This window comes from Streptomyces sp. NPDC002580 (genome assembly GCF_042889485.1).
Taxonomy (GTDB): domain Bacteria; phylum Actinomycetota; class Actinomycetes; order Streptomycetales; family Streptomycetaceae; genus Streptomyces.
This window is the reverse complement of sequence record NZ_JBIAQZ010000007.1, coordinates 114,015-227,581: the sequence shown is the minus strand read 5'-3', so window position 1 is coordinate 227,581 and position 113,567 is coordinate 114,015. Positions and strand designations below refer to the sequence as shown.

The window sequence follows — 113,567 nt, the reverse complement described above, 5'->3', positions numbered from 1 at the left end:
ATCCATGATGACGAAGAGCGTGAGGAACAGGGAGCCGAAGACGGCGACGTCGAACATGGTGAAGGGAAGCCTTGCGAGGTGGTGAGCGGGGGTGGACGGGTCTTCCGACCACCCGGGACACGGGCCCGACGACAGGGAGCCTGCCGACGCGGGGCCCGGGGCGGCCACGGAGCACGGGACGGCTCGGGGCCTGCTGGAGTGAGCCGTGCACGGACGCGGCGCGACCGCCGCGCGGGCCGTGCCGGACGACTACGGGGTCCGGCGACGCGGAGACGGGACGGACCGGACCCGGCCGGCGCGAACCAATCAGCTCGCGCGGACCGGCCGGCTCGCCCGGTCCGACCGGCTTGTGCGGACCGACCAGCCCGTCAGGGCCGCCCGGCTCGTGCGAGCCGACCGGCCGATACGGGACGAGCGGCCGATACCGGCCTCAGGACGCCATCGGCCCGCCGAAACGGACCTGACGGCAGGTCGGCCACGTCCGGAGCAGACCTGGCGACCAGGTCCGGCACGGAACGGCCGGTCTCAGGCTCCGCCCGCGCCCGGCACCGGGAACGCCCCGGTGGCCCGGCGGGTGATCTCCCCGTAGACCTCGGGATCCGTCGTGAACTCGCCGAGCACACAGGTCTTGCGGCTGCCGTGGTAGTCGGACGAGCCCGTGGTGAGCAGCCCCAGTTCGGCGGCCAGGCCGCGCAGCCGCGCGCGGGTGGCCGGCTCGTGGTCCATGTGGTCGACCTCGATGCCGTCGAGTCCCGCCGTGGCGAGCTCCGCGATCACCGACTCCGGCACGGTGCGGCCCCGCTTGGCGGCGGCCGGGTGCGCGAACACGGTGACGCCACCGGCCCCCTTGACCAGCCGGATCGCCTCGAAGGGGTCGGTCTCGTGCTTGGGGACGTAGGCGCGGCCCCCGTCGGCGAGCCACTGCTCGGTGAAGGCGTCGGAGACACTGCCGACGACGCCCAGTTCGACCAGCGCGGAGGCGATGTGCGGGCGCCCGACCGATCCGTCGCCCGCGATGCGCGCCACCCGCTCCCAGGTGATCGGCACACCGAGCTCCCGGAGCCTGGCGACCATGCCCTTGGCGCGCGGCACCCGGTCGTCCCGCACCAGTTCGCGCTCGGCGAGCAGTGCGGGCTCCTCGGGATCGAAGAGGTAGGCCAGCATGTGCATGCTGATGCCGTCGACGCGGCAGGAGAGTTCGGCGCCGGTGACGAGGGTGAGCCCCTCGGGCAGCGCGGCGATCGCCTCGGTGTGCCCGCGGGTGGTGTCGTGGTCGGTCAGCGCGACGACGTCCAGACCGGCCGCCGCCGCGTTGCGCACCAGCTCGGCCGGAGTGTCCGTACCGTCGGAGGCGATGGAGTGGGCGTGCAGATCGATGCGCACTACGCGACTCCAGGCGGTGACGAAACGGACGGGGACGCTCAAGGATAACGGGAATCCGCGACCCTCTTGTCACACCCGTACCGGGCGGGCGCCCCCTACAGAATCTCTCCGGGCCCTTCGTGTCCGGCGTTCGCGGACGGGCGGTCCCGCGGGGCGCTACGGCTCCAGGATGCGTGGCGACAGCGCCCCGCACGGCAGCAGGTCCACCTCCGCGCCCGCGTCGCGCAGATCCGTCAGGACCAGTTCGTCGTACATCAGCAGTCCGGTCTGCTCGGGCCAGACGACAGCCCACAGCCACAGCCCGCGCGCCTCGCCCGCGAAGACGGCCCGGTCGTCGGGGGAGCTGGAGACATGCCAGAGCGGAGTGGGCCGGCCCGCGGCGAGGACCTTCGCCTGCGGCGGTTTCTCCACGCTCATGTACGGGCCGGGATCGGGTCCGTCGATGCCCGCGTACCGCGCGCCGAGGCCTACGCCGAGTTCCTCGGCGACCAGGATCAGCTCACCCATGCCGCCCAGCGGCCCGGGCCCCGAGCAGGCGATGACGGTGGCCCGGCCACCGCTGCGGTCGTCCCCCGCGAACGCCGCCCCGGTGAACAGCCACCCGACCGGCAGCGGCCACGGCATCCACACCGGGACCCGGGCGCGGTGCACGACCACACCGAGGGCCTCGACGCTGGGCGGGATCACGGGCTGCAGCGGATGCACCGTGCCGTGCGCATCGCACTGCCAGGAATCGGCAAAAAGGCCGGGAGCCCTGACCCGGCCACCACACTTCGGGCAACTGGGTTCGCCCCTCATAAGGACCAACGGTCCTCCCCGTGCTCCGCCGCGTCAAGGACGATCACCCGTCCGCCGTGTGCCCGTCCCGCCAAAAACTACATGCATCTTGCATTAATTAGCTCACCTAATTTATTGTGTGTATAAGCCAACGATCCAGTCGGGACACAGCGAGGGAGCGGGCATGATCAACAGCACGGAAGGCCCCGCGGACGAGAACACGGCCGATGCCGGCGCGATGGGCCTCCTGCGACAGCCGAGGGCCGTCTGGGCGACCGCGGGCGCGTCCGTCGTCGCCTTCATGGGCATCGGGCTCGTCGACCCGATCCTGCCGTCCATCGCCGCGGGGCTCGACGCCACGGCCGGCCAGGTGTCCCTGCTCTTCACCTCGTACTTCCTCATCACCGCGTTCGCGATGCTGCTGACCGGCTTCGTCTCCAGCCGGATCGGCGGGCGGCGGACCCTGCTGCTCGGCCTCGCCCTCGTCGTGGTCTTCGCCGGACTCGCCGGCACCTCGGGGTCGGTCGGCGAGCTCGTCGGCTTCCGGGCCGGCTGGGGCCTCGGCAACGCCCTGTTCGTCTCCACGGCGCTCGCCGTCATCGTCGGCGCGGCGGCCGGCGGCAGCGCGGCGGCGATCCTGCTGTACGAGTCCGCGCTGGGCCTCGGCATGGCCTGCGGGCCCCTGCTGGGAGCCCTGCTCGGTGACGCCAGCTGGCGCTACCCCTTCTTCGGCACGGCCTTCCTGATGGCGGTCGGCTTCCTGGGCATCACGGCGTTCCTGAAGGAGCAGCCGAAGCCGGCACGCCGGACCTCTCCGCTCGACCCGCTGCGCGCCCTCGGCCACGGCGGCCTCGCCTCCGCCGCGACGTCCGCGTTCTTCTACAACTACACCTTCTTCACCGTCCTGGCCTTCACCCCGTTCGTGCTGGACATGACGCCGTACAAGTCCGGCGCGGTGTTCTTCTGCTGGGGTGTGCTGCTCGCGGTCTTCTCGGTGATCGTGGCACCGCGCGCGCAGGCCCGGTTCGGCTCACTGAGGGTGCTGGGCGGCTCGCTGGTGCTGCTCGCCGCCGACGTGCTCGTCCTCGGGTACGGCGACCACACCACCGCCGTCGTCTGCACGGTCCTGTCCGGCGCCTTCATCGGCGTGAACAACACCGTCTACACGGAACTGGCCCTCGGCGTCTCGGACGCGCCGCGTCCGGTGGCGAGCGCGGGCTACAACTTCGTGCGCTGGTTCGCGGCCGCGGCGGCGCCGTACTTCGCTCCGAAGATCGAGGAGTGGAGCGACGTCCACGTTCCGTTCGTGGTCGCCGCGATCACCGCGCTGCTGGGCGCGGCGGTGGTCCTCGTACGGCGTGAGGCACTCGCCCTTCCCCACTCCCGGCCCCGTCCGGGCGGGGGAACCCCCGCCGCCGAGGAGCGGGCGCCGGTCCGCACCGGCGAGGACGGTGCCACCGCCCTCGCCGGCTGACCGGAGCGGATCGGAGCGGACCGGGAGACGCAAGGCGACAGGCTCACCAGGGCGGGACTTGACGATCGGTCAAGTCCCCAGCCCCAGCGGGTGTCAGTCCAGGGGGACGGACTTGCGCAGCGGGTCGCGCAGGTCCGTCCCGCCGTTCAGCCAGCGCTCCTGGAGTGCGGCGGCGCCGTGAACACGCTTCCAGGCGGCTTCGTTGGGCGTCATCGGCAGCAGCGGCAGGAACCGTACGGGATCGGCGGGCTCGTCCAGCTCCAGGTCCTCCACCAGACCGCCGGACTCCGCGACCAGGACGGAGGTGAACGGCGCGCCGGGCCACAGGGGTTCGCCCACGTCGAGCGAGGCGCCCGGAGCCACGATCAGTCCCTCGACCTGGGGAGAGGCGGCGAGCACGGCCAGCGGCCGGAGCGCCTTGTCGGTGTCGGCGCCGCCCGGACGGACCGACAGGACCAGCTCGGCGCGCGGGCCCTTCACCGGATCGGCGAGCACGGCGGTGGGGTCCGCCATCGGCTGGGCGGACATGCCCAGCGTGGCGTAGCGGACGATGTCGCCCTCGGTGAAACGCAACACCTCGATGCGGTCGGTGCCCAGGAAGGTGACCGCGGCCCGCGCGTCGGGTTCGCCCAGCGCGGAGCGCAAACGGGCCTCGACCAGAGGAAGAACATCAACCATGCGCCGAGCATAGGCCGCACGGATCGCCGGACGGCGCACTGGACCCCTGGTCAACAACGCGCAAAGCCGGGACTTGACGTATCGGTGCGCTGATAGTCTTGGCCGCCGGTCGGAGCAACGCCTGGCTGGAGCCTTCACCCAGACCCTCTTGGCGCTGGGGGAGTTGCTCCCGGGCTCCGGCACGCTGAGACTGATCTGACTCCCCTTCGGAGGGAGACAGACTCCCCTTCGGGGGATGGATCGTCCCCCACGGGGGACCGGCCGGAGGAGGTGGGGCTGCAATGGACCGAAGTCGACCGTGCAGTACCACCCGCTCTTCCGGTCGCTGAGTCCGTAGCTCGTCCCGCTGGGTTCTCAACCCTGTCGGCTACTGCCTCTCGCCATCGCGTGCATACCTGTCAGCGTTGCCCGGTGCACCGCGGAAGAGCGCTTCGTTTCCGCCTGATCTGTCTGATCTGAACCCCTGATCTGTCCGATCTGAACCAACAGCGAAGCCGCCACCGCGACGGTGCGGTGCTTCCCGCTTTGTGGACGTGCCAAACATCCGCAGTCAGGACGTCCCCATTCCGGGCAGTTCCAACCGTCGTCGGCCGCCTCCGCCCGCGAAAAGGAGCCTGCCATGTCGATGATCCGTGACCTGCGCGCCGCGGTCCGCCCCCGCCCCTCGCCGCGCAAGGACAGTGGCTCGTACGACACCACCCGCGACCCCGGCACCCCGTCGGCCGTGGTCGACTGCGCCGTCTACCGCGACGGTGCCCGCGTCCAGAGCCGGACGCCGCTCACCCCGCACGAGGCGATGCGTCAGGTGCGCCGCGACGGCGGGTTCGTGTGGATCGGCCTGCACGAGCCCACCGAGGACGAATTCGCCGGTATCGCACGGGAGTTCGGCCTGCACCCGCTGGCCGTCGAGGACGCCGTCCAGGCCCACCAGCGGCCCAAGCTGGAGCGCTACGACGACTCCCTCTTCACCGTCTTCAAGACCATCCACTACGTCGAGCACGACCGGCTGACGGCGACCAGCGAGATCGTCGAGACCGGCGAGGTCATGTGCTTCACCGGCCGGGACTTCTTCATCACCGTCCGGCACGGCGGCCAGGGCTCGCTGCGCGCGCTGCGGCACCGGCTCCAGGACGACCCCGAGCTGCTCGCCAAGGGCCCCTCGGCGGTCCTGCACGCGATCGCCGACCACGTGGTCGACGGCTACATCGCGGTCGCAGACGCCGTGCAGGACGACATCGACGAGGTCGAGACCGAGGTGTTCTCGCCGGGCCGCAAGGGCACCCCGCGCGGCACGGACGCCGGGCAGATCTACCAGCTCAAGCGCGAGGTGCTGGAGTTCAAGCGGGCGGTGTCGCCGCTGCTGCGCCCTATGCAGCTGCTGAGCGAGCGCCCGATGCGGCTCATCGACCCCGACATCCAGAAGTACTTCCGCGACGTCGCCGACCACCTCGCGCGCGTGCAGGAGCAGGTCCTCGGCTTCGACGAACTGCTCAACTCGATCCTCCAGGCCAACCTCGCGCAGGCCTCCGTGGCGCAGAACGAGGACATGCGCAAGATCACGTCCTGGGCCGCGATCGTCGCCGTACCGACGATGGTCTGCGGCGTCTACGGAATGAACTTCGAGTACATGCCCGAGCTGCACTGGCGCTACGGCTACCCCGTGATCATGGGGGCCACGGTCGGGCTCTGCCTCTCCATCCACCGCATCCTGAAGCGCAACGGCTGGCTGTAGTACGGGCTGGATACTCTTGGCCCCATGACGCAAGAGCTGCTCGACAAGGCCCTCGTCGAGGAGGCCACCAAGAAGTCCGGGCTGATCTGGGTGCGGGGCTCCGGCGAGCCGACGCCCCCCGGTCCGGGCCGGGAGGCGGCCACCCGCGCGCTGTGGCACGTGTGGCACGACGGCGCGGCCTGCGTCGTCGGCGACGGGCCCGGCGAGCAGCCGCTGCCAGGGCTGACCGGCGGGGGCGAGGCCGTCGTCACCGTCCGCAGCAAGGACAAGGGCGGACGGCTCGTCTCCTGGACCGCCAGGGTCGTCGAGCTGGCTCCGGCCTCCCCGGAGTGGGAGGCGGCCGTCGGCGAGCTCAAGGGCAAACGGCTGAACGCCCCCGACGGCGAGGCCATGCCGGAGCGCTGGGCGCGCGAGTGCCGGGTGCTGCGCCTGGAGCCGACCGGCGCCACCGCCGAGCTGCCCGACGGTTCGCTCGCCGAGCGGCCGCCGCCGAGCCCCGCGACCACCCGCCGGCCGATCCCGGCGGCGCTGCCCCGTCTGCTGCTGAAGCGGCGCGGGCGCCGGTAGGCCCTGTCGTCACCCTCCCGCCTGCCTCGCGGGCGACGACGGGAAGGTGACGACAGGACCTGGAAGCGGGGCTACGACGCGGGCAGCTGCTGCCCGTAGTCGACCGTCTCCTTCTTGGAGGGCTCCTTCAGCGGGAAGTCCTTGCCCCAGTCGGTCAGCCGGAGCGAGCCGGCGTTGCCCGCGCGCGACAGCAGGAGCGGGTACGGGGTCCCCTGGAGGGAGACGTCCAGGGTGCCGCCCGAGCCCTTGTCGCCGGTGATGCGGATGGTGCGGACCCCGGACTGCTCGTGATGACCGTCCGTGGCGAGGGCGCCGTGCAGGCTGAGCAGCCCGTCCAGCAGGACGTCCTTGTCGGTGAAGCCGCTGAAGCGCTTGTACGCCGGGTCGCCGGTCGGCACCTTCACGTACATGCCCTCCAGCTTCTCCGCCGCCGCGGTGTCCGTCGGCTTGTCGCCGCTCCTGCCCTCCTCATGGGCCCAGAACCCGGCGTCGGCCTTGAGGAAGAGGTGCTCACCGACCCTCAGCAGCCGGAAACCGGCCCCCTTCGAGGTGACCGAGCCGCTGCCGCCGTCGGACTTCAGGCGCATGTCGAGGGTGTACGTGACCCCGTTGGAGACGACGGTCCCGGAGAGCCGTACGGCCTCCGCCGCCTCGGCCGCCTTCTTCGTCTTCGCCTGGATGGTGGCGGCGGGCAGTTTGCCGACCCCGTTCGTCCCCGCGTCGGGGTCCTCCTTGCCGCACCCCGTCAGGCCCGTCCCTGTCACGGCCAGTGCGCACATCGCGGCCACCGTCACGGCTCTGCGGGTACGGCCCTGGGGAATTGCAGTCACAGGTGGGGCTGCCTCTCGTGCGCGGTCCTCAACGGCGTACGGCAGCGTACCGGTGCCGGCCCGGCCCCACGGAGGCAGTCCGTCCGGACCGCCCACCAGGGCGTATCCGACCGGGACGGGCTAGCCTGAAGCCCACCCGAGCGGACAGACCGGCACATGACGCTTCGAAGCGAAGGAGGCGCGCGCATGCCCGCAGGCGCCCCCCGGATCTTCGTCTCGCACCTGGCCGGTGTCGCCGTCTTCGACCCGAACGGCGACCAGGTGGGCCGCGTGCGGGACCTCGTCGCCATGCTGCGCGTCGGACGGCGCCCGCCCCGGCTGCTGGGCCTCGTCGTCGAACTGTCCACGCGCCGCCGGATCTTCCTGCCCATGACCCGGGTGACCGGCATCGAGTCCGGCCAGGTCATCACGACCGGCGTCCTGAACGTCCGGCGCTTCGAGCAGCGGCCGACCGAACGGCTCGTCTTCGGCGAGCTCCTCGACCGGCTCGTGACCCTCGTCGAGACGGGCGAGGAGGTGACCGTCCTGGACGTGTCGGTCCAGCAGCTGCCGGCCCGCAGGGACTGGGAGATCGGCCGGGTCTTCGTCCGCAAGGGCCGCAGCGGCACCTTCAGGCGCTCCAAGGGCGAGACGATGACGGTCGACTGGTCCTCCGTCACCGGGTTCTCCCTGGAGGAGCACGGACAGGGCGCGGAGAGCCTGCTCGCCACCTTCGAGCAGCTGCGCCCGGCCGACCTCGCGAACGTGCTGCACCACCTGTCGCCGAAGCGGCGCGGCGAGGTGGCCGCCGCCCTCGACGACGACCGCCTCGCCGACGTCCTCGAAGAACTGCCCGAGGACGACCAGATCGAGATCCTGGGCAAGCTCAAGGAGGAGCGCGCGGCCGACGTCCTGGAGGCGATGGACCCCGACGACGCGGCCGACCTGCTCGCCGAACTGCCCACCGAGGACGTGGAGCGGCTGCTGGCCCTGATGCGGCCCGGCGAGGCGGCGGACGTCCGGCGGCTGATGGCGTACGCGGAACGGACGGCCGGCGGACTCATGACCACCGAACCCATCGTGCTGCGGGCCGACGCGACCGTCGCCGAAGCGCTCGCGCGGGTCCGCGACCCCGACCTCTCCCCCGCGCTGGCCGCCCAGGTGTACGTGTGCCGTCCGCCGGACGAGACACCGACGGGCAAGTACCTGGGCGCGGTGCATTTTCAGCGGCTGCTGCGCGATCCGCCGTTCACCCTGGTCGGCTCGCTCGTGGACGACGACCTCCAGCCGCTGGCCCCGGAGGACGAACTGCCCGTGGTCGCCGGGTTCTTCGCGACGTACGACATGGTCGCCGCGCCCGTCGTCGACGAGAGCGGCTCGCTGCTCGGCGCGGTGACCGTGGACGACGTACTGGACCACCTGCTGCCCGAGGACTGGCGGGAGACGGAGTTCCACCTCGACGAGGGCGTGCACGAGAGCGTGCACGAGGGCACCCACGAGGGCGAGCGCGAGGGTGGCCGTGAAGGCGTCCACGAGGGCACTCACGGCCCCGGGGACGGCCCTCGGGGACCGGACGACGGCCCGCTCGGCGGAGGAGAACGCCATGGCGCCTGAGCGTGAGGCCCGTGAGCGGGTCGCCAGTGGGTCGACGGCCACGCCCCGGCCGCGCATCCGGCTGGACCAGCCCAAGCTGCCGGGACGCAGACTGCTGCCCGAGTGGGACCCGGAAGCCTTCGGACGGCTCTCCGAGCGCATCGCCCGTTTCCTCGGCACCGGACGGTTCATCGTCTGGATGACGGTCGTCATCATCGTGTGGGTGCTGTGGAACATCTTCGCGCCGGGCGACCTCCGTTTCGACAACTACCCGTTCATCTTCCTGACGCTGATGCTGTCGCTCCAGGCGTCCTACGCCGCCCCGCTGATCCTGCTCGCGCAGAACCGGCAGGACGACCGCGACCGGGTCAACCTGGAGCAGGACCGCAAACAGAACGAGCGCTCGATCGCGGACACCGAGTACCTCACCCGCGAGATCGCCGCGCTGCGGATGGGCCTCGGCGAGGTCGCCACCCGCGACTGGATCCGCAACGAGCTCCAGGACCTGGTCAAGGAGCTGGAGGACCGCCATCCCGACGGTCACCGGGACGATCGGATCGTATTCCCGGCGGAACGGTCGCAGGGACGTGACGTAGAAGACCGGTGACAGGGCTTTCCGGGGTGCATGGGGAGCGCCGTACCATCGTCCCTATGGTTACGGAAGACGCGGTGCGTGAAGCACTGGCGACGGTGAACGACCCCGAGATCAACCGACCCATCACCGAACTGGGGATGGTCAAATCGGTGGGGATCGGTGCGGATGGCGTGGTCGCGGTCGCCGTGTACCTGACGGTCTCCGGCTGCCCCATGCGCGACACGATCACCCAGCGGGTGACCGAGGCGGTCTCGGGGGTCGAGGGCGTCACCGCCGTCGAGGTCGAGCTCGACGTGATGAGCGACGAACAGCGCCGTGAACTGGCGACCGCGCTGAAGGGCGGTGCGGCCGAGCGCGAGGTGCCCTTCGCCAAGCCCGGCTCGCTCACCCGCGTGTACGCGGTCGCCTCCGGCAAGGGCGGCGTCGGCAAGTCCTCGGTCACCGTGAACCTGGCGGCGGCGATGGCCGCCGACGGGCTCAAGGTCGGCGTCGTGGACGCCGACATCTACGGCCACTCGGTGCCGCGCATGCTCGGCGCGGAGGGCCGGCCCACCCAGGTCGAGAACATGATCATGCCGCCGTCCGCGCACGGCGTGAAGGTCATCTCCATCGGCATGTTCACCCCGGGCAACGCGCCGGTGGTCTGGCGCGGCCCCATGCTCCACCGGGCCCTCCAGCAGTTCCTGGCGGACGTGTACTGGGGCGACCTGGACGTCCTGCTCCTCGACCTCCCGCCGGGCACGGGCGACATCGCGATCTCCGTCGCGCAGCTCGTCCCGAACGCCGAGATCCTGGTCGTCACGACCCCGCAGCAGGCGGCGGCCGAGGTGGCCGAGCGCGCCGGTTCCATCGCCGTGCAGACCCACCAGAAGATCGTGGGCGTCGTCGAGAACATGGCGGGGCTGCCCTGCCCGCACTGCGACGAGATGGTGGACGTCTTCGGCACCGGCGGCGGCCAGTCCGTCGCCGACGGCCTGACCCGCACCACCGGCGCGACCGTCCCGGTCCTCGGCTCCATCCCGATCGACGTCCGCCTGCGCGAGGGCGGCGACGAGGGCAGGCCGGTCGTCCTGACCGACCCCGACTCCCCCGCCGGCGCGGCGCTGCGTGCCATCGCCGGCAAGCTGGGCGGCCGTCAGCGCGGCCTGTCGGGCATGTCGCTGGGAATCACCCCGCGCAACAAGTTCTAGGACGTCCCGGGACGTCCCCACGAGGTCCCGCCGCTTCCCGTACGAGGGGAGCGGCGGCCCTGCCCGTACGAAGGAGGGGGCGCCGTCCGCACGGACGGCGCCCCCTTCCTCGTAGCGCCTGCCGGAGAACCGGCGGGGCGCTACTGCTGGTCGTACGCGGCGATGTCCTTGATCATCGCGAAGCCCAGCCCGTACGCGCTCATCCCTCGGCCGTACGCGCCCACGTGGACCCCTTCCTGGGTGGAACCCGCGAGGACCCAGCCGAACTCGGACTCGCGGTAGTGGAAGGGCGTGGGGACGCCGTCCACGGGAAGGGACAGCGTGGACCAGTCCGGGCCGTTCAGGTCGTCGGCCAGCACCCACGCGGTCTCGGTCTGCTGGTCCAGCCAGTCGTCGCGCAGGGTGTGGTCCATCTGACCGGGCCAGGTGAAGGACAGCAGTCCCACACCGGCCAGCCACGCGGCCGAGGACACCGAGGTGGCCTCCAGCAGTCCCGTGCCGTCCGCGCTGCGCCGTACGGGGCTGGCGGCGACGGTGACCACCACCGCGAACCGTTCCTTGTCCTCGCCCGGTTCGGGGCGCACCGACGGCTCGTCGCCGTGCCCGATCGAACCGTGCTCGACGGCACCGTCCGCCGAGGTACCCACCTGCATCAGCCAGTGCGGCCCCGTGAAGGCCTCGTCGAGGCCGTACCAAGGGAAGGGCGCCAGCAGGTAGCCGTCGACCGTGCGCCGGGCGGAGGGGACCTGTTGTCCGCCCTCCGCAGCCGGCGCCTGCGCGCCTACCCGACTTGTCGTCTCCATCTGCCGGACGCCTCCTCGCTCTCGTCGGACCGGGTGGCCCGCCCCCCTCGGGCGTCCTTGTCGGTCCGCACAACAACTGGGCAGCATAGCCACCCCGCTCCGAGCAGCGGCGAAAGCGCCCGGCGCGTAAGGCGTGCGCACGGCGGATTCGAGCCGCGCGGGGCATCTTTTCGGTCACCCGCCGAACACGTCCCCGGGCTCCGCGGAGGCCGGCGCCGCGGCCTTCCGGGGGCGGCGGCGCGTGGCCCACGAGGGCACGGAAGCGCCTCCCACGGGGACGGCGGGGATTTCCTCGACCGGTGTCCGCGGTACGGCTCAGGCGCCGTCGTACGGCTCAGGTGGCGTCGGCGTCGTACGGCGGGCGCTCGTCCGCCTCGAGCTTCTCGCGCTTCTTCGTCATGTCGACGGAGCCGCCGGCCGAGCCGTTCGAGGACCCGGAGGGCTCGGCGTCGCGGCCGTGCACCGCGTCCGTGACGTCGGCCATCTCCTTCTTCAGGTCGAAGCCGTTACGGATCTCCTTGAGCCCCAGCTCGTCCCTGTCCAGCTGCTTGCGGAGGAACGTCTTGGGGTTAAGGTCCTCGAACTCGAAGTCCTTGAACTCCGGGCCGAGTTCATCGCGGATGTCCGCCTTGGCGCTCTCCGAGAACTCGCGGATCTTGCGGATGGTGCGCGTGACGTCCTGAATCACCTTCGGGAGCTTCTCGGGACCGAAGACGAGCACGGCGAGGACGACGATCGTCACCAGCTCGAGCAGTCCTATGTCATTGAACACCTGTAGCTCCTTGCGATGCCCTCGGTCCTCGGCCCTCGGTGGTCTTCCGTGGTCCGGGCCGGGTCCAACGGTACCCGGCGTTCCTGTCCGTCCGGAACTGTCCCGGGGCTTCCCACTCCATCTGCCCCACGGGTTTTCCGTGTTGTTTGCCGTCGCGAGGGGCGGTGTCGCGCCCCCGCCGGGCGTTTCGTGTCACATCCGGGCGATCCCCGCCGCGCTCTCAGTCACCGTCCGCGGAGCCGAGGACGAGGGTGACCGTCCGGTCCGCGCCGGCCCGCCGGACCGTCAGCCGGAGCCGGTCGCCGGGCCGGTGGGCCCGGGTCTTCACGATGAGTTCCTCGCCGGAGTGGACCCGCCTGCCGTCGACCTCGGTGATGACGTCGCCCGGTTCGACGCCCGCCTTCGCGCCGGGACCCCCCGCGGTGACGGAGGGGCCTCCGCCCGTGGCCTTCGCGGCGACCCGCGCGCCGTCGCCGTCGTAGCCCATGTCGAGGGTGACACCGATCACGGGATGGGTGGCCCTGCCGTCGTTGATGAGCTCCTCGGCCACGCGCTTGGCCTGGTTGACGGGGATGGCGAAGCCGAGCCCGATGGAACCGGCCTGACCGCTCCCCGGATCGGAGTCGCCGCCGCTGTCGGCGGAACGGATGGCGCTGTTGATGCCGATGACCCGGGCCCGCGAGTCGAGCAGCGGCCCGCCCGAGTTGCCGGGGTTGATGGGCGCGTCGGTCTGGAGGGCGTCCACGTACGAGACGTCCGAGCCGTCGCCCTTCTCACCGCCGGCCGTGATGGGCCGCTCCTTGGCGCTGATGATCCCGGAGGTGACCGTGTTGGCGAGGTCGAAGGGCGCGCCGATGGCCACCACGGGGTCGCCGACCTGGACGTTGTCCGAGTTGCCCAGTGGCAGGGGGGCGAGTCCGCGGACACCGGAGACCTTGACCACGGCGAGGTCGTAGCCGCTGTCGTGCCCGACGACCTCGGCCTTGGCGGTCTCCCCGCCGCTGAACGTCACGGATATCTCGCCGCCACGGCCGGCCGGTGCGATCACGTGGTTGTTGGTGAGGATGTGTCCCTGGCCGTCGAGGACGAATCCGGTACCGGTGTCCTCCTCGTCGGTCCCGCGCACGTGCAGGGTGACGACGCCGGGCAGCGCGTGGGCCGCGATCCCGGCCACGCTGTCCGGGGCGCGCCCGGGAGCCTCCTTGGCGGCCTGGGGCAACTCGATGTCCGTCAGCCCCCCGTTCCGCTCCAGGTACGCCCCCATGGCGCCGCCCACGCCTCCGGACACCAGCGCGAGGGCCACGGCGCCGAGCGCCAGCCTCTTCCTCGCGCGGCCGCGTCGCTGCGCCACGGTGGGCACGGCGATCCCGTTCTGCTGGAGGGGTCCCGGCGCGGCCCAGGGGTCGTAGTTCCGCCAGGGTCCGGGGACGGCGGCGGGCCCGGGCGCGGACGGCTCGGGGACGCGGTTCGGGTGCGCCGAGGACTCCGGTCCCGGCGGCGGGCCCGGGATGGCCGGCTCCGGTCCGCGCGGAAGCCCGTGTCCGGCGGACGCCGTCGGCGGCGCCTCCGGGGGCACGGTGTCGAAGGGCGCGGTGTCGAAGGGCGCGCCCTGGGCCGGGATTCCCCCTGCGAAGTATGTGTCCCTGGCGGGGTCCGCCTCACCGGGGTGCGTGTCCTGGGTCGGCGCCTGCCCACCGTTTGGCGTGCCCTGGGCGGGGACGACCGCCGCCGGAGAGCCCGGCGCCTGCGGGTCCGGCCGGTGCGCGGCCGTCGGGTGCTGGACCGGTGGGGCGGGGGCCCAGGGGCCCGGCCTGCCGTAGGGCGGGGTGCCGTAGGGATCGGGGTCGTGCAGGGGCCCGGCACGCCGTGCGGCGGGCCGCTCCAGCTCGAAGTCCCCGTCATGGCCGGTGTCGTGGCCGTCGCCTCCGGGATCTTCCTGGAAACCGGCGGGGAGGACGACGGGGAGGACGGGCTCGGAACCGGAGGAGATCTCTTCCCCGACCGGACCGGGGAGCCCCGCGGGCCTCTCCAGACGGAAATCGCCGTCATCGGGGTCGGGCTCGGGGTCGGCCGCCCTCTGCGCGAAGGCTCCCGCCGCGGAGTCGGGGACGGGCCCGTCGCACCGCTCGCCGGCCCCCGCGCTCTCCTGGCGGACGGCGGGGTGCGCGGCTTCCGGTTCCGCCGGGTGAGCCGGCGCGCCGTCGGTCCCCGGGTCCTGCGGCCGGGGTCGATTCCACCACTTCGCCTTCGTGGGCTTCCCCTGGTTCATGCTCTCCCCACACCTGGCCCGCGGCACAACTCACCGACGGTCGCCGCGGACTTGTCGACCCCGCGCCCCTGATCCCTCCAGCGGGCGCGGCCCACCCCGGATTCAACCAGGTTCACGGGCCGCCGCGCAGAGGGCGGGGTCAGCGGACGGTACGGGAGGTGGGGGAGGTGGGGGACGAGGTGGCCGTGACGGACGGTGTGGCGGCGGGAGCGGCCAGCAGTCCCGGAGTCGCGACCTCCGGGGCGGCGGACCACGAGGTCAGCGCGAGCGGCTGGGCATCGGTCAGCGGACGTATGAGCGGGGACGTCGCGGCGGCGCCGGCGACCACCGGTGCGGCCGGTGTGTACAGCGCGTCCTGTCCATGGCCACCCGGAGCGGGGACCCCGGGCAGCAGCGGGGCGGACACCGCGGTCGGCGCCACCGGAGCGCTGCCGAGCGCCCGCTCGCCCTGGGCGAGCAACGGCCCGGCGGACCTGCGGCGCTGCGACTCGGGAGCCGTGGCGGTCCCCGGGCCCTGGGGGCGTGACGGCGTCACGTTGCTTCCGGCGCCGGACCCTCCACGTGCGTCCGCGGTGTCACCCGGCACTCCGGGGGACACTCCGCCGAGGGCGACGGCGGCCAGCGACACCGCGCCGGCCGCGGCGAAGGCGAACCGCAGCCCTCGCGAGGCCGAGCGCTCCGCCTCGTGACGGCCGACGTCATGGATCCGGAAACCGCGCCCCGCCGAGGGGGGCAGGACGTCGCCGTGCGGTCCGGTCGGCACGTAGCCGAAGGGCTCGCCCCGCATCCCGAAGATGTCGGGCATGCCGGAGCCCGCGGGACCGCCGGGAAGCGCGCCGCCGAATCCTCCGCCGCCCAGCCGTGGGCTGTCGGAGTCTCCGCCGCCGGGAAGCCCCTGAAGACGGGCCAGGAAGCTCTCGGAGGGCGGCGGCGGGGCCACTTCCGCGAAGACGTTCTTCAGTCGGCGCTGCGCGTCGGCCTCGGCCTTGCACTTCGCACAGGTGACGAGGTGGGCCAGCACGCGGTCGCGCGACTCATGACCGAGTTCTCCGTCCACGAGGGCGGAAAGCCGGTCTCCGAGGTGCTGCTCTGCAGGGGTGGGACGGGTTCCGGTCACGCGGTCGCGCCTCCTCCCCCCAGCACGGGCACACGGGCCGCGAACGAGCGTCGCTCGGCGCGGGCCTCGGGAGACCGGTGAGCCAGGGCTTTGCGCAGCTGGGAGCGGCCGCGGTGAATCCGGGAACGGACCGTGCCGAGCTTGACGCCCAGGGTCGCGGCGATCTCCTCGTAGGACAGTCCCTCGATGTCGCAGAGGACGACGGCGGCGCGGAACTCGGGCGCGAGGGTGTCCAGCGCCTGCTGGACGTCGGCGTCGAAGTGCGCGTCGTTGAAGACCTGCTGCGGGGAGGGCTCACGGCTGGGCAGCCGCTCGGCCGCGTCGTCGCCGAGGGCGTCGAAGCGGATGCGCTGCTTGCGGCGCACCATGTCGAGGAAGAGGTTCGTGGTGATGCGGTGCAGCCAGCCCTCGAAGGTGCCGGGCGTGTACGTCGACAGCGAGCGGAAGACGCGGACGAAGACCTCCTGCGTGAGGTCCTCGGCGTCGTGCTGGTTGCCCGTGAGGCGGTAGGCGAGGCGGTACACGCGGCCGCTGTGGGTGCTGACGATCTCCTCCCAGGTGGGCGGAGTCCACGCCTGCGACTCCGCGTCGGTGGAAAACGTCGCGGTCTGCGCCGGGGCAGCGGAGTGGTGCTGGTCAGCGGTGTCGGTCACGGATTTCGGCTCACCCGCCGATCTGAGCAGGCGCCTGAGCACCCCTCCCCGATCCGCAGGCGCAGCCGCACCTCCCCTGTCGGCTCTGGTGGTGTCCAGTGGAGCCCCTACCATAGCCACCTCGCCCGTTAGCTCCGGATAAGCGGTTTTACGAGAATTTGATACCTGCTCATATGGGCGCGCCACCACCTGCCCGTGGCCCCGCTCCGTGCGCTGCTCCATCGACTTCCCCCCGCTCGGTTCCCCCACCCCTCTAAACGCCCGGTCCCATCCGTGGGTTCCCGGCACCAACGGATACAGTCACGCCCAGGCAACCACGGGGACAGGAGAGGGTCATTACCGGCAACCGGCAGACGAGCTGGGCGGCGTTCGCCGACGCCTTTGTCGCCGAGGACGAGGCGCTGCGCTGGGCCCGGGACCGGGCCCACGAGGCAGGCCTGCGCTCGGTGTCGCCCGGCACGGGCGCCGCGCTGCGCCTGGTCGCCGCGACCCTGGACGCGAAAGCGGTCGCGGAGATCGGGACCGGGACGGGTGTCTCCGGAATTCATCTGCTGCACGGCATGCGGCCGGACGGGGTACTGACCACGGTGGATCCGGAGCCGGAGCGTCAGCAGTTCGCCCGCCAGGCCTTCCGCGCCGCAGGTTTCGCGAGCAACCGGGCACGGTTCATCCCGGGCCGCGCGCTCGACGTCCTGCCCCGTCTCGCCGACGCCGGCTACGACCTCGTCTTCTGCGACGGCGACCGGCTGGAGTGCCTGGACTATCTCGCTGAATCGTTGCGCCTGTTGCGTCCGGGCGGGCTCGTCGCCTTCGAAGGCGTCTTCGCGGACGGTCGCACCGTCGACTCGGGACCGCAGCCTGCGGAGGTCGGCCGGCTGCGCGAACTGCTGCGCGCGGTGCGTGAGAGCCAGGAGCTGGTTCCCTCGCTCCTGCCGGTGGGCGACGGCCTGCTGTGCGCGGTCAAGCGCTGATCCAGTTGCCCCGCCCGCCCCACGTCACACGTCGCTGACCAGGCCGTATGTCGCTCCCGGTCGCCGTCGACCGGTCGGCCCGCCCCTCCCGTACCCGGAAAAACAGCTTCCCCGGCACCATGTGCGGTACCGGGGAAGCCGAAGAGGTATGGTCGCGTTCCGCGTCAGCCGACGACCTTCTTGAGGGCGTCGCCGAGCGCGTCAGCCTCGTCAGGGGTCAGCTCGACGACGAGTCGACCGCCGCCTTCGAGCGGAACGCGCATGACGATGCCCCGCCCCTCCTTGGTCACCTCGAGCGGGCCATCGCCCGTCCGCGGCTTCATGGCCGCCATGCTCGTTCCCCTTCCTGAAACCAGCTCATCGTCGCCGACGGCCCCCTCGGAGGGCACGCACGTCCCCTCATAGGACACACGTCACCGGCATCGAACACATTGCTTCCAGGCCATTATCCCGCATCTCAGGACCCGATGACCAACATCAGTCGGCATCGCTTGCGCAACGCGCTTGAGCAAAACCACTCATTTCGGCGATGTGACTGCGATACTGCGCCGCCGCATGGACTTCCAGGGCCTCGAATTCTTTGACGCAGGTCACATGGCGCCCTCGCGCCACCGCCGGTGATCTCCGCCATGCTGTCTTCGGACACAGGACGTACCGCCCGGTACGACGGACCGTGACACCGGAGGGGACCCACCATGGCCGACACCGTGCTCTACGAGGTGAGCGACGGACTCGCGACCATCACGCTGAACCGCCCCGAGGCGATGAACGCGATGAACATCGAGACCAAGGTCGCCCTCCGGGAAGCCGCGCAGGCGGCCGCCTCGGACACCGCCGTGCGCGCGATCCTGCTGACGGCCGCCGGTGACCGGGCGTTCTGCGTCGGGCAGGACCTCAAGGAGCACATCGGGCTGCTGGCCGCCGACAAGCAGTCGGGCTCGGGCCTGACCATGAGCACCGTGCGCGAGCACTACAACCCCATCGTGCGGGCGCTGACCGGTGCCGCGAAGCCCGTGGTGGCCGGGGTCAACGGCGTCGCGGCCGGGGCCGGCTTCGGTTTCGCGCTCGCCGCGGACTACCGCGTCGTCGCCGACACGGCCGCCTTCAACACGTCGTTCGCCGGCGTCGCGCTGACCGCCGACTCCGGGATCTCCTGGACCCTGCCCCGGGTGATCGGCCCGAGCCGCGCGGCCGATCTGCTGCTCTTCCCGCGCAGCATCGGCGCGCAGGAGGCGTACGAGCTGGGCATCGCGAACCGACTGGTTCCGGCCGAAGATCTGCGCGCCGAGGCGGAAAAGGTGGCACGGGCGCTGGCGGCGGGACCGACGCTGGCCTACTCCGCGCTGAAGGAGTCCCTGGCGTTCGGGCTCACCCATTCCCTGGACGAGACCCTGGAGAAGGAGGACGAGCTCCAGTCACGGGCCGGCGCCTCCGAGGACCACACCATCGCGGTGCAGGCGTTCGTGAACAAGGAGAAGCCGAAGTACCTGGGTCGGTGACGGTCGGGGAGCGCGCGCCGCGGGCCGTCACCGGCCTGCGGCACAGCCCCCGGAATCCGCCGCGTCGGCCCGCCGCCGGCCGTGGCGGCGCCGCTCCGGTACCCGTGTACGCCCCCTGAAGGCGGCGTACACGGGTCAAGAGGCGTCGCGTGCCGCGCAGTCCACCAGGTGGTCGTTCACGAGGCCGCAGGCCTGCATCAGGGCGTACGCCGTCGTCGGGCCCACGAACCGGATACCGCGCTTCTTGAGCGCCTTGGAGAGGGCGGTCGACTCGTCGGTGACGGCCGGCACCTCGGAGAGCCTCGTCGGGGCCGGGCGGGTGAGGCCGTCGGGGGCGAACGACCAGATCAGCTCGTCCAGTTCGCCCGGGGACCAGTCGGCGAGCACGCGCGCGTTGGCGACGGTGGCCCGGATCTTGGCGCCGTTGCGGATGATCCCGGGGTCGGCGAGCAGGCGCTCCTCGTCGGCCTCCGTGAACTTCGCGACCTGGGCGATCTCGAATCCCGCGAAGGCCGCCCGGAACCCGGCCCGGCGGCGCAGGATGGTGATCCAGGACAGCCCCGACTGGAAGGCCTCCAGGCACAGCCGCTCGTAGAGCTCGTCGTCGCCGTGGACCGCCCGGCCCCACTCCTCGTCGTGGTAGGCCACGTAGTCCTCGGTGGACAGCGCCCAGGGGCAGCGCGGCGCGCCGTCGGGTCCGGCCAGCGCGTCGCTCACCGCTCGTCCTGCGGGTGCTTGCGCAGCGAGGTGGCGGTGCTCGCCGCGCGGGCACCGGCGAGCGCCGACTCCAGGTCGGCGATACGGGCGTCCCGCTCGCCGATCTCGGCGCCGAGGCGGCCGAGGGCGTCGTCGACGTCGGCCATGCGGTAGCCGCGCACGGCGACGGGGAAGCGCAGCGCGTCGACGTCGCCCCGGTGCACCGGACGGTCGTACGGCAGCGGGTCGTGCAGCAGCTCGGGCTCGGCGTCGGGAAGGGGGGTGCTCTCGCCGCCACCCACCACGGACAGGGTCACCGCGGCGACCACGACGGCGAGCGCGACGACCAGGAACAAGAACATGAACATCGCTGAGGTCCCCACGCTCTGGTGCCGGCGCGGGTCGCGTCGGCGCGGAAGTACTGATCTGACGTAAGCGGTCCGACACGGAAGTGTCAGGCTCCGATCGTGCCATGCGAGTCTGACAGTTAAGGTCGCAGGCGGCTTATCGGCGGGACTTACTGGGAGAGGTCATAGGGGATGCTCAGGCTGGGCAGGCGTGAATTCGGCGCGCACGAACCGGTGATCATGGCGATCGTGAACCGGACCCCGGACTCCTTCTACGACCAGGGAGCCACCTTCCGCGACGAGCCCGCGCTCGCCCGCGTGGAGCAGGCGGTGGCCGAAGGGGCCGCCATCATCGACATCGGCGGGGTGAAGGCCGGCCCGGGCGAAGAGGTGACGGCCGAGGAGGAGGCACGCCGGACGGTCGGTTTCGTCGCCGAGGTCCGCCGGCGCTTCCCCGACGTGATCATCAGCGTCGACACCTGGCGGCACGAGGTCGGCGAGGCGGTCTGCGAGGCCGGTGCCGATCTCCTCAACGACGCCTGGGGCGGGGTCGATCCACGGCTGGCCGAGGTGGCCGCCCGGTACGGGGTGGGGCTGGTCTGCACGCACGCGGGGGAGTCCGAGCCGCGGACCCGCCCGCACCGGGTCGGGTACGACGACGTGATGGCCGACATCCTGCGGGTGACGCTCGCACTGGCGGACCGGGCGGTCGCCCTCGGGGTGCCCCGCGAGTCGGTGCTCATCGATCCCGGACACGACTTCGGGAAGAACACCCGGCACAGCCTGGAGGCCACGCGGCGGCTGGAGGAGATGGTCTCCACCGGCTGGCCGGTGCTCGTGTCGCTCTCCAACAAGGACTTCGTGGGCGAGACGCTCGACCGGCCGGTGAAGGAGCGGGTCGTCGGCACCCTGGCGACCACCGCCGTCTCGGCCTGGCTGGGGGCGCAGGTGTACCGCGTCCACGAGGTCGCGGAGACGCGTCAGGTCCTGGACATGGTGGCGTCGATCGCCGGACACCGGCCGCCGGCGGTGGCCCGGCGGGGACTGGCGTAGCGGACCGCCCACGGGGGCCCGGTGGGACCGGCCCGGCGGACCGCCCATGGGGCCCGGGAGGCGCCCGGTCGGCGGCCCCTCCCGCGCCCCCGGCCCTCCGGACCCCGGGCGGACGGCGTCCCCAGGACCCGCTCTAGCGGCCGGCCTCCTTCGACACCAGGGCCACCGCCTCGTCGATGTCGTCGGTCAGGTGGAACAGCATCAGGTCCTTCTCCGCCGCCTTGCCCTGGGCGATGAGGGTGTTCTTGAGCCAGTCGACGAGGCCGCCCCAGTAGTCCGTGCCGAACAGCACGATGGGGAAGCGGGTGACCTTCTGGGTCTGGACCAGGGTGAGCGCCTCGAAGAGTTCGTCGAGGGTGCCGAGGCCGCCGGGCAGGACCACGAAGCCCTGCGCGTACTTGACGAACATCATTTTCCGGACGAAGAAGTACCGGAAGTTCAGGCCGATGTCGACGTACTGGTTCAGCCCCTGCTCGAAGGGGAGCTCGATGCCGAGACCGACGGAGATGCCCTTCGCCTCGCAGGCCCCCTTGTTGGCGGCCTCCATCGCGCCGGGCCCACCACCGGTGATCACGGCGAACCCGGCTTCGACCAGGCCGCGGCCGAGGGCGACTCCCGCCTCGTACTCGGACGAGTCCACCGGGGTGCGGGCCGAACCGAACACGCTGATGGCGGGCGGGAGTTCGGCCAGCGTGCCGAAGCCTTCGATGAACTCCGACTGGATGCGGAGCACCCGCCAGGGATCGGTGTGCACCCAGTCCGAAGGACCGCCCGCGTCCAGCAGTCGCTGGTCCGTGGTGCTGGCCTGCACCTGATCCCGCCTGCGCAGCACCGGGCCAAGCCGCTGCTCGTCCGGTGGCCGCTTCTTTCCCTCCGGGTTGCCAGTAGCCATGTCCACTCCCTCCGCGTACGGATCTCCCCCGCACCGGCGGGGCCGGTGCGGGGGAAGGTCGTTCCGCCCCAGCGTAGATCTCCGCCGGTTACGGCGGGGGGACGTGGGCATGTCCGCCGTCGGCCACCCTCGCGTACGCCTCAGGCGGTCAGCCAGGCGCGCAGCCGTTCCTCCCCCGCGAGGATCTTGGCCGTCTCCACCCGCTCGTCCCGCTTGTGCGCCAAGTGGGGGTTCCCGGGGCCGTAGTTGACGGCCGGAACGCCCAGCCCGCTGAAGCGGGAGACGTCCGTCCAGCCGTACTTGGGCTGCGGGGTCCCCCCGACCGCCTCGATGAAGGCGGCGGCCGCCGGGTGGGAGAGACCGGGGAGCGCGGCCCCGCTGTGGTCGTCGATGACGAACTCGTCCACACCGCAGTCGGCGAAGACCTCGCGGACGTGCTCGATCGCCTCCTCCTCGGTGCGGTCGGGCGCGTAGCGGAAGTTGACGGTGACGACGCACTCGTCGGGGATGACGTTGCCGGCGACTCCGCCCGAGATGCCGACCGCGTTGAGGCCCTCCCGGTACTCCAGGCCGTCGATCACCGGGTAGCGCGGCTCGTACGCGGCCAGCGCGGCCAGGATCGGGGAGGCCGCGTGGATCGCGTTCGAGCCCATCCAGCTGCGGGCGGAGTGGGCCCGTTCGCCCTTGGTCCTCAGCAGCACGCGCAGCGTGCCCTGGCAGCCGCCCTCGACCTGTCCGTCGGAGGGTTCCAGGAGGACGGCGAAGTCGCCCTCCAGCCATTCGGGGTGGGCCTCGGAGACGTGCTTCAGCCCGTTCAGGTCGGCCGCGACCTCTTCGTTGTCGTAGAAGACGAAGGTGAGGTCCCGGTTGGGTTCGGGGACGGTGGCCGCGATACGGAGCTGGACCGCGACACCCGACTTCATGTCGCAGGTTCCGCAGCCCCACAGCACGCCGTCCGCGTCGAGCCGGGAGGGCACGTTGTCGGCGATCGGCACGGTGTCGATGTGCCCGGCGAGGACGACACGCTCGGCGCGGCCCAGGTGCGTGCGCGCCACGACGTTGTTGCCGTACCGGTCGACCGTCAGATGCGGGAGGGCGCGCAGGGCCGCCTCGACGGCGTCCGCGAGCGGCTTCTCGTTGCCGCTCTCCGAGGGGAGGTCGACGAGCTGCGCGGTGAGCCGGGCTGCGTCCAGGGTGAGGTCAAGCGGGGTGTCGGCCATGCCGACGACCCTAGCGCGAGAGGCCGAGGGGTCCCGAAAGCAGCCGGATGCGGTCGTATCCCCCGGGCCGCGCTCCCGTTGTCCACAGCCCCACGGAAGGCCGACGGCGACCTCCAGTACCTTGTACGCGTGCCAGAGCCGTCCCCCACTCCAGTCCGGCGCCGCGGTCGCCTCCTGCGCTTCGCCGGAGCCGTCATGGTCCTTTTCGCCCTCGCGGGCTACCTCGGCGTGCAGTACCTCACGGGCGGCACGGGCGCGCCCCGGTGCAGAGTCGTGTCCGGCAAGGGCGACGGCGCGTCGTACGAGTTCACCCCCGAGCAGGCGGTGAACGCGGCGACGATCTCGGCGGTCGGCACCTCCCGCCGCATGCCCGAGCGCGCGGTGGCCATCGCCCTCGCGACGGCGCTCCAGGAGTCGGGGCTGCGCAACATCCAGCACGGCGACCGGGACTCCCTCGGGCTGTTCCAGCAGCGGCCCTCGCAGGGCTGGGGCACGCGGAAGCAGATCATGGACCCGACGTACGCGGCGGGCATCTTCTACGAGCACCTGGCCAAGGTGCCCGGCTACTCGCGGCTGCCGCTGACCGTCGCCGCGCAGCGCGTGCAGCGCAGCGGCTATCCGCAGGCGTACGCGAAGCACGAGCCGGACGCCACCCTGCTCGCCGCCGCCCTGACCGGCCGTGCGGCGGCCACGCTGACCTGTGAGGGACGCCCGGACGCGACCCCGGCGCGCGGCGCGGGCCCGGTGCGGGCCGCGCTGGCGCGGGACTTCGGGCGCGATGTGCTCCAGGAGGCGGGCGCCACGGTGGACGCCGAGCGCGCCTCCGCTTCCCCGGCGCCCGACGCCACGGCCGCCACCGCGTCGTCCACCGCCTCGGGGGCCTCCCCCACGACCGCCGCCTCCGCCTCCCCGGCGAAGCCCGGCGACCGGACCGTGACGGTCCCCGTGCGCGAGGGCGCGACCTCCGGGACCGGGGCACTGCGCCACGGCTGGGAGCTGGCGCACTGGGCCGTGGCGAACTCCTCCGCCCTGCACATCGAGCGGGTGTCCTACGCGGGCCGCGAGTGGACCGCGGGGACGTCGGAGGGCTCGTGGCGCACGGCCGACGCCAAGGGCGGTTCGGCCGGGAGCGGGGCCGCGGCCGAGGTCCGGATCGTGGCCGCGCAGTAGTACGGACCCTCACCCGTCGGGAGGACCCGGCCCCCTGTGGACCGGTGACGCGCGCGGCCTCGCGTGCCGGCTCCGTCATGCGGGAATTCCCTTGGGAGCAAAGGGTCACGGGGATCCGGCGGGATACGCGACCGGGCATCGTTTGCCCGTTTTTATCCACAACCGATAATGCGACCCATTGCGAACTCTTTACGTCGGGCCACCGCAACCTTCGCGGGCTTCGAGCGGTAGTCAGTGCGTCCGAGCCCGGAACGATCACCGCGGACGATCAGCGGTGGTCGGCGCGGTCGGTCGGCAGCCAGCCGGTCAGCCGCGGGACGCGGTCGGACACTTCCCCGTTCTCTCCCGTCTAAGGAGCACCATGTCCCTCCCCCTGACCCGCCGGATCGCCCGTGTCGTGCTGCTCGTCGCGGCCGGAGCGGCGCCCGTGGTCGGTGCGGCAGGCTCCGCCTGCGCGGCAGAACTTCCGGCCACCCCCAGTCTCGGCGGGCTGACCGCCCTGGACGGGGCGAGCGTCGGCAACACCGTCGACGGAGCGGCGCAGAACGTCACCAAGGTCGCCGGCAAGTCCGGCGGCAAGGTCGCCAAGAAGGCCACGTCGGCCCCGCGGAAGGCGGTCGGCGACACCGCCGGGCGGGCCGGTGGCCTCCTCGGCGCGACCACGAAGACCGCGTCCAAGGGCGGACTGCCGACGGACGCTGTCACCAAGGGCGGCCTGCCGACGGAGCAGCTGCCGCTGAAGGGCCTCCCGCTGGGCTGAGCCGGCGGGTACCCGGCCGGCACGTACGGCGACGGGGGCCGGGGGAACTCGCTTCCCCCGGCCCCCGTTCCGCGTTGCCCGCCGGACGCGTCGCGGTTACCGGAGGCGTTCCACCGCCGCCGCGACGCGCTCGTCCGAGGCGGTCAGGGCGACCCGGACGAAGGTCCCGCCCGCCTCGCCGTAGAAGTCGCCCGGAGCCACCAGGATGCCCAGGTCGGCCAGGTGGGCGACCGTGGACCAGCAGGACTCGTCCCGGGTGGCCCAGAGGTACAGGCTCGCCTCGCTGTGCTCGATGCGGAACCCGTGGCCCAGGAGGGCGTCGCGCAGGGCGGTGCGGCGGGCGGCGTACCGGTCGCGCTGTTCGCGGACGTGGGTGTCGTCCGCGAGGGCGGCGACCACGGCGGCCTGCGTCGGCGCGGAGGTCATCATGCCGCCGTGCTTGCGGATCGCGAGGAGCTCGCCGAGGACGGCCGGGTCGCCCGCGAGGAACGCGGCGCGGTAGCCGGCCAGGTTCGAGCGCTTGGAGAGCGAGTGGACCGAGACGATCCCCTCGTAGGAGCCGCCGCAGACGTCCGGGTGCAGCACCGAGACCGGGTCGGCCTCCCAGCCCAGCTCGATGTAGCACTCGTCGGAGAAGACGAGGACGCCGTGCTCCCGGGCCCAGGCGACGATCCGCCTGAGCTCCTCGGTGGGCAGGACCTCGCCGGTCGGGTTCGACGGGGAGTTCAGCCACAGCAGCTTGAGGTCCGTCGGGTCCAGCTCGGTCGGGTCGTCGTAGGCCACGTGGTCCGCCCGCGCGAGCCGCGCGCCGACCTCGTACGTCGGGTATGCGAGCCGCGGGTACGCGACCTTGTCGCCGGGGCCGAGCCCGAGCTGGGTCGGGAGCCAGGCGACCAGTTCCTTGGACCCGACGATCGGCAGGACGTGGCGGTGCGTGACGTCCCGGGCGCCGAGCCGTCGCTCCACCCAGCCCGTGAGCGCGTCCCGCAACTCGGGCGTGCCCCACACGGTGGGATAGCCGGGCGAGTCCGCGGCCGCGACCAGAGCCTTCTGGATCAGCTCGGGCACCGGATCCACCGGGGTGCCGACGGACAGGTCGACGATGCCGCCCGGGTGAGCGGCGGCGGTCGCCTTGTAGGGCTCCAGCTTGTCCCAGGGGAAGGTGGGAAGCCGGTCGGAGACTGCGGACACGGGATCGGGCTCACTTTCTCGTACGGACGACCCGTGCGACCCGTACGAACGGATACGGGCTGCCGCACGGATGCTGCACGGGCCGCTACGGCAAACGCCTCGGCCCCGCACGGCGATCGGAGCGATCAGCCGGTACGGGACCGAGGCGGCGTATGCGGGCCGCTTACTGGTTCTGCGGCGGCAGCGCTGCGATGAAGGCGTGGTCGCGCTCGATCAGGCCGAGCTTGCTGGCGCCGCCGGGCGAACCGAGCTCGTCGAAGAACTCGACGTTCGCCTTGTAGTAGTCCTTCCACTCCTCGGGAGTGTCGTCCTCGTAGAAGATCGCCTCGACCGGGCACACCGGCTCACAGGCTCCGCAGTCGACGCATTCGTCCGGGTGGATGTACAAGGACCGGGAGCCCTCGTAGATGCAGTCGACCGGGCACTCCTCGATGCACGCCTTGTCCTTGACGTCGACACAAGGCTGCGCGATGACGTAGGTCACGCTGTCGTTCCTCCTCGATAGGGCGCTGGCGGGCCTGTCGTAGGCTCCGCCGCCTGGCGCGCGGGAGCGCGGCTCGTCGATGCCCGCCCCTAGTATCTCCGTTCTTGGGCACGATCCGAACAGGAGGGGTGAACTGACCCGTGGAATTCTCTGCCGCCGGCCGCCTCGAGGTCCGCGTTACCGCCGCTGACGTGGGGAAACGCGTCTCAGTACGCCGCCTGACCGACGATGGAGACACGGTGGAGAAGTTCACCGACACGGTCGGCGTTCTCACATCATGGGACGACGGTGTGCTGCTGATCACACGACGGACCGGAGAACGTGTCCGGATCGCGGAATCCTCCCTGGTCGCGGCCAAGATCGTGCCCGCTGCCCCGGCTCGCAGACGCGGTCCCGCGGCGTCCTACGAGGAGCTGGCGCGGGTCTCCGCGCGGGCCTGGCCGCCCGTGGAGCATGAGCGGCTCGGCGGCTGGGAGCTGCGGGCGGCGAGCGGGTTCACCCGGCGCGCCAACTCCGTGCTGCCGCTGGGCGACCCGGGGATGCCGCTCGACCGGGCGCTGGGGTCCGTACGGGACTGGTACGCCGCCCGCGGCCTGCCCGCCTACGTCCAGACCGCGACCGGGGCCGAGGGCACCCAGGAGCAGCTCTGCGCGGAGCTGGAGGAGCGCGGCTGGACGCGTGAGGTGACGGCCGAGCTGTGGATCGGCGCGCTCGCGCCCGTCGGGGACCGGGAGGCACCCGGTGTCCTGCTGTCCCGCACGGCCGACGAGGCGTGGCTCGGCCGCTACCGGCGCAAGGGTCTGAGCGACGTGGCCCTGAAGGTGCTGGGCGGCGGTCCCTCGGTGTGGTTCGCGACGGTGCCCGGCGCCGGGGGCGCGGCGCCGGCCGCGATCGGACGCTGCGTGGTGGACGGCCGCTGGGCCGGTTTCGCCGCCGTCGAGGTCGATCCGGCCCAGCGCCGCCGGGGTCTCGCCGGCGCGGTCATGGCCGCGCTGGCCCGCCGCGCCCTGGACGAGGGCGCCTCGGCGGCGTGGCTCCAGGTGGAGGCCGACAACATCGGGGCACGGACGCTGTACGCGGGGATGGGATTCGGGGCGCATCACGCGTACCACCACTACCGCGCGCCACGGGCGCAGCAGGTACCCGGCGACGACAGCTATCGATCGACGTGACGGGGCACGAGCCCGCCATGCCTTCCCCTCAGCCACCGGAGCCGGAGCGAGCCGACGAGGTGCGGCGGCGGTTCGCCGACGAGGCACGCGCCGAGCATCCCGATCTGGCGGCGCTGTGCCTCCTGGTGGGCGCCGCCGCGGACGGGACGCTGGACGAGGCCGCGACGGACGCCGCGCAGATCGAGCTGGACCGGCTGGCCGGCCTGCTGCCCTTCCGTCCGGGCGGTCCCCGGTCCTGGGCCGCCGCGCTCGCCGGACTCCTCGGCGCGCGCTGTGGATTCCGCGGCTCGCCGGGCGACTACCAGCGGCTGGAGTCCTCCCTGCTGCACGCGGTGCTGCGGCGTCGGCGCGGGCTGCCCATCCTGCTCTCGGTGGTGTGGATGGAGGTCGCGCGACGGGCCGGGGCACCGGTGTACGGGGTCGCGCTGCCCGGCCACTTCGTGGTGGGCTTCGGGCCCCCCGAGGACCAGGTCCTCGTCGACCCCTTCGACGGGGGGCGGGTCCTGACCGGCTCCGACGCGGAACTCCTGGTCGCGGGCGCGACCGGCGCCCCGCTCGACCCGTCGATGCTCACCCCCGCCGACCCGCTCGACGTCGTCGTCCGCGTCCTGAACAACATCCGCGCCTGGGCCGCGGCCCGGCCAGAACGCTCCGACGTGTCCCTGTGGTCGGTGGAGCTGTCCCTGCTGCTGCCCTCGCACCCTGCCCGCCTGCGGTACGAGCGCGCCCAACTCCTCGTCCAGCGAGGTGATTTCCTGGGCGGGGCCGCCGAACTCGACTCCTACGCCGAGGTGGTCGCCGCCGTCGACGAACCGGCCGCCGCCCGGGTGCGCCAACAGGCCAACGCGGCACGGTCGATGCTCAACTGACGCTCCCGGAACGGCCCCTGGGCCACTCCCCGGAGACCTACAGCCAGCCCTTCTCCCGGGCGATCCGGACCGCCTCCGCGCGGTTGCGGACCGCGAGTTTCTGGATCGCCGTGGAGAGGTAGTTGCGGACCGTGCCCTGGGAGAGGTGGAGGGCGGTGGCCAGTTCGGCGTTGGTGGAGCCGTCGGCGGCGGCGCGGAGGATCTCGCGTTCCCGGTCGGTGAGCGGGTTGGCGCCCTCGGCCAGCGCGGCGGCGGCCAGCGTGGGGTCGATGACCCGCTCGCCGTCCAGCACCTTGCGTACGGCCTGGGCGAGTCGGGCGGCTGGGGCGTCCTTGACCAGGAAGGCGGCGGCGCCCGCTTCCATGGCGCTGCGGAGATAGCCGGGGCGGCCGAAGGTCGTGAGGACGATCAGCTTGAGGGCGGGGAACTCCTTGTGGAGTTCGGCCGCGGCCTCTATCCCCGTCATGCCCGGCATCTCGATGTCGAGGAGCGCCACGTCCACGTCGTGCGCGCGGGCCGCCGCCACCACCTCGTCGCCGCGGGCCACTTGGACGACCACCTCGATGTCCGGCTCGAGGCCCAGCAGCGCGGCCAGCGCCTCGCGGACCATCGACTGGTCCTCGGCGAGCAGGACCTTGATCGTGCGGCTCATGCACCGGATCCTACGGGGTCGCCCGGCGCGACCGCAGAGGCTCGGTCGTCCCCCGTCGGCACCCGCGCGACCAGTCGGAACCCGTGCTTCAGGCGGCCCGCCTCCAGCGATCCGCCCGCCTTCTCCAGCCGTTCGGTCAGTCCCGTCAGGCCGTTGCCCGGGGCGGCGCCGGACGAGCCGCCCGAGCCGTCGTCCTCCACCGACAGTTCGAGCGCGGGGCCGTCCAGCGTCTGGCGCCGGACGAGTTCCACCACGCAGCGCCGGGCGCCGCTGTGCCGTACGACGTTGGTGACCGCCTCGCGCAGGGCCCAGGCCAGCGCCGACTCGCTCTCCTCGGGAACGCCGTGCAGGTCCGGTTCGGCCGGCAGGTCGGCGATGACGTCCGCCGCGGTCAACGCGACCTGGGCACCCGCGAGTTCACCGGCCAGCCGGGGCCGCCGGTAGCCGGTGACCGCTTCTCGGACGTCGACCAGTGCCTGGCGGCTCACCTGCTCGATGTCGGCGACCTGCCGGGCCGCCTTGTCGGGGTGGTCCGGGAGCATCCGCCCGGCCAGCTCGCTCTTGAGCGTGATCAGCGAGAGGGAGTGGCCGAGCAGGTCGTGCAGGTCCCTGGCGAGCCGCAGGCGCTCCTCGTTCGCGGCGAGCTGGGCGACGGTGGCCCGCGCCTTGCGCAGCTCCACGGTCGTACGCACCAGTTGGCGTACGCCGGTCATCGCGAAGCCGATCAGGACGACGAGCAGGACGAGGTTGCGCGCGTCCCGCTCGCCTCCGTGGAGACCGACGAGCAGCATCACGACGGCGGTCAGCGGGATGGTCCAGTACGCCACGCGCAGCGGGAACGTCGTCCCGCAGGCGACCGACACGTACACGAACAGGCCGAGCCAGGGCGCGCCGAGCGTCAGGGACAGGACGACGGACAGGGCGCCGAGGGTGATCACCATGAGGGTGACGGCCAGGGCGCCGGTGAACGCCTTGCCCATGTTCCGGAACACCAGCGTCAGATAGACCGCGACGAAGGCCGCGAGGCCGACCCAGCCGGCCGCTGTGGCCGCGGGGGTGTGGGCGCCGGAGGCGAGGTCGTGGACCGGTGAGCCGAGGAACACCAGCCAGACGACGATCCACACCGACTTGCGCAGGGCCTCGCGGAGGTTCCGCGGGGACTCTCCCATCCGTACGAGCCGGTCCGTGCGGGCCTTGTCGGGCATCGGGTCTTCCGTCATGGCGCTCACGCCTTCAGCGTGTCCTTCCGGTACAGCCAGGCCGCGCCGCCCGCGAACAGGGCGAAGGACACGGCGAGGATGGCGACGTCCTTCGCGTGCGGGGCGTTCCCCAGTTCGATGGCCTGCCCCAGGGCAGCGTACGCGTGCGTGGGAAGCCACTTGGCTATGTTCTGGAGCCAGTCGGGGAAGGTCGTCGTCGGCATCCACAGGCCGCCGAGCATCGACAGACCGAAGTAGACGATCATCGTGATCGGCCGGACCGAGTCCCCGCTGGCGAGGTAGCCGATGGCGACCCCGAGGGCGGCGAAGACCAGGCTGCCGGCCCAGATCACGCCGGTGAGCGCGAACCACTGCCAGGTGTCCAGGCGTACGTCCTTCACGGCCGCGGCGACCACGAAGACGATCACGATCGAGGGCAGGCTGATCACGGCGGCGCCGGCCGTCTTGGCGAACACATAGCCGCGGCCGGGCAGCGGGGTCAGCCGGAGCTGCCGCACCCAGCCGCTCTCCCGTTCCTTCGCGATGCGCTCGCTGTTGCCCATGAGGACGGCGGTCAGGGCGCCGAAGGAGGCCATGGAGACCATGAAGAAGGTCGGCAGGGTCAGGCCGGTGCCGTCCACCTTCGTGGTGCCGTCGGCGCCGCCCGCGATCAGCAGGAACAGGGCCGATGGGTAGATGACCGAGAAGAACAGGAACTTGCGGTTGCGCAGGGCGCGGGTGAGCTCCAGCTTGATGAGACTGTTCACTTGGACGCGGCCTCCTCGGCGGCGGTGCGGTCGGCGTTCGCGGCGGAGGTGCCGCTCGCCGCCTCGGCGGCGGCGCGGTTGGCCTCCTCCGCCTCGGTGATGGCGACGAAGGCCTGCTCGAGGCCGAGCCCGGCCACTTCGAGATTGCGGGGGTACACGCCGAGCCCGTACAGCGCGTGGACGGTCGCGTCCGCGTCGGAGGACTGGATGCGGACGGTCTGCCCGGACACGTCGATCGAGGTGAGGAAGGGCAGGCCGCGCAGCGGGGCCTCGTCGATCGGGCCCTCCAGGTCGAAGGCGACGCGGCGGGCGCCGGCCCTGGCCTTGATCTCGGCGGCGGTGCCGTCGGCCAGGAGCCGTCCCCGGTGCAGGACGAGGACGCGGTCCGCTATGGCGTCGGCCTCCTCCAGGTAGTGCGTGGCGAACAGGACCGTACGGCCCTGGTCGGCCTGCTCGCGCATGGTGGCCCAGAACGCCTGCCGGGCGGAGACGTCCATGCCCGTGGTGGGTTCGTCCAGGACGATCAGGTCGCTGTCCCCGGCCGTGGCGAGGGCGAACCGGACGCGCTGCGCCTGGCCGCCGGAGAGCTTGTCGACCTTGCGGTCGGCGATCTGGGTGATCCCGGCGCGGGCGAGCACGTCGGTGGGGCGGTACGGCCTCGGGTGCAGATCGCAGGCGAGCTTCACGAGCTCGCCCACGGTGACCTCGTCCATCAGTCCGCCGCTCTGGAGCATGGCGCCCACCCGGCCGGCGACGATCGCCTCGCGCGGGCCCGTGCCGAACACCCGGACGGTGCCGCTGTCGGCGTTCTTCAGGCCGAGCAGCAGGTCCAGGGTGGTCGACTTGCCCGCCCCGTTGGGGCCCAGCAGGGCCACGGTCTCGCCGGGGTGCAGGTCGAGCGTCAGCCCGTCCACGGCCCGGACGTTCCCGTAGCTCTTGGTCACCGAGTCGAACCCGACCACCGAGGGGGTGGTGGTCGGGGTGGTGGTCGCCGCAGTGGTTGTCATGCGGTCCATCGTGGCGGCGAAGGGGGTGCCGACGGCAGTGCGGTCTGTCCCCGGTAGCGGATGACAGATGTCATACGGGCGGAGCCGGCCGGGGGTGGCGGGCGGAGCCCCGACCGGAGGGGCGGGGGTTTCGCCCGCCCTGACGGGCCCGTGCCCCGCGGCGGCCCGTGCGGTACGGCAAGAGGGCACCCGGCCGGTTTCGAACCCGGCCGGGTGCCCTCGACGCGCCGACTGCGCGCGCTAGTTGGGGTTGGTGGGGATGGTGACGTCGCGTTCCGCGGTCGTCTTCCCCACGAGCGCCTTTCCTATGGCGGAGGCGACGTCCTGCGGGCTCACGGGCTTCTTGCTGCCGTCGCCCTTGGTGATCGTCACACCGTCGAAGGCGTGGCCGTACAGCCCCTGGAGCACCTTGAGGTCGTAGTGCTCGACGAGCTTGCCCTGGATCGGCCGGACGCTCAGGAACTTCCAGATGGACTTCTCCGGGCTGAACGGGATGAAGTGGTCGGCGTCCGTGCGGATGGTGATGTTCGCCGACATGGCGACCGACGCGAACGTCGACATCTTCCGGTCCACCTCGGCCTTGGTGACCGTCGGCTGGCGGGTCTTGGTGGCGACCTTCACCGGCGTCGTCGCGTTCGTCTCCACCTGGGCGCGGTAGGCGTCCTGGACGGCCTGCGTCGAGGCCGCGACGTCGATGCCCTCGCCCGCCTTGCCGTACACGGCGACGGCCTTGCCGGCCTGGAACTTGATCGTGCCCTCGGTCGCCGAGCCGGAGCCGCTCGCCGCGCGCTCCAGCGCGGCCTGGAGCTTCTCGACGTCGACCGGCATGACGGGCTCGACCACGCGCTCCTGGCCGAACAGCGAACCGATCACCGAGAGCGGGTTGTAGTCGCTTCCGGCGGCCGCGCGGACGGTCGCCTGGCTGTCCAGCTGGAGTCCGGCCTGGTCGGGCTTGAGCTGGACGGTGTCGCCGTCGACGGACAGCGTGAGGGGCTTGTTCGTCCGGGCGCCGAAGGCGGCGACGAGCGCCTTGGCGGCGTCGTCGCGGGTGCCGCCGCCGATGTCGACGCCGAGCACGGTGGTGCCCTTGGGCACGTCCGAGCGGTTCATGAGCAGGCCCGCGCCGTAGAGGCAGCCGACCAGGACCACGACGAGGCCGCCGAGGAGCGCCGGCTTGCTGCGGCCCTTCTTCTTCGCGGGCTTCGACGAGGCGGGCGCCGGCTGGACCGGGGCGGGCAGTTTCGGCGGGGTGTGCGACCGCGGTCCGCCGCCCGGCGCCCCCGGCCCGAACGGGGAGTTCTGGCCGGGCGCGACGACGGGGATGCCGCTGGTCAGGGTGTGTCCGGAGACGTTCTCCACGGGAGCGCCGTAGCCACCGGGGCCCGGGTCGGGTGCCGGCTTCTGCGGGGTGAGGATCGCGGTGTCGTCGCTGAGACCGCCGCTCAGCCCGCCGCGTGAGCCGTTGCCGACGTATCCCGCGTCCGTGCTCGGGCTGCTGAAGTCCGATTCCGGCGACGCGGCCAGGCTGCCGGGACCCGCGCCGGGTCCGGCCGGAGGCCTCAACGGGCCGTCACCGGTGACGGGACCGCCGGTCGGCCCGGCCGGGCCGCCCCGGCGGCGCTGACCGCCCTGGCCGCCCTGACCCCGCTGGCCGCCCTGAGTGCCCTGACCGCCTTGAGCGCTCGGAGCACCCTGGCCGCTCTCGGAGAAGTACGGCAGGTTGTCGCGGCGCGGTTCGCCGTTCCCGTTGCTCCTGCCGTTCGCGGGGTTCGCGCCGTTCCCGCCGTTCCCGCCGTTCCCGGCGGACGAACCTATGGCCGGGAAGGAGCCGGTGTCGCGCAGCGCCCCGGAGACGTCGAAGGAACCCGTGCCGCCGCCGTGGCCGGGGGCCACGGGTCCGGCACCGGTGGCGCCGGGCAGCCCGGCACCGTTCGTGCCGCCGCCGGGCCGGACACCGCCGGTGATGCCCAGCGGACCTGCACCGTTGGACGGGGCCGGCCGACCCGCGCCCTGCGTCCCCGCGGAACCCGCGGTGTTCGCCGCACCCGGGGGAGCCTGGGCCGGCGAACCGCCCGGCAGACCCGCCCCATTGGTCGAGCCGCCCGCCGGACCGCCCTTGGGCGCGCCCGACTTGCGTGGCGCGAACCAGTCGCTGGTCTTGTCCTCGGCCGCCTCTGGCGGCTCCACGGGCGCGGGTGCCTGCGCCGGTACGGACGGAGCCGCGGTGGTGGCCGTCGACGCGGAGGCGCCCGCGGGCGAACTCGCGCCGCGCGGTGCCTGTGCGCCGGTGTTCGCGCCGTCGCCGCCCCCGGAGGACGCGTCGGCGTCGGCCACGGGCGTACGGACGACCACGGGCGGGATGGGCCGCGATCCGGGGATGTTGATCCGGATCCGTGTCGTCAGAGTGGTCTCGGTCCTGCGCTCCTCCGGCGGCTTGCCGGTGGCCGAACGGCCCGTGTCGGCGCCGCCCTCGGAGGCAGTGGGGGTCCCGTACGGCGGCGTCCCCGACGGGTACGCGGCTCCACCGCGCCCGTTGGGCCCGGAGGACGAACTGTCAGTTTCACGACTCAAGGCAGGTTCTCCCGGTTGGCTCCGCCGCCCGTTTACTCGACCTCATCTCGGGCAGCTCGGCGGCGCGCACCACCATACTGGCCATGTCCGGCCCGCAAACCTCGGCAGCCCAGGAATCTCACACGGGACCCGCACGTGACCGATGCGGCGAAGTGGTACGTCACTTGGCAAGTCGGGCACTCGTGGCACCTGATTGCCGCCCCTGGCCGAGCGTGGCGCACATCACAGCCACCGCCATGCCTCCGAGCAGGAAAAGGTACGAGACGACGCCCGCGCCGAAGAGGAAGTCCCCTTCCGGGCGGCTGGCGGTGAGCAGGACGACGGCGACCATCCAGCCGGCCGCGGGGGCGACGGCCCCGGCCCGGGACTCGGTCGCTCTCGCGCCGCCGAGGAAGAGTCCGGCGGCGCCCGCCAGCGCGAGCAGCAGCCCGCCCGGGAACCAGCCGGGCTGCACCAGGGCCCCGGCGACCCCGACCACGGCGCCGAGCAGGAAGAGCCCCAGGTAGGCGGCGACCCGCCCGCCCGAGGGCCGGGTCAGCGGCTGGGCGAGCGCGCTCGTGCCGACGCGCTGTCCGTTCGTACTCATCGCGGATCCGTCCCTCGTCGGGTCGTGCCTGTGGTCCGTGTGTCCCTCATCGGCCGATCCCCTCGAAGAGGTCCGTCTCCCGGGTCTCGGGACGGCGGGCGTTCACCAGCTCGTAGTACTCGGTGGCGAGGAGCGGCTGCGCCAGCTCGTTCGAGAGGACGAACCAGGGTCCGTCCACAGTGATCTGGGTGGCGTGCGCCCGCATCGCCGCGGCCTTGGCGGCCGCGTACACGGTGCCGTCGATCTCCGTGGTGATCACCGCCTCGTCGACCACGCCCGGGACGTCGCCGACGGCGGCGGACCGCTCGAACGGCAGGTCGGGAAGGGCTTCGCGCAGGCGGGCGAACGCGTCTTCGACGGTCGGACGCGGCACCCTGTTCCAGTAGGTCTTGGTGATCCGCCACGCGTCGCCGAGGTCGGGGCGGTGACCGGCCTCCGCGGCCAGTTCGGCGGCGCGCATGGCCACGCGGTGGGCCTGGATGTGGTCCGGGTGCCCGTAGCCCCCGTCGGGGTCATAGGTGACGAGCACCTGGGGGCGCACCTCTCGGATCACTTCCACGAGGCAGTCGGCGGCGTCGTCGACCTCCGCGGCCCAGAACGCGCCGGGCCGGTGGTTCTGCTCGACCCCCATCATCCCGGAGTCGCGGAACCTCCCGGGCCCGCCCAGGAAGCGGTGGTCGGTGACGCCCAGTTCCTTCATGGCGGCGCTCAGCTCGCCGGTCCGGTACGGACCGAGTCCGCCGTCGCGATCGGGGGCGAGATGGGCGAGTTCGGGCGGAATGACCTCGCCCTCCTCACCGAGGGTGCAGGTCACCAGCGTCACCTGGGCGCCCTCGGCCGCGTACCGGGCCATGGTCGCGCCGTTGTTGATCGACTCGTCGTCCGGGTGCGCGTGCACCAGGAGCAGGCGCCGGTCGGGCAGTTCCGTCATGGGGCCAGCCTACGAGGCGGCCGCGCGGCCGGGTGCCCCCCGGTCTCGGGTCGCGTCGGCATCGGCGCGGGTACCGGCATCGGGTCGCGTCGGCATCGGCGCGGGTTTCGGTGTCGGTGTCGCGCACACGGGCGCCCGACCGGGCGGACCCTCCCGTGGCCGGCGGTGGGCGCCCCCGGCGGGCGTATCCCGGAGGACGGCGGCGGAGCGGGAAACGGGGGTGGCGGAATCGTCCCGGACGGACTGGCCCGCGGGCCGGTCCGGCGGGTCGCGCCAGCCACCGGGAGCCCCGCCGGCATTTGTCGTGGACCCGACGGGCGGCCGGGTGGCAGCGTGGGGTCATGACCATCGATCCGGACGGGGAGAACCCCCTGAACCAGCCCGAGCCGTCTCCCGAGATCCTGCGGTACTCCGCCTTCACCCACGATCCGGCGGGAGGCAACCCGGCCGGGGTCGTGATCGACGCCTCCGGGCTCGACGACGCGACGATGCTCGCGATCGCCGCCGAGGTCGGCTACTCAGAGACCGCCTTCGTCGTCCGGCACGACGAGGCGTCGCGCCGGTTCCGGGTGCGCTACTTCAGCCCGCTCGCCGAGGTGGCCTTCTGCGGGCACGCGACCGTCGCCCTCGCGGTCGTCCTCGCCGAACGCCTGGGCCCCGGTGAGATCGTCCTCGACACCCTCGCGGGCGAGATCCCGGTGGCCACCCGGGTGGACGCCGAGGGCGCCGTCCTGGCCACGCTCACGAGCGTCCCGACCCGTTCCCGTCCCGCGACGGACACCGAGCTGGACACGGCGCTGAAGGCCCTGGCCTGGGCTCCCGGCGACCTGGACCCGGCGTTGCCGCCGCACGTGGCGTTCGGCGGCAACGAGCACCTGGTGCTGGCCGCCGCCTCCCGGGCACGACTGGCCGACCTGGCCTACGACTTCGAGGGCCTCGCCGAGGTCATGCGGCGCCACGGGTGGACGACCGTCCACCTGGTGTGGCGCGAGTCGCCGAACCGCTTCCACGCCCGCGACCCGTTCCCGGTCGGCGGCGTGGTGGAGGACCCGGCGACCGGGGCGGCGTCCGCGGCCTTCGGCGGCTACCTCCGCACGCTGGGGCTCGTCACCGGACCCGCCGGGATCACGCTCCGCCAGGGAGAGGACATGGGCCGCCCCAGCGACCTGCTGATCGACGTGGACCCGCGGTCCCCCCGGGTCCGGGTCACGGGACAGGCCGTGCCGATCGGACGGGAACCGTCGCAGTCGCGGGAGTCTCTGCCGCGATGAGGCCGCGGAACCCGACGTAGCGGCAGAAGGCGGCCGCGCGGCCCACGCCCCGGCCGCCGTTCGCCTCGACTCCCGTGGGTCCGGGGGCCGGACGCCGGGGGCGGGGCCGGGAGGCGAGAAGACGCGGGCTCCGGGTGACGATGCCCCGGAGCCCGCGTTCCTCACACGCCGGCGTGGATCAGAACTTGATGCTCCCGATCATCCCCGCGATGTTCGTGGTCAGTTCGCTGATCGTGGGCGCGACCGTCGAGGACGCGAGATAGAAGCCGAGCAGCATGCATACGACCGCGTGCCCGCCTTTCAGTCCTGACTTCTTGATCAGGAGAAAGACGATGATCGCCAGCAGCACCACCGCCGAAATCGAGAGTGCCACGGCGGCTCACCTCCAAAGGTCCCAGGGACTTGGGGTCCGGTACGGGGTCGGACATGGGGTCGGGAAATCCATACAGCAGCCAGCAGGTTCTTACCCACACAGCGCTAGTGATCATAACTATCCGTACGCGCGCATCTCTCGGCGCACGGCCGCACAAGGGGGCGCATGGCCAATATGGTCGGGGGATGACGAACGAGCCTCCCTCCTTCCCGCGCCGGTACGCCCGCACCCAGGGGTTCAGGTCCGGCGCGCCGCGCGCGTTCACCGTGGCGCCGGACGGTTCACGCGTGGTGTTCCTGCGGTCCCCCGCCGGTACGGAGCGGGCCAATCAACTGTGGGTCCTCGATGTGGCGGAGGGCCGGGAGCGGGTCGCGGCCGACCCCGCGACGCTGCTCGGCGGCTCCGGTGAGCGTCTCTCCGCGGAGGAGCGGGCGCGTCGCGAGCGCAGCCGGGAGGGCGGCGCGGGCATCGTCGGATATGCCACTGACACCGCCGCGGAGTTGGCGTGTTTCACCTTGTCAGGGCGGCTGTTCACGGCGGAGCTGCCGGCCGGCACGACACGTGAACTCCCGGTCCCCGGACCGGTGATCGACCCGCGCCCCTCCCCGGACGGAAGGCTCGTGGCGTACGTCTCCGGGGGCGCGCTGCGGGTCGTCGGGGCCGAGGGCGAGGGCGACAGGGCGCTCGCGGAACCGGAGTCCACCACGGGCCCGGGGACGGTTTCCTATGGACTGGCCGAGTTCATCGCGGCCGAGGAGATGGGTCGTTCGCGCGGTTTCTGGTGGTCGCCGGACGGGGACCGGCTGCTCGTCGCGCGGGTCGACGACACGCCGGTGCGGCGCTGGTGGATCTCGGATCCGGCGCAGCCGGAAGCCGATCCGCAGCGGGTCGCGTACCCGGTGGCGGGCAGCGCCAACGCGGAGGTGCGGCTCTTCGTGTTCGGGCTCGACGGCGTGCGCACGGAGGTCTCCTGGGACCGGGCGCGGTACCCGTACCTGGCGCATGTGCACTGGTCAGCGGCGGGTGCGCCACTGCTTCTGGTGCAGGCGCGGGACCAGCGCGGTCAGTTGTTCCTGGCCGTGGACCCGGACTCCGGGGCGACCCGGATGGTGCACGCCGATGAAGATCCAACTTGGCTTGATCTTTTCCCTGGAGTGCCGTGCTGGAGCCCTGGCGGGCAGCTCGTGCGGATCGCCGACGAGGGGGGTGCGCGGGTCCTCGCGTTCGGTGAACGCCCCCTGACCGGGGCCCAGTTGCACGTCCGGGCGGTGCTCGACGTCTCGGCCGACGACGTGCTGGTCGCGGCCTCGGCGGGCGAGGCCGCGAGTTCGCCGGAAATCGGCGAAGTGCATGTGTACCGGGTGAACGAACTCGGCTTGGATCGCGTCTCGCAAGAGCCCGGCGTGCACTCGGCGGTTCGCGCCGGGGGCGTGACCGTGCTCGTGTCGTCGGTGCTCGACCAGCCGGGCGCCAAGGTGCAGGTGCTGCGCGAGGGAAAGCCGTTGGCGGTCATCCCCTCGTACGCCGAACATCCCGGTCTGTCCCCGCGCGTGACACTCACCCAGGGGGGCGCACAGAAAATCCCATGCGCCGTTCTTATGCCTACCGACTACGACGGCGACACTCCCCTGCCGGTCCTCCTGGACCCCTACGGGGGTCCGCACGGCCCCCGGGTGCTGGCGGCGCACAACGCGCACCTCACCTCGCAGTGGTTCGCCGACCAGGGCTTCGCCGTGGTCGTCGCCGACGGCCGCGGCACCCCGGGGCGCTCCCCCGCCTGGGAGAAGGCGATCCGCGACGACCTCACGCTCTCCCTCGACGACCAGGTCGAGGCGCTGCACGGCCTCGCGGACCGGTTCCCGCTCGACCTGTCCCGGGTCGCGATCCGCGGCTGGTCGTACGGCGGCTGGCTCGCGGGACTCGCCGTGCTGCGCCGCCCCGACGTCTTCCACGCGGGCATCGCGGGCGCGCCCGTCGCGGACTGGCGGCTGTACGACACCCACTACACGGAGCGGTACCTCGGCGATCCGGCGACGAGCCCGGCGACGTACGCGAGGAGTTCGCTGATCACCGACGAGGGGCTCTCGGCGCCCGTCGGGCCGCACCGGCCGCTGATGATCGTGCACGGCCTGGCGGACGACAACGTGGTGGTGGCCCACGCCCTGAGGCTGTCGTCGGCGCTGCTCGCGGCCGGCCGGCCGCACGAGGTGCTGCCCCTGTCCGGGGTGACCCACATGACCCCGCAGGAGACGGTCGCCGAGAACCTGCTCCTGCTCCAGGTCGACTTCCTCAGGCGCGCCCTGGCACTGGGCTGAGCGACAGCACTCCCCCAGAGCACCGCGACCATCAACGGGATCACCACGACGGAGCCCGGACCACCTCCGCGAGAGCGGCGCCGGGTCAGGCGCACAGGGCAGCAACGAGCCGGGGCGCATGGCGCGCCCCGGCTCGTTCACGGCACCCGCACGGCCGTACGATGTTCACCTTGTCGCGTCCGTATATCGGTACCGCTACCACCAAGTTGCCTGCGTGTTAACGAAGTTCGCCCAGGTTTGTGACGCTATACGACCGCGTCGGGCGGCTCCTCCGTCGGGACGACGTGCTTCTCCTCGGCGAAGTGACAGGCCGATTCATGGGCGGTCGGACCGTCCACGAGCCGGAACTCGGCCGGTACCGCGAGCAGCGGCACCTCCAGCGTGCAGCGCTCCTGCGCCTTCCAGCAACGGGTGCGGAACCGGCAGCCGGACGGCACATTCGCGGGCGAGGGCACGTCCCCGTGAAGGATGATCCGCTCCCGGTGCTCCCGGGCCTCCGGGTCCGGCACCGGCACCGCGGACAGCAGCGCCTGGGTGTAGGGGTGGGTCGGATGGTCGTAGATCTCGACGTCCTTGCCGGTCTCCACGATCCGCCCGAGGTACATCACGCCGACCCGGTCGGAGATGTGCCGCACGATCGACAGGTCGTGCGCGATGAAGACGTAACTGAGATCGAACTCGGCCTGGAGCCGGTCCAGCAGGTTGATCACCTGTGCCTGGACCGAGACGTCGAGCGCGGAGACCGGCTCGTCGGCGACGATGATCTCGGGCCGGAGCGCCAGGCCCCGCGCGATGCCGATGCGCTGGCGCTGGCCGCCGGAGAACTGGTGCGGATAGCGGTTGATGTACTCGGGGTTGAGCCCGACCACGTCCAGCAGGTCCTGGACCCGGCGCCGCCGGTCGCCCTTCGGCGCGACCTCGGGGTGGATGTCGTACGGCTCGCCGATGATGTCGCCCACCGTCATACGGGGGTTGAGCGACGTGTACGGGTCCTGGAAGACCATCTGGATGTTGCGGCGCACGGCCTTCAGGGCGCGCCCGGACAGCTTGGTGATGTCCTCGCCCTTGTACTTGATCGTCCCGTCGGTCGGCTTCTCCAGGTTGACCAGCATCTTGGCCACCGTGGACTTGCCGCAGCCGGACTCGCCGACGATGCCCAGGGTCTCGCCGTGGCCGAGGCTGAAGTCGACGCCGTCGACGGCCTTGACCGCGCCGATCTGCTTCCTGAACAGGATGCCCTGGGTGAGGGGGAAGTGCTTGACCAGCCCGCTCACCTCCAGCAGGGGCTCAGCGGCTGTCTGTGCCATCGAGGCACTCCCTCCAGAAGAAGCAGGCGCTCCCGCGGTCCGCGTCGACCTCGAAGAGCGGCGGCACCTCGGTGCGGCAGATGTCCTGGGCCATGGGGCAGCGCGGGTTGAAGGCGCAGCCCGGCGGGATGTGCATCAGGTTGGGCGGCAGTCCCTTGATGGCGTACAGCTCCTCGCCCTTCTGGTCGAGCCGGGGGATCGACTCCAGCAGCCCCTTCGTATAGGGGTGGGCGGGCGCCTTGTAGATGTCGTGCACCGGGGCTCGCTCGACGATCCGGCCCGCGTACATCACGGCGATCTTGTCCGCCACGTCGGCGACCACGCCGAGGTCGTGGGTGATGAGGATGAGCCCCATGTGGAGCTCGCGCTGGAGCTCGGCGAGCAGATCCATGACCTGGGCCTGCACGGTGACGTCGAGCGCGGTGGTCGGTTCGTCGGCGATGATCAGGGCGGACTCCAGGGCCAGCGCCATGGCGATCATGATGCGCTGGCGCATACCGCCGGAGAACTGGTGCGGATAGTCGCGCACGCGCTCGGCGGCGGCCGGGATGCGTACGCGCTCCATCAGCTCGATCGCCTTGGCGCGGGCTTCCTTCCGCTTCATCCCGCGGTGCACGATGAACATCTCGCCGAGCTGGTCACCCACGCTGATCACGGGGTTCAGGGACGACAGCGCGTCCTGGAAGATCATCGCCATCTCGGCGCCCCGTACCTTGCGCCGCTCCTCCTCCTTGAACTTCAGCAGGTCCTGGCCCCGGAAGAGGATCTCGCCGCCGGTGATCTTCCCCGGCGGCATGTCGAGGATGCCCATCAGGGCCTGGGCCGTCACCGACTTGCCGGAGCCGGACTCGCCGAGCACGGCGAGCGTCTCGCCCTCGTCGACGCTGTAGTCGACCCCGTTGACGGCCTTGGCGACACCGTCCCTGGTCCTGAACTCCACGTGCAGGTCACGCACTTCGAGCAGCACGGCACTCACCTCAGCTTCGGGTCGAGGGCGTCGCGCACCGCGTCGCCGAGCATGATGAACGCGAGCACGGTGATCGCGAGCGCGCCGGCCGGCCACAGCAGCATGTGCGGGGCCTGCCGGATGTACGCGGAGGCCGAGGAGATGTCGATGCCCCAGCTGACCCTCGGGGGCTTCAGGCCGACACCCAGGTACGACAGCGTCGCCTCCAGCGAGATGTACGTACCGAGCGCGATGGTCGCCACCACGATCACCGGCGCGACCGCGTTCGGGGCGATGTGCCGCAGCATCAGCCGGGAGTTGGAGGCGCCGAGCGCGCGGGCCGCCTGGACGTAGTCGTTCTCCTTGGTGGTGATGACGGAGCCGCGCGCGATGCGGGAGATCTGCGGCCAGCCGAGCAGCACCATGAACCCGACGACCGGCCAGATCGTGTTGCTGGTCACCACGGAGAGCAGGACCAGACCGCCGAGCACGACGGGGATCGCGAAGAAGATGTCGGTGATCCGGGACAGGACCGAGTCGCCCGCCCCGCCGTAGAACCCGGCGAGCCCGCCGAGCAGCGAGCCGAGCAGCGCGACCCCGACCGTGGCGAGCACACCGACGCTGATCGAGATCCGGGTCCCGTAGACGGTCCGTGTGTAGACGTCGCAGCCCTGGCCGTCGTAGCCGAAGGGGTGTCCGGGCTGCGAGCCCTCCTGCGCCTTGGAGAGGTCGCACTGGAGCGGGCTCTGGGAGGTGATCAGACCGGGCCAGATCGAGATGACGACCAGGAAGACGATGACGAGTCCGGAGACGATGAAGACGGGGTTGCGGCGCAGGTCCCGCCAGGCGTCGGACCACAGGGAGCGCGGCTTCTCCTTCGGGCCCGTGCCCTCCGGTCCGCCCGGCGTCTTCTCCAGGGTCTCCGCCTCGCTCGTCCCGAGGTCCATCGTGCCGCCGAAGCCGGTCGGTGCCATGGCGAGGTCCTCCCGCGGCGGTCCTTCGGGCCCGTGGTGTGGCTCTTCCTCGTACGGCGGCTGCTCAGGCATAGCGGATCCTCGGGTCGAGTACGGCGTACAGGAGGTCGACGAGGAGGTTGGCGACCAGGAAGACGAGAACGAGGACGGTCACGAAGCCGACGACGGTCTGGGTGCTCTGCCGCACGATCCCCTGGTAGAGCTGGTAGCCGACACCGTGGATGTTGAAGATCCGCTCGGTGACGATCGCGCCGCCCATCAGCGCGCCGATGTCCGTGCCGATGAAGGTGACCACGGGGATCAGCGAGTTGCGCAGCAGGTGCCGGAGGGTCACCCGGCGCCGCGGCAGGCCCTTGGCGACGGCCGTACGGACGTAGTCGGACCGCTTGTTCTCCGCGATGGAGGTACGGGTCAGCCGGGTCACGTAGGCGAGGGACACCGAGGCCAGCACCAGGCCCGGCACGATCAGTTCGCCGAAGGTGGCCTCCGCGGAGACCGACGGTTTGATCCAGCCCCATTTGACGCCGAGCAGCAGCTGGGCCAGCAGACCGGTGACGAAGGTGGGCACGGAGATGACGACGAGGGTGAGCAGCAGGACGCCGGTGTCGACGGGCCGGCCGCGGCGCAGACCGGTGATGACGCCGAGCGTGATGCCGATGACGATCTCGAAGAAGATCGCGACGATCGTCAGCCGGATGGTGACCGGGAAGGCGGACGCCATCAGTTCGGTGACGGGCTGTCCGTTGAACGCGGTGCCGAAGTCACCGGTGAAGATGTTGCCGAGGTAGGTCAGGTACTGCTGCCACAGGGGTTTGTCGAGGCCGAACTCCGTACGCAGCTGGGCGGCCGTGGCGGGGTCGCACTGACGGTCGCCGCAGAGGCCCGCGATGGGGTCGCCCATCACGTTCACCATCAGGAAGATGAGCATGGTGGCGCCGATGAAGACCGGGATCATCTGCAACAGGCGCCGGATGACGTACCGTCCCATGAGTGCTCCGGAGATAGAGGGGGGGCCGGTGTGACGGGCCCGCCCCGGGCGGCTCAGTTGACGGTGATCTCGTTGTAGACGGGGACGCTGAACTGGTTGAGCGCCACGTTCGAGACCTTGTCCGAGTAGCCGGCGCTGCCGTTCTGGTACCAGAGCGGGATGGCGGCCATGTTGTCCCGTACGACCTCTTCGGCCTGCTGGAAGAGCTTGATGGCCTTGCTCGTGTCGGTCTCGGCGTTCGCCTGGTTGACGAGGTTGTCGAAGTCCTTGTTGGTCCACTGGCCGTCGTTGGAGGAGGCGTTCGTGTAGTACAGCGGCTGGAGGAAGTTCTGGATCAGCGGGTAGTCCATCTGCCAGCCGGCCCGGAACGGACCGGGCATCTTGTGCTGCCCGATCTGGTTGCGGAAGTCGGCGAAGGTGCCGATCGGGTTGCCGACGCAGGCCGTGTCGTTGCCGAGCGCGTTGTTGATGGAGTTGCAGACGGCGTCGACCCACTCCTTGTGGGAGCCGGTGTCCGCGTTGTACGAGATCTTGACCTGGCCGCCGGGCAGGCCGCCGCCCTCCTCGACCAGCTTCTTGGCCTCGGACGGGTTGTAGTCGCAGGAGTCTCCGCACAGGCCTTCCTGGAAGCCGCCCTCCTTGCCGAGCACCGGTGAGGTCCAGTCGCTGGCGGGCGTCCGCGTCTTCTGGAAGATCGTGTCGGTGATCTGCTGGCGGTTGATCGCCATGGACAGGCCCTGGCGGACCTTCAGAGCTCCGCTGGTGTTCCACTTCGGGTCGTAGAACGGGAAGGCGAGGGTCTGGATGATGCCGGCCGGGGTGTTGATGTAGCGGCCGTCCAGGTCGGTCTTGGCGTTCTTGAGCTGGGCCGCGGGCACGTCGTCGACGAGGTCGAGGTTGCCGGCCAGGAGGTCGTTGTAGGCCGTGTTGTTGTCGGTGTAGACCTTGAGGGTCACGCCACCGTTCTTGGCCTTGTCGTCACCCGGGTAGTCGTTCCACTTCGCCAGGGACATCTGCGAGCCCTTGGTGTACGAGTTGATCGTGTACGGGCCGTTGCCGACCGGCTTCTTCACCCAGGCCGCGTGGTCGTCGAAGAACGCCTTGGGCAGCGGTGAGTAGGCCGAGTAGCCGAGGGTGTCGGGGAAGGTCGAGAACTTCTGGTTCAGCTTGACCGTGAAGGTGTTCGTGCCGGTCACCTTGAGGCCGGAGAGGGTGTCGGCACTCTGGCTGCCCGTGTCGGGGTGCACCTTGTCGTAGCCCTCGATGTACCCGAAGAAGTACGCGTTCTTCTGGTTGTTCTTCAGGCTCGCGCCGTAGTTCCAGGCGTCGACGAACGACTGGGCGGTGACAGCCTCTCCGTTGCTGAACTTCCAGCCGCCGTTGATCGTGATCGTGAAGTTCTGCGAGTCCGTGGTGTCGATCTTCTGCGCGAGCATGTCCTCGGCGGCGCCGGTCTCGGCGTTGTACCGCTTCAGCCCGCGGAAGATCATGTCGAGGACCTTGCCGCCCTGCACCTCGTTGGTGTTGGCCGGTTCCAGCGGGTTCTGCGGGTCTCCCCAGGAGGCGCTGACGGTGCCACCGGAGCCACCACCGCCGCCGCTGTCACTCCCTCCGCCTCCGCAGGCGGTCGCCGCGAGGGCTACCGCCGCCGCGCATGCGGCCCATCTGGCGTGCGTGGCTCCACGCATGGAGTGCCTCCTCAAGAATGCGCTGTGCCGACAGCGCCGTGACGCTGATCCCTTACCGGCCAATATCGACCGATAAGGGGCACACTGCACATTCACTCCACCCGTACGGGTGCCGCACCAGCCGGATGTACGTATCCCGGCGGTTCCTCCGGGGCACACCGACCGGCTCCGGGCGAGGCGGAGAACCAGGCCCTGCCGTCACCTTCCCGTCCGCTCCACGACGCCGCGCACGCCCTGCCCCCGCACCGGGCCCCGGCCCGGGTGGACCCGGAACACGGGCCAGGACCGGTTGCTCGGCCCACGGCCGGGAGCCCCCGGAGCGTGCCTCCGTGTGCCCGGAGCGCACCTTCCGGGCGAGGACGGGAAGGTGACGCGGGGGCTAGGACACGCCCTGGGCCTCTTCCCGCTCCCGTCGGCCGCGCTCTACGCAGAACTCGTTGCCCTCCGGGTCCGTCAGGGTGACCCACCCCCCGCCGTCCGGCCGGGTCATGTCGGCGACGCGCCGGGCGCCGAGGGAAAGGGCTCGTTCGACCTCCTCCTCCCGGGTACGGTCGCCCTGCGGCTGAAGGTCGAAGTGGATACGGTTCTTGGCGGTCTTGCCCTCCGGGACGCGGACGAACAGCAGCGCCGGTCCGCCGTCGGGATCGGCGACCACCGCCTCCGGGTCACCGGGCTTGTCGTCGTCGGCCATCGGCCGCCCCAGCAGCCGGCTCCAGAACAGGCCCAGGTCGTACGGGTCTCCGGCGCAGTCGAAGGTGATGTGGCGGATCACGGTGTTCACGGCACTCCAGTACTCGGGGCGTTCGGCCCCGGTCGGGCACGGGTCGGCGCGGATCCGGCACGACGGCCGTCCCGCGCGGCCGCCGTCGGCGGCGCACGCCATGCTCGGCCATGCGGGCCCGTGGAACCACCGCTTTTCGAACACGCGGGCCCACCCGCCGCCCGCGCGGGCCGCCCGGGCGCTCTCCCGCGGGAAAACACCGGATCCCGGCCCCTGGGCGGGGACCGGGATCCGGTGGTGGTGACGGGGTGGGTCAGGCCGCGTGGACGACGTCCTTCTCCTCGGCGAAGTGGCACGCCGATTCGTGGGACGCCGGGGTGTCCCCGCCCAGGAAGCGCTGGGGAACCGCCAGCAGCGGGGTCTCCTCCGCGCACCGGGCCACGGCCTTCCAGCAGCGGGTGCGGAAGGAGCAGCCCGACGGCGGGTTGGCCGGCGACGGCACGTCGCCGGTCAGGAGAATCCGCTCGCGGTGCTCACGGGCCTCCGGGTCCGGCTGCGGTACCGCGGACAGCAGGGCCTGGGTGTAGGGGTGCGTCGGGTGGTCGTAGATCTGCTCGTCGGTGCCGATCTCCGCCATCTTGCCGAGGTACATCACGCCGACCCGGTCGGAGATGTGCCGCACGATCGACAGGTCGTGCGCGATGAAGACGTAGGACAGGTTGAACTCGTCCTGGAGCCGCTCCATCAGGTTGATGACCTGCGCCTGCACCGACACGTCCAGCGCCGACACCGGCTCGTCGCAGATGATGATCTCGGGGTTGAGCGCGAGGCCGCGGGCGATGCCGATGCGCTGGCGCTGGCCGCCCGAGAACTGGTGCGGATAGCGGTTGATGTACTCGGGGTTGAGCCCGACCACGTCCAGCAGGTCCTGGACCCGGCGCCGCCGGTCGCCCTTCGGTGCCACCTCGGGGTGGATGTCGAAGGGCTCGCCGATGATGTCGCCCACCGTCATACGGGGGTTGAGCGACGTGTACGGGTCCTGGAAGACCATCTGGATGTTGCGGCGCACGGCCTTCAGGGCGCGCCCGGACAGCTTGGTGATGTCCTGGCCCTTGTAGAAGATCTCGCCCGCGGTGGCCTTCTCCAGGTTCATCAGCAGCTTGGCCACGGTGGACTTGCCGCAGCCGGACTCGCCCACGATGCCCAGGGTCTCGCCCTGGTGCAGGTCGAAGGAGATCCCGTCGACGGCCTTGACCGCGCCGATCTGCCGCTTGAACAGGATGCCCTGGGTGAGCGGGAAGTGCTTCACCAGGTTGCGCACCTGGAGAATCGGTTCACCCCGGTCCACCGGAGCCTCGATCGCGGCGACCGCCTCCGTCTCGGAGTGGGCGTCGACGACGTCCACGGCGGAGACGTTCGGGGTGGCCTCCTGCTCGTCGTTCTTGCTGAGCTCAGCCATGGATCGTCTCCTTCCAGAAGTGGCACGCCGAACCGCGGCCCACCAGGCCGGTCCCGTCCTGCTCCGTCACCGGGAGCAGCTCGGGGATGTCCGTGCGGCACACGTCCGTCGCCTTGGGGCAGCGCGGGTTGAAGGCACAACCCGACGGGATCCGCAGCAGGTTGGGCGGCAGACCCTTGATCGCGTACAGCTCCTGGCCCTTCTGGTCCAGGCGCGGGATCGAGTCCAGCAGACCCCGCGTGTACGGGTGCGCGGGCCGCTTGTACAGCTCGTGCACCGGGGCGCGCTCGACGATCCGGCCCGCGTACATCACCGCGATCTTGTCGGCGACGTCCGCGACCACGCCGAGGTCGTGGGTGATCAGGATCAGCCCCATGTTGTACTCGCGCTGCAACTCCGCGAGCAGGTCCATGACCTGGGCCTGGACCGTCACGTCGAGAGCCGTGGTGGGCTCGTCGGCGATGATCAGGTCCGGCTCCAGGGCCAGCGCCATGGCGATCATGATGCGCTGGCGCATACCGCCCGAGAACTGGTGCGGGTAGTCGTTCACCCGGGCCGCGGAGGCCGGGATCTTCACCCGGTCCATCAGCTCGATCGACTTGGCCCGGGCCTCCTTCTTGGAGAGGCCCTGGTGGACCCGGAACATCTCGCCGAGCTGGTAGCCGACGCTCAGGACCGGGTTCAGCGAGCTGAGCGCGTCCTGGAAGATCATGGCGATCTTCTGGCCGCGGATCTTGCGGCGCTCCTCGTTGGACATCTTGAGCATGTCCTGGCCGCGGAAGAGGATCTCGCCCTGCGGGATGCGGGCCGGCGGCATGTCGAGGATGCCCATGATGGCCTGGGCCGTCACCGACTTGCCGGAGCCGGACTCACCGAGCACGGCGAGCGTCTCGCCCGCGCTGACGCTGTAGTTGACGCCGTTGACGGCCTTCGCCACGCCCTCGCGGGTGTGGAACTCGACGTGCAGGTCACGCACTTCGAGCAGCGGGCCGTCGTCGCCCCCTTCACGCGGAGCGGGCACCGGGGCGCTGTCTAGGATGATGGTCACGTACGCCTCCCTCAGCGCAGCTTCGGGTCGAGGGCGTTGCGGACGGCCTCACCGAGCATGATGAATGCCAGCACCGTGGTGATGAGCATGATCGACGGATAGAGCATGATCCACTGGGCGACACGGATCTGGGCGCCGCCGTCGGAGATGTCGTTGCCCCACGAGGGGCCGCTCAAGCCGAGGCCCAGGTACGACAGGGTCGCCTCTGTGGAGATGTAGATGCCGAGCGAGATGGTGGCGACGACGATCACCGGGGCCAGGGTGTTCGGCAGGATGTGCCGGAACATGATCCGCGGGGTACTCGCGCCCAGGGCCTTGGCGGCGTGGACGTAGTCGGCCTGCTTGGTCGTGATCACCGCACCACGCATGACGCGGGCGATCTGCGTCCAGCCGAAGAAGCTCAGCGCCCCGATGACGACCCAGGTCGTGCGCTCCGGGAAGGAGTTCAGGATGACCATCGTGCCGAGCAGGAACGGGATGCCGAAGAAGACATCCGACAGACGCGAGAGCAGCGAGTCGATCAGACCCCCGAAGTAGCCCGAGATCATGCCGACGAGACCACCCGACAGCGTCACCGCGAGGGTGGTGCCGAAACCGACCGCCACGGAGGCGCGGGTGCCGTAGATCATGCGCGCGTAGACGCTGCGGCCCTGCTGGTCGTAGCCCAGCCAGTCGGGCGAGAAGATCTGGCCGTACCTGGGCTTCTGCAGGAAGTGCTTGGCGAGGTCGCCGTGGCCCGGGTCGGCACTGGTGAACCACGAGGGGAAGAAGGTGATCACCAGCAGGATCAGGATCAGCACGGCCGAGATGATGAAGATCCAGCTGCGGCACAGGTCCTGCCACGCGTCGCCCCAGAGGCTGCGCGCCTTCTCCGCCTTCTCTGCCTTCACCTGCGGCTGAGGATCGGGATCGACGGCGACGAGCGTCTGCTCGGCCACGTTGTCCGCGGCGGTCTTGGTCACGTCAGGCATAGCGAATCCTCGGGTCCAGGACCGCGTACAGCAGGTCGACCAGCAGGTTGGCGAGGAGGTAGATGATCACGAGGATCGTGACCAGCCCGACCAGGGTGGTGCCCTCGCGGCGGCCGAGCGACTCGTAGATCGTGCCTCCGACGCCGTGGATGTTGAACAGGCCCTCGGTCACGACGGCGCCGCCCATGAGCGCGCCGATGTCGGTACCGAGGTAGGTCACCACGGGGATCATCGAGTTGCGCATGAGGTGGACGCCCACCACACGGCGCTTCGGCAGGCCCTTGGCGACGGCCGTGCGGATGTAGTCGGCGCGCACGTTCTCGGCGATCGACGTACGGGTCAGCCGGGTCACGTACGCCAGCGAGGCGGTCGCCAGCACGATGGCCGGCATCAGCAACTCGTTCACGTTGTTGGGGTCGTTGACGTTCGGCGGCAGCCAGTCGAGGTTGAAGGCGAAGACGACCTTCAGGATGTAGCCGAGGACGAACACCGGGACCGAGATCAGCAGGAGCGAGACGATCAGGATGGCGTTGTCCGTGAAGCGTCCGGCGCGCAGGCCGGCGACGATGCCGAGGCCGATGCCCAGGACCATCTCGATGAGGAAGGCCAGCGCCGCGAGGCGCAGGGTCACGGGGAACGCGTCGCCGAGCACGTCCGTGACGGGCCGTCCGCTGGCTATCTGCGTGCCGAAGTCGGCGTGCAGGACCATGTCCTTCATGTAGTGGTAGTACTGCACCAGGATCGGCTGGTCCAGGCCGTACTCGTGTCTCAGGGCCGCGATGACCTGAGGGCTTCCGCCCTTGTCACCGAAGAGCCCTCGCACGGGGTCACCGGGCAGGGCGTAGACCATGAGGAAAATCAACAGGGTGGTCCCGATGAAGACCGGGATCATCTGGAGCAGTCGTCGTGCGACGTAGCGCCCCATCGTGCCTCCATGTCAGTTACAGCGGCAGCCGACGGGCCCTTTCCCCGGCGCATCGGCGTCCGACGCGTCAGGGAAAGGGCCTCTCGGCCGCAGCCGTCCCCCCGGGGTGCGGCGCACGGTGGCGCCGCACCCCGGGATTAACGGGCTGATTGCGGTTACTTCTTGACCTGAACGCCGGTCAGGATCGGGTCGCCGTCCTGGGCGTACGCGACGCCGGTGACCTTCTCCGAGTAGCCCGCGTTGACCTTGTAGTACCAGAGCGGAATGCTCGGCATGTAGTCAGGCAGCGACTTCTCGATCGCCTGGTACTGCTTCTCCGAGTCCTCCAGCGAGGCGGCGCTGTCCGCGGCCGCGATCTCGGCGTCGATCTTCTTGTTGGAGAAGCCGCTCTGGTTGCCGTCCGACTTGCTGCCGAACAGGTCCCGGATGAAGTTCGAGTTCATCGGGAAGTCCAGCACCCAGCCACTGCGGTACATGGACTTGACCTCCTGCGCGTCACGCGCCTTGAGGTCCGCCTGGAAGTCGGCCTTGGAGTCGCCCGAGCACTTGACGCCCGTGGCGTTGGTGATGGAGTTGCAGACCGCCTCCACCCACTCCTTGTGACCGCCGTCCGCGTTGAACTGGATGGAGATCTTGTTGCCCGGGACGCCGCCACCCTCCTTGATGAGGGACTTGGCCTTGGCCGGGTCGAACTTGAAGACGTCGCCGCCGGCGTTCGGCTCGTAGCCGAGGACACCCTTGGCGACCCAGCCGGTGGCCGGCTCACGGGTGCCATTGAGCACGGTCTTCGTGATGGTGTCGCGGTCGATCGCCATCGACAGGCCCTGCAGGACCTTGGGGTCGATGTTCTTCCACTGCTTCGTGTAGAAGGCCGGGGCGATGGTCTGGATCGCCGAGTAGGCCTGGTCCACGGCACGGTCGCCGAGGTCCGCCTTGTAGACCGGCAGGTCCTTGGGCGCGATCTGACGCAGGACGTCGACGTTGCCGGACTTCAGGTCCTCGTAGGCCGTCTCGAGGTTGGTGTAGTTCTTGAAGATCACACCACCGTTCTTGGCCTTGTTCGGACCCTTGTAGTCGTCGTTCCTGGCGACCTCGATCTGCTTCTTGTGCTCCCAGGAGACGAACTTGTAGGGGCCGTTGCCGACCGGCTTCTCGCCCGCGGCCTTGGGGTCCTTGAAGAAGGACTCCGGCAGCGGCGAGAAGACCTCGTAGCCGAGCTTGTACACGTAGTACGGGATCGGCTTCGAGAGGGTGATGGTGAAGCTCGTGGGGTCGACGACCTTCAGACCGGACATGGTGTCGGCCTTCGGGGCGCCCTTCGCCGGCGCGACGTCGTCGTAGCCCTGGATGTCGGAGAACCAGAAGCTGTTGGTCTGCTTGTTCTTGACGTTCGCGGACCAGTTCCACGACTTGACGAAGGACTCGGCGGTCACCGGGGTGCCGTCGTGGAACTTCCAGCCGGACTTCAGCTTGACCGTGTAGGTCTTGTTGTCCTTGGTGTCCACCGACTCGGCGTTCACCATGACGATGTTGCCCTTCTCGTCATAGTCGACGAGCTGGGAGAACAAGGACTTGATGACAATGCTGCCGTTGGACTCCATGGTGTTGGCCGGCTGCAGCGGGTTCTGCGGCTCACCCACCTCGACCGAGAACTTGCCGTTCGGGTCGACCGCGGCCTTGTTGTCCTTGCCGCTGTCACCGTCGCCACCACCACAGGCGGTCGCGCCCAGCGCCACAACCGCGGCTATCGCGACCCACTTGGCGCTCTTGGCACCGCGCATGGGTTCCTCCTCATGAGTCCATTGGTTCACCGCAAACAGGTGCACTGGTCACACCCCCGCCACCTGCGGCGGAAAGGATGTTTCGTGCCCCCTGGGCTCGTGAGGTCGGCGCCGTCTGCAGCGCGTGACCCGTTGATCCGAGCTCGCCTAACTATCTGCCATGGGCCAGGACCCGACCACACTCACAAGGTCTCGGTTCGATCACACCTGGCGCCCACTTCTTCCAAAATCCGGACAAAGGGTTTGCCGAAAGATCCCTGCGAAACGGACTTGTTACACATCTATCGGTTTCGCCTGTTCGCATAGCGAACAAACCGGGGAAAAAAGAAGTTGCGGCGACCGCGGTAGTCGTGCATGGGCGCGATCAACGCGCTCGCACACCGCCCTGCCGACCGTCGGTCCGAAGCCAACGCGCTTGCGCGATCAGGCCGTTCGGTGACCGAGGGGGTGAATCCGTGAGGACGCGAGGCGACCGAGCCGGCGCCGCGATCCGACAGGACCCACATGGTGTGCAGAGTAGTGGGAATCAGCCATGTCGTAAGACCCCTCCCCCACAATGAAGGGTTTTCCCTACACCTGCCCTCACCGCTCGTTCCGTCGCCCACCGCCCGCCCTGTGACGCGGTCGACACCCGCCCCGGCGCGTGTCCGGTGCCGGCGTCCTTCCGATGTCCGTCCGGCGCCTGTCCGGTGCCTTGAGCGACAGGCACCGACAAGACTGCCCCCGTGCGGGGGCCGTCAAAACACTTCGGGCACCTCGCGTGATCGCGAGGTGCCCGAAGTCGTGCTGGGAAGGGTGGGATCAGCCGTGCTTGGCGCGGCTCGCGGTGCGACCGCGATCCTTCTGGTCGAGGACGACCTTACGGATGCGCACGGCCTCCGGGGTCACCTCGACGCACTCGTCGTCGCGGCAGAACTCCAGGGACTGCTCCAGGGAGAGCTTGCGCGGCGGGACGATCGCCTCGAACGAGTCCGCGGAGGCGGACCGCATGTTGGTGAGCTTCTTCTCCTTGGTGATGTTCACGTCCATGTCGTCGGCGCGCGAGTTCTCGCCGACGATCATGCCCTCGTACACCTCGGTGCCGGGGTCGGTGAACAGCACACCGCGCTCCTGGAGGTTCGTCATCGCGAACGCGGTGACGGCGCCCGAGCGGTCGGCGACCAGCGAACCGTTGTTACGGGTCGTCAGGGTGCCGAACCACGGCTCGAGGCCCTCGTGGATGGAGTGGGCGATGCCCGTGCCGCGCGTGCCGGTCAGGAACTCGGTACGGAAGCCGATGAGACCGCGCGAGGGAACGACGAACTCCAGGCGGACCCAGCCCGACCCGTGGTTCGACATGTTGTCCATGCGGCCCTTGCGGACGCCCATGAGCTGCGTGACCGCGCCCATGTGCTCCTCGGGCACGTCGATCGTCATGCGCTCGACTGGCTCGTGGACCTTGCCGTCGATCACCTGCGTGACGACCTGCGGCTTGCCGATGGTGAGCTCGAAGCCCTCACGGCGCATCTGCTCGACCAGGATGGCGAGCGCGAGCTCACCACGGCCCTGGACCTCCCAGGCGTCCGGACGCTCGGTGTCGAGCACACGGAGGGAGACGTTACCGACCAGCTCGCGGTCGAGGCGGTCCTTGACCTGGCGGGCGGTGACCTTACGGTCCTTGACCGCGGCCTTGTTGTCCGCGCCCTTGCCGGTGGCGCCGCGGCCGACCATCGGAGAGGTGTTCGTGCCGATGGTCATGGAGATCGCCGGCTCGTCGACCGTGATGAGCGGCAGCGCGATCGGGTTCTCGGGGTCGGCGAGGGTCTCACCGATCATGATGTCCGGGATACCGGCGACGGCGCAGATGTCACCGGGGCCGGCCTTCTCGGCGGGCCTGCGGGTGAGCGCCTCGGTCATCAGCAGCTCGGTGATGCGCACGTTGGACATCGTGCCGTCGCGCTTGATCCACGTGACGGTCTGGCCCTTGCGCAGCTCGCCCTGCTCGACGCGGAGCAGCGCGATGCGGCCGAGGAAGTTGTCGGCGTCCAGGTTGGTCACGTGGGCCTGGAGCGGCGCGGACTCGTCGTAGGACGGGGCCGGGACGGACTCCAGGATCGTGGTGAAGAACGGCTCCAGGCTGTCGCTGTCCGCCGGGACGGTGCCGTTCTCCGGCTTGGTCAGCGAGGCCACGCCGTCACGCGCGCACGCGTAGACGATCGGGAACTCGATCTGGTCCTCGTCGGCGTCCAGGTCGAGGAAGAGGTCGTACGCCTCGTTCACGACCTCGTCGATGCGCGAGTCCGGGCGGTCCGTCTTGTTGATGCACAGGATGACGGGCAGGCGGGCCTGCAGCGCCTTGCGCAGCACGAAGCGGGTCTGGGGCAGCGGGCCCTCGGAGGCGTCGACGAGCAGGACGACCGCGTCCACCATCGACAGGCCGCGCTCGACCTCACCACCGAAGTCGGCGTGGCCGGGGGTGTCGATGATGTTGATCGTGATGACGTCGCCGCCATCCTTCGGGTGGTACTTGACCGCCGTGTTCTTCGCCAGGATCGTGATGCCCTTCTCACGTTCCAGGTCGTTCGAGTCCATCATGCGGTCGTCGAGCGACTCGGCGGCGTGCGCGGCGAAGGCACCGGCCTGCTTGAGCATGGCGTCGACCAGAGTGGTCTTGCCGTGGTCGACGTGGGCGACGATGGCGACGTTGCGGATGTCGTGGCGCGTGGCCATATTGAGGCGCTTCTCCCGGAGTGAGTGGACGGCCTCCGCAGCGCGGGGCCTGCCGGGCTGAACACGCCACGGCCTTACCTCATGGTACGTGGCTCGGACAGAGGCGGCCTCCGCGGGCTCGAACGCCCGGGCCCGCGGAGACGCTCACGACCCCGTGATCAGGCGCTCTTCGCCGCCCGCGAACCGGGCGGGCAGTTCTCGCGGGCGGCGGTACGCATGGCGGCGTCCGGCCTCGACGGGTCTTCCTCGTGGACGGGATCGTCGCAGGTCAGGAACCCGCCCCCGACCGTCTCCCACGTCACTGCGTGCCCCTTGACCGGCTCGGGGCCATGATCCGAACAGGTGTACGTGAAGTCGGCCTCGACCAGCGCGACGGACCTCCACGCGTAGTACGAACCCTTGAGGTCCCCCGTGTGTGCCTCGAAGGTGTTGGAGGTCTCCTCCGGCACCTTCGACTCCGAGGGGTCCGCGAGCGGCTCCTCCGTCCCGAGGTGCCGGCCCAGGGCCTTGATGGCGTCCGCCGCGCGCACCCCGAGGCCCGTGGCTGTCACGTGGGGCTTGTAACCGACGCCCTTCACCGGCTTGATCGGTACCGACACGGAGTCCGTCTTCTTCTTCAGCGTGATCGGGTCGGCGAGCCCGGTCAGCTTCTGCTCGCGGGTGACGCGGGACCACGCGTACGTGCCGTGCGCGCACGGCACGGCCTTGCGGTCCTTCTCGTCCCCGCCGTCCCCGCCGCCGGTGCAGGCGGCGGCGCCGAGGAGCAGTGCTCCCACGGCGAGGCCTGTCACGGTGTTCGCCATCACGCGTCGGTACACGGTCGTCCCCCCGGATGTTCCCTGTACGCCCCCGTATCCGGTGAGGCTCACCGGATACGGGAAACACGCTACAGTCCCGGGCCGTCCGCTCCCCGGGCCTTCGGCCACCGGCCGGGGGTCCCGACGGTTCAGTCGCCGGTCACCCGCTCTTCGACGGGCCGACCGAGGGGTGCGCGCCCTTCTTCAGGAAGCCCATGTCCTCGTACACCGGGCTCTGGAATCCGAAGGCGCCGGTGTTGGCGAGGCCGATGCGGGCCGCCGTGAGCTGGGGACGCTGGTAGAGCGGGATGGAACCGGCCGCGGCCCAGATGCGGGCGTCCGCCTTGCGGACCAGGGAGCGCGCCTTGTCCTCGTCCAGGGTCGCGATCGCCTGATCGAAGAGCTGGTCCACCTGGTCGGTGCCGACGCGGGTGTAGTTCTGCTCGACGCTCAGCGAGCCGTCGGCCGCCGGGACGGGCTTGGCGTAGATCGGGCGGGCGTCGGTGGCCGGGAAGGCGGACGCGGGCCACGAGTAGAGCGCCAGGTCGTACTGGCCCGAGGCGATGTGGTCCGTGAAGTAGCTCTGGTCGGAGACCTTCGAGATGTCCGTACGGATGCCGATGCCCCGGAGCATCCGCGCGATCCGGTCGGCGACGGCGCGCAGCGACTCCGAGCCCGGCCCGGAGGGCAGGACGAAGCGGAGCGTGAGCGGCTTGCCGTCCTTGGCGAGGGCGTTCGCCGCGGCACCCGCGGGAGCGGCCGTCCCCTTCGGCGCGTACGCGCCGGGCACCCCGCCCTGCTTGGCGTACTGCCTGCCGTCCAGGTTCCGGCCCGCCTGCTCGTCCGTGTGCGAGCCCGATCTCGCGTCGGCCCGCCGCTCCTGACCGCCGGCGTGCTCCTTGGGGTCCTGGCGCAGTTCCCGGCCGCTCTCGGAGGGCTTGTCGTCCTCGCCCATGACGTACGTCCCGCCGTCACCGGGAGCGTCGTCGCTGTCCTTCTTCCTGCCCTGGGAACCGGCCGCCTTCTCCGTCTTCTCCTGCTCCTTGACCGGCCCTCCGGGCACCCAGCCGGCGTCCGCCAGCAGCGCCCGCGCCTCGGCGGTGTCCTGGTCGCCGAGGGCCCCGCTGTTGTCGGCGTACGCCGCCTGGCCGAGGAGCGCGAGGTGGCTGCCGACGGGTTCGGCGGGCAGGCCGAGCGGCTTCAGGACGATCCGGGCGAGTTCCTTGCGGTCCAGGGCGCGGGCCACCGCGCGCCGGACGCGCTCGTCGGCGAGGGGGCCCTCGGAGCCGTTGAGGGCGAGCTGGGTGTAGGCGGGTTCGAGGGACTTGCGGACCACGAAGTCGCTCAGCCCCGCCCGCAGCCGGGCCTCCTTGGCCCTGGCCGCGCTCCCCTTCGCGCCGGCCTCGCCCTTCTCGCTCCGCTTACCCTTCCGGTTCCCGTCCCCCTCCTCGCCGTCCTCGTCGTCCTCGTCCCTCCTGCTCTGCCTGCCCTTCCCGTCCTCGTCGTCCTCGTCCGCGGTGGCCTTGCCCTTCTTGGCCTTCTCCTCGGACTCGCCCTTCTCGCCCTTCTCACTCTTGTCCTCGGACTTGCCCTTCTCGCCCTTCTCACTCTTGTCCTCGGACTCGTCCTTCTCGCTCTCGGCGTCCGCCGTACGGCTCTCGCCCGTCGCGGTGGCCCCCTGGAGCCGGGCACCGTCCTTCTGCCGGGCTGCGACGGTGATCCGCTCCGCCTCGGCGGGGTCGATCTCGGCCAGGTCGAGCTTGTCCTCGGCGAGCGCCGCGGCCCGCTTGTCCCGGGCCACGGCCACCAGGGCGATCTCGGCGAGCTTGGCGGGGCGGCCCCACCAGCGCGGGTTGCGGGTGAGCCGGACCCTGCCGCTCTTGCGGTCGACCTGCTTCACCGCGAAGGGGCCCGCGGTGACCTTGAGCTTGCGCCGCGCCCCGTCGTTGAAGGAGTCCGCGGTGCCCATGACGTCCTTCGGGTACAGCGGCGAGAACAGCGCCTTCCAGTCGGCGTAGGGCCGGCTGAACGTGACGCGGACCTCCAGGTCGTTCTTGCCCCGCTCGATCTTCTCGATACGGTCGTAGCCGGCGTTCCGGGCCGTCCAGTAGGCGGCGTCCTTGCCGGACAGGGCACGCCACTGGGCGGCGAAGTCGGCGGCGCCGATCTCGCGTCCGTCGCTCCACACGGCCTGCTGGTCGAGCTTGTACAGCACGACCTGCTTGGGTTCGGTGGCGACGACCTTCGCCGACTCCAGGTAGTCGGAGTCGATCCGCGCCCGTCCGTTCGCGTCGAGCCGGTACATCGCCGGCAGTACGGCACCGGCGATCCGGGAGGTCGCGCCGTCGGCGTCCGCCTGGAAGGTGTTCAGCGTCTCCGGTAGGGCGTCCACGGCCCAGCGCAGCGTGCCGCCGTCGGCGATGAGGTCCCGGGACGCGGGCGCGATGTCCTGCGCGGCCGCGGGCCTGTCCGCCTCGTCCTCCGCGCTGCACGCGGCGAGGGCGGGTACCGCGAGTACGCCCGCGGTGAGGAATGCGGCCGAGCGCATCACCGCGCGCAGTCCGACGCCGTCGTGGGACATCACTGCAACCTCCGGGGGACGCTCCGCTGTGTGGGGCAGGTCTGCTTCTGTTCCCGTTTAGCCGTATTTGGAGCTGATCTGATGTATGCGCCCACTGAAGGGGAGCCCGGCCGGGCGGAAGCGGCGACACGGCGGCACGCGGGCGGAACCCCACCCGTGCGGCGCAATCCGGCGGCGCCCGCCGTGGCCCGGCGGGGTGCCCGGCACCGGACCCGGCACGGGCCCCGGCGCGCGGGAAGGACGGACGGCGCGCCCGCAAGACCGTCGGCGCGCGGAGAAGAAGGACGGCGCGCGCGGCGCGTTCTGGATCGTGCGAGCCCTCAATCCGTGCACACGCCTTCACACGGGTGCGTGTGACGCGCAACACTCGCAGGCGCATGAACGTCGCCGCCTGGGGCCGCGGGGCCCGCGGAAGTGAGGGCAAGTCATGTCCGTTCACGACGACCTGACATCGGTACAGCGCTGCCTCGACGATCTGCAACGATCGGTGCGACGCCTGGAACAGCAGATGGGCGCGGGTCTGGAGATACGCCGCGTGCGCGCCGACGCCGACCATCTGCGCGAGAGCGTCGCCCTGCTGCGCGAGGCCACCGCGCCCCCCTTCTCCATGCCGTCGGCCGCGCCCGGACGGGCCGGACCCCCGGCCGGCCGGCTGCCCGACCTGGTGTCCATCTCCGACACCCCGTACGACAGCTCCCTGTGGACCGACGCCGACGACGAGGGTCTCGGCGCGCACCACGGTCCCGCCCACTGAGCGCCCCAGAACCCGGCGCGCCCCCGAACCCGACCGGAGTGCGAAGTTGGCCACTGGTACGGAACCCCATCTGAACAGCGGCGGTGTACGAACCGGTACACGCGCCGCGATCGCCGCCCCGCATCTGCGGACCGACCGCTGGTGGCTGGCGCCCGCCGCCACCGCGGCCGGGTTGCTGGCCTTCGTCGTGTACTCGACCTGGCGGGCCTTCTCGGACACGCACTACTACGCGGCGCCGTACGTCTCGCCGTTCTACTCGCCCTGCCTGGCCGAGCGGTGCGGGACCATGCGCGCCGGACCGAACGCGGACCTGTTCGGGAGCTGGTGGGGCATCTCCCCCGCGATCATCATCCTGATCTTCCCGCTCGGCTTCCGGCTGACCTGCTACTACTACCGCAAGGCCTACTACCGGGGCTTCTGGGCGAGCCCTCCGGCCTGCGCGGTCGCCGAGCCGCACAAGAAGTACACCGGCGAGACCCGCTTCCCGCTGATCCTCCAGAACGTCCACCGGTACTTCTTCTACGCGGCCCTCGTCGTCGCCGGCATCCTGACGTACGACACCGTGCTGTCCTTCCGCGACGAGCACTACGCGTGGGGCCACATGGGCCTCGGCTCCCTGGTGTTCCTGGTCAACATCACGCTGATCTGGGCGTACACCCTCTCCTGTCACTCCTGCCGGCACATCGTCGGCGGGAAGCTCAAGCACTTCTCCAGGCATCCCGTGCGGTACCGGATGTGGCGGTGGGTCGGAAAGCTGAACGCCCGTCACATGCTGCTCGCCTGGGCGTCGTTGGTGAGCGTGGCGGTCGCCGACTTCTACGTGTACCTGGTCGCGTCCGGTGCCTTCGACGATCCGCGCTTCTTCTAGATGGGGTGGAACTCTCTGATGTCCGTGGTCGACCGACAGGAGTGGGACGTCGTCGTGGTCGGTGCCGGTGGCGCCGGGCTGCGGGCCGCCATCGAGGCACGCGAGCGCGGCGCCCGGACGGCGGTGATCTGCAAGTCTCTGTTCGGCAAGGCCCACACGGTGATGGCCGAGGGCGGCATCGCTGCCGCCATGGGCAACGTGAACTCCGGCGACAACTGGGAGGTCCACTTCCGCGACACCATGCGCGGCGGCAAGTTCCTCAACCAGTGGCGGATGGCCGAGCTGCACGCCCGGGAGGCACCGGACCGGGTGTGGGAGCTGGAGACCTGGGGAGCGCTCTTCGACCGCACGAAGGACGGCCGGATCTCGCAGCGCAACTTCGGCGGCCACGAGTACCCGCGCCTCGCCCACGTCGGCGACCGCACCGGACTCGAGCTGATCCGCACGCTCCAGCAGAAGATCGTGTCCCTCCAGCAGGAGGACAAGAAGGAGACCGGCGACTACGAGTCCCGCCTGAAGGTCTATCAGGAGTGCACCGTCACGCGGATATTGAAGGACGGACAGCGGGTCTCGGGGACCTTCTGCTACGAACGCGAGTCGGGGCGCTTCTTCGTCCTGGAGGCACCCTCCGTCGTGATCGCCACCGGCGGCATCGGCAAGTCCTTCAAGGTGACGTCCAACTCGTGGGAGTACACGGGCGACGGGCACGCGCTGGCGCTCCTCGCCGGGGCGCCGCTGCTGAACATGGAGTTCGTGCAGTTCCATCCGACGGGCATGGTCTGGCCGCCGTCGGTCAAGGGCATCCTCGTCACCGAGTCGGTGCGCGGCGACGGCGGCGTCCTGCGGAACTCCGAGGGCAAGCGGTTCATGTTCGACTACATCCCCGACGTCTTCAAGGAGAAGTACGCGCAGTCGGAGGAGGAGGGCGACCGCTGGTACGAGGACCCGGACCACAACCGGCGCCCACCGGAACTGCTGCCGCGCGACGAGGTCGCCCGGGCGATCAACTCCGAGGTGAAGGCGGGCCGCGGATCGCCGCACGGCGGTGTCTTCCTCGACGTGTCGACCCGCATGCCCGCCGAGATCATCAAGCGCCGGCTGCCCTCCATGTACCACCAGTTCAAGGAACTGGCGGACGTCGACATCACGGCGGAGGCCATGGAGGTCGGCCCCACCTGCCACTACGTGATGGGCGGCATCGCCGTCGACTCGGACACGGCGGCGGCCCGCGGGGTGCCGGGTCTGTTCGCGGCCGGTGAGGTCGCGGGCGGCATGCACGGCTCCAACCGGCTGGGCGGCAACTCCCTTTCCGACCTCCTGGTGTTCGGACGCCGGGCCGGGGGGCACGCCGCGGAGTACGCGGCCGGTCTCACCGGGGACGGCGCCCGCCCGCCCCTGGACGACGTCCAGATCGACGCGGCCGCGGCGGAGGCGCTGCGGCCCTTCTCGGCCGAGGGCCCGGAGTCCGCGCCCGCTCCGGCCGACGGTGCCGTGGCTCCCGTCCCGCGCCCGCCCGAGAACCCGTACACGCTGCACCAGGAACTCCAGCAGACCATGAACGACCTGGTCGGCATCATCCGCCGCGAGGCCGAGATGGAGCAGGCCCTGGAGAAGCTCGCCGAGCTGCGGGTGCGGGCCCGCCGGGCCGGGGTGGAGGGCCACCGCCAGTTCAACCCGGGCTGGCACCTCTCCCTGGACCTGCGCAACATGCTCCTGGTCAGCGAGTGCGTGGCCCGGGCGGCGCTGGAGCGCACGGAGTCGCGCGGCGGGCACACCCGCGAGGACCATCCGGCGATGGAGCGCTCCTGGCGCCGGATCAACCTGCTGTGCCGGCTGACCGACCCCACGGGCGGGTTGGCGGCGACCGACCCGGTGGCCGGACAGATCGACCTGGTGAACGAGACGACCCGACCCATCCGCCCCGACCTGCTCGCCCTCTTCGAGAAGGAGGAGCTGGTCAAGTACCTCGCCGAAGAGGAGCTCTACGAGTGAGCAGCTACGAGGCCCGCTTCAAGGTGTGGCGCGGGGACGTGAAGGGCGGCGACCTCGTGGACTTCGAGGTCGAGGTCAACGAGGGGGAGGTGGTGCTGGACATCGTCCACCGGCTCCAGGCCACCCAGGCCCCCGACCTCGCCGTGCGCTGGAACTGCAAGGCGGGCAAGTGCGGTTCGTGCTCGGCGGAGATCAACGGCCGGCCGCGGCTGATGTGCATGACCCGGATGTCGGTGTTCACCCGGGAGGAGACGATCACCGTCACCCCGCTGCGCGCGTTCCCGGTCGTCCGGGATCTGGTGACGGACGTGGGCTTCAACTACGACAAGGCGCGGGAGGTCCCCGCCTTCGTACCGCCCGCCGGGGTCGCGGCGGGCGAGTACCGGATGATGCAGGAGGACGTCGACCGGTCGCAGGAGTTCCGCAAGTGCATCGAGTGCTTCCTGTGCCAGGACACCTGCCATGTCGTCCGTGACCACGAGGAGAACAAGCCGGCGTTCGCCGGGCCGCGCTTCCTGATGCGGGTGGCGGAGCTGGACATGCACCCGCTGGACGCGGCGGCGGAGTCCGGCCTGGACCGCAAGCGCACGGCCCAGGACGAACACGGCCTGGGCTACTGCAACATCACCAAGTGCTGCACGGAGGTCTGCCCCGAGGGCATCAAGATCACGGACAACGCGCTGATCCCCTTGAAGGAACGGGCCGTCGACCGCAAGTACGACCCGCTGGTGTGGCTGGGATCGAAGATCGGGAGGCGCCGGACGTAGCCGAGGGCGGGGCGACCGTCCCGGTCGTCACCGCTGCCCGGCCCATCCCCGGCGGTACGCCGTCCAGTCGGTCTCCGTCGCGGCGAAGTCCACGTAGAGGGCGACTCCGAAGCGCTCGCGGGTGCGGTCCGTCCGGGAGAGGCCGAGGCGGGTTCCGCGGACGGCCGCCTCGACCGTCTCGGCGTACGCGGAGTGGCCGAGCTTGTCCTCGTGGTAGAACGGCAGGCCCATCAGCAGGTCCGTCGACGCCGGGGTGACCTCCAGTGCCAGGGAGGTCTGTTGGGCGACGTAACCGCCGTACAGGCTCTGGAGCGGCATGGCGGTGTCGTACGACATGACGGCTATCTGGTCGACCCGGCGCGCCACCTGCCCGAAGTACGCCTGGGACCACCACTTGGGGTGGCCGGTGAGGGTTCCGGCGACGGAGTGGAGGCGCGGGAGCGGGTCGATCTGGTGGGAGGCGACGGAGAGCGGGACGTGCCGGGCGCGGGTCAGCGCGCGCAGGTCGTCGAGGAGCGAGAGGTAGTGGGCGTCGCCCGAGTGGAGGGGCTCCAGGTCGAAGTGGACGCCGTCGAACCCGGCGTCCAGGACCTCCCCGGCCGACCGTACGACGGCGTCCCGCGTCCCGGCCCGCTCCAGCCGCAGCCCGTCCGGCCCCTCGGTCGCCAGTTCGTCGCCCAGCCAGGCCTGGACCCGTACGCCCTTCAGGTGCCGGTGCACCGCCGTGACGAGCCGGCCGGCGGACGGGTAGGCCGTCGCCGGCAGCGAGCCGTCGTGCTCCAGCGGCCCGGCGTGCACGTACAGGTCCCGGATTCCGGTGCCCCGAAGGCGGACCGCGAGCGCCTCGACGTCCGCCTCGTCCTTCCGCCCGTCCACCCAGGCGTGCCCGAGCCAGATCGCGTCCCGGTTCCTGGTCTGGGTCCCGGGCGCCGGATCGCCCGCGTAGTTCACCCGGAGGGCGACTCCCGCGGCGAGAACGGGGATCAGCAGGACGAGGACGGCCCCGAGGGCGACCCGTTTCGGCAGCCGCAGCCGCGGGTGCCGCCAGCCCCGGGCGGCACGGCCCCAGGCGGCCCGGACGGCGGGCAACGGGCCCCGGCCGGGGGCCGCTTCCGGGCGCCGGGCGTCCGGTGCGGCCTCCGTCTGGTTCGTCGAGTCGTCCTGATGCCCCACGCCCATCCCCCGCACCCCTCCCGTACGCCCCCGCGCCTTCCGTACCTTAGGCGCTCCCCCCTTCCCGTATCCCGGTCGCGGCGGCGCTCGAACGGCCATACGCTCCCAAATGTGACGTCGTCCCTGAGTCGAAGCCGGTCGCGCCGGGCCCCGTCGCACAGCGCCGTGCGGGTCGCGCACGCCGTGCTCGGGGGGCTGATCGCGGTGGGGTGGCTGGTCCTGCCACTGGCGCGGGCGGGATCGGGTGACGGGCCAGCCGTGGCGCGGAGCGCGGAGGCGACCGCCCCGGCCGCGGCCTCGGAGGACGGGACGGAGACGGGTGATCTCGTGCCGCCTCTCGTCGCGGTCGGCGCCGCGGGCGTGCTGGCCGCGTACACGTACACGCGTCGCAGGCGGCGGGCGACGACACGGACGACGCCCGGGGGCGACGGCGGAGGGGTCATATCCCTGCGCGAACTCGACCTGCTGGCGAAGCGGTCGCTCGTCGACATCGACAACTGCGTGCGCACCGGCGCCGAGGAGCTCGACATCGCCGCCGCCCGTTCGACGCACGAGGCAGCCGAGCCCTACGCCGACGCGCTCACGTACGCGGCGGCCGAACTCGCCGCGGCCTTCCGGCTTCGGCAGCGTCTCGACGAAGCGGACGCGGGCGTGGGGAAGGGCGCCGGCGGCAGCCGCCGGGTGCTGGAGGAGATCGTCGCCCGGTGCCGGGACGCCGGGCGGCGGCTGGACGCGGCGGCCCCGGGGTTCGACCAGCTCCGGGCGCTGGAGCGGAACACGCCGGCCGCGCTGGAGTCCGCCGGGACCCGCTTCCGGGAACTGGCCGGGCGCACCCCGGCCGCCGCGGCCGAACTCGCCGAACTCCACCGGCGATACGCCCCCACGGCGTCGTTCCCGGTCGTCGGCGACGTCGAACAGGCCAAGGACCGGCTCGTGTTCACCACGCGCCACCTCGACCGGGCGCGTCGGTACGCGGACCGGGGCGACAGCGCGCGGGCCGCCGCGCACCTGAGGGCGGCGGAGGGGGCCGTGCAGCAGGCAGCCGTGCTGGTGGACGGCGTGGACCGGCTGGCCGGAGAACTGGCCTCGGCGGCCGCGGAGTTGCCCGCGGCGCTCTCGGCGGCGGAGGCCGCACTGGGCGCGGCCGGCGAACTCCCGCCGGCCGAGGGGACCGACAAGGACACCGGTGGTCGCACCGGGCCGTTCGGGCGGGCCGGGGTGCTGCTGTCCGGGGTGCGCCGCGAGACGGCGGCCGGACCGTACGATCCGCTGGACGCGCTGCGCCGGGTGGCCGAGGCGGGTGCGCTCCTCGCCGGGGCGGGGGGCGACGACGTACTCGGCGAGCGCGCCCACGCGCTGCTCCCCGCGCACAGCGCGCTCGCCGGGGCGGCGGACTACATCGGTACGCACCGCGGGGCCGTGGCCTGCGAGGCCCGGACACGGCTGGCCGAGGCGGACCGGCTGCTCGGACCGGGGCCCACCACCCTCGTCGCGGTGCGACGGGCCGACGAGCTCGCCCGGGAGGCACGCCGACTCGCCGAGCGGGACGTACGGGCGTACGGCCATCCCGGGGGCGATCACGACGACACCGGAGCGGGCGGCGCGGTACTCGGCGGGATCCTCCTGGACGACGGTGCGGGCCCGGTGAGTTACGGCGGACCGCACACCAGGGGACGCCGGGCGGCATCCTTCAGCGGAACCGGAACCGGAACCGGCACTAGCACCGGCACCTGAACGGAAGCCAGAACCCGACCGGGAACCTGAGCAGGAGCCGGAACCTGAATCCGGATCCGCACGGGCCCGGCCGACGGCACCCGCACGGATCGGCCCACGGCCCGTCCGGCCCCCCGGTCGGCCTCAGAACAGGCTCAGCAACGCCTCCGCCGGATCGGTGAGTCCCGTCTCCCCGTCCGGCAGCGGGAGTTCGAACCACACGGTCTTGCCCCGCGGGGTCCGGCGCGAGCCCCACGCGGCGGAGAGGAGCCCGACCAGCTGAAGCCCCCGCCCGCCCTCGTCGGTGTCGCGGGCCCGGCGGCGGCGCGGCTGGACGAGGCCGGCGTCCCAGACCTCGCACACGAGCGTGCGGTCGAGGAGCAGCCGCAGCCTGATCTCGCCCTCGCCGTACCGCAGGGCGTTGGTCACCAGCTCGCTGACCAGCAGTTCCGTCGTGTCGACGAGCGGTTCGAGGTCCCAGGCGACGAGCTGGGTGCGCGCGTGCTCACGGGCCCGCCCCACGCTGCGCGGCTCGCGCGGCAGGGTCCAGTCGCCGACGGAGTCGGCGGGCAGGCCCTGGACACGGGCCATGAGCAGGGCGATGTCGTCCTCGCCGTGGTGGGTGTCGAGGGTGTTCAGGACGTGGTCGCAGACGTCCTCCAGGGGGCTGGAGGGGTCGGTGAGGGCGCTCACGAAGGCCTGGAGTCCCTCGTCGAGGGGGTGGTCGCGCGATTCGACCAGTCCATCCGTGTAGAGCGCCAGAAGCGCGCCTTCGGCCAGTTCGACCTCCACCTCCTCGAAGGGCTCGCCGCCCACCCCGAGCGGCATCCCGGGCGGCACGTCGAGCATCAGCGCGCTCTCCCCCGGCTCGACCAGCACGGGGGGCAGATGGCCCGCGTTGGCGAAGGTGCACCGGCGGGTCACCGAGTCGTAGACGGCGTACACACAGGTCGCGAGGTACACCTCGGAGAGGTCGGCGTCGCGGGGCTGGCGGGCCGCGCGGGTGGCCTGCTGGACCCCGCCGGGGGTGCCGAGGCCGCGCGCGATCTCGTCCAGCGCCGAGAGCACTTCGGCGGGTTCGAGATCGAGCAGCGCCAAGGTGCGTACGGCGGTGCGGAGTTCACCCATCGCCACGGCGGCGCGCAGCCCGCGGCCCATCACGTCGCCCACGACGAGGGCCGTGCGGTGGCCGGGGAGTTCGATGACGTCGAACCAGTCGCCGCCGACCTCCGTCGCCGCGTTGCCCGGCAGGTAGCGGCAGGCGATGTCGAGGCCGGAGGCCTCCGGGTCGCCCGGGGGCAGCAGGGACCGCTGGAGGATGAGGGCGCGTTCGTGCTCGCGGCGGTACAGGCGCGCGTTGTCGATGCAGACGGCCGCGCGGGCGGCCAGTTCCACGGCCAGGGCCCGGTCGCGCTCCCCGAAGGGCTCGCTGCCCTTCGTGCGGGAGAACTGGGCGAGGCCCACCACCGTGTCGTGGGCGACCATCGGGACGGCGAGCGTGGACTGGATGAGGCCGCCCTCTTCGGCGGGGAGGTGCTGCGGCCGGGCGGTGCGCAGGGCGTCCGCGCAGGGCGAGTTGAACGGGAAGTGGTGGACCGCGCCGACGGCGACGGGCTCCGGGCCACCGGCGAACGGCGCGTCCGAGACGGCGCTGGCGAAGGCGACCCGGCGGAGCTCGGCGCTGCCGTCCACGAGGCCGGGCGGTGCCTCGTCGCCGGCCAGCAGACCCTGGTACAGGTCGACCGTCGCGAGGTCGCAGAAGCCGGGGACGACGACGTCGAGGAGTTCGCGGGCGGTGGTCTCCAGGTCGAGGGAGTTGCCTATGCGGGCGCCCGCCTCGTTCAGGAGGGCGAGATTGCGCCGTGCCGCGGCCGCTTCACGGGCGGCGGCGCGGCGGGCGGTGATGTCGGTGCCGAGCCAGGCGACACCGATGGGGCGGCCGCTCCCGCTGTGCACCCGGTAGAGGTTGATGGACCAGTGGCGGCGCTCGTCGGAGCCGGGCACGTACCCGGTGACGTGCATGTCCGTGATGGATTCACCGGTCTCCAGGACCCGGCGCAGAACCGCCGTCACGCGCTCGGCCTCCGAGCGCGGGAGGTAGTCCTCGACGCCCCTGCCGCGGTGCTCGTCGACGCTGCCGCCGAAGATCGAGGCGAACCGCTTGTTGGCGCGCCGGACCCGGAGATCCAGGTCGATCAGCAGGAAACCGAAGGGAGATTGACCGAAAATCGCCTGCGAGGCGGCGAGGTCCGTCTCCATGCTGCGCAGGGTGCGGACGTCCACGACGATGCACACGGCGGCCCGCTCGCCGTCCTCGGTCACGGTGGGCATCACATAGACCTCGGCGAGGCCCTCCCCGGTGCCCTCGGCCGCGTCCTCGGAGGCGGGCACCCGGAACGGCACCAGACCGGTCCACTCCCGGCCGTCCAGGATCTCCGCCATCTTCCGCTGGCCGGACTCGCGCCGGTCCGCGGGGACGAACGCCTCGATGGGGTCCAGGCCGACGGCCCGGTCCGCCGGGATGCCGAAGATCTGCTCGGCCCGCAGACTCCACTGGTTCACCAGCCCGTCGGCACCGATGGAGAAGGAGGCGACCTTGATGTAGTCGTAGATCGAACCGGGCGGGCTGCTCTGCCACATCACGTCGCCCGGCAGGTCACCCGGCACGTCGCCGAACGCGTCGCCGGCCGCCTCGCCGACCAGGTCGGCCGTCGCCGAAACAGCCCCTTCACCCGGGGCGTCGCCCGCGTCCCCGCCGCCGACCACGCGCGCGAGACCGCCCACCGCATCAGCCCTCGCGCCGTCCGACGGGTCCTCGGACCCTGTGGCCTTCGCTGGTATCTCGCTCACGCGAACCGTCCCCTCCAGCTCACCGCGCCCGGCACCGGTCACCGGGGGCGGCTGCCCGCAGTATCCAGCACTACGGCGCCGCACGACACGGTGTTCACGATCACAGCACGGTCCCGATGGTTTTTGGACCGGCCGCGACATACTCCCAGTCTTCTAACCAGGTGGCGCCCCGTCGAATCAAACAATGCGGCACGCGTCGACGACCCGAACCGGCCGACCGCCGCCGGACGTCCCGGCCCCGCGCGCTCAGGTCAGCGCGTCTCGGCCCACCCTGTCTCAGCCCGGCGCGTCCCAGCCCGGCACGGCGAGTTCGAACCAGACGGTCTTGCCGGTGTCTCCGGGCCGGGTGCCCCAGCGCCGGCACGAGCCGGCCACCAGCTGGAGCCCGCGGCCGCTCTCGTCCGAGGCGTCGGCGGCCCGTTCGCGGGGCGGGTCCGGAAGCGGGTCGGAGACCTCGACGCGCAGCGCGCCCGACCCGTTCTCGGGACGGACCAGGCGGACGCCGATCGGGCCCGTGGCGTGCCGGAGCGAGTTCGTCACCAGTTCGCTGACCAGCAGCGCGGCGATGTCTCCGAGGGAATCGAGATCCCAGTCGCGCAGCCGCCCCCGAACGACGGCGCGGGCGGCGCGGACCGCGCCCGGCTCCGCGGGAAACGTCCACTCGGCACAGGCGCCTTCGGTGTCGATCAAGCCGATCACTTCCCCGACCAGGAACCCACCCATGTCCGGTTTCGTGGGGTTAATGGCCCCATACCCGATATTCGGGATGCTTTACCGCGCCGCGTGCCGCCCTGTGGCGCGAACGGCGTACGCCCCGCGCACCGAGCACCTCACGCGCTCGGGTCGAGCCACGGCAACACGCCCTTGACCGCCGGCACGTCCTGGTCCAGCCAGTCCACGTCCCAGATCTCCGCGGGGGTCAGCCAGCGCAGCTCGTCGTGATCCTCCAGCGGCGCGGGTCCGGCCGAGCCGGGCAGCAGTCGGGCGGCCCACACGACCAGTACGTATCCCGGCTTCAGCGGCCACTCGCCGGGGACGCGCTCCAGCGTCCGCGCCTCGACGCCGAGCTCTTCGCGCAGCTCACGCACGAGGGCGCTCTCGGGGGTCTCGCCCGGCTCGACCTTGCCGCCCGGCAGTTCCCAGCGCCCGGCGAGTTCGGGGGGCGCGCTGCGGCGCGCCGCGAGCAGGCGTCCTCCGGACATCAGGGCGGCTGCGACCACCACGATCCGTTCCGTCATGCGCCGGAGCCTACGGGAGCGGGACGGCACTCCGGGCGGGGCGGATCACAGGCTTCCGTTCTGCCCGATCCGCTCGACCCAGTAGAGCTGTTTGTGCCCGCGGGCGTCGAGGCTGTCCGCGATCTTCTGGGCCTCGGCACGGGTCGCGTACCTGCCCACGCGATAGCGATTGCCGTTGTCGTCCTGCCGTATGACGAGCCAGGGAAGAGTGATCGTGCTGTCGTTCATCCCGCCCCTCCACTTCCCGACCCGGGCCCCCGCCTGACCCCGCACGCCGACGAAACCGCAATCCGCATATGCCCGACCCTACGCCTAACCTTCACGCTGCGAATGCGGCTTCTCACAAAGAGGTACGCAACCGGCCAGTAGGGAACGTCCGCGCGAGGGACGCACGCCGTCGAACACGCCGCCCATCACCCTCCGCGCGCCCTCGAACAGGTCGAAATCCCCCCTCGGTCCACCGCCCGAGAAAGGCCAGATTCCAACCGGGTTGCCGGGCGGTCCCGTTGAGGCGCACACCCCCGTGCCGCGCCTCAACAGGACCGCCACGCCCGTCGACAGGGCGCCCAGGCACCCCACCCTCACCCATGGGACCGCGCACACCGGCCACCACACCCGGGCTCCGTGCCCCGGTGGTCCACACCGGGGCACGCCGGCTACGACGCGACCACGGGGGCCGGAGCCGGCACCGCCGGACGGAACGCCCCGCGACGAGACACCGACAGACCGGCCGCCGCAGGAAAGTGACGCGTGGTCACTTCACGGGCAGGTGGTAGGCGATCCGGTACCGGTCCGCCGGGACCACCACGTCCGCCGTCTCCACCGGCCGGCCCGAGGCGTAGAAGGTCCGCTGGATGACGACGACCACGTGCCCGGGCACACCGCCCAGCGCGAGGAGTTCCTCGGCGAGGCCGGGCCGCGCGCCCACCTCCTCGGTGACGTTGTCCACGATCACGTCGATGGCCGCCATGCGCTCGACGACACCCATGCCGCCGAGCGGGCCCTCCTCGGGGAGCATCACCGGCGTCCGCCCGGTGACGGCGAGCGGCTCCCAGGACGTGGAGAGCATCATCGCCTCGCCGCCGTCCCGGTAGACGTAGTTCGTGCACATCACGCGGTCGCCCGGCTGGACGGCGAGGCGCTCGGCGATCGCGCCGCTCGCCTCGACCTGCCTGCTGCGGGACTCCCAGGTGCCCCGCACGGCGAGGTCGGCCTGCTCCTGCCGGAAGGGAGTGGTGCCGCTGTCCGGCCGGTACCCGGACCGGGCCACCCGGCGCGGCACCGGCCGCTCCCGGACGTAGGTGCCCGACCCGGAGCGGCCCTCGACCAGGCCCTCGGCCATCAGCACCTTGCGCGCCTCCAGCGCCACCGTGTCGGAGACGCCGTACTCCTCGCGGATCCTGGCCTGCGAGGGGAGGCGGGTGTGCGGTGGCAGCGAGCCGTCGACGATCTTCTTGCGGAGATCACCCGCGACACGCAAGTACGCCGGCTGCTCACCGAAAGTCACTTAGCCGCTCCCATCAGGTTGTACAGACAGCAACAGCGTGGCAACCGTGGGTTGTGCCATGCAAGCAAAGGCCAGAGAATCACTCGATGTGATGAAGCAAGCCCCCTGAGGGCATTACGCAGGCACTTTCTCCCCGCTGTGGCCGCCGTCACACATCCATTCCGGCGGAGCCTTCGCCATCGCCACCATTGCCGACGCCGGTGTCGTACTTCGGCGGGGTGGTGGCGAGCCCCAGAGCCTCGCGGGTGGTGACCGTCACCTTGGGGTCGATGAGCTTCAGGCCCTTCTCGTAATGGGTGTAGAAGGTGTCCGCGTCCGGCGCGTCGGCGGCCTTCACCCACTCCTTGCGGGACCTGTCGAGTTCCTTGACCAGGGCGTCGACGCGCCGGTCGGCGGCGGGGGCGAAGGTGTGACCGCGGAGCAGGTCCGCCTGCTCGGCGAGTGCCTTCGAGACCCGGCCGGCCCACTTCTTGTGGCCCGGGAGGTCCTCCTCGACGTACTCCTTGTCGGGTGCCGAGTCCATCGCCGTGTTCAGGACCCGAGCGGCCTGCAGGTAGGCGAGCTGGTCGGCGTCGAGTGTCGTGGCGTCCTGGCGCAGCGAACCGATCAGGGTGCCCCGCTCGTCGGTGTTCCCGAACATGCAGGTGATCTCGTGGTCGCCCAGGCGCCAGCTCTGCCGGGTCGGCGTGAAGTAGTAGACGTCGACGTTGTCCGGGACGGCCCAGCCGTCCATCGCGTACGTGTCCGTGCGCGCGTAGCACTTGTCGTCGGCCTCGTCGGCGACCTCGGAGTCGCCGGGGTAGGCGTCACCGTCCAGGGTGAGCGCCGCGAACACCTCGGCGTCGTGCTTCTCGGCGCACGGCACCTTGTCGACGTCGTAGGCGAAGCCCTCCAGGGAGCCGCCCGGCGCGTTGAAGCACTCACCCTTGTCGAGCGAGAACGTGGCGCCGCCCGCCCCCTCCTTGAAGCCGTCCCAGAAGGCACCCGCTCCGCCGGAGGCGACCATGAGCGTGATCAGCAGGATCCCGATCGACGACATCACCATGCCGCCCACCGCCATCCCCGTGCCCCGCTCCCCGCGCTTCTTGATCTGGACGAGCGCCACGATCCCGAGCACCAGCCCGACGGCGGGCAGGAAGCAGAGGATGCCGAGCACCAGGGCCGTGATCGCGAGCCCGTTCAAGGGCGCCGGCCGGTTGTACGGGGAGTAGCCCTGCCCCCAGGCCTGGTACGGACCCCCCGCGTACGGCGGTTGCGGGTACGGAGCCTGCTGGTACGGGGCCTGCGGGTACGGACCCCCCTGGTACGGGCCGTCCTGCTGGGGGCCGCGGGGGTGGGGAACCTGCGGATACGGCGGCGGGTGGACACCGGGTGCCCCCGGCACGGGAGCGCCCGGCGGCGGATTCTGTCCCTCTGGCTGCTGCGGCCCGGGCGGCGGTGGTGTGGCCACGAGTTCCCTTGCTCCTCATCCACCTACGGTGGAACGTGCGTACGACTGACGAATGGCTGCGCGCATCGTAAGCACGGTGCGGCCCGGGACGTGACGGAAGCCTTCCGCGCGCCCCCTCGGACCATGGACGGCACGGGGCGACGAGCGTCGGGAAGCACCGGACCGGGGACGCGGAAAAAAACCGGGCGGACACCGCAGAGCACCGGACGGAGCGGGAGACGCGCCCGGCCGAGAGGCTCGCACCCGGGCGCCCCCACCGCAACACCCGCGCCGGGAAGTTTCCATGACACTTCGTCACCAGGCGGCACGTCTAGTCTGCGGCTATGACTCCACTGCGGGACTGCTTCTGCCCGGCGGACGGCACCCGCGTCCCGGCCGGCTCGCTCGCCTGGTGCTGCCCCCTGTGCCGCGGCCCGCTGGATCTGGACTTCGCGCCGACCCCGGCCCCTCTCGCGTCCCTCACCGGGCGGGTGAACTCGCTGTGGCGGTACGCGGAGTGCCTGCCGCTGGCCGCGCCGACGGTCAGCCTCGGCGAGGGGCGCACGCCCCTGGTGAGCCTTCGCGACGGTGTCTCCGCCAAGCTCGACTTCCTGATGCCCACGCTGTCGTTCAAGGACCGCGGGGCCGTCCTGCTGGCCGAGCTGGCGCTGCGGCTCGGGCCCCGGCAGGTGCTCGCGGACAGCAGCGGCAACGCGGGCACGGCGATCGCCGCGTACTGCGCGCGGGCCGGGCTCCCTTGCACGGTGTACGTCCCCGAGGGCACCTCCGCGAAGAAGCTGGAGCAGATCGAGGCGCACGGGGCGCGGCCGAGGGTGGTCGAGGGGGACCGCGAGGAGACGGCACGCGCGGCGCGGGAGGCGGCCGACGAGGAGGGCGTGTTCTACGCCTCGCACGTCTTCAACCCGTACTTCCTGCACGGCACGAAGACGTACGTCCACGAACTCTGGGAGGACCTCGGCGGACGCCTGCCGGACGTCATCGTGGTGCCGGTCGGCAACGGCACCCTGCTCCTCGGCGCAGCCCTCGCCGTGGCCGAACTGCACGCGGCCGGGCTGATCGACCGCAGGCCCCCGCTGTACGCCGTCCAGTCGGCCGCGGTGGCCCCGCTGGCGCACGCCTGGTCCGAGGGCGCGGACGAGCTCGTCGGCACCACCCCGACGGCGCCCACGCTCGCCGAGGGCATCGCGATCCCGAACCCTCCCCGGGCCCGCCAGATCCTGCGCGCGGTCCGCGCCTCCGGGGGCGCCTTCCTGACCGTGACGGAGGACCGGATCCGGCACGCGCAGGCGGATCTCGCGGGACGCGGACTGTACGTGGAGTCCACGGGGGCGGCCTGCTGGGCGGCGGTCCGCGAGGGCGCGCTCGGCGACCGGGAGGCCGTGGTGCCGCTGTGCGGGGCGGGCCTCAAGACGGGGATGGCCCGGGCCTGACCTCCACGGGGTCCGCGGCTCCGGCCGTTCCCGACGGGTCTCCGCGTCACGGGTCTCCGCCGGAGACGCTCTATGGGCGTTCCTTCTCCAGGAGCGCGACGCACCGGCCGAGCAGGGCGGTGAGCGTCTCGCGCTCCTCGGCCGTGAACTCGGCGGCCAGCGCGCGCTCCACCCGTACGGCGCGGGCGTCGGCGTCGGTGAGGGCGGTCCGGCCCTCGTCGGTGAGCCGGGTCTCCAGGACGTTCTTGTGCCAGGCGTGCGGGGTCCGCTCGATGAGGCCGCGGCTCTGAAGGTTGTTCAGGACCGTGTTCATGGTCGGCGGCGTGACCAGACAGAGGCGGGCCAGCGCGGCGGCCGAGATCCCGGGGTTCTCGCTGAGGTTGAGCAGCGCCGAGTACTGGGCGACGGTCACCCCGGCCGGTTTGAGCACCGCGGCCTTCGTCGCGCCGAGGGCCTGCTCGGCCCGCTTGAGGTGGGAGCCGAGGCGCTCGGACACGGGCATGGACGTCATTTCCGCATGGTAGCGGCGGATCACACGAACGCTACGACGGTGAGACCTCACTCATCAGTAAAGACGTTGACGAGCATTAGAGTTCTAATCTACATTCGCGCTCATCGATATCCCAGGAGAAGACCGAGAGGTTTCGTCGTGTCCCGTTCGATCCAGCGCCGCACGTTCCTGACCGCCGCCGCGACCGCGGCCGCTACCGCGGTGGGCGTCTCCTCCGCGAGCGCCGCGCCTCGCACTCCCGTCCCCTCGACGCCCGCCGCCCGCGTCTCCACCGCCTTCACCCTTCCGGACGACCGCGCCTACCCCGAGGGCATCGCCGCAGACCCCCGCACGGGGGCCCTGTACGTGGGCTCGTACACCACCGGCGCCGTCTACCGCGCGGTGCCCGGAAGTCGCACGGCCGAGATCTTCCTGCCCGCGGGCAGGGACGGACGGCACACCGCCAACGGCCTGAAGGTCGACCGCGCCGGCCGCCTCTGGGTGACCGACTCGACGGCCGGGGTCTCCGTCTACGACGTACGCACCCGTTCCGCGCTGGCCCGTTTCGACGTGCCCGGCGACGCCCCGCGCTTCGTCAACGACATCGCGATCACCGCGGACGGCAGCGCGTACCTGACGGACAGCGTCCGGGAGGTCGTCTACCGGGTGGCACCGGCCGATCTCGCCGAGGCCAGGACCCACGGCGGCCACGCCACCCTCACACCCGCCCACGACCTCGGCGGGGTCCTGGCCCCGCACCCGGCCGGCACCTTCACCCTGAACGGAATCGCGGCCGGGGACCGCTGCCTGTTCACCGTCGACATGACCGGGGGAGCCCTCTACCGGGTGGACCTCGCCACCGGAGCGATCCGTCGCGTCACCCTGCACGGCGGCGACCTGGTGAACGGCGACGGACTGGAACTGGTCGGCGACACCTTGTGGGCCGCCCACAACAAGACCGACGCGATCAGCCGCTGGCGCCTGTCGGCGGACGGCACCTCGGCCCGGCTTGAGCGCGTCCTGACCGATCCCGCACTGCAGATCCCGACCACGCTGGTGCGCCGTCACGGCCGCACCCTCGTCGTCCGCTCCCAGTTCGACAAGGGCGGACCGATGGGCCCGGGCACCCCCGAGACACCGTTCACCGTGGCGTGGGTACGCGGAATCTGAACCGGCCCGTCGTACGACGCCCGCGCGGAACTGATCGGCATCGGCTCCGACGCCGTCCCCGCCATCATCGACGGACTGCCCTCCCTCGGCGGCTTCGGGCAGTTGACCGCCATCGAGGTCTTCGAGGAGGTGGGCGATCCCCGCTCACATTGTGTACACATGGCACACTCGGTACCCTTGAAGCATGACTCAGCCGCTGCCCATAGAGTCCATCCGCGACGTACGCGCCCACTTGGCCGAAGTCGTCGAACGGGCCGACCGTGACGACGTGCCCACTGTCATCACCCGTCGCGGCAAGCAGGTCGCCGCCGTGGTCTCGATCGACGTGCTGCGCAAGTACCAGGAGTGGGAGGAGCGCGAGATCAACCGCATCATCGACGAGCGCATGGCGAGCCCGGCCGTCGGCGTCCCGATCGAGGACGTGATGAGGGAGACGCTGGCACGCAGTGAGTGACTACCGCACGGTGTTCCGGCCCGAGGCCCAGGCCGAGCTGCGCAAGATCCCGCGTGACATGGCGCTTCGCATCCTGGCCAAACTGACAGAGCTGGAGAGCGATCCCTTCGGCTTCAACACCACACCACTCGTATCCCAGCCTGAGCGCCGCCGCCTTCGGGTCGGCGACTACCGTGTCGTCTACACGATCGACAACGGGGAGCTGGTGGTGTGGGTCGTACACATCGGACACCGCTCCAAGGTCTACGACACGTAGCCGCTCCAGGTTCTGCGGACAGCTGCGGACCACACAACGGCCTGACCTGCTTTCTCGCAGGTCAGGCCGTTTGTCCACGTCCAATCAGACGTTGAAGCGGAACTCCACCACGACCCGCCTGACCTGCGATTATGTGGGTTCATCCCAGCACCACCCCAGCACGGGATTCCCTGCAAAGTACAAGAAGCTCCAGAAGCGCCAAGACTACGCATCAACGCCCGCCCCGGATACAGGCCGCACAGCACTCCAGACGCTGTAATAGTTTCTGTACTAGACTTGTGGCCATGAAGTCATCCCGCCCCGGTGGCACGGAGAACATCTCCGTGTCGATGCCCTCCGAACTCCTCGGTGCCCTGCGCACCCGTACCGGTAAGCGCGGCGTGTCCGCATACGTGACGGCGGCGGTCCGGCATCAGCTCGCCATGGATGGCCTCGCCGAGATCGTGGCTGCCTACGAAGCCGAGCACGAGCCGCTGAGCGATGCCGAGGTCCAGGCCGCGCAGAGCGAACTGTTTGGTGACGCACCGGCGCCCTACGCGTCGAACGACAGCGCCGCATGAAAGAGCCCGCGGCCAGGACCCTGGTCCTGGACTCCCAGGCACTGTCGCTGCTGCTGCGCAACGACCGTCAGATGATCGCCCGGATCGAGGCCGCTCGGCGCGTAGGCGTGCCCGTCCTCGTGTCGGCCCTGACAGTGGTGGAGGCCGTCTACGGGAAGACCGATAGCGCCCGGCTGCGCTGGGTACTCTCCCGCCTTCAGGTCCAGGACGTCACCCAGGCGGACAGCCTCGCCGCGGTGCAGTTGCTGAGCGACGCCGGCGGTCTACACGGCCACAAGTACGCCATCGATGCCCTCGTCGCCGCGATGGCGCTTCGCTCCCCGGCACCTACCCTCGTACTGACCTCGGATCGCGACGACTGGTCGAAACTGTGCGGCGACCGCGTACAGATCAAGGACGTCTGACCTCGGCGTTCACTCATCTTGAATCCACCTGCTGATCGCGACTGGATCCCGACATCTGGACGACGACCTTGCCCTTGGCGTGACCCCGTTCCAGGTAGGCGAAGGCGTCGGCGATCTACTCGAAGGGAAGACGCGGTCGGTGACGGTCTTGGGGGTGCCCTTGTTGACGAGGCCCGCCAGTACTTCGAGGTCGGCTCCGCTGGGGTGCATGAACAGGTAGCGGTAGCCGACACCCCGGCGGCGGCCCGCCCGGCGGATCTTGGCGCTCGCCGCTGCGTGGCGAAGATGCCGCAGTCGCTGGACTTCACCGGGGCGGCTGGGCTCCCGCTCGCCGGACTGATGGCCTTGCAGGCGTTGCGCGACGAACCGACGGTCAAGGGGGATGATGCTGCAACTTCGCTTGCCAGGATGCGAGTTGACAGCGATTCAGTGTTCGTGCTCGTTCGCTGTAATTCGTGGCGTTGCCGTCGCTACTGCCGTCGGCGCTCTGCACCTCCGGCGAATTCCAGGAACGCCGAAATTCCGTCAAGCGGCTTTGTCGTGCGGAGTGGTCGGCCGGAAAGAACCGGTTCGGGGAGGTGTGCGCACGCCTCCACGAACCGGTCGGCGCAGCGTTACTCGGCCGTCTCCGCTTGAGTGGAGCGCCTGGTGAGCAAGGGCCGCACGCGCTTCAGGTTCGCGATCGCGCACTAGGTGTATTGATCACGAGCGCTGCCTCTCCGATCCCGCGGCTATGCCCAACGAACCCCGTGGGGTCATTTTGAAGGGCCCGGGAGGATCAAGGTTCAGTGAGCGGTGCCACGGTCGGCTGCGCGAGACATAGCGGATCAGCGGTGGCGGCGTACACGAGTTGCACGACGATGCAGCTCCTCTGCCGATGGGGACCTTGGACCGTCTCCTCAGCGCGAGTAGTCCGCGAGAGTGAGTAGCAGGTGTGCCGACTCAGCGCGCACGTGATCGGAATGGGCACCTGCCGGATTGAGGTGGCGCCCGCGAACATACACATCGGAGGCGTCGATGTTGACGAAACGGTGGTCGAGCGCGGAGTGCGGATACCGCTCGTCGAGTGGCAACAGGGGTGTGGTGAACATGGGTGCTGGGGCCGGACCAATTCCGGAGTGTCCGATGCCGGGTTGCTGCTCGGCCCGCAGGTGCCAGAACCCCGTCGCCCGGTCGTGACGGGAGTAAGTGGCGACGACGGGGCCCCTCAGCGGAGCGCCGTCATGCGCCTCGCTCGGCAGGATGTTCGGAAAGAGCGAGAGGAACGCATCCCGGCTTGCGGCCATCTGGAATAGCAGCATGCTGTCGGCGGTGAACGGGCGGGATGGCGAGTGGTCTGTCACGCTCCAGCCGAGTGTGTCATCAAGGCGGGCGTCTGCCGACCATTGGACCGCCTCGCACAGGAAGCGGCAGCCGAAGGAGTGCCCGACGAGGTGGAGGTACTGACCGTCTCGGTTGGCGAGCACGGGCGCTGCTCCAGGGTCGGCGCGCTCGGCGTCCAGATAGCCGAGGAGTCGGCCCAGGATGTGGGCGGCGTGGCCTCCTCCGTCGCGTGCGCCCATCGCGTGCGCCCGGTCCCGGATCCTGCGGTAGCCGGTGGGGGTGACCAGGCTGGATGATGGCCAGCGCACGACGACACACCATGGGCTGAAGCCCTTGACCGCTAGGGTCGGATACCGGGCCGGGGCTGTCACAAAGGCGCCGTGCATCAGAGACAACAATCGCTCAGCGGTGCGGTAGGCGGAGTCGGGCGAGGTCTGCCAACCGTGGACATAGACGAGTATGTCCGTCGCCCAGGCAGGCGGGGCGAGGCGCTCCGCGAAGTAATGGCGCAGCCAGGCCTCGGGCACAGGCTCACCCGTGTCAGCGTCGAGCAGCCAGCCCGTCGCATCCAGGTCAACGACCTCCACCGTGCCGACACGGCTCACGCCTCGCCTCCACTTGTCCGATCCAGACGAGCATCCATGCCGCAGTGCAGACCGTAGGCGAACCCCAGGGGATTTCGGTATCGGACGGCGAAGTCCCGGGCCAACTCATGAGTAATCTGGCCAGCGGTCGCCGCCCCGCGCAGGTAGCGGGTGACGAACTCGAGCGCGTACTCGGCAGCAAACGCCTGCGGCATCGCGATCTGCGGCCCGAGCACACCCTGCGCACCGTGCTCGATGAACATGCTCCCAAGGAACGCTCGGTCCGCACTCGCCTCGGAGACTCCGGTGTGGCAGGCGTTGAGTAGGACAAGCGGTCGGAAACAACCGTGCCGGTAGTTTGCCCTTAGCTCACGTACGGTGTGGCCGTCGAAGGGGGTGCCGTCGGTGAGCCTGACGACCAGGGTCGGGAGTTCGGGAAGGTTGCCGACGAACTCTCCGTGGCACCAGAAGTACATCAACTGCTCGTCCAGCTCGGGCTTCCCCAGATCGCGGACGAGTTCCTCATAAGTCGTTCGTACGGTGTACTCCGTGCCCGCCGTCAGTGCCTTCGCGACTTCATCCGCACGGGTGGCGCTGCCCACGCGGACGTCGTGGTTCAGGCTGACCGAGGGCCGCTCGTGGGCTGCTCCGGGCGGCCCGATCCACGCGTAGGCATCACCGGTGTGCTCGATCTGATGCCGATAGCCGAGGAAGCAAGTGAAGAGAACCTCCAAGGTTGCAGGCACGGTGGAATCTTCGGTTGTGCACAGCAAGGGCCAGGGCAGATGGAGATCGGAGTCGAACCGTACCCGCAGCCCCTCCTGGGACAAGGCCGAACGCAGGGAGTTGCGGAATATCTTGGTCGGTTCGTCGTCACCGCGCAGCAGAGTACTAAACAGCAGTGATTCCCCGCTTCGAGCCAGATCGGCCACTACCCGGCGCAGCTCCTCCTCAGGTTCGGCCCTGAGGTCCGCAGACGTTGCGTACGGGCGCCATCGACCCTGTACAGACCGACCCAGGTCGTCGACTGGCTGGAAGTCAACGAACTCCGATTTCCATCGGGCACGGAGCCGGGCCGCCACCCCATGGACCTCATCGGGCCGGGCATGCAGGTCAACCTTATGTTCGGTGCCGTGGAGTGCCGGAACGGCCGATCCTGACATCCGCGCCCGGATCCGACCCCCGCCGAGGACGTCGAAGCTGACGAGGAGGTCGGGAGCTGCCGTCGTCAGGTGCGGCAGGAAGCGGAAGCCGTCGCTGGGGTCCTGCACAATGCGGGTGGTCAATTCACGGGGCATCGGTCAGGCCCTCCCCGTGCGTGGCCGCAGCTGTCTATTCCCCGGCCCACTGGGCTTTGTCTCCGTGATGGACAGGTCGGACTCCACCTGCTGCAAGACGGTGCCTGTGTCGTGATGTACCAGGGTGAACCGGATCCGGTGTGTGCCGGGCTCCAGGGCCGTGAAGCGGAACTGCTCGGATTCGACGTCTCCAGGGTGGTACGCCATCGTGGCTGGTGCAACCTCCGCGCCGCTCAACGGCACGGCCACGATGTCCAGCGCGGGCCGCTCACCCGGGCGGGCCCAGGGATGCTGGGACTCAGCGACCAGCTTCAGTGTCACGTGTACTGGAGTCCCCACACTGGGGTTGTCGTCCAAGAGCGTCAGATGCGCTCGGCAGCGTGGCGGTGCCGAAAGCGCCGGAGGTGCCACGTCAACCGCAACCACGCTGCCGGCGACTGCATAGGGCTCGACCGCTGCTTCGTAGAAGGCATCCGCGAGGGCCATGATGATCGAGTTGATCGCCGGCCCGTCGGTGAAGAAGTAGTCAGCCATCGTGTTGTGAGCGTCCTGGTTGTCTGCGACTGCCTCCGTGACGGCGGCTTGGAAGTCCTGTGACTCCAGGAACTGCTTCTTAGAGTTCACCTTGGTTTGCTGGACCAGGTTCGGGTCGGCGAGCAACAGTTGCAAGAGGCCCTGTACGAACTCCCTGATCTGGGAGGCAGCGAACGTTTCGGCGCCGAAGAGGTCGTTCATCTTGTCTATGACGACCTGAAGCGCGACGTACTTCGGATCCTTCTTCGCTCCCGTACCGGCGGCGCTGATGCCCTTCAGCTGCCCGTCACCCACGAGTGAGATGTCGACCGGGATCGCCTTGTTGTGCTTGACTCCGACCAGCACCACGTCGGAGAGGTCTACGTCGGCCGCCCAAGCGGACTCGGCAATCACCTTCTCCAGCAGGCGCAGGAAGATCGAGAGCATCTCCATGTAGGGATCGCCGTAGTCGACGATCTGGGACATGAAGTCGTAGAGCCGTACGTAGGTGGAGACGTCCTTGCGGAACAGGTCGAGCTCCTGGAGCTTTACCTGGTCTTCCTCCTCGATCGCCCGCGCGTAGCGGCGCCGAAAATCGTGCTGTGCCGGGCTGATCGCTGCCGAGAGAGCGTTGTTGCCCTTCCGTGTCACCCACAGTTCGGCGACCTTGCGGACGTCGTCCTCGGTGTAGATCCCGGCCTGGGCGAGTTTGTTGGCTAGGTGGACGACGACATACGGGTCGGTCTCGGTCTCCAGAGTCGCGTTCTTGAAGTACGGCTCGAAGGCCGCCCTGATGTCCTCGGGCTTGTTGGCGAAGTCGATGACGAACGTCTTGCGCTTCTGCTCCCCACCAGCGGTGCGGTGGGTGCGGTTGAGGCGCGAGAGCGTCTGCACCGCGGTGACTCCCGACAGCTTCTTGTCGACGTACATCGCCGAGAGCAAGGGCTGGTCGAAGCCGGTCTGGAACTTGTTGGCGACCAGCATGATCTTGTACGTGTCGCCCTTGAAGGCGGCCGCCAGATCCGCCCCAGCACCGGGGTTCATATTGGCCTCAGTGAACTCGTCGTCCGCCGACGGTTGCGGGCCCCAGTCGCTGTGCCAGGTCTCGTTCTCAGGCATTGTGACCCCACCCGAGAAGGCAACCAGGGTGCGGTAGTTGTACGAGGCGTCCTCAGCGCGGCGCTTGGCGATGTAGGCGTCTATCGCCAGCTTGTACTTCACCGCGGACTTGCGCGAGTCGGTCACCACCATCGCCTTCGCCTTACCTTCGAGGAGGTAGGCGACGTTGGCATGGAAGTGCTCGACGACAATCTGCACCTTCTGGCTGACGTTCGTCGGGTGGAGCTGAACCCACCTCATCAGCCCCTTGCGGGCGGCGGCCTCCTCGACCTCGCCTCCGTCACCGGCCTCGGCCTTGCCGGCGATCTGCAGCGCAGTGTCGTAGGACTGATAGCCCTTGAGTACGTCGAGGATGTAGCCCTCCTCGATCGCCTGCTTCATCGAGTACAGGTGGAACTCGTGCGGCTTCCCGTCGGGCCCCTTGCGGCCGAACAGTTCAAGGGTCTTGTTCTTCGGCGTCGCAGTGAAAGCGAAGTAGGAGATGTTCTCCGATTCGGCCCGCTCGGTCATCTCCGAAGCCAGCACCGACTCCACATCGACCTCGCCGCCCTCCTCAATCTCCTTGACCTCCTCGGCTGTCAGCACCTGCTTCAGCTTCGAGGAGATCTGGCCCGACTGGGAGGAGTGCGCCTCATCGGCGATGACGGCGAATCGCTTGCCCTTCAGGCCGGCGTCGGTCCGGATCTCTTCCAACGCATGCGGGAAGGTCTGCACCGTCACCGCGATGATGAGCTCGCCGTTCTTCAACGCCTGCGCCAGCAGACCCGACTTCGACTTCGCGCCAGCCTTGCGAACGTCCTCGGGGCTGATCGTCGCGACAATCTTCTTGTTCCCGTCGATCTGCCGAATCGCATCCTGCAGCTGGGAGTCGAGCACGGTACGGTCCACGACCACGATGACGGAGTCGAAGACCTTCTTGTCGTCGGCATCATGTAGTCGGGCCAGCCCGTGGGCGGTCCAGGCGATGGTGTTCGTCTTCCCTGACCCGGCCGAGTGCTCGATCAAGTACCGGTGCCCGACACCCTCCTCCTTCACTGCGGCGACAATGCTCGTGACGGCCTCCCACTGGTGGAAGCGCGGGAAGAGCATGCTCGTACGTCGCACGGAGGTGCCGGTGGTGACGTCCCACTCCTCCTTGGTCTGCACGATCATCAGCCGCCCGATGACGTTCAGCCAAGCGTGCTTGTCCCAGACGCGTTCCCATAGGTACGCCGTCGCCGACCCATCGTCCGCGCCAGGCGGGTTGCCGGCACCACTGTCGAAGCCGATGTTGAACGGAAGGAAGTGGGTCTTGTCCCCCTCCAGCTTCGTGGTCATGGCCGCTAGGCCGTTGGAGACCGCGAAGTGCACCAGCGCCCGGTGACCGAACGACAGCAGCGGCTCCGGGCGCCCGTTCGTCAGCGGGTTGCGGTCATGCTTGTACTGGTTGATCGCCTCGTCCAGCGACTGGGTGAAGTCGGTCTTCAGCTCCACCGTGGCCACCGGGAGCCCGTTGACGAAGAACACCAGATCGATGGTGCGCTGGTCGGCAGTCGAGAAGTGCACCTGCCGCACCACCCGCACCCGCATCGACTCGTAATGCGACACGGTGGTTGAGTTGAGCGAGGTCTCGGGACGAAACTGCGCCATCTTCAACCGGCCGCCACCGATGTACTGGACCCCGTTGCGCAGGATGTTCAGCGTCCCGCCACCATGTTCCAGGGGCTTGTCCAACGCTGCGGCCAGCACGTCAAGAAACTTCGCCTGCGACCCCGCCGCCTTCAGGGCCTTCTCGTACGCCGGCTTCTGCGTCGCCTCCAGCCACGCGAACAGATCCGCCGGGAACAGCGCCCGCTCGCGGTCGTACTCGCCGCCGTCGTGATCGTTCACCGAGTACAGCCAGCCGCGTGCCTCGAGGTACTCGCAGATCTCCTTCTCGAAGACCGCCTCGTTGTGGTCGGCCATTACGCCGCCTCTCGTACGTCGATCTGTCCTGTCACGGCCGCCGTGATCAGTGCCGATCGGCGTTCCTTTGAGAGTTCGATGAACCGTGCGGCCTCTTCGATGAGCATGTCGATTTTCGAGGTCTCCTCGTCCAGGCATTCGACGATGCGGCGCTGCTCGTCGAGCGGTGGAAGTGGGATGCGGAAGGCTTTCAGATCTCCCATGCCGATGGTTCGGATGGTTGATCCGTTCTGGAACGAGTCGAAGAAGGGTTGCATCGCATCTTCAAACAAAACCCAGAGGTACTCGGGGTCCAGATCTGGTCCGCATACCCATGCCGCGAAGTGTTGCGACGTCGCCATCGGAACACCCATGATCGCCGTACGCCCGACAGTCGCGTCTCGTGAGAGGACGACAGTTCGTGCCGGGAGAAGACGGGCGGAGCTGTTGGCAATCCCAGCATCACTGATGCGCTGAGCCGTTTCGTGCAGGTATTTAACGCCCCGTATCATCCCAACATCGTGGAGGCTTACCCACGGGATATGACAGTCCTGCCACCAGTCCTCGCGCGAGCGGCTCGGCGTATGTCCGCTTTCAATTTCAGCGACTGAGGTGAGCGGGACAACGCGCCAGTGTGCTGGCAGTTTCTTTGCCCAAGGAAGAGGACTCTCGACTTCTTCGGTCTGAGCTGTTCCATGCAAGGCGACGCTGACACGAAGCGCAAACCGCCGCTCGCGGAGCGTCTCGATCAGTCTCTGCTGCTCATCGATGAGTGTGTCAATGCGGGCCGTCTCGTGGTCGAGGTAGTCAGCGATGGCACTCTGCTCCTTTGCGGATAGGAGAGGCGCGGTCATCGACAGCAGGTCGGCGATGTTCAGTCGGGGGGTTCGGACGTTCCCAGCCTCTGTTCCGCCGATGCCTCGAACCAAACTGGCCATGGTCGCCACGGTGGATCTGCCCGTGAGAAAGTACTTTAGCCAACGGGTATCGATCGTCGGGCCGACACTCAACACGGCGTAGTCCGGGCTGACGATACCGTCCTCCGGGGCGATGCCAAGGGCCCCCTGGAACGCCCGCATACGGTTGATGACAAGGTCACCCGCGCGGCAGATCTTGTAGTTGGACAGATCCTCGGCTGCCGCCCTTGTAGTCGTCTCCGTCGCCTCCCGGCGCCGGACGCCCCAACTGATCGACACAGACAGAAGGGGCAAGGTTTCGGCTTTCGTTCCCGCTCGGATATCGGATTCCGAAAGCAGCCACTTGAGGCGGATAAAGTCGCTCATCCCTCCACCTCGCGGAGGAGATCGAGGATCTTGGCGACCTGCTTTTCCAGGTCGGCGTCGATCTCCGCGAGCGGACGAGGCGGAACGTACTTGTAGAAGTACCGCGTGAAGGGGATCTCGTACCCCGTCTTGGTCTTGGCCCAGTCGATCCAAGCGTCGGGAACGTGCGGCTTCACCTCCGCATCGAAGTACGTCTGGATGACTTCGCGCTCCGCTGCCGCGCCGGCGGTCGAGCCGCCGTAGGTGAAGGGCACGTTCTCGGTATCACGCTTCTTTGAATCGGGCTTCGGGTCACCCCTGCGGTTGACAACAGGGCTCCCGCCCTCGTCCAGCAGGGGGCGCTCAACGGTGACTGTCCAGTAGCCGAACTCGTCGTTGCGCAGCACCTTGGAGAGCTCAGGATCGGCGTCCTCGAAGCCTGCGTACAGCCGCACGACCTTGGCGCGGTCGGCGTCGCTGATCTCTCGTCCCTTGGCACCGAGGTTCTTGCGCATCTTGGTCCAGAAGGACGTGCCGTCGATCATCTGCACCTTGCCCTGGCGGTCAGGGTGCTTGGTGTTGTCCAGGATCCAGATGTAGGTGGCGATGCCAGTGTTGAAGAACATGTTGGTCGGCAGGGCGACGATCGCCTCGACAAGGTCGTTCTCCAGCAGCCACCGGCGGATGTTGGAAGGGCCGGATTCGGCGGCGCCGTTGAAGAGTGGAGAGCCGTTCATGACGATGCCGACGCGGCCGCCACCATCCTCGGGTGCGCGCATCTTGTGGGCCAGGTGGAGCAGGAAGAGCATCTGCCCGTCGGACGTCGCGGGGAGGCCCGGTGCGAAACGGCCGTAGGGGCCGGCGGAGTCTTGCTCCTCCTTGACCGCCTTGGCGTACTGCTTCCAGTCCACACCATAGGGCGGGTTGGACATGCAGTAGTCGAACTGGCGGCCCTTGAAGGCGTCGTCGGTGAGCGTATTACCGAAGGCGATGTTGGTCGCGTCGTGACCCTTGGCGAGCAGGTCGGACTTGCAGATGGCGTACGACTGCGGGTTGTACTCCTGGCCGTACAAGCCCAGCTTCACGTCGGGGTTCTCGGCGAGAAGGTGCTCCTCTGCCAGGGACAGCATGCCGCCGGTGCCAGCGGTGGGATCGTATAGCGATCGGATGATGCCGCCCTCGGTGAGGTCGACGTCCTTCTCCGCGAAGATCAAGTCGACCAACAACCGGATCGCGTCGCGCGGCGTGTAGTGGTCGCCGGAAGTCTCGTTCGCTGCCTCGTTGAACTTGCGGATGATGTATTCGAAGGCGTCGCCCATGTCGGAGTTCGACACCATATCTGGGTGGAGGTCTACCTTGCCGAATGACTTGACGATCTCGCGCAGGAGCCCGGCCTTCTCCAGGGCCAGAATCTCCTTCTTGAAGTCGAAGTACTCGAACACGTCCACATCGGCGGAGAACCGATCGATGTAGTCGGCCAGGTTGTCCGCCAGCCCATCCGCGTCGGCCAGCAAGTTCGCGAACGAGTAGTTGGAGGTGTTGTAGAAGGTCCGCCCCGTGGCCTTCTTGACCTCGACCTTGAGCCGGTTCGGGTTATCGAACTTCGCTGCCAGCTCTCGCACCGTCGCCTGATCGGGCTCAAGGATGCAGTCAAGTCGCCGCAGGATCGTGAACGGGAGCACCACTGTCCCGTACTGGTTGGGGCGATAGGGGCCCCGAAGTTGGTCAGCGATAGACCAGATGAAGCTACCGAGCGCGCTCACAAGTTCCTCACGAGAATCGTCTAGCAGTGCCGATCACTTTGCCAGAGCCAGCAGCCACCGTCCCACGGTTCAGCCACTCGCCAGAGCAGAACCCAGCATCACATCCACGTCCCAGCACAATCCCAGCACAGTACGGATGACCAGGGATGACGACGGGTGACGATGGGTCAGTTATCCCAGCACCATCCCAGCACGGGAAAAGACCAAGGGCCCGACTCCGAAGAGTCGGACCCTCTCTGACCTGAGCGTTTGCCAGATCAGCGACGTGGTGTTACGTCACCCGCTACACGTTGAAGCGGAACTCCACCACGTCGCCGTCCTGCATGACGTATTCCTTGCCCTCCATGCGGGCCTTGCCCTTGGCGCGGGCCTCGGCGACGGAACGCGTCTCGACCAGGTCCGCGAAGGAGATGACCTCGGCCTTGATGAAGCCCTTCTGGAAGTCGGTGTGGATGACACCGGCGGCCTCGGGGGCGGTGGCGCCCTTCTTGATCGTCCAGGCGCGGGACTCCTTGGGACCTGCCGTCAGGTAGGTCTGGAGGCCGAGGGTGTTGAAGCCGACGCGGGCCAGCGTGGCGAGGCCGGGCTCCTCGGCGCCCACGGACTCCAGGAGCTCCAGGGCGTCCTCCTCGTCGAGCTCGGCGAGGTCCTGCTCCAGCTTGGCGTTGAGGAAGATCGCCTCGCCGGGGGCGACCAGGGCGCGCTGGGCGGCCTTGAAGTCCTCGTCGACCAGTTCGTCCTCGTCCACGTTGAAGACGTAGAGGAACGGCTTGGTGGTGAGCAGGTGCAGGTCGTGCAGCAGCTCCTCCTTGCCGGACCCCTGGACGATGCCCACGGAGAAGAGGGTGTCGCCCTTCTCCAGGATCTCCTGGGCCGCCTCGATCGCCGCGACCTTGGGCAGGACGTCCTTCTTGATCCGCGACTCCTTCTGGAGGCGCGGCAGGACCTTCTCGATCGTCTGGAGGTCGGCGAGGATCAGCTCGGTGTTGATCGTCTCGATGTCGTCCTTGGGCGAGACCTTGCCGTCGACATGCACGACGTTCTCGTCCTTGAAGGCACGGATGACCTGGCAGATCGCGTCCGACTCGCGGATGTTCGCGAGGAACTTGTTGCCCAGGCCCTCGCCCTCGCTGGCGCCGCGCACGATGCCCGCGATGTCCACGAAGTCGACGGTCGCCGGGAGGATCCGCTGCGAGGAGAAGATCTCGGCCAGTTTGGTGAGACGGGTGTCGGGGACGCCGACCACACCGACGTTCGGCTCGATCGTGGCGAACGGGTAGTTGGCCGCGAGCACGTCGTTCTTGGTCAGGGCGTTGAACAGGGTCGACTTGCCGACATTGGGCAGACCGACGATTCCGATCGTGAGCGACACGTTGCGACTTCCCGTACGAGAGGATGGGCGAAGGGCCCTCGAGGAGCGCGGGCCGATCCACCAGTCTACGGCGTGACCCGGCCCCTGCCCGCGAGGTATCGAACGCATGGCCAAGCCCTTCCATGACCGCGCCCCTGGCCTGTCTCCGGCGTGTCCGAGAAGCCATTCGGCACATAAAACGACCTAAGTTGGTCCAGTGGAGCAACACAGGACGCGTCCCCCTCAGCACAGACCGCGACGCGGTGCACCTGTTCCGGCCCAGGGCGGGCGGCCCGCGGGTGACACCGGGAGACGGGGGGCCCCGGTCGCGCGGCGGCCCTCGCCCGCCGGCGTCCGGGAGGCGCGGCCGATGCCGGGCCCCCGGCTCACCGGGCTCGGCGGGGGGTTGTTCTGCGGCGCGTCGATGTTCGTCCTGGCCTGCCTCGACCGCCTGCTGTTCGGCGGCTCGCTGACCGTCTACGGGGTGCTGTTCCTGCCGGTGTGCGCGCTGACCGCGCTGTGGGTGCGGCCCGGCGACCTGGTGATCGCCCCCGTGGTCGTGCCGATCGCCTTCACCTTCGGGCTGCTGCCCGTCGCCGACGACAGCGGTGGCATGGGCGGCCGCTTCATGGGCCTGGTCACCGCGCTCGCCCTCCAGGCGGGCTGGCTGTACGCGGGGACACTGCTCGCGGCCCTCGTCGCGGCCGTGCGCAAGGTACGGCTGCTGAGCCGCCGGGCGGCCCAGCGGCGGGCGGCCCGTGCGCGGGGCCTGCCGGCCGACCGACAGGCCCGCTGAACCGCCGCCCCGTGCCCTCACGGACGGCGGCACCGCCGTCGCGGCCCCGTGTCAGCCTCGCGGACGTCGGCGCGGCTGTCCGCGTTCCCGTTCGCACGGCACCCGTCCGCGCCGCACCCTGTCCCCGGCCGGGAAGGCGCGCCTGCGGCCGGGGGCCCCGTCGCGGGCCGCGTGCGTGGGCGCGCCCCGGTCGGCGGGCGCGGTGGCGACCGCCCCTGTCGGGACGGCGGCGCCGTTACTGCGCCAGCTTCGCCGCTCGCATCGCCGCGCCCACGATCCCCGCGTTGTTCTGGAGCTGGGCCGGGACGATCTCCGCCGTGATGCCCTCGATGAGCGGCAGGAACTTGTCCGCCTTGCGGCTGACACCGCCGCCGATGATGAAGAGTTCCGGGGAGAAGAGCATCTCGACGTGGGCGAGGTACTTGGTGACGCGGCGCGCCCAGTGCTCCCAGGTCAGTTCGTTGTCGTCCTTGGCCTTGGTGGAGGCCCGCTTCTCGGCGTCGTGGCCGTTCAGCTCCAGGTGACCCAGCTCGGTGTTCGGGACCAGTTCGCCGTCGATGAAGAGGGCGCTGCCGATGCCGGTGCCGAAGGTCAGCAGGATGACCGTGCCCCGGCGGTCGCGGCCGGCCCCGAACTGCATCTCGGCGACGCCCGCCGCGTCCGCGTCGTTCAGCACGGTCACCGGCAGGCCGCCCAGCCGCTCACCGAGCAACGCGCGCGCGTCGGTGTCGATCCAGGCCTTGTCCACGTTGGCCGCCGTACGGATGGTGGAGCCACCGGTCACCACGCCCGGGAAGGTGATGCCCACCGGGCCCGTCCAGCCGTAGTGGCCGATGACGTCCTTGACGCCGTCGGCCACCGCGTCGGGCGTCGCGGGGTGCGGGGTGAGCACCTTGAAGCGCTCCTCCGCCAGGTCCCCGCGGTCAAGGTCCACAGGGGCGCCCTTGATCCCGGATCCACCAATGTCCACACCGAAGATCTGCATGGACCCACGTTACGACGTACGACGGACCGTCACTTCCCGGGTGTGCCGCCGGTGCGCTGCTCCACCAGGGCGGCGGCCTCCGCGCGCAGGTCGCGGCGCAGTTCCTTGGGCAGCGAGAAGGTGATGGACTCCTCGGCGGCCTTGACGAGCTCCACATCCTCGAAGCCTCGCTGGGACAGGTACTCCAGGACCTGCTCGACGAGGATCTCCGGGACCGAGGCGCCGGAGGTGACACCGACCGTGTTCACGCCCTCCAGCCACGCCTCGTCGATCTCGTCGGCGAAGTCGACGAGATACGCCTCGCGGGAGCCGGCCAGCTTGGCGACCTCGACGAGTCGTACCGAGTTGGAGGAGTTGCGCGAGCCGACCACGATGACCAGTTCGGCCTCGGCGCCCATCTGCTTCACGGCGAGCTGACGGTTCTGCGTGGCGTAGCAGATGTCGTCGCTCGGCGGGGAGATGAGCAGCGGGAACTTCTCCTTCAGGGCGTCGACCGTCTCCATGGTCTCGTCGACCGAGAGGGTGGTCTGGGAGAGCCAGACGACCCGGGAGGGGTCGCGGACCTCGACCTTGGCGACGTCCTCGGGGCCGTCGACCAGCGTGATGTGGTCGGGAGCCTCTCCGGAGGTGCCGATGACCTCTTCGTGGCCCTCGTGGCCGATGAGGAGGATGTCGAAGTCCTCGCTCGCGAACCGGACGGCTTCCTTGTGGACCTTGGTGACCAGCGGGCACGTCGCGTCGATGGTGGCGAGCTTGCCCGCGGCGGCCTCGTCGTGGACGACGGGGGAGACGCCGTGCGCCGAGAACATGACGATGGACCCCTCGGGGACCTCCGCCGTCCGCTCGACGAAGATCGCGCCCTTCTTCTCCAGGGTCTGCACGACGTACTTGTTGTGGACGATCTCGTGACGGACATAGATCGGGGCCCCGTACTGCTCGAGGGCCTTCTCGACGGCGATCACGGCACGGTCCACGCCCGCGCAGTAGCCCCGGGGGGCGGCGAGCAGGACACGGCGGCCAGGCGAAGCAGTCATGCCCCCATCGTAAGGCCGCGTCCGGCGGGTCGATGATCGCCTCCTCGGCGGGACCGCGGGGAGCCGGAGCGGTGGCCCGAGCAGCGGGCCCAGCGGTGGGCCGGGCGGGTTCCCCGTCAGGGGCGGGGTCCGGCACGCGGACCGCCGCGCGGGCGCGGGCGGCGCGGAGCGCGAACCCGTTGTCGGTGGCGGCCACTACGCTCGGCGCATGGCTCTGAACACGTCCGCGGACACCCCGCTGCCCGTCGGCGAGGTGTCCCGGCTCATCGGGGGATGGATCGACCGGCTCGGCGCGGTGTGGGTGGAGGGGCAGATCACCCAGCTGTCGCGGCGACCGGGCGCGGGCGTCGTCTTCCTGACGCTGCGCGACCCCTCGCACGACGTCTCGGTGGGCGTGACCTGCTTCCGGCAGGTCTTCGACGCGATCGCCGACGTGGTCAGCGAGGGCGCCCGGGTGGTGGTGCACGCCAAACCGGAGTGGTACGCGCCGCGCGGGCAGCTGTCCCTGCGGGCCACCGAGATCAAGCCGGTGGGGGTGGGTGAACTCCTCGCCCGCCTGGAGCAGTTGAAGAAGTCCCTGGCCGCCGAGGGGCTGTTCGCGCCCGAGCGGAAGAAGGCGCTGCCGTTCCTCCCCCAGCTCGTCGGGCTGGTGTGCGGGCGCGCGTCGGCGGCCGAGCGGGACGTGCTGGAGAACGCGCGGCACCGCTGGCCCGCCGTCCGCTTCGAGGTGCGCAATGTCGCCGTGCAGGGCGTCCACGCCGTGCCACAGGTCGTGCAGGCGGTGAAGGAGCTGGACGCGCTCGACGAGGTCGACGTGATCATCGTCGCGCGCGGCGGCGGCAGCGTGGAGGATCTGCTGCCGTTCTCCGACGAGCAGCTCGTCCGGACGGTCGCGGCCTGCCGTACACCCGTCGTGTCGGCCATCGGGCACGAGCCCGACAACCCGCTGCTGGACCATGTGGCGGACCTGCGGGCCTCCACACCGACCGACGCCGCCAAGAAGGTCGTGCCGGACGTCGGCGAGGAGTACGAGCGGGTGCGGCTCCTCCGGGACCGCGCGCGGCGCTGCGTCCAGTCGTTCGTCGACCGGGAGGAACGCGGCCTCGCGCACACGCTGGCCCGGCCCTCGATGGAGGATCCGCACCGGATGATCGAGGTGCGGGCGGACCAGGTCGCCGCGCTGCTCGACCGGGGCCGGCGCACTCTCGGCCACCTCCTGGACCGCGCGGACTCGGAGCTGGCGCACACCCACGCGCGCGTGGTGGCCCTGTCCCCCGCCGCGACCCTCCGGCGGGGGTACGCGGTGCTGCAGCAGGCCGACGGCTCCGTGGTCCGGGATCCGGCCGAGGTCGCGGCGGACGAGACGCTGCGGGCGCGGGTCGCCGAGGGTGAGTTCACGGTTCGAGTCGATGCATAGGGTGGACGTATGACCAGCAAGGTGGACGAGACGCTCGGGTACGAGCAGGCACGGGACGAGCTCATCGAGGTCGTACGCCGCCTGGAGGCGGGCGGTACGACCCTGGAGGAGTCCCTGGCGCTCTGGGAGCGGGGCGAGGAGCTGGCCAAGGTGTGCCGGCGCTGGCTGGAAGGCGCTCGGGCCCGCCTGGACGCGGCCCTGGCCGAGGAGGAGCCGAAGGAAGGGAACACCGGCACCGCCCCCGAGTGACGACACCCGGCGCCGCCGCCGACGCCGAGCAGCGAGGTTCGGACACCGGCGCCGACTCCGCCTCCGGGCCCGACTCCTCGCGAGCGGCGAGCGGCGAGCGGCGAGCGGCGCACCATGGTCCGGCCCTCACGGCGGGCGGCCGGCAACGCGGCTCCGACTCCGACTTCTCGCGAGCGGCGAGCGGGGAGCGGCGCGCCGCGCTCCGGCCCTCACGGCGGGCGGCCGACGACCGGCGACGCGGAACCCGGGCTCCGACCGGCGCGCGGGCGGATGCCCGCCCTCACCCCGGGCGAGTGTGCCCGCATCCCCGGCACCTGTGAAGCGGATCACCACGTCCCGGTTTTGGTTGAAATTTAAACCTCTCCGCCGTACTGTCGTCATCGCCAACCGGTCCCCCGGGACCCACCGCACATACCGAGAAGGTTCTTCATGTCTCTCGTCCTTGACCCCGCCGCTCAGGACCTGCTGTTCCGCGAGGCCCGCACCGCGAACACGTTCACCGACGAGCCGGTGACCGACGAGCAGGTGCAGGCGATCTACGACCTGGTCAAGTACGGCCCGACCTCCATGAACCAGTCGCCGCTGCGCATCACCCTGGTCCGCTCCGCCGAGGCCCGCGAGCGCCTCGTGCAGCACCTGGGCGACGGCAACAAGAAGAAGACCGCCGCCGCCCCGCTGGTCGCGATCCTCTCCGCGGACAACGAGTTCCACGACGAGCTGCCCCAGCTCTTCCCGCACTTCCCCGCGGCCAAGGGCTTCTTCGGCGAGCGCTCGGTGCGCGAGTCCAGCGCCGCGCTGAACGCCACCCTCCAGGCCGCCTACTTCATCATCGGCGTCCGCGCCGCCGGGCTGGCCGCCGGCCCGATGACCGGCCTCGACTTCGAGGGCGTCCGCAAGGAGTTCCTGGACGACGACCACACCCCGCTGATGGTCGTCAACATCGGCAAGCCGGGCGAGGACGCCTGGTTCCCGCGCTCCCCGCGCCTGGAGGCCGACCAGGTCATCACGACCGTCTGACCCACCGCGTCGCCGCCGGACGATTCCGGCGCCGCGCACGAGAAGGGCCCCCGGCACACCGTGCCGGGGGCCCTTCTCGTGCACCTGTGCGCCCGAGGGTGCCGTACGGCCCCCTCGGGGGCTACGACGTCTTCAGCGCCTGCGCCATCTTCGTCAGCGTGCCGAACGACCCGGTGCCGGTGACCACCGTCGTGGAACCCTTGCCCGTGAGGACGAGGGCGTCGTAGTGGTCGCCCTCGTAGCGCTGCCAGGTCCGGTCGCCGATGCGCTGGGTGCCCTCGGTCCGCCGGGCGCCCTGGCTGGCGGAGTCGATGAACACCGCCGGCCGCTGAGTCGACTGCTCGACCGCGACGTACTGACCGTCGGGGGTCTGGAAACCGAGGTGCCAGACATCGAACTCACTGCCGTCGTACCGCACCGAGGTCGGCTTCCACGCCGTGGACAGCCCCTCGGGTGCCGCCACGGGATAACTCGCCGCGCGGCGGGCCGTGAGCAGCTCGACACGGTAGTCGACACGTTTGAGATCGGGCTCGGAGTCGTCATGCGGGATGAAGATGTAGATGACGCCCGCCATGAGCCCGATGAGGCCCAGGGAAAGAATCATGTCCCGGACCGACTGCTTGCCTTTCATACCTGCCACGCCCCTATCGTCGCAGGTGCCCTGGTCCGCTCATCCGTGGGGCCCCCTGCTCATTTTGTAAGCCTGGCGATAGAGTCGGGACATCACCCTCATCCGGCCGTCGTCGTATCAGAAAGGTGCGTGTCGATGACCGAGCATCATCTGCCGTCCGAACTCGAAGTACCGTCGGAAGCCCCCGACCGGAACCTCGCCCTCGAACTCGTCCGGGTCACCGAGGCCGCGGCGATGGCCGCGGGCCGCTGGGTCGGCCGCGGCGACAAGAACGGCGCCGACGGTGCCGCCGTACGGGCCATGCGCACCCTCGTCTCCACCGTCTCGATGAACGGCGTCGTCGTCATCGGCGAGGGGGAGAAGGACGAGGCCCCGATGCTCTTCAACGGGGAGCGCGTGGGCGACGGGACCGGCCCCGAGTGCGACATCGCCGTCGACCCGATCGACGGGACCACGCTCACCGCCAAGGGCATGACGAACGCGATCGCCGTGCTCGCCGCCGCCGACCGCGGCACCATGTTCGACCCGTCCGCGGTCTTCTACATGGACAAACTGGTCACCGGCCCGGAGGCCGCCGACTTCGTCGACATCAACGCGCCCGTGGAGGTGAACATCCGCCGGGTCGCCAAGGCCAAGCGGGTCACCCCCGAGGACGTCACCGTCGTCATCCTCGACCGGCCCCGCCACGACGGGATCATCAAGGAGATCCGGGACACCGGCGCGCGCATCAAGCTGATCTCCGACGGCGACGTCGCCGGCTCCATCCTCGCACTGCGGGAGGGCACCGGCATCGACCTGCTGCTGGGCATCGGCGGCACGCCCGAGGGCATCATCTCGGCCTGCGCGGTCAAGTGCCTCGGCGGCACCATCCAGGGCAAGCTGTGGCCCAAGGACGACGAGGAGCGGCAGCGGGCGATCGACGCCGGGCACGACCTCGACCGCGTCCTGACCACGAACGACCTGGTCTCCGGCGAGAATGTCTTCTTCGTCGCGACCGGGATCACCGACGGCGAGCTGCTGCGCGGAGTGCGCTACCGCTCCGAGACCGCGACGACCGAGTCGATCGTGATGCGGTCCAAGTCCGGGACGGTCCGCCAGATCACCTCGGAGCACCGGCTGAGCAAGCTGCGCGCCTACAGCGCGATCGACTTCGACCGCGCCAAGTAGGACCGCCGGCCCAGCCGGGCCGGGCGCCGCGAGGCGCGGAAGGGGCGCCCCTTGTGCGGAGGGGCGCCCCTTTCCCGTCCGCGGCTGTCAGCCGGCCGCGGCTATCGGCCCGCGTGCGGCCTTGTTCAGCTCCAGCTCGCGGCGGCGGCGCCTGGCGAGCACGACACGGCGCTCGGCGGCGGTCAGGCCGCCCCAGACGCCGTACGGCTCGGGTTGCAGCAGAGCGTGTTCGCGGCACTCCACCATGACCGGGCAGCGGGCACAGACGCGCTTCGCCGCCTCCTCACGGGAGAGTCGGGCCGCGGTCGGCTCCTTGGAAGGGGCGAAGAACAGGCCGGCCTCGTCGCGTCGGCACACCGCCTCCGTGTGCCATGGCGCTTCCTGATCCCTGTCCCGCACTGGCGCCCGCTGGGCCGGAACGGCAGCTACCTGCAGGGACTGATGCGGCGGTTGCAGCACGGTCTACTCCTGACGACGGCTTCGCGAGCGTGCCGGGCACCACGGAAAGTTCCACGGCGCCCTCCAAGAGGGGATGCAGCAAGCCCTACCCGCTGTGCGCGCGCCTATGCACTGCGTTCCGAAGCCCGGCCCTTCTCGCGCGTGATCGATCGTCCGTCGCCGGACCACCGCGCGTTCACCGCCCGCGCCCGGGCGGGCGTCAACGGTCCAGATGCTTGCGCAGACTCCGGTCCAGCCGCTCGGCCACCCGTTCGTTCACCCGGCCCGTGACCCGGTCGAGGATGTCCGCGATGAGCTTGCCGCGCTTGGGCCTCGCCTCGACGTTCCCCAGGACGGCGAGGCCGTCGACGTAGACCACCGGCGCGTCGGGGTCGCCCGAATCCAGCGTGTCCACCTCGAAGTTGCCCAGCACGCCGCCGCCGCTGCCCCGCAGCGAGACATTCTCGGGGACGTCGATCTCGACGTTGCCGAAGACGGAGATCGCTTTGATCACGACCTGCTGGTACTCGAAGATCGCCTCGCTCAGATCGATCTCCACGTTCCCGAAGACCGCGTACGCGTGGATGCGGCGGCCCGCGCGCCAGCGGCCCTTGCGGACGGCGGAGCTGAAGACCGCCACCACGTTCTCGTCGGCCTCCGCGGGGATCGCGCCCTGGCTCGGACGGTTCGGCGCGGAGGCGTACGCGGAGGCCGCGCGGCCGGTGTGGGCGGCGGGCAGGTCCCGGACGAAGCGGTCGAGCTCCCCCACCGTCTTGGTGGCCAGCACCCCCTCCACCCGCTCGGAGTGCTCCTCCGGGGTCAGCCGCCCCTCGGCGAGGGCCTCGCGCAGGATGTCGGTGATCCGGTCGCGGTCGGCGTCGGAGGCACGCAGCTCGGCCGGCTTCGCCGCCGTGGCGGGGGTCGCGTCGGGGTGCTTTTGAAGGTCCACGGCAGCAGCGTACCCAAACGCGATAGATCGCGACTACCCCTCCCGCGCCACCCCGGGGAAAACCCGCCGACCGGCCGGGTCGTCGGTCCGGTGTCCGAACTGAGCCTTACCTCACAGCCTCGGCCCCCCTGTCAGGTCCTACGCTGGTGGACGCTGCCGATGAAGGCCGGCCTCAGGCGAGTGAGCCGAAGGGGCGCGCCGCCGCGGCGAACGAGCCCCAAAAGCTGTCTGTCTAGTGAGGAATGGGCGAGATGCCTGAGTTCGCGTACACCGATCTGCTCCCCCAGGGAGAGGACACCACGTCGTACCGGCTGGTGACCTCCGAGGGTGTCTCCACCTTCGAGGCCGACGGGCGCACGTTCCTCAAGGTGGAGCCGGAGGCGCTGCGCAAGCTCGCCGCGGAGGCCATCCACGACATCCAGCACTACCTGCGGCCCACGCACCTCGCCCAGCTGCGCCGCATCATCGACGACCCGGAGGCCTCGGCGAACGACAAGTTCGTCGCCCTGGACCTGCTGAAGAACGCGAACATCGCGGCCGCGGGCGTGCTGCCCATGTGCCAGGACACCGGCACCGCGGTCGTCATGGGCAAGCGCGGCCAGAACGTGCTCACCGAGGGCGGCGACGAGGCGGCCCTGTCGCGCGGCATCTACGACGCGTACAAGAACCTGAATCTGCGCTACTCGCAGATGGCTCCGCTGACCATGTGGGACGAGAAGAACACGGGCTCGAACCTGCCGGCGCAGATCGAGCTGTACGCCACCGACGGCGGCGCCTACAAGTTCCTCTTCATGGCCAAGGGCGGCGGCTCCGCCAACAAGTCGTTCCTCTACCAGGAGACCAAGGCGGTCCTCAACGAGGGCTCCATGATGAAGTTCCTGGAGGAGAAGATCCGCTCCCTCGGTACGGCGGCCTGCCCGCCGTACCACCTGGCGATCGTCGTCGGCGGCACGAGCGCCGAGTACGCCCTGAAGACCGCGAAGTACGCCTCCGCGCACTACCTGGACGAGATTCCGGCCGAGGGCTCCGAGCTCGGCCACGGTTTCCGGGACAAGGAGCTGGAGGAGAAGGTCTTCGAGCTGACCCAGAGGATCGGGATCGGCGCGCAGTTCGGCGGCAAGTACTTCTGCCACGACGTGCGCGTGGTGCGCCTGCCCCGCCACGGCGCGTCCCTCCCGGTCGCGATCGCCGTCTCCTGCTCGGCCGACCGCCAGGCCGTCGCGAAGATCACCGCCGAGGGCGTCTTCCTGGAGCAGTTGGAGACCGACCCCGCGCGCTTCCTGCCCGACACGACGGACGAGCACCTCGACGAGGCGGGCGACGTGGTGAGGATCGACCTCAACCAGCCGATGGACGACATCCTCACCGAGCTGACGAAGCACCCGGTCAAGACCCGGCTCTCGCTCACCGGCCCGCTCGTCGTGGCGCGCGACATCGCGCACGCCAAGATCAAGGAGCGGCTGGACGCGGGCGAGGAGATGCCGCAGTACCTGAAGGACCACCCGGTGTACTACGCCGGCCCGGCCAAGACCCCCGAGGGCTACGCGTCCGGCTCCTTCGGACCGACGACCGCGGGCCGCATGGACTCCTACGTGGAGCAGTTCCAGGCGGCGGGCGGCTCCAAGGTGATGCTGGCGAAGGGCAACCGCAGCAAGCAGGTCACGGACGCCTGCGCCGCGCACGGCGGCTTCTATCTCGGCTCCATCGGCGGACCGGCCGCCCGGCTCGCCCAGGACTGCATCAAGAAGGTCGAGGTCGTCGAGTACGAGGAGCTCGGCATGGAGGCCGTCTGGAGGATCGAGGTCGAGGACTTCCCCGCCTTCGTGGTCGTCGACGACAAGGGCAACGACTTCTTCCAGGATCCCGCCCCCTCCCCCACCTTCACCTCCATCCCGGTGCGGGGCCCCGGGCTGGTCTAGTACGGGCCCTCGCGACGTCCTGGGTGACGTCGTACGGGTCCCCGCGCGCGTCGTACGGCGTGCGGCGCGCGGACCCGTACGAGGCGCCCGGGACGACGCCCCGCGGAAGGGGTGAACGGCCCGCCGCCGGGCGGCTGTTCACCCGTCGCGTCCGCGGGGCCGCTCGGACGAACGGTCCCGTGCGCGGCGGGGGAACACGCGCGGCCTCCGGGATGCTGTCCCTCATGGAGGTGTCACCAATGGCAGATGGCCAGGGCGAAGGCGCGTACCGGATCGAGCACGACTCCATGGGCGAGGTGCGGGTGCCCGCGGAGGCGAAATGGCGGGCGCAGACGCAGCGCGCCGTGGAGAACTTCCCGGTCTCCGGACAGCGCCTGGAGCGCGCGCACATCGAGGCCCTCGCCCGGATCAAGGGGGCCGCCGCCAAGGTGAACGGCGAGCTGGGCGTGATCGGCAAGGACGTCGCGGAGGCCGTCCAGGAGGCGGCCGCCGAGGTCGCCGCGGGGAAGTGGGACGCGCACTTCCCCGTCGACGTCTTCCAGACGGGGTCGGGGACCTCGTCGAACATGAACGCCAACGAGGTCCTCGCGACGCTCGCGACGGAGCGGCTCGGACGGGACGTGCACCCGAACGACGACGTCAACGCCTCGCAGTCGTCCAACGACGTCTTCCCCTCCTCGATCCACATCGCCGCCACCGGCGCCGTCACCCACGACCTGATCCCGGCGCTGGAGCATCTGGCGGCCGCCCTCTCCCGCAAGGCCGAGGAGTTCGGCGACGTCGTGAAGTCGGGGCGGACGCATCTGATGGACGCCACGCCCGTCACGCTGGGCCAGGAGTTCGGCGGGTACGCCGCCCAGGTGCGCCACGGGGTCGAGCGGCTGCGCGCCTCGCTGCCGCGGCTCGCCGAACTGCCCCTGGGCGGCACGGCCGTAGGCACCGGGATCAACACTCCGCCCGGGTTCTCCGCGGCGGTCATCGAGGAGGTGGCCCGCGCGACCGGGCTCCCGCTGACCGAGGCGCGCGACCACTTCGAGGCGCAGGGCGCCCGGGACGGGATCGTCGAGACCAGCGGGCAGCTCAGGACCGTCGCGGTCTCGCTGACGAAGATCGCGAACGACCTGCGGTGGATGGCCTCCGGGCCGCGCACCGGGCTGGCCGAGATCTCCCTGCCCGATCTCCAGCCGGGGTCCTCGATCATGCCCGGCAAGGTGAACCCCGTGATCCCGGAGGCCGTGCTCATGGTCGCGGCGCAGGTCGTCGGGAACGACGCGACCGTCGCCACCGCGGGGGCCGCGGGCAACTTCGAACTCAACGTCATGCTGCCGGTGATCGCCAAGAACGTCCTGGAATCCGTCCGGCTGCTGGCGAACGTCTCGCGGCTGCTCGCCGACCGCACGATCGACGGGATCGTCGCGCACCGCGAGCGGGCCCGGGAGTACGCGGAGTCCTCGCCGTCCGTGGTGACGCCGCTGAACAGGTACATCGGGTACGAGGAGGCCGCGAAGGTCGCCAAGAAGGCGCTGGCGGAGCGGCGGACGATTCGCCAGGTGGTGCTGGACTCGGGGTACGTGGAGCGCGGGGACCTGACCCTGGAACAGTTGGACGAGGCGCTGGATGTCCTGCGGATGACGCGTCCGTAACAGCCCGTATGCGATAAGAAACGCCTGATGACGGCTCCGTAACAGCCGTTCACCGATGCGGAGAACCCTGCCTCGGGCCGAGGCGTCGTATGCCCGGGGCACCTAATATCTCTTCATGGGAGACGGTGAAGCGGTGGGACGAGCGGAAGCGGACGGGCCGGCGGGGTACTGGGAGCCCGGGAGTCAGATCCTGTGGCGGTACCGGGAGAACGCCGGTGAGCACGTCCACATCTGCCGTCCCGTGACGGTCGCGCGGGACGACGACGAGCTGCTCGCGGTGTGGATGGCGCCGGGTACGGAGTGCGTGAAGCCCGTGCTCGCCGACGGTTCGCCGGTGCACGGGGAGCCGCTGGAGTCGCGCTACACGAAGCCGCGCGCGGTGCGGCGCGCCCACTGGTTCGGGACCGGGGTGCTGAAGCTGGCGCGGCCGGGCGACGCGTGGTCGGTGTGGCTGTTCTGGGATCAGGGCTGGCGTTTCAAGAACTGGTACGTGAACCTGGAGGCTCCACTGACCCGTTGGGCGGGCGGGGTGGACTCCGAGGATCACTTCCTCGACATCTCGGTCCACCCGGACCGGACCTGGCGATGGCTCGACGAGGACGAGTTCGCGATGGCGCAGCGGGCCGGTCTGATGGATGCTCGACTGGCGGCACGCGTACGGGAGGCGGGGTGGTCGGCGGTCGAGGTGATCCGCGCCTGGGGCGCGCCGTTCTCGGACGGATGGCAGCACTGGAGGCCCGATCCGGGCTGGCCGGTTCCCGTTCTGCCGGATGACTGGGACCGTACGCCCGCGCACGTGTCCTCATGAGACCCTTGATGCGCCCCCGTGGTACAACCGTAGGATCGTCTTCCGCAAGGGCGCACGGCAGTAACAACTCCCGCAGGATGAGCCGGGCTTGACCACATGTCACCGAGGGGCGGCAGGACGTGAGCGAGGGGTACGAGGCGTACGGCGGCGTGGCCGGCCAGGGACCGGTCGCACCGCGCGGGCTTGCCACGACGGTCGCGCGGGCGGAGGCTTTCGCCACCACCCCCCTGTCGGCACGGGTCGTTCCCGGCCGTCGGCGGGCCGTACCGAGCCGGGCGGCGGCTGTCCTTGCCGTCGCTCCCGGCGCCGACGACACGCAGAATCCGTTCCTGGGGCACACATTCCGGGTATCGGGGCTGCGGGACGAACTGCGTGCACGGCGCGCAGCCCCGGACGGATGGACTCGACACGCGTGACGGAGCACCCCACCTCGCACGAGCGACGGCAGAGCGGCGCCGCCCGGCCGCCCGCCCCCGCGGACCCTCGCGGGGCGCTCCTGCGTACCCCGGAGCAGCCGTCCCAGGTACCCGGTTCCGGCGCGTTACCGGTACAGGCACGTACGGGCGACGCGCCGCGGAGCCCCGGTTCGGGCGCGCCGCGCGGCAAGCGGAAGGCGGCGCGCGGTCAGGCGTCCGCCGATGTCGGCGTGTCCGCGTCCTCCGGCACCGACACGCCTTCGTCGTCGCCCGCCGCCGGGTCCGGCCCCGAGCACTCCCAGCCTTCGGCCACCGAACCCGATCCGCACCGGCCGCGTCCCGCGCCCGAGGGCATCCCGATCCAGCCGGACGCCGAGCGGGACCGGTCCTCGCGGACCTCGGGCGGCAAGGAGCGCCGTTCCGGCGCGGGCCTGCCGCAGGGCGGTCCCATGCCCATGCGGCGCGACGGGGACCGGCTGCGCTTCGTGGGCGCCGCGACCCGGCGGATCGCCCGGGGCATCGACCTGGACGAGATCGTGATGGGGCTGTGCCGGGCCACCGTGCCGACCTTCTCCGACTCGATCCTGGTCTATCTGCGCGACCCGCTGCCGGTCGGCGACGAGCGGCCGACGGGTCCTCTCGTGCTGCGGCTGCGGCGCACCGACCGGATTCCCGAGGAGCGGGACACCGAGAGCGGTTTCGTGTCCGCGCTGCGGCCGGAGCCGAGCGAGCTGTCGGCGATGACGGCCGAGCTGTGCGAGGTGCGTCCCGGTGGCGCCCTGGCCGAGGTGCTGCGCGGGGTGCGTCCGGTGTTCGCGGACGCGCCGGCCGCCCGGGCCGCGCTGCCCGAGCTGCTGGGTGACGATCTGCCGGTCCCCGGCGGGCAGCGGGCGATCCTCGCCCCGTTGCGCGGCCGGCGCCGGGTGATCGGCGCGGCGCTGTTCCTGCGTCGCCCGGAGCGGCTCGCGTTCGAGGCCGACGATCTGCTGGTCGCGGCGCAGCTCGCCACGCACAGCGCGCTCGGCATCGACAAGGCGGTGCTGTACGGGCGTGAGGCGTACATCGCCGACGAGCTCCAGCGCACGATGCTGCCGGAGACGCTGCCGCGGCCCACGGGCGTGCGGCTCGCGTCCCGTTATCTGCCCGCGGCGGAGACGGCGCGCGTGGGTGGTGACTGGTACGACGCGATCCCGTTGCCGGGCAGCCGGGTCGCCCTGGTCGTCGGTGACGTGATGGGCCACTCGATGACGTCGGCGGCGATCATGGGTCAGCTGCGGACGACGGCGCAGACCCTCGCGGGGCTCGATCTGCCGCCGCAGGAGGTGCTGCACCATCTCGACGAGCAGGCGCAGCGGCTCGGCACCGACCGCATGGCGACCTGCCTGTACGCCGTGTACGACCCGGTGGCGCACCGGATCACCATCGCCAACGCGGGCCATCCGCCGCCGGTGCTGCTGCACCTGGGCGGGCGGGCCGAGGTGCTGCGGGTGCCTCCGGGCGCTCCGATCGGTGTGGGCGGGGTCGACTTCGAGGCGGTGGAGCTGGACGCGCCGGCCGGGGCGACGCTGCTGCTGTACACCGACGGGCTGGTCGAGTCGCGGCTGCGTGACGTCTGGACCGGGATAGAGCAGCTGCGGGAGAAGCTCGCGGCGGTCGCGGCGCTGACCGGACCCGATCATCCGCCGCCGCTGGAAGCGCTGTGCGACGAGGTGCTGGACATGCTCGGCCCGGGTGACCGGGACGACGACATCGCGCTGCTCGCGGCACGGTTCGACGGGATCGCGCCGAGCGACGTCGCGTACTGGTTCCTGGAGCCGGAGGACGCGGCGCCGGGCCGGGCGCGGCGTCTGGCCCGGCGGGCGCTGGCCCGCTGGGGCATGGAGGACATGACCGACTCCGTGGAGCTGCTGGTCAGCGAGGTCGTGACGAACGCCGTGCGGTACGCGTCGCGGCCCGTGACGCTGCGGCTGCTGCGGACGGACGTGCTGCGCTGCGAGGTCGGTGACGACGTGCCGCAGCTGCCGCGGCTGCGGCAGGCGCGGGCCACGGACGAGGGCGGTCGCGGGCTGTTCCTGGTGAACCGGCTGGCGAGGCGGTGGGGGGCGACCCGGCTGAGTACGGGCAAGGTCGTCTGGTTCGAGCTGAACCGGAGCTGACCGGCCGCTCGTCCGCCGCGGGAAACGAAGAGGGCGCCCGGATCCCCGGGCGCCCTCTCCTTCTGTCCACGTGTCCCCGTGGCTACCCGCCGAAGGGCTATTCGTCGCTCTGGTCGAACGGGTTGTCCGGAATGTCGTCGGTCGGGGTCTCCACCGGCGCGGACGGGGGCGTGGTCGACGGCGGGGGCGTCGAGGGCTCCTTGGTGGGCGTCGGCGGGCTGCTGCTGGTGGGCGGCTCCGACGACGGTTCCTCGGTGGTCGGCGTCGAGGACGGCGTGCTGGACGGCGACCGGGTGAGGGTGGGGAGGTCCGTCGGCTGCACCGCCGCGCCCGACGTGGTGTTCAGGTCGAACTCGGTGACCTTTCCGCCCATGGCCTTGAAGGTGTACGCGGCCCAGATCTTCGCCGGGTAGCCACCGCCGTTGACGCGGCCGCCCTCCGCGATGAGACCCGTGGCGCCCTTCATGGAGACCTGGTTCTGGGTCTTGGCGTCCTCACCGAACAGCAGGACCGAGGTGACCAGGTTCGGCGTGTAGCCGGTGAACCAGGCCGACTTGTTGTTGTCGGACGTACCGGTCTTGCCGGCGACCTGCTGGCCGCCCCGGTTCGGGTTCTCCCGCACCGAGAGGCGGGCCGTACCGTCGTCGACCACGCCGGTGAGCACCGAGGTCACCGTGTCGGCGGCCTCCTCGGTGATGACCCGGGCGCCGATGGCGTCGGGCATCTTGACCGTACGGTCCTTGTGCTCGGCCTTGGCGACGAGCGCCGGGGTGACCTTCTTGCCGTGGTTGTCCAGCGTGGCGTACGCGCCCGCCATCTCCATCGGGCTCGCGCCCATGGAGCCGAGGGTCTGCGCGGGGACCGCCTGGACCCCCTTGGTGTTCATGCCCAGCTTGCCGGCGACCTTCAGCACCTCGTCCATGCCGACGTCGACGCCCATCTGGGCGAAGACGGAGTTGATGGACTTGTTCATCGCGGTCTGCACGGTGACGTCGCCGTAGTCCTGCTCGTCCTCGTTCGGCGGCGCGAAGGCGATGTCGCTGCCCACGACGGGACGGCGGCTGGTGCCGTCGTACACGGTGTTCGCGACGATCGGCCGTCCGGACTGCGTCTTGGCCTCCTCGGCGAGGGCGGCCGCGAAGATCAGCGGCTTGAACGTCGAGGCGGCCTGGTAGTCACGGCGCGTCGAGTTGTTGATGTAGTGCTTGAAGTAGTCCTTGCCGCCGTACATCGCGAGGACCTTGCCGGTCTTGGGATCGACCGACACGGCACCGGCCTGGACGTTGGCGTCGACCTTGCGCTTCTTCGGGTCCAGCTTGCTGGTGAGCTGCTCCTTGACGGTCTTCTCCAGCAGGGCCTGCTTCTTCTTGTCCACGTTGAGCGTGATGGTCCAGCCGCCCGCGGTGACCAGGGCCTTGGCGTCGTCGAGGTCGGCCGCGGTGCCATCGGCGACGAGCTGCTTGGCCAGCTCGTTCTCGGCCGCCTCCACCACGTAGCCGGTCTGGCCCTCCATGCCGGGCGCGCCCTTGGGCTCCTCGGGAACCGGGAACTTCATCCCGGCGCGCTTGCCCGCGTCGAGCCAGCCCTGCTCGACCATGTTGTCGAGGGTGTAGTTCCAGCGGGCCTCGACCAGCTTCTTGCCGGTCTTCGAGGCGACCGCCCAGTCGTACTGGCTCGGTGCCTGGAGCAGCGACGCGAGGTAGGCGCCCTGCTTGACGTCGAGCTCGCTGGCGTCGACCTGGTAGTAGGCCTGGGCCGCCGCCTGGATGCCGTACGCGTTGCGGCCGTAGTAGCTGGTGTTGATGTAGCCCGCGAGGATGTCGTCCTTGGACTTCTGGCGGTCCACCTTCAGCGAGATGACCAGTTCCTTCAGCTTTCGCGTGACGGTCTGGTCCTGGCTGAGGTAGTAGTTCTTGACGTACTGCTGGGTGATCGTCGAACCACCCTGCTTGCCCTTGCCGGACAGGGTGTTGACCAGGCCTCGGGTCGTGCCCTTGAGGTCGATCCCGGAGTCGTTGTAGAACGACTTGTTCTCGGCGGCTACGAACGTCCGCTGGACTCCCTTGGGCACCTTGGACAGATCGACGATCTCGCGGTTCACCTTGCCGGTGCGCGCAAACATGCTGCCGTCGCTGTAGTGGTAGATGTTGCTCTGGCGCCTCGCGGCCGCGTTGCCCTCGGGTACGGACACGACCATGTAGAGCACGATGAAGGTGCCCATGCCGAGCAGGCAGAAGCCCAGGAACGTCCCGAGGACCGTCTTCCAGTTCACGAACCGGCGTATGCCGGTTCGGCGGGGCTTCCCGCCCGTCCTGCCGCCCGGCTGCGCGCCGGACTCGGGGCCCGCCGACTGATGTCCGGACGAACGCTGGGGCGCCGCGCGGTGGCCCTGCGCCTGCCGCGCTCGTCTCTCTTCCGCTCGTCCCATGGGTCGATCCGCTCCGCTTCACTCTCGTGTGGCACACAAGTTCGTCGCTCAGGTCAGCTCAGAAAGCTAACACCGCGCGCTATGACAAAGGGCTGCCGATCCGGTCTTTTCCGGACGTGACAATCAGCACGCCTTGGACACATGCCTCAACGAAACCGACGAGCGGGAGGGGCAGAAGGTTGCCATGACGACTAAAGTGTTATCACTTTGCTAGCCACGGGGACCGCGCCCCGCGAAGACGAAGGGCCCCCTGCCAGTGACGACTCCGACGGAAAGAACCCCGCCGCGACGGCCGGAACAGCGCAAGCAGGTGCTGCTGCGGCTCGATCCGCTGGTGTACGAGTCCCTGACCCGCTGGGCGGGCGACGAACTGCGCTCCGCCAACGCGCAGATCGAGTTCCTGCTGCGCCGCGCGCTCTCCGAGGCCGGGCGTCTGCCGGGCGGGACGGGCCCCATCCCCCGCCGCGGGCGGCCGCCGGCGACCGGGGGACCGGAGCCCCTGGAGGGGTAGACCCGGGAGCCGACCGACCCACCGGCGCCCGGCACGCCTCCCCCGCGGACCGGCGCACGACCCCCGCCCGCACCGCCGGACGCCCGGCGCCTCCGCCCGCACCACCCGACGCGCGGCGCACCGACCCACACCGCCCGACGCCTGACACCGGCCCGCCCCGGCGCCGCGCGCCGGCTGGTTCAGAACCGTGACAATCGGCGCTGACCAGCCGAGTCATCCCCGCCACCCTCCTTACCCACCGCCCTTTCGCCGACCTCTACACAGTGCGTATACACGGCGTGTATACGCACTGTGTAGAGTGCTTCGCATGTCCATCGGTCACACCCTCCTAGGACTCCTGGAGTCCGGGCCGCGCCATGGTTACGACCTGAAGCGGGCCTTCGACGAGAAGTTCGGTCACGACCGGCCACTGCACTACGGCCAGGTCTATTCGACGATGTCGCGTCTGCTCAGGAACGGACTCGTCGAGGTCGACGGGATCGAGGCGGGCGACGGGCCCGAGCGCAAGCGGTACGCGATCACCGATGCCGGGATCACCGACGTACAGCAGTGGCTCGCGACGCCCGAGAAGCCCGAGCCGTACCTCCAGTCGACCCTGTACACGAAGATCGTCCTCGCCCTGCTGACGCACCGCGACGCGAGCGGGATCCTCGACACCCAGCGTTCGGAGCACCTGCGCATGATGCGCATGCTGACCGAACGCAAACGCAAGGGCGATCTGGCGGATCAGCTGATCTGCGACCACGCCCTCTTCCACCTGGAGGCCGATCTGCGCTGGCTGGAACTGACCGCGGCCCGCCTCGACAAGCTCGCCGAGGCGGTGACGGTCCGATGACGACTGCCCCTCCCGCGGGTTCCCTGCTCACCGCGTCGGACCTGCGCAAGACGTACGGACCGACGGCCGCGCTGGACGGCGCCGCGTTCTCCATCCATCCCGGCGAGGTCGTCGCCGTGATGGGCCCCTCCGGCTCCGGCAAGTCCACCCTGCTGCACTGCCTCGCCGGGATCGTCACGCCCGACTCCGGCTCGATCATGTACGACGGCCACGAGATGGCGACGATGAACGACGCCCGGCGCAGCGCGCTGCGCCGTTCCGATTTCGGGTTCGTGTTCCAGTTCGGCCAGCTCGTACCGGAGCTGACCTGTGTGGAGAACGTCGCGCTGCCGCTGCGTCTGAACGGCAGGGGCCGCAAGGAGGCCGAGCGCGCGGCGCTGTCGTGGATGGAACGGCTGGAGGTCGACGACCTCGGGGGCAAGCGGCCCGGAGAGGTCTCCGGCGGTCAGGGCCAACGCGTGGCGGTCGCCCGCTCGCTCGTCACCGAACCTCGCGTGCTGTTCGCCGACGAGCCGACGGGGGCGCTCGACTCCCTCAACGGCGAGCGCGTGATGCAGCTGCTGACCGAAGCGGCCCGCTCGACGAACGCCGCCGTCGTCCTCGTCACGCACGAGGCGCGCGTGGCCGCGTACTCGGACCGCGAGATCGTCGTACGGGACGGCAGGTCCCGGGACATGGAGCGGATCGTATGAGTGCCCGCCAGTGGTCCCGCGACCTGACCATGGGCGCCCGGTTCGCGGTGACCGGGGGCCGCGAGGCCTGGATGCGGGTCCTGCTGACGGCCGTCGGGGTCGGACTCGGGGTGGCGCTGCTGCTGCTCACCACGTCGTTCCCGAACGCGCTGGACGCCCGGCAGGCCCGGGAGTCCGCCCGCAACGACATCACCTACAGCTCGACGGTGCGGAAGAAGTCCGACCGGACGGTGATCGTCGCGCTCGCGGGCACCACCTTCCACGACGAGGACATACGCGGCCGGCTGCTCGAACCCGAGGGGGCCCGGGCCCCGCTGCCGCCGGGTCTGTCCGCGTTCCCGGCGGTCGGCGACATGGTCGTCTCGCCCGCGCTGGACCGGCTGCTGAAGTCCTCCGCCGGCAAGCTCCTGCGGGAGCGGCTCGACTATCGCGTGAGCGGCACGATCGCCGACAGCGGGCTCGTCTCCCCGCACGAACTCGCCTACTACGCGGGGGCCGAAGGCCTGCGACCCGGCGACTGGAGCAGCGGCGGCGCGGAGCGCCTCGACCACTTCGGTGCCACGCCGCAGTCCGAGCCGATGGATCCCGTCCTGGTCCTGCTCGTGCTGATCGTCTTCGTGGTGCTGCTGATGCCGGTCGGTGTCTTCATCGCGGCGGCCGTACGGTTCGGCGGTGAGCGGCGCGACCGCCGGCTGGCGGCGCTGCGGCTGGTCGGCGCGGACGGGCGGATGACCCGGCGGATCGCCGCCGGGGAGGCGCTGGCCGGAGCCCTGGTCGGGCTGGTCCTCGGCGCCGGATTCTTCCTGCTCGGCCGTCAGCTCGCGGGCCTGATCACGGTCTTCAGGGTCAGCGTCTTCCCGGGCGACCTCAGCCCGACGCCCGCCCTGGTGGCGCTGGTCGTCGTCGCGGTGCCGGCCGCCGCGGTCGCGGTGACGCTCTTCGCGCTGCGCGGAGTCGTGATCGAACCGCTCGGTGTGGTGCGTACGGCGCGGCCCGCGCGGCGCCGGCTGTGGTGGCGGCTGCTGCTGCCGCTCGGCGGCCTCGGCCTGCTCTACCCGATGATCGGGCAGGGACGGGACGACGGCGACTTCAACCAGTACCTCGTCGTCGGCGGTGTCGTCCTGCTCCTGGTCGGCGTCACGGCCCTGCTCCCCTGGGTGGTCGAGGCGGTCGTCGCCCGGCTGAACTCCGGTGGCGTCGCCTGGCAACTCGCCGTCCGCAGGCTTCAGCTGAGCAGTGGCACGGCGGCCCGTATGGTCAACGGCATCGCGGTCGCGGTGGCCGGGGCGATCGCCCTGCAGATGCTGTTCGCGGGGGTCGACGGCGACTACTCGAGGGCCGGCGACAACGACCTCACGCGGGCCCAGATGTCCCTCCAGGTGCCGGGGAGGGTCCCGATGGACGAGGCGGTCCGGCAGTTGTCCGCGACCGAGGGCGTCACCCGCACGACGGCCCTGGGCCAGGCCGATGTGGGCGACGGACGCTTCGAACCGGGCCTCCAGACGTCCCTGACCGTCGGCGACTGCGCGGCCCTGCGGGAGGCGGCGAGGCTGCCCTCCTGCGAGGACGGCGACATCTTCGCGGTGACGAACACCCAGTGGGACGAGAACACCGCGTCGATGAACAAGGCCGGCCGGAAGCTGTACGTCGACCCGTCCTACGACTCGGCCAAGGGCCAGGAGATCCCCTGGACGGTGCCGAAGGGGGTCAAGCGGGCGCAGCCGCGCGAGGACCCGTCGGGCGGTGAGCGCGGCGGATTCCTGTTCACGCCCGGCGCGCTGCCCGCGAAGGCGACGGCCGCCGTGCGCGGGACGGTCTATATCCAGCTCGACGAGTCGGTGCCGGACGTGCGGGAACTCGTCCGCAACAGCGCGGCGAAGCTGGACCCGCTGGCCGACCCCAGCACCTGGACGGCGACGATCCAGTCGGAGAAGTTCAGGTCCATCCGGACGGGCCTGTTCGTCGGGGCGACCTGTGTCCTCGTGCTGATCGGCGCGAGCCTGCTGGTCTCCCAGCTGGAGCAGCTGCGCGAACGCAAGAAGCTGCTGTCGTCGCTGGTCGCCTTCGGCACCCGGCGCCGCACGCTGAGCATGTCGGTGCTGTGGCAGACCGCGATCCCGATCGGGCTGGGACTCGGGCTCGCGTCGGTGGTGGGGCTGACCCTCGGGACGGTCCTGCTGAAGATGACGGACACCCCGGTGGCCGTGGACTGGACGAGCGTGCTGTCGATGACCGGTGTCGGCGCGGCGGTCGTGGCACTGGTGACACTCCTCAGCCTGCCGCCGCTGATCCGGCTGATGCGGCCGGACGGGCTGCGTACGGAGTAGGACGCCGTCCGCGTCACGCGCCACCCACCGGTGGCCCTCCCCGCCGGGGAGGGCCACCGGTTCGCGTTCAGAGGCTGTATTCCTTCACCACGCGCCGGACCTGGGCGAAGAGCATGCCCACGTTGACCGCCTTGCGACAGACGACCACGGCGACCACGTCCTGCGTGTCGTTCATGCGTACGAACAGATGGGTGAGGTTGTCGCTGTTGACGAGGATCTCCTGGAAGAAGTGCGCGTCGGACTCGATGCCGCGGCGTTCCTTGAAGACGTCCTCGATCATCTGGACCGTGCGCCCCTGGAACAGGTCGAGGGTCGCGCCCGCGAGCAGGTCCAGCACCTCCGGCGGATGGTTGTCGACGGTCTCGTACGAGAGCAGCATCCCGGTCGACATGTCGACCGCACCGGAGGCGAGGCAGTCCGGCGCGTCGGTGCGCAGTGATTTGACCAGGCCCATGATCTGGTCGGAGAACCCCGGCGTCATTCGCTTGCTGGCCATGTCGTCATACCCCTTCGGTCGCGGTTTCGGGCACGGCTCCGACGAGCGGTTCCGGGTCGGTGCCGGTGAGGATCGCTTCGATGCGACCGAGGGCCGGCCGGGTCCGCTCGTGGAGCCGTTCGATGTCGAGGCCCTCGTCGCCGAGGACGATCATCAGCGCGGTGTCGCCGACCGCGTAGAAGGCCGCGAGGCCCTGGCTGCCGTACGTCACTGTCTGTCGGAACGTGCCCCTGCCGGTCACGGCGGTGGCGCGGCGCGCGATGCCGAGGCCCGCGGCGGCGATCGCGGCGAGGCTCTCGGGGTCGATGATGTCGGCGGTGTCCGCCGCGATGAGCATTCCGTCGGCGGCCGCCACCGCCGTATCCGTGATTCCGGGCACCTGTTCCCGGAGGCCCCTCATTTCCCTGGCCAGTGCCTCGTGATTCATTCGGTGAACTCCCTGGTTATCGGACGCGTTTGATCGATGACAGGTATGCGGATTCAGGTGCTGGAGTCCGGCGCCCAGATTCGGTGCCGGAGACGGAAGAACCCTTTCCAGCTCGCCTCGGCCCTTTCGGGGGCGAGAGTTTCGGTGATTCCGCTCGCGCCGGGTTCCCGGCGCGGCAGGGACGGTGCGTTCGCGCCGGGTTCCCGGCGGGGCAGTGACGGAACGGGGGCGCCGACGCCGGCCCCCGCGTCGCGCTCCGCTGCCCGGCCGGGCTCCGGGGCGGAACCGAGCACCGACGCCAGGCCGAACTCCGGGGCCAGGCTGGGCTCCGGGACAGGGCCGGGCTCCGAGTCCGGGGCAGGTCCGGGCTCCGGGTCCGGGCGCGGTTCTGGGCCGGAATCCGGCGCCGGGACGGAGTCCGGAACCGGGCCGGACTCCGAAGTCGGGGCGGAGTCCGGGGGCGGCACAGGCTCCGGCGTCGGGGTGGAGTCCGGGGGCGGAGTGGGGTCCGGGGATGGGGTGGGGTCCTGGTCGGATGGGGCTGTCGGGGTGGACTCCGGTACCGGCGCAGGATCCCGGGGGGCTGGGTCCTCGGGGGATGCCGTGGGGGGCTGGGGCGAGGACTCGGTGGGGTCCGTCGTGGCGGGCGGCCGCTGCCGGAGCGTTCCGCTCGGCGGGACCCGCACGGTGACCTCGGTGGCCGGGCCGGGC

Annotated in this window: 101 protein-coding genes (2 of these 101 cut by a window edge); 39 read left to right on the top strand and 62 right to left on the bottom strand. The window is 70.6% G+C overall.

Annotated elements, in window-relative coordinates; genetic code table 11:
- The 3 genes from ACFYW7_RS22600 to ACFYW7_RS22590 form a co-directional block, all read right to left on the bottom strand.
- Positions 1–57 carry the 5' end (the start) of a MarC family protein gene (locus ACFYW7_RS22600; protein ID WP_389505061.1) on the bottom strand. 549 nt of this gene lie to the left of the window's left edge, so 57 of the gene's 606 nt are visible here — the first part of the coding sequence; the start codon lies at positions 55–57; its stop codon lies off the left edge, out of view.
- Between the two features lie 468 nt (positions 58–525).
- The gene (locus ACFYW7_RS22595) at positions 526–1,383 is read right to left on the bottom strand and encodes a PHP domain-containing protein (protein ID WP_389505059.1); all 858 of its coding nucleotides are present in this window, start codon (positions 1,381–1,383) and stop codon (positions 526–528) included.
- Positions 1,384–1,539: 156 nt separating this feature from the next.
- Entirely contained in the window at positions 1,540–2,181 is a 642-nt protein-coding gene (locus tag ACFYW7_RS22590; protein WP_389505057.1) for a DUF6758 family protein, read from the bottom strand.
- Between the two features lie 163 nt (positions 2,182–2,344).
- On the opposite strand from ACFYW7_RS22590, the gene ACFYW7_RS22585 reads away from it, so the two are divergent.
- The gene (locus tag ACFYW7_RS22585; protein WP_389505055.1) at positions 2,345–3,634 is read left to right on the top strand and encodes an MFS transporter; all 1,290 of its coding nucleotides are present in this window, start codon (positions 2,345–2,347) and stop codon (positions 3,632–3,634) included.
- A 93-nt stretch (positions 3,635–3,727) separates the two neighbouring features.
- Here the strand turns inward: ACFYW7_RS22585 and ACFYW7_RS22580 are convergent, their stop codons facing one another.
- Positions 3,728–4,312 carry a suppressor of fused domain protein gene (locus tag ACFYW7_RS22580; protein ID WP_389505053.1) on the bottom strand — a complete coding sequence of 195 codons (585 nt, stop codon included), beginning with the start codon at positions 4,310–4,312 and terminating at the stop codon, positions 3,728–3,730.
- A gap of 619 nt (positions 4,313–4,931) precedes the next feature.
- Between ACFYW7_RS22580 and ACFYW7_RS22575 the strand changes: the two genes are divergently transcribed.
- A complete protein-coding gene (locus ACFYW7_RS22575) occupies positions 4,932–6,044 on the top strand; it encodes a magnesium and cobalt transport protein CorA (protein WP_389505051.1) in 1,113 nt (370 codons plus the stop codon).
- Positions 6,045–6,068: 24 nt separating this feature from the next.
- Positions 6,069–6,611: a hypothetical protein gene (locus ACFYW7_RS22570; protein ID WP_389505049.1), complete on the top strand. Its 543-nt coding sequence runs from the start codon at positions 6,069–6,071 to the stop codon at positions 6,609–6,611.
- A 71-nt stretch (positions 6,612–6,682) separates the two neighbouring features.
- Here the strand turns inward: ACFYW7_RS22570 and ACFYW7_RS22565 are convergent, their stop codons facing one another.
- Entirely contained in the window at positions 6,683–7,441 is a 759-nt protein-coding gene (locus ACFYW7_RS22565) for a hypothetical protein (RefSeq protein ID WP_389505047.1), read from the bottom strand.
- Between the two features lie 186 nt (positions 7,442–7,627).
- Between ACFYW7_RS22565 and ACFYW7_RS22560 the strand changes: the two genes are divergently transcribed.
- The 3 genes from ACFYW7_RS22560 to ACFYW7_RS22550 are packed head-to-tail and all read left to right on the top strand — an operon-like array spanning position 7,628 to position 10,798.
- Positions 7,628–9,034, top strand: coding sequence for a magnesium transporter MgtE N-terminal domain-containing protein (locus tag ACFYW7_RS22560; protein WP_389505044.1), 1,407 nt, complete (start codon positions 7,628–7,630; stop codon positions 9,032–9,034).
- Positions 9,024–9,620, top strand: a complete 597-nt coding sequence (locus ACFYW7_RS22555) for a DUF1003 domain-containing protein (protein WP_389505042.1) — start codon at positions 9,024–9,026, stop codon at positions 9,618–9,620. The genes ACFYW7_RS22560 and ACFYW7_RS22555 overlap by 11 nt, the downstream gene beginning before the upstream one ends.
- Before the next feature lie 44 nt (positions 9,621–9,664).
- Positions 9,665–10,798, top strand: coding sequence for an Mrp/NBP35 family ATP-binding protein (locus ACFYW7_RS22550; protein WP_389505040.1), 1,134 nt, complete (start codon positions 9,665–9,667; stop codon positions 10,796–10,798).
- Positions 10,799–10,938: 140 nt separating this feature from the next.
- Here the strand turns inward: ACFYW7_RS22550 and ACFYW7_RS22545 are convergent, their stop codons facing one another.
- The 5 genes from ACFYW7_RS22545 to sigE form a co-directional block, all read right to left on the bottom strand.
- Positions 10,939–11,601, bottom strand: a complete 663-nt coding sequence (locus ACFYW7_RS22545) for a hypothetical protein (protein WP_389505038.1) — start codon at positions 11,599–11,601, stop codon at positions 10,939–10,941.
- A gap of 334 nt (positions 11,602–11,935) precedes the next feature.
- A complete protein-coding gene (locus tag ACFYW7_RS22540; protein ID WP_389505036.1) occupies positions 11,936–12,373 on the bottom strand; it encodes a sec-independent translocase in 438 nt (145 codons plus the stop codon).
- Positions 12,374–12,593: 220 nt separating this feature from the next.
- Complete coding sequence (locus ACFYW7_RS22535) at positions 12,594–14,642, bottom strand: trypsin-like peptidase domain-containing protein (RefSeq protein ID WP_389505034.1); 2,049 nt, start codon at positions 14,640–14,642, stop codon at positions 12,594–12,596.
- Between the two features lie 139 nt (positions 14,643–14,781).
- Complete coding sequence (locus ACFYW7_RS22530; RefSeq protein WP_389505032.1) at positions 14,782–15,759, bottom strand: zf-HC2 domain-containing protein; 978 nt, start codon at positions 15,757–15,759, stop codon at positions 14,782–14,784.
- Entirely contained in the window at positions 15,756–16,454 is a 699-nt protein-coding gene (sigE, locus tag ACFYW7_RS22525) for an RNA polymerase sigma factor SigE (RefSeq protein WP_389505030.1), read from the bottom strand. Before sigE ends, ACFYW7_RS22530 begins: the two co-directional genes overlap by 4 nt.
- Positions 16,455–16,681: 227 nt before the next feature.
- Here sigE and ACFYW7_RS22520 point away from each other — a divergent pair, with 227 nt between their 5' ends.
- Positions 16,682–17,383 carry an O-methyltransferase gene (locus ACFYW7_RS22520; RefSeq protein WP_389505574.1) on the top strand — a complete coding sequence of 234 codons (702 nt, stop codon included), beginning with the start codon at positions 16,682–16,684 and terminating at the stop codon, positions 17,381–17,383.
- A 164-nt stretch (positions 17,384–17,547) separates the two neighbouring features.
- Here the strand turns inward: ACFYW7_RS22520 and ACFYW7_RS22515 are convergent, their stop codons facing one another.
- Positions 17,548–17,715 carry a DUF3117 domain-containing protein gene (locus ACFYW7_RS22515; RefSeq protein ID WP_003966491.1) on the bottom strand — a complete coding sequence of 56 codons (168 nt, stop codon included), beginning with the start codon at positions 17,713–17,715 and terminating at the stop codon, positions 17,548–17,550.
- A 363-nt stretch (positions 17,716–18,078) separates the two neighbouring features.
- Between ACFYW7_RS22515 and ACFYW7_RS22510 the strand changes: the two genes are divergently transcribed.
- On the top strand, positions 18,079–18,882 hold the full coding sequence (locus tag ACFYW7_RS22510; RefSeq protein WP_389505028.1) for an enoyl-CoA hydratase/isomerase family protein: 804 nt from the start codon (positions 18,079–18,081) through the stop codon (positions 18,880–18,882).
- 135 nt (positions 18,883–19,017) lie between these two features.
- Here the strand turns inward: ACFYW7_RS22510 and ACFYW7_RS22505 are convergent, their stop codons facing one another.
- A complete protein-coding gene (locus ACFYW7_RS22505) occupies positions 19,018–19,599 on the bottom strand; it encodes a DNA-3-methyladenine glycosylase I (RefSeq protein WP_389505026.1) in 582 nt (193 codons plus the stop codon).
- Positions 19,596–19,946 (bottom strand): DivIVA domain-containing protein, encoded by a 351-nt coding sequence (locus tag ACFYW7_RS22500; RefSeq protein WP_389505024.1) that lies wholly within the window; start codon positions 19,944–19,946, stop codon positions 19,596–19,598. The genes ACFYW7_RS22505 and ACFYW7_RS22500 overlap by 4 nt, the downstream gene beginning before the upstream one ends.
- A 171-nt stretch (positions 19,947–20,117) precedes the next feature.
- Between ACFYW7_RS22500 and folP the strand changes: the two genes are divergently transcribed.
- Positions 20,118–20,978 carry a dihydropteroate synthase gene (gene folP / locus ACFYW7_RS22495; RefSeq protein WP_389505022.1) on the top strand — a complete coding sequence of 287 codons (861 nt, stop codon included), beginning with the start codon at positions 20,118–20,120 and terminating at the stop codon, positions 20,976–20,978.
- Between the two features lie 133 nt (positions 20,979–21,111).
- On the opposite strand, the gene ACFYW7_RS22490 is transcribed toward folP, so the two are convergent.
- Both ACFYW7_RS22490 and dapE read right to left on the bottom strand, forming a co-directional pair.
- Positions 21,112–21,870: a TIGR00730 family Rossman fold protein gene (locus ACFYW7_RS22490; RefSeq protein ID WP_389505020.1), complete on the bottom strand. Its 759-nt coding sequence runs from the start codon at positions 21,868–21,870 to the stop codon at positions 21,112–21,114.
- A gap of 140 nt (positions 21,871–22,010) precedes the next feature.
- Complete coding sequence (gene dapE / locus ACFYW7_RS22485; protein WP_389505018.1) at positions 22,011–23,090, bottom strand: succinyl-diaminopimelate desuccinylase; 1,080 nt, start codon at positions 23,088–23,090, stop codon at positions 22,011–22,013.
- Positions 23,091–23,219: 129 nt separating this feature from the next.
- Here dapE and ACFYW7_RS22480 point away from each other — a divergent pair, with 129 nt between their 5' ends.
- Positions 23,220–24,260, top strand: coding sequence for a heavy metal transporter (locus ACFYW7_RS22480; protein WP_389505016.1), 1,041 nt, complete (start codon positions 23,220–23,222; stop codon positions 24,258–24,260).
- A gap of 361 nt (positions 24,261–24,621) precedes the next feature.
- A complete protein-coding gene (locus ACFYW7_RS22475) occupies positions 24,622–25,020 on the top strand; it encodes an ATP-binding protein (RefSeq protein WP_389505014.1) in 399 nt (132 codons plus the stop codon).
- A 96-nt stretch (positions 25,021–25,116) separates the two neighbouring features.
- Here ACFYW7_RS22475 and ACFYW7_RS22470 read toward each other — a convergent pair whose 3' ends face one another.
- A complete protein-coding gene (locus ACFYW7_RS22470; RefSeq protein WP_389505012.1) occupies positions 25,117–26,211 on the bottom strand; it encodes a bifunctional succinyldiaminopimelate transaminase/glutamate-prephenate aminotransferase in 1,095 nt (364 codons plus the stop codon).
- Between the two features lie 163 nt (positions 26,212–26,374).
- Positions 26,375–26,695, bottom strand: coding sequence for a ferredoxin (gene fdxA, locus ACFYW7_RS22465; protein WP_030573070.1), 321 nt, complete (start codon positions 26,693–26,695; stop codon positions 26,375–26,377).
- A gap of 140 nt (positions 26,696–26,835) precedes the next feature.
- Here fdxA and ACFYW7_RS22460 point away from each other — a divergent pair, with 140 nt between their 5' ends.
- Both ACFYW7_RS22460 and ACFYW7_RS22455 read left to right on the top strand, forming a co-directional pair.
- Positions 26,836–27,867 (top strand): GNAT family N-acetyltransferase, encoded by a 1,032-nt coding sequence (locus ACFYW7_RS22460; protein WP_389505010.1) that lies wholly within the window; start codon positions 26,836–26,838, stop codon positions 27,865–27,867.
- A gap of 17 nt (positions 27,868–27,884) precedes the next feature.
- The gene (locus ACFYW7_RS22455) at positions 27,885–28,736 is read left to right on the top strand and encodes a tetratricopeptide repeat protein (RefSeq protein ID WP_389505008.1); all 852 of its coding nucleotides are present in this window, start codon (positions 27,885–27,887) and stop codon (positions 28,734–28,736) included.
- A gap of 37 nt (positions 28,737–28,773) precedes the next feature.
- Here ACFYW7_RS22455 and ACFYW7_RS22450 read toward each other — a convergent pair whose 3' ends face one another.
- The 7 genes from ACFYW7_RS22450 to mshB all read right to left on the bottom strand — a co-directional run bounded on the left by ACFYW7_RS22450 (position 28,774) and on the right by mshB (position 36,449).
- The gene (locus ACFYW7_RS22450; protein WP_389505006.1) at positions 28,774–29,388 is read right to left on the bottom strand and encodes a response regulator; all 615 of its coding nucleotides are present in this window, start codon (positions 29,386–29,388) and stop codon (positions 28,774–28,776) included.
- Positions 29,385–30,608, bottom strand: a complete 1,224-nt coding sequence (locus ACFYW7_RS22445; RefSeq protein ID WP_389505572.1) for a sensor histidine kinase — start codon at positions 30,606–30,608, stop codon at positions 29,385–29,387. Before ACFYW7_RS22445 ends, ACFYW7_RS22450 begins: the two co-directional genes overlap by 4 nt.
- Positions 30,609–30,613: 5 nt before the next feature.
- Positions 30,614–31,354, bottom strand: a complete 741-nt coding sequence (locus tag ACFYW7_RS22440) for an ABC transporter permease (RefSeq protein ID WP_389505004.1) — start codon at positions 31,352–31,354, stop codon at positions 30,614–30,616.
- A complete protein-coding gene (locus tag ACFYW7_RS22435; RefSeq protein WP_389505002.1) occupies positions 31,351–32,361 on the bottom strand; it encodes an ABC transporter ATP-binding protein in 1,011 nt (336 codons plus the stop codon). Before ACFYW7_RS22435 ends, ACFYW7_RS22440 begins: the two co-directional genes overlap by 4 nt.
- A gap of 240 nt (positions 32,362–32,601) precedes the next feature.
- Complete coding sequence (locus ACFYW7_RS22430; RefSeq protein WP_389505000.1) at positions 32,602–34,932, bottom strand: hypothetical protein; 2,331 nt, start codon at positions 34,930–34,932, stop codon at positions 32,602–32,604.
- Between the two features lie 160 nt (positions 34,933–35,092).
- The gene (locus ACFYW7_RS22425; protein ID WP_389504998.1) at positions 35,093–35,518 is read right to left on the bottom strand and encodes a DUF6113 family protein; all 426 of its coding nucleotides are present in this window, start codon (positions 35,516–35,518) and stop codon (positions 35,093–35,095) included.
- A gap of 46 nt (positions 35,519–35,564) precedes the next feature.
- The gene (gene mshB, locus ACFYW7_RS22420; protein WP_389504996.1) at positions 35,565–36,449 is read right to left on the bottom strand and encodes an N-acetyl-1-D-myo-inositol-2-amino-2-deoxy-alpha-D-glucopyranoside deacetylase; all 885 of its coding nucleotides are present in this window, start codon (positions 36,447–36,449) and stop codon (positions 35,565–35,567) included.
- Between the two features lie 341 nt (positions 36,450–36,790).
- Between mshB and ACFYW7_RS22415 the strand changes: the two genes are divergently transcribed.
- Positions 36,791–37,720, top strand: coding sequence for a PhzF family phenazine biosynthesis protein (locus ACFYW7_RS22415; RefSeq protein ID WP_389504994.1), 930 nt, complete (start codon positions 36,791–36,793; stop codon positions 37,718–37,720).
- 178 nt (positions 37,721–37,898) lie between these two features.
- Here ACFYW7_RS22415 and ACFYW7_RS22410 read toward each other — a convergent pair whose 3' ends face one another.
- Positions 37,899–38,093 (bottom strand): hypothetical protein, encoded by a 195-nt coding sequence (locus ACFYW7_RS22410; protein ID WP_150947166.1) that lies wholly within the window; start codon positions 38,091–38,093, stop codon positions 37,899–37,901.
- Between the two features lie 185 nt (positions 38,094–38,278).
- Here ACFYW7_RS22410 and ACFYW7_RS22405 point away from each other — a divergent pair, with 185 nt between their 5' ends.
- Entirely contained in the window at positions 38,279–40,408 is a 2,130-nt protein-coding gene (locus tag ACFYW7_RS22405) for a prolyl oligopeptidase family serine peptidase (RefSeq protein WP_389504991.1), read from the top strand.
- A 245-nt stretch (positions 40,409–40,653) separates the two neighbouring features.
- Here the strand turns inward: ACFYW7_RS22405 and ACFYW7_RS22400 are convergent, their stop codons facing one another.
- The 14 genes from ACFYW7_RS22400 to ACFYW7_RS22335 all read right to left on the bottom strand — a co-directional run bounded on the left by ACFYW7_RS22400 (position 40,654) and on the right by ACFYW7_RS22335 (position 59,303).
- Positions 40,654–41,715, bottom strand: a complete 1,062-nt coding sequence (locus ACFYW7_RS22400; RefSeq protein WP_389504989.1) for an ABC transporter ATP-binding protein — start codon at positions 41,713–41,715, stop codon at positions 40,654–40,656.
- Entirely contained in the window at positions 41,696–42,682 is a 987-nt protein-coding gene (locus ACFYW7_RS22395; RefSeq protein ID WP_389504987.1) for an ABC transporter ATP-binding protein, read from the bottom strand. Before ACFYW7_RS22395 ends, ACFYW7_RS22400 begins: the two co-directional genes overlap by 20 nt.
- 5 nt (positions 42,683–42,687) lie before the next feature.
- Entirely contained in the window at positions 42,688–43,707 is a 1,020-nt protein-coding gene (locus ACFYW7_RS22390) for an ABC transporter permease (RefSeq protein WP_389504984.1), read from the bottom strand.
- The gene (locus tag ACFYW7_RS22385) at positions 43,700–44,623 is read right to left on the bottom strand and encodes an ABC transporter permease (RefSeq protein ID WP_389504982.1); all 924 of its coding nucleotides are present in this window, start codon (positions 44,621–44,623) and stop codon (positions 43,700–43,702) included. The genes ACFYW7_RS22390 and ACFYW7_RS22385 overlap by 8 nt, the downstream gene beginning before the upstream one ends.
- Before the next feature lie 53 nt (positions 44,624–44,676).
- Positions 44,677–46,311: an ABC transporter substrate-binding protein gene (locus ACFYW7_RS22380; RefSeq protein WP_389504980.1), complete on the bottom strand. Its 1,635-nt coding sequence runs from the start codon at positions 46,309–46,311 to the stop codon at positions 44,677–44,679.
- A gap of 379 nt (positions 46,312–46,690) precedes the next feature.
- A complete protein-coding gene (locus tag ACFYW7_RS22375) occupies positions 46,691–47,092 on the bottom strand; it encodes a VOC family protein (RefSeq protein WP_389504978.1) in 402 nt (133 codons plus the stop codon).
- A gap of 253 nt (positions 47,093–47,345) precedes the next feature.
- On the bottom strand, positions 47,346–48,491 hold the full coding sequence (locus ACFYW7_RS22370; RefSeq protein ID WP_389504976.1) for an ABC transporter ATP-binding protein: 1,146 nt from the start codon (positions 48,489–48,491) through the stop codon (positions 47,346–47,348).
- On the bottom strand, positions 48,484–49,539 hold the full coding sequence (locus ACFYW7_RS22365; RefSeq protein ID WP_389504974.1) for an ABC transporter ATP-binding protein: 1,056 nt from the start codon (positions 49,537–49,539) through the stop codon (positions 48,484–48,486). Before ACFYW7_RS22365 ends, ACFYW7_RS22370 begins: the two co-directional genes overlap by 8 nt.
- A gap of 11 nt (positions 49,540–49,550) precedes the next feature.
- Positions 49,551–50,510, bottom strand: a complete 960-nt coding sequence (locus ACFYW7_RS22360; RefSeq protein WP_389504972.1) for an ABC transporter permease — start codon at positions 50,508–50,510, stop codon at positions 49,551–49,553.
- Complete coding sequence (locus ACFYW7_RS22355; protein ID WP_389504969.1) at positions 50,503–51,435, bottom strand: ABC transporter permease; 933 nt, start codon at positions 51,433–51,435, stop codon at positions 50,503–50,505. Before ACFYW7_RS22355 ends, ACFYW7_RS22360 begins: the two co-directional genes overlap by 8 nt.
- Positions 51,436–51,590: 155 nt before the next feature.
- Positions 51,591–53,216: an ABC transporter substrate-binding protein gene (locus tag ACFYW7_RS22350; RefSeq protein WP_389504966.1), complete on the bottom strand. Its 1,626-nt coding sequence runs from the start codon at positions 53,214–53,216 to the stop codon at positions 51,591–51,593.
- A gap of 801 nt (positions 53,217–54,017) precedes the next feature.
- A complete protein-coding gene (gene typA, locus ACFYW7_RS22345; protein WP_389504964.1) occupies positions 54,018–55,925 on the bottom strand; it encodes a translational GTPase TypA in 1,908 nt (635 codons plus the stop codon).
- A 158-nt stretch (positions 55,926–56,083) separates the two neighbouring features.
- Positions 56,084–56,728 carry a hypothetical protein gene (locus ACFYW7_RS22340; RefSeq protein WP_389504962.1) on the bottom strand — a complete coding sequence of 215 codons (645 nt, stop codon included), beginning with the start codon at positions 56,726–56,728 and terminating at the stop codon, positions 56,084–56,086.
- Positions 56,729–56,882: 154 nt separating this feature from the next.
- Positions 56,883–59,303 carry an ABC transporter family substrate-binding protein gene (locus tag ACFYW7_RS22335; RefSeq protein ID WP_389504960.1) on the bottom strand — a complete coding sequence of 807 codons (2,421 nt, stop codon included), beginning with the start codon at positions 59,301–59,303 and terminating at the stop codon, positions 56,883–56,885.
- A 427-nt stretch (positions 59,304–59,730) separates the two neighbouring features.
- Here ACFYW7_RS22335 and ACFYW7_RS22330 point away from each other — a divergent pair, with 427 nt between their 5' ends.
- Genes ACFYW7_RS22330 through ACFYW7_RS22315 form a run of 4 tightly spaced genes read left to right on the top strand, consistent with a single transcriptional unit; the run spans position 59,731 to position 63,684 of the window.
- Complete coding sequence (locus ACFYW7_RS22330; protein ID WP_389504958.1) at positions 59,731–60,057, top strand: hypothetical protein; 327 nt, start codon at positions 59,731–59,733, stop codon at positions 60,055–60,057.
- Positions 60,058–60,103: 46 nt separating this feature from the next.
- Entirely contained in the window at positions 60,104–60,925 is an 822-nt protein-coding gene (locus ACFYW7_RS22325; protein ID WP_389504956.1) for a hypothetical protein, read from the top strand.
- Positions 60,926–60,943: 18 nt separating this feature from the next.
- The gene (locus tag ACFYW7_RS22320; protein WP_389504954.1) at positions 60,944–62,917 is read left to right on the top strand and encodes a fumarate reductase/succinate dehydrogenase flavoprotein subunit; all 1,974 of its coding nucleotides are present in this window, start codon (positions 60,944–60,946) and stop codon (positions 62,915–62,917) included.
- The gene (locus ACFYW7_RS22315) at positions 62,914–63,684 is read left to right on the top strand and encodes a succinate dehydrogenase/fumarate reductase iron-sulfur subunit (RefSeq protein ID WP_389504952.1); all 771 of its coding nucleotides are present in this window, start codon (positions 62,914–62,916) and stop codon (positions 63,682–63,684) included. Before ACFYW7_RS22320 ends, ACFYW7_RS22315 begins: the two co-directional genes overlap by 4 nt.
- A 27-nt stretch (positions 63,685–63,711) precedes the next feature.
- On the opposite strand, the gene ACFYW7_RS22310 is transcribed toward ACFYW7_RS22315, so the two are convergent.
- Positions 63,712–64,863 carry a hypothetical protein gene (locus ACFYW7_RS22310; RefSeq protein ID WP_389504950.1) on the bottom strand — a complete coding sequence of 384 codons (1,152 nt, stop codon included), beginning with the start codon at positions 64,861–64,863 and terminating at the stop codon, positions 63,712–63,714.
- Between the two features lie 105 nt (positions 64,864–64,968).
- Between ACFYW7_RS22310 and ACFYW7_RS22305 the strand changes: the two genes are divergently transcribed.
- On the top strand, positions 64,969–66,591 hold the full coding sequence (locus tag ACFYW7_RS22305; RefSeq protein ID WP_389504948.1) for a hypothetical protein: 1,623 nt from the start codon (positions 64,969–64,971) through the stop codon (positions 66,589–66,591).
- Between the two features lie 123 nt (positions 66,592–66,714).
- On the opposite strand, the gene ACFYW7_RS22300 is transcribed toward ACFYW7_RS22305, so the two are convergent.
- The 6 genes from ACFYW7_RS22300 to ACFYW7_RS22275 all read right to left on the bottom strand — a co-directional run bounded on the left by ACFYW7_RS22300 (position 66,715) and on the right by ACFYW7_RS22275 (position 73,615).
- A complete protein-coding gene (locus tag ACFYW7_RS22300) occupies positions 66,715–69,420 on the bottom strand; it encodes a SpoIIE family protein phosphatase (RefSeq protein ID WP_389504946.1) in 2,706 nt (901 codons plus the stop codon).
- A gap of 276 nt (positions 69,421–69,696) precedes the next feature.
- Entirely contained in the window at positions 69,697–70,143 is a 447-nt protein-coding gene (locus ACFYW7_RS22295; protein WP_389504944.1) for an ATP-binding protein, read from the bottom strand.
- Between the two features lie 107 nt (positions 70,144–70,250).
- On the bottom strand, positions 70,251–70,658 hold the full coding sequence (locus ACFYW7_RS22290; RefSeq protein WP_389504942.1) for a (deoxy)nucleoside triphosphate pyrophosphohydrolase: 408 nt from the start codon (positions 70,656–70,658) through the stop codon (positions 70,251–70,253).
- Positions 70,659–70,703: 45 nt separating this feature from the next.
- Entirely contained in the window at positions 70,704–70,886 is a 183-nt protein-coding gene (locus ACFYW7_RS22285; protein ID WP_389504940.1) for an SPOR domain-containing protein, read from the bottom strand.
- 526 nt (positions 70,887–71,412) lie between these two features.
- Positions 71,413–72,165: a GntR family transcriptional regulator gene (locus ACFYW7_RS22280; protein ID WP_389504938.1), complete on the bottom strand. Its 753-nt coding sequence runs from the start codon at positions 72,163–72,165 to the stop codon at positions 71,413–71,415.
- Between the two features lie 148 nt (positions 72,166–72,313).
- A complete protein-coding gene (locus tag ACFYW7_RS22275; RefSeq protein ID WP_389504936.1) occupies positions 72,314–73,615 on the bottom strand; it encodes a DUF4190 domain-containing protein in 1,302 nt (433 codons plus the stop codon).
- A gap of 323 nt (positions 73,616–73,938) precedes the next feature.
- Between ACFYW7_RS22275 and ACFYW7_RS22270 the strand changes: the two genes are divergently transcribed.
- Positions 73,939–75,045 carry a threonine synthase gene (locus ACFYW7_RS22270; RefSeq protein ID WP_389504934.1) on the top strand — a complete coding sequence of 369 codons (1,107 nt, stop codon included), beginning with the start codon at positions 73,939–73,941 and terminating at the stop codon, positions 75,043–75,045.
- Between the two features lie 70 nt (positions 75,046–75,115).
- Here ACFYW7_RS22270 and ACFYW7_RS22265 read toward each other — a convergent pair whose 3' ends face one another.
- On the bottom strand, positions 75,116–75,556 hold the full coding sequence (locus ACFYW7_RS22265; RefSeq protein WP_389504932.1) for a MarR family winged helix-turn-helix transcriptional regulator: 441 nt from the start codon (positions 75,554–75,556) through the stop codon (positions 75,116–75,118).
- A gap of 138 nt (positions 75,557–75,694) precedes the next feature.
- Here ACFYW7_RS22265 and ACFYW7_RS22260 point away from each other — a divergent pair, with 138 nt between their 5' ends.
- From ACFYW7_RS22260 to ACFYW7_RS22240, 5 genes are all read left to right on the top strand, one after another.
- The gene (locus tag ACFYW7_RS22260; protein ID WP_389504930.1) at positions 75,695–76,705 is read left to right on the top strand and encodes an SMP-30/gluconolactonase/LRE family protein; all 1,011 of its coding nucleotides are present in this window, start codon (positions 75,695–75,697) and stop codon (positions 76,703–76,705) included.
- A 184-nt stretch (positions 76,706–76,889) separates the two neighbouring features.
- Positions 76,890–77,159, top strand: coding sequence for a type II toxin-antitoxin system Phd/YefM family antitoxin (locus ACFYW7_RS22255; protein ID WP_101400445.1), 270 nt, complete (start codon positions 76,890–76,892; stop codon positions 77,157–77,159).
- Positions 77,152–77,415 carry a type II toxin-antitoxin system RelE/ParE family toxin gene (locus ACFYW7_RS22250; RefSeq protein WP_389504927.1) on the top strand — a complete coding sequence of 88 codons (264 nt, stop codon included), beginning with the start codon at positions 77,152–77,154 and terminating at the stop codon, positions 77,413–77,415. Before ACFYW7_RS22255 ends, ACFYW7_RS22250 begins: the two co-directional genes overlap by 8 nt.
- Before the next feature lie 284 nt (positions 77,416–77,699).
- Positions 77,700–77,975, top strand: coding sequence for a hypothetical protein (locus ACFYW7_RS22245; RefSeq protein WP_388382656.1), 276 nt, complete (start codon positions 77,700–77,702; stop codon positions 77,973–77,975).
- Positions 77,972–78,379: a DNA-binding protein gene (locus ACFYW7_RS22240; protein WP_389504924.1), complete on the top strand. Its 408-nt coding sequence runs from the start codon at positions 77,972–77,974 to the stop codon at positions 78,377–78,379. Before ACFYW7_RS22245 ends, ACFYW7_RS22240 begins: the two co-directional genes overlap by 4 nt.
- Before the next feature lie 899 nt (positions 78,380–79,278).
- On the opposite strand, the gene ACFYW7_RS22235 is transcribed toward ACFYW7_RS22240, so the two are convergent.
- The 6 genes from ACFYW7_RS22235 to ychF all read right to left on the bottom strand — a co-directional run bounded on the left by ACFYW7_RS22235 (position 79,279) and on the right by ychF (position 89,536).
- Positions 79,279–80,307 carry a hypothetical protein gene (locus tag ACFYW7_RS22235; protein WP_389504921.1) on the bottom strand — a complete coding sequence of 343 codons (1,029 nt, stop codon included), beginning with the start codon at positions 80,305–80,307 and terminating at the stop codon, positions 79,279–79,281.
- Positions 80,304–81,584 carry a CHAT domain-containing protein gene (locus ACFYW7_RS22230; RefSeq protein ID WP_389504919.1) on the bottom strand — a complete coding sequence of 427 codons (1,281 nt, stop codon included), beginning with the start codon at positions 81,582–81,584 and terminating at the stop codon, positions 80,304–80,306. Before ACFYW7_RS22230 ends, ACFYW7_RS22235 begins: the two co-directional genes overlap by 4 nt.
- Positions 81,585–81,587: 3 nt before the next feature.
- Complete coding sequence (locus tag ACFYW7_RS22225; RefSeq protein ID WP_389504917.1) at positions 81,588–85,160, bottom strand: type I restriction endonuclease subunit R; 3,573 nt, start codon at positions 85,158–85,160, stop codon at positions 81,588–81,590.
- On the bottom strand, positions 85,160–86,422 hold the full coding sequence (locus ACFYW7_RS22220; RefSeq protein ID WP_389504915.1) for a restriction endonuclease subunit S: 1,263 nt from the start codon (positions 86,420–86,422) through the stop codon (positions 85,160–85,162). Before ACFYW7_RS22220 ends, ACFYW7_RS22225 begins: the two co-directional genes overlap by 1 nt.
- Complete coding sequence (locus tag ACFYW7_RS22215; protein ID WP_389504913.1) at positions 86,419–88,164, bottom strand: N-6 DNA methylase; 1,746 nt, start codon at positions 88,162–88,164, stop codon at positions 86,419–86,421. Before ACFYW7_RS22215 ends, ACFYW7_RS22220 begins: the two co-directional genes overlap by 4 nt.
- 283 nt (positions 88,165–88,447) lie before the next feature.
- Complete coding sequence (ychF, locus tag ACFYW7_RS22210; RefSeq protein WP_389504911.1) at positions 88,448–89,536, bottom strand: redox-regulated ATPase YchF; 1,089 nt, start codon at positions 89,534–89,536, stop codon at positions 88,448–88,450.
- A gap of 349 nt (positions 89,537–89,885) precedes the next feature.
- Between ychF and ACFYW7_RS22205 the strand changes: the two genes are divergently transcribed.
- Entirely contained in the window at positions 89,886–90,311 is a 426-nt protein-coding gene (locus tag ACFYW7_RS22205; protein WP_389504909.1) for a DUF6542 domain-containing protein, read from the top strand.
- Positions 90,312–90,546: 235 nt separating this feature from the next.
- Here the strand turns inward: ACFYW7_RS22205 and ppgK are convergent, their stop codons facing one another.
- Both ppgK and ACFYW7_RS22195 read right to left on the bottom strand, forming a co-directional pair.
- Positions 90,547–91,296, bottom strand: a complete 750-nt coding sequence (gene ppgK, locus ACFYW7_RS22200; protein WP_389504907.1) for a polyphosphate--glucose phosphotransferase — start codon at positions 91,294–91,296, stop codon at positions 90,547–90,549.
- A gap of 29 nt (positions 91,297–91,325) precedes the next feature.
- On the bottom strand, positions 91,326–92,330 hold the full coding sequence (locus ACFYW7_RS22195; RefSeq protein ID WP_389504905.1) for a 4-hydroxy-3-methylbut-2-enyl diphosphate reductase: 1,005 nt from the start codon (positions 92,328–92,330) through the stop codon (positions 91,326–91,328).
- Between the two features lie 208 nt (positions 92,331–92,538).
- On the opposite strand from ACFYW7_RS22195, the gene xseA reads away from it, so the two are divergent.
- The 3 genes from xseA to ACFYW7_RS22180 all read left to right on the top strand — a co-directional run bounded on the left by xseA (position 92,539) and on the right by ACFYW7_RS22180 (position 95,013).
- On the top strand, positions 92,539–93,747 hold the full coding sequence (gene xseA, locus ACFYW7_RS22190; RefSeq protein WP_389504903.1) for an exodeoxyribonuclease VII large subunit: 1,209 nt from the start codon (positions 92,539–92,541) through the stop codon (positions 93,745–93,747).
- A 9-nt stretch (positions 93,748–93,756) separates the two neighbouring features.
- Complete coding sequence (locus ACFYW7_RS22185) at positions 93,757–93,996, top strand: exodeoxyribonuclease VII small subunit (RefSeq protein ID WP_389504901.1); 240 nt, start codon at positions 93,757–93,759, stop codon at positions 93,994–93,996.
- A 429-nt stretch (positions 93,997–94,425) separates the two neighbouring features.
- Positions 94,426–95,013: a malonic semialdehyde reductase gene (locus ACFYW7_RS22180; RefSeq protein ID WP_389504898.1), complete on the top strand. Its 588-nt coding sequence runs from the start codon at positions 94,426–94,428 to the stop codon at positions 95,011–95,013.
- Between the two features lie 121 nt (positions 95,014–95,134).
- On the opposite strand, the gene ACFYW7_RS22175 is transcribed toward ACFYW7_RS22180, so the two are convergent.
- Entirely contained in the window at positions 95,135–95,653 is a 519-nt protein-coding gene (locus ACFYW7_RS22175; RefSeq protein WP_389504895.1) for a DUF4245 domain-containing protein, read from the bottom strand.
- A 126-nt stretch (positions 95,654–95,779) separates the two neighbouring features.
- Here ACFYW7_RS22175 and glpX point away from each other — a divergent pair, with 126 nt between their 5' ends.
- Positions 95,780–96,811, top strand: coding sequence for a class II fructose-bisphosphatase (gene glpX, locus ACFYW7_RS22170; protein ID WP_389504893.1), 1,032 nt, complete (start codon positions 95,780–95,782; stop codon positions 96,809–96,811).
- An 87-nt stretch (positions 96,812–96,898) separates the two neighbouring features.
- Here the strand turns inward: glpX and ACFYW7_RS22165 are convergent, their stop codons facing one another.
- On the bottom strand, positions 96,899–97,270 hold the full coding sequence (locus tag ACFYW7_RS22165; RefSeq protein WP_389504891.1) for a WhiB family transcriptional regulator: 372 nt from the start codon (positions 97,268–97,270) through the stop codon (positions 96,899–96,901).
- A gap of 199 nt (positions 97,271–97,469) precedes the next feature.
- Positions 97,470–98,198, bottom strand: coding sequence for a DUF1707 domain-containing protein (locus tag ACFYW7_RS22160; RefSeq protein WP_389504889.1), 729 nt, complete (start codon positions 98,196–98,198; stop codon positions 97,470–97,472).
- Between the two features lie 251 nt (positions 98,199–98,449).
- On the opposite strand from ACFYW7_RS22160, the gene ACFYW7_RS22155 reads away from it, so the two are divergent.
- From ACFYW7_RS22155 to ACFYW7_RS22140, 4 genes are all read left to right on the top strand, one after another.
- Positions 98,450–100,117, top strand: coding sequence for a fumarate hydratase (locus tag ACFYW7_RS22155; protein WP_389504887.1), 1,668 nt, complete (start codon positions 98,450–98,452; stop codon positions 100,115–100,117).
- Between the two features lie 239 nt (positions 100,118–100,356).
- Entirely contained in the window at positions 100,357–101,760 is a 1,404-nt protein-coding gene (locus tag ACFYW7_RS22150; RefSeq protein ID WP_389504885.1) for a class II fumarate hydratase, read from the top strand.
- A 115-nt stretch (positions 101,761–101,875) separates the two neighbouring features.
- Complete coding sequence (locus ACFYW7_RS22145; RefSeq protein WP_389504883.1) at positions 101,876–102,568, top strand: DUF402 domain-containing protein; 693 nt, start codon at positions 101,876–101,878, stop codon at positions 102,566–102,568.
- A 412-nt stretch (positions 102,569–102,980) separates the two neighbouring features.
- The gene (locus ACFYW7_RS22140) at positions 102,981–105,140 is read left to right on the top strand and encodes a SpoIIE family protein phosphatase (RefSeq protein ID WP_389504881.1); all 2,160 of its coding nucleotides are present in this window, start codon (positions 102,981–102,983) and stop codon (positions 105,138–105,140) included.
- 97 nt (positions 105,141–105,237) lie between these two features.
- Here the strand turns inward: ACFYW7_RS22140 and ACFYW7_RS22135 are convergent, their stop codons facing one another.
- Complete coding sequence (locus tag ACFYW7_RS22135) at positions 105,238–107,568, bottom strand: transglycosylase domain-containing protein (protein ID WP_389504879.1); 2,331 nt, start codon at positions 107,566–107,568, stop codon at positions 105,238–105,240.
- 256 nt (positions 107,569–107,824) lie between these two features.
- Between ACFYW7_RS22135 and ACFYW7_RS22130 the strand changes: the two genes are divergently transcribed.
- The 4 genes from ACFYW7_RS22130 to ACFYW7_RS22115 all read left to right on the top strand — a co-directional run bounded on the left by ACFYW7_RS22130 (position 107,825) and on the right by ACFYW7_RS22115 (position 111,933).
- Positions 107,825–108,079: a hypothetical protein gene (locus ACFYW7_RS22130; protein WP_389504877.1), complete on the top strand. Its 255-nt coding sequence runs from the start codon at positions 107,825–107,827 to the stop codon at positions 108,077–108,079.
- Between the two features lie 307 nt (positions 108,080–108,386).
- A complete protein-coding gene (locus tag ACFYW7_RS22125; RefSeq protein WP_389504875.1) occupies positions 108,387–108,914 on the top strand; it encodes a PadR family transcriptional regulator in 528 nt (175 codons plus the stop codon).
- Positions 108,911–109,606 (top strand): ABC transporter ATP-binding protein, encoded by a 696-nt coding sequence (locus ACFYW7_RS22120; RefSeq protein ID WP_389504873.1) that lies wholly within the window; start codon positions 108,911–108,913, stop codon positions 109,604–109,606. Before ACFYW7_RS22125 ends, ACFYW7_RS22120 begins: the two co-directional genes overlap by 4 nt.
- On the top strand, positions 109,603–111,933 hold the full coding sequence (locus tag ACFYW7_RS22115; protein ID WP_389504871.1) for an ABC transporter permease: 2,331 nt from the start codon (positions 109,603–109,605) through the stop codon (positions 111,931–111,933). The genes ACFYW7_RS22120 and ACFYW7_RS22115 overlap by 4 nt, the downstream gene beginning before the upstream one ends.
- Positions 111,934–112,000: 67 nt before the next feature.
- Here the strand turns inward: ACFYW7_RS22115 and ACFYW7_RS22110 are convergent, their stop codons facing one another.
- The 3 genes in view from ACFYW7_RS22110 to ACFYW7_RS22100 are tightly spaced (at most 53 nt apart) and all read right to left on the bottom strand, a layout consistent with a single transcriptional unit that may run on beyond the window.
- Positions 112,001–112,429, bottom strand: coding sequence for a hypothetical protein (locus ACFYW7_RS22110; RefSeq protein ID WP_362397100.1), 429 nt, complete (start codon positions 112,427–112,429; stop codon positions 112,001–112,003).
- Positions 112,430–112,433: 4 nt separating this feature from the next.
- Entirely contained in the window at positions 112,434–112,856 is a 423-nt protein-coding gene (locus tag ACFYW7_RS22105; RefSeq protein ID WP_389504869.1) for a roadblock/LC7 domain-containing protein, read from the bottom strand.
- 53 nt (positions 112,857–112,909) lie between these two features.
- Positions 112,910–113,567 carry the 3' portion of a hypothetical protein gene (locus tag ACFYW7_RS22100; RefSeq protein ID WP_389504867.1) on the bottom strand. The gene runs 707 nt beyond the window's last position, so 658 of the gene's 1,365 nt are visible here — the last part of the coding sequence; its start codon lies off the right edge, out of view; it ends in the stop codon at positions 112,910–112,912.

What these genes read in the sequence shown, in the direction of transcription:
- ACFYW7_RS22590 (WP_389505057.1), bottom strand. Translation starts at nt 2,181, where the DNA reads ATGAGGGGCGAACCCAGTTGCCCGAAGTGTGGTGGCCGGGTCAGGGCT.
- ACFYW7_RS22585 (WP_389505055.1), top strand. Translation starts at nt 2,345, where the DNA reads ATGATCAACAGCACGGAAGGCCCCGCGGACGAGAACACGGCCGATGCC.
- ACFYW7_RS22580 (WP_389505053.1), bottom strand. Translation starts at nt 4,312, where the DNA reads ATGGTTGATGTTCTTCCTCTGGTCGAGGCCCGTTTGCGCTCCGCGCTG.
- ACFYW7_RS22575 (WP_389505051.1), top strand. Translation starts at nt 4,932, where the DNA reads ATGTCGATGATCCGTGACCTGCGCGCCGCGGTCCGCCCCCGCCCCTCG.
- ACFYW7_RS22570 (WP_389505049.1), top strand. Translation starts at nt 6,069, where the DNA reads ATGACGCAAGAGCTGCTCGACAAGGCCCTCGTCGAGGAGGCCACCAAG.
- ACFYW7_RS22560 (WP_389505044.1), top strand. Translation starts at nt 7,628, where the DNA reads ATGCCCGCAGGCGCCCCCCGGATCTTCGTCTCGCACCTGGCCGGTGTC.
- ACFYW7_RS22555 (WP_389505042.1), top strand. Translation starts at nt 9,024, where the DNA reads ATGGCGCCTGAGCGTGAGGCCCGTGAGCGGGTCGCCAGTGGGTCGACG.
- ACFYW7_RS22550 (WP_389505040.1), top strand. Translation starts at nt 9,665, where the DNA reads ATGGTTACGGAAGACGCGGTGCGTGAAGCACTGGCGACGGTGAACGAC.
- ACFYW7_RS22545 (WP_389505038.1), bottom strand. Translation starts at nt 11,601, where the DNA reads ATGGAGACGACAAGTCGGGTAGGCGCGCAGGCGCCGGCTGCGGAGGGC.
- ACFYW7_RS22535 (WP_389505034.1), bottom strand. Translation starts at nt 14,642, where the DNA reads ATGAACCAGGGGAAGCCCACGAAGGCGAAGTGGTGGAATCGACCCCGG.
- ACFYW7_RS22515 (WP_003966491.1), bottom strand. Translation starts at nt 17,715, where the DNA reads ATGGCGGCCATGAAGCCGCGGACGGGCGATGGCCCGCTCGAGGTGACC.
- ACFYW7_RS22510 (WP_389505028.1), top strand. Translation starts at nt 18,079, where the DNA reads ATGGCCGACACCGTGCTCTACGAGGTGAGCGACGGACTCGCGACCATC.
- ACFYW7_RS22500 (WP_389505024.1), bottom strand. Translation starts at nt 19,946, where the DNA reads ATGTTCATGTTCTTGTTCCTGGTCGTCGCGCTCGCCGTCGTGGTCGCC.
- folP (WP_389505022.1), top strand. Translation starts at nt 20,118, where the DNA reads ATGCTCAGGCTGGGCAGGCGTGAATTCGGCGCGCACGAACCGGTGATC.
- ACFYW7_RS22490 (WP_389505020.1), bottom strand. Translation starts at nt 21,870, where the DNA reads ATGGCTACTGGCAACCCGGAGGGAAAGAAGCGGCCACCGGACGAGCAG.
- dapE (WP_389505018.1), bottom strand. Translation starts at nt 23,090, where the DNA reads ATGGCCGACACCCCGCTTGACCTCACCCTGGACGCAGCCCGGCTCACC.
- ACFYW7_RS22475 (WP_389505014.1), top strand. Translation starts at nt 24,622, where the DNA reads ATGTCCCTCCCCCTGACCCGCCGGATCGCCCGTGTCGTGCTGCTCGTC.
- ACFYW7_RS22455 (WP_389505008.1), top strand. Translation starts at nt 27,885, where the DNA reads ATGCCTTCCCCTCAGCCACCGGAGCCGGAGCGAGCCGACGAGGTGCGG.
- ACFYW7_RS22450 (WP_389505006.1), bottom strand. Translation starts at nt 29,388, where the DNA reads ATGAGCCGCACGATCAAGGTCCTGCTCGCCGAGGACCAGTCGATGGTC.
- ACFYW7_RS22445 (WP_389505572.1), bottom strand. Translation starts at nt 30,608, where the DNA reads ATGACGGAAGACCCGATGCCCGACAAGGCCCGCACGGACCGGCTCGTA.
- ACFYW7_RS22435 (WP_389505002.1), bottom strand. Translation starts at nt 32,361, where the DNA reads ATGACAACCACTGCGGCGACCACCACCCCGACCACCACCCCCTCGGTG.
- ACFYW7_RS22425 (WP_389504998.1), bottom strand. Translation starts at nt 35,518, where the DNA reads ATGAGTACGAACGGACAGCGCGTCGGCACGAGCGCGCTCGCCCAGCCG.
- mshB (WP_389504996.1), bottom strand. Translation starts at nt 36,449, where the DNA reads ATGACGGAACTGCCCGACCGGCGCCTGCTCCTGGTGCACGCGCACCCG.
- ACFYW7_RS22415 (WP_389504994.1), top strand. Translation starts at nt 36,791, where the DNA reads ATGACCATCGATCCGGACGGGGAGAACCCCCTGAACCAGCCCGAGCCG.
- ACFYW7_RS22405 (WP_389504991.1), top strand. Translation starts at nt 38,279, where the DNA reads ATGACGAACGAGCCTCCCTCCTTCCCGCGCCGGTACGCCCGCACCCAG.
- ACFYW7_RS22400 (WP_389504989.1), bottom strand. Translation starts at nt 41,715, where the DNA reads ATGGCACAGACAGCCGCTGAGCCCCTGCTGGAGGTGAGCGGGCTGGTC.
- ACFYW7_RS22390 (WP_389504984.1), bottom strand. Translation starts at nt 43,707, where the DNA reads ATGCCTGAGCAGCCGCCGTACGAGGAAGAGCCACACCACGGGCCCGAA.
- ACFYW7_RS22385 (WP_389504982.1), bottom strand. Translation starts at nt 44,623, where the DNA reads ATGGGACGGTACGTCATCCGGCGCCTGTTGCAGATGATCCCGGTCTTC.
- ACFYW7_RS22380 (WP_389504980.1), bottom strand. Translation starts at nt 46,311, where the DNA reads ATGCGTGGAGCCACGCACGCCAGATGGGCCGCATGCGCGGCGGCGGTA.
- ACFYW7_RS22370 (WP_389504976.1), bottom strand. Translation starts at nt 48,491, where the DNA reads ATGGCTGAGCTCAGCAAGAACGACGAGCAGGAGGCCACCCCGAACGTC.
- ACFYW7_RS22360 (WP_389504972.1), bottom strand. Translation starts at nt 50,510, where the DNA reads ATGCCTGACGTGACCAAGACCGCCGCGGACAACGTGGCCGAGCAGACG.
- ACFYW7_RS22355 (WP_389504969.1), bottom strand. Translation starts at nt 51,435, where the DNA reads ATGGGGCGCTACGTCGCACGACGACTGCTCCAGATGATCCCGGTCTTC.
- ACFYW7_RS22350 (WP_389504966.1), bottom strand. Translation starts at nt 53,216, where the DNA reads ATGCGCGGTGCCAAGAGCGCCAAGTGGGTCGCGATAGCCGCGGTTGTG.
- typA (WP_389504964.1), bottom strand. Translation starts at nt 55,925, where the DNA reads ATGGCCACGCGCCACGACATCCGCAACGTCGCCATCGTCGCCCACGTC.
- ACFYW7_RS22340 (WP_389504962.1), bottom strand. Translation starts at nt 56,728, where the DNA reads ATGGCGAACACCGTGACAGGCCTCGCCGTGGGAGCACTGCTCCTCGGC.
- ACFYW7_RS22335 (WP_389504960.1), bottom strand. Translation starts at nt 59,303, where the DNA reads ATGTCCCACGACGGCGTCGGACTGCGCGCGGTGATGCGCTCGGCCGCA.
- ACFYW7_RS22330 (WP_389504958.1), top strand. Translation starts at nt 59,731, where the DNA reads ATGTCCGTTCACGACGACCTGACATCGGTACAGCGCTGCCTCGACGAT.
- ACFYW7_RS22320 (WP_389504954.1), top strand. Translation starts at nt 60,944, where the DNA reads ATGTCCGTGGTCGACCGACAGGAGTGGGACGTCGTCGTGGTCGGTGCC.
- ACFYW7_RS22310 (WP_389504950.1), bottom strand. Translation starts at nt 64,863, where the DNA reads ATGGGCGTGGGGCATCAGGACGACTCGACGAACCAGACGGAGGCCGCA.
- ACFYW7_RS22295 (WP_389504944.1), bottom strand. Translation starts at nt 70,143, where the DNA reads ATGGGTGGGTTCCTGGTCGGGGAAGTGATCGGCTTGATCGACACCGAA.
- ACFYW7_RS22290 (WP_389504942.1), bottom strand. Translation starts at nt 70,658, where the DNA reads ATGACGGAACGGATCGTGGTGGTCGCAGCCGCCCTGATGTCCGGAGGA.
- ACFYW7_RS22285 (WP_389504940.1), bottom strand. Translation starts at nt 70,886, where the DNA reads ATGAACGACAGCACGATCACTCTTCCCTGGCTCGTCATACGGCAGGAC.
- ACFYW7_RS22270 (WP_389504934.1), top strand. Translation starts at nt 73,939, where the DNA reads ATGACTCCACTGCGGGACTGCTTCTGCCCGGCGGACGGCACCCGCGTC.
- ACFYW7_RS22265 (WP_389504932.1), bottom strand. Translation starts at nt 75,556, where the DNA reads ATGACGTCCATGCCCGTGTCCGAGCGCCTCGGCTCCCACCTCAAGCGG.
- ACFYW7_RS22255 (WP_101400445.1), top strand. Translation starts at nt 76,890, where the DNA reads ATGACTCAGCCGCTGCCCATAGAGTCCATCCGCGACGTACGCGCCCAC.
- ACFYW7_RS22245 (WP_388382656.1), top strand. Translation starts at nt 77,700, where the DNA reads ATGAAGTCATCCCGCCCCGGTGGCACGGAGAACATCTCCGTGTCGATG.
- ACFYW7_RS22240 (WP_389504924.1), top strand. Translation starts at nt 77,972, where the DNA reads ATGAAAGAGCCCGCGGCCAGGACCCTGGTCCTGGACTCCCAGGCACTG.
- ACFYW7_RS22230 (WP_389504919.1), bottom strand. Translation starts at nt 81,584, where the DNA reads ATGCCCCGTGAATTGACCACCCGCATTGTGCAGGACCCCAGCGACGGC.
- ACFYW7_RS22225 (WP_389504917.1), bottom strand. Translation starts at nt 85,160, where the DNA reads ATGGCCGACCACAACGAGGCGGTCTTCGAGAAGGAGATCTGCGAGTAC.
- ACFYW7_RS22220 (WP_389504915.1), bottom strand. Translation starts at nt 86,422, where the DNA reads ATGAGCGACTTTATCCGCCTCAAGTGGCTGCTTTCGGAATCCGATATC.
- ACFYW7_RS22205 (WP_389504909.1), top strand. Translation starts at nt 89,886, where the DNA reads ATGCCGGGCCCCCGGCTCACCGGGCTCGGCGGGGGGTTGTTCTGCGGC.
- ppgK (WP_389504907.1), bottom strand. Translation starts at nt 91,296, where the DNA reads ATGCAGATCTTCGGTGTGGACATTGGTGGATCCGGGATCAAGGGCGCC.
- ACFYW7_RS22195 (WP_389504905.1), bottom strand. Translation starts at nt 92,330, where the DNA reads ATGACTGCTTCGCCTGGCCGCCGTGTCCTGCTCGCCGCCCCCCGGGGC.
- xseA (WP_389504903.1), top strand. Translation starts at nt 92,539, where the DNA reads ATGGCTCTGAACACGTCCGCGGACACCCCGCTGCCCGTCGGCGAGGTG.
- ACFYW7_RS22185 (WP_389504901.1), top strand. Translation starts at nt 93,757, where the DNA reads ATGACCAGCAAGGTGGACGAGACGCTCGGGTACGAGCAGGCACGGGAC.
- ACFYW7_RS22180 (WP_389504898.1), top strand. Translation starts at nt 94,426, where the DNA reads ATGTCTCTCGTCCTTGACCCCGCCGCTCAGGACCTGCTGTTCCGCGAG.
- glpX (WP_389504893.1), top strand. Translation starts at nt 95,780, where the DNA reads ATGACCGAGCATCATCTGCCGTCCGAACTCGAAGTACCGTCGGAAGCC.
- ACFYW7_RS22155 (WP_389504887.1), top strand. Translation starts at nt 98,450, where the DNA reads ATGCCTGAGTTCGCGTACACCGATCTGCTCCCCCAGGGAGAGGACACC.
- ACFYW7_RS22150 (WP_389504885.1), top strand. Translation starts at nt 100,357, where the DNA reads ATGGCAGATGGCCAGGGCGAAGGCGCGTACCGGATCGAGCACGACTCC.
- ACFYW7_RS22145 (WP_389504883.1), top strand. Translation starts at nt 101,876, where the DNA reads ATGGGAGACGGTGAAGCGGTGGGACGAGCGGAAGCGGACGGGCCGGCG.
- ACFYW7_RS22135 (WP_389504879.1), bottom strand. Translation starts at nt 107,568, where the DNA reads ATGGGACGAGCGGAAGAGAGACGAGCGCGGCAGGCGCAGGGCCACCGC.
- ACFYW7_RS22125 (WP_389504875.1), top strand. Translation starts at nt 108,387, where the DNA reads ATGTCCATCGGTCACACCCTCCTAGGACTCCTGGAGTCCGGGCCGCGC.
- ACFYW7_RS22120 (WP_389504873.1), top strand. Translation starts at nt 108,911, where the DNA reads ATGACGACTGCCCCTCCCGCGGGTTCCCTGCTCACCGCGTCGGACCTG.
- ACFYW7_RS22115 (WP_389504871.1), top strand. Translation starts at nt 109,603, where the DNA reads ATGAGTGCCCGCCAGTGGTCCCGCGACCTGACCATGGGCGCCCGGTTC.
- ACFYW7_RS22110 (WP_362397100.1), bottom strand. Translation starts at nt 112,429, where the DNA reads ATGGCCAGCAAGCGAATGACGCCGGGGTTCTCCGACCAGATCATGGGC.
- ACFYW7_RS22105 (WP_389504869.1), bottom strand. Translation starts at nt 112,856, where the DNA reads ATGAATCACGAGGCACTGGCCAGGGAAATGAGGGGCCTCCGGGAACAG.